This window comes from Streptomyces lucensis JCM 4490 (genome assembly GCF_014650035.1).
Lineage (GTDB): Bacteria > Actinomycetota > Actinomycetes > Streptomycetales > Streptomycetaceae > Streptomyces > Streptomyces lucensis.
On record NZ_BMUE01000015.1, the window covers coordinates 56,833 to 163,578 of the forward strand.

The 106,746-nt window shown below is 72.9% G+C and carries 97 protein-coding genes, 1 tRNA gene and 1 pseudogene; 49 read left to right on the forward strand and 50 right to left on the reverse strand.

Going from position 1 to position 106,746, the window contains the following annotated elements:
- The first annotated feature begins 162 nt into the window (after positions 1-162).
- The 8 genes and pseudogenes from IE177_RS27900 to IE177_RS27935 all read left to right on the forward strand — a co-directional run.
- Positions 163-1,296, forward strand: a complete 1,134-nt coding sequence (locus tag IE177_RS27900; protein WP_190018213.1) for an acyl-CoA dehydrogenase family protein — start codon at positions 163-165, stop codon at positions 1,294-1,296.
- A gap of 168 nt (positions 1,297-1,464) precedes the next feature.
- Positions 1,465-2,556 (forward strand): SDR family oxidoreductase, encoded by a 1,092-nt coding sequence (locus IE177_RS27905; protein ID WP_190018214.1) that lies wholly within the window; start codon positions 1,465-1,467, stop codon positions 2,554-2,556.
- Positions 2,553-3,809 (forward strand): aspartate aminotransferase family protein, encoded by a 1,257-nt coding sequence (locus tag IE177_RS27910; RefSeq protein ID WP_190018215.1) that lies wholly within the window; start codon positions 2,553-2,555, stop codon positions 3,807-3,809. Before IE177_RS27905 ends, IE177_RS27910 begins: the two co-directional genes overlap by 4 nt.
- On the forward strand, positions 3,797-4,288 hold the full coding sequence (locus IE177_RS27915) for a type II toxin-antitoxin system RatA family toxin (protein ID WP_190018216.1): 492 nt from the start codon (positions 3,797-3,799) through the stop codon (positions 4,286-4,288). The genes IE177_RS27910 and IE177_RS27915 overlap by 13 nt, the downstream gene beginning before the upstream one ends.
- The gene (locus tag IE177_RS27920; RefSeq protein ID WP_229816309.1) at positions 4,285-4,833 is read left to right on the forward strand and encodes a flavin reductase family protein; all 549 of its coding nucleotides are present in this window, start codon (positions 4,285-4,287) and stop codon (positions 4,831-4,833) included. Before IE177_RS27915 ends, IE177_RS27920 begins: the two co-directional genes overlap by 4 nt.
- A gap of 46 nt (positions 4,834-4,879) precedes the next feature.
- Positions 4,880-5,725, forward strand: coding sequence for an SDR family oxidoreductase (locus tag IE177_RS27925; protein WP_229816310.1), 846 nt, complete (start codon positions 4,880-4,882; stop codon positions 5,723-5,725).
- A complete protein-coding gene (locus IE177_RS27930) occupies positions 5,722-6,444 on the forward strand; it encodes a sterol desaturase family protein (RefSeq protein WP_229816311.1) in 723 nt (240 codons plus the stop codon). The genes IE177_RS27925 and IE177_RS27930 overlap by 4 nt, the downstream gene beginning before the upstream one ends.
- A 175-nt stretch (positions 6,445-6,619) precedes the next feature.
- Positions 6,620-7,786, forward strand: a pseudogene (locus IE177_RS27935) (nitric oxide synthase oxygenase); the annotation flags it as partial.
- A 97-nt stretch (positions 7,787-7,883) separates the two neighbouring features.
- Here IE177_RS27935 and IE177_RS27940 read toward each other — a convergent pair.
- A tRNA-Leu gene (locus IE177_RS27940) sits at positions 7,884-7,971 on the reverse strand.
- A 186-nt stretch (positions 7,972-8,157) separates the two neighbouring features.
- On the reverse strand, positions 8,158-9,105 hold the full coding sequence (locus IE177_RS27945) for a beta-ketoacyl-ACP synthase III (protein ID WP_190018218.1): 948 nt from the start codon (positions 9,103-9,105) through the stop codon (positions 8,158-8,160).
- 212 nt (positions 9,106-9,317) lie between these two features.
- Between IE177_RS27945 and fdhD the strand changes: the two genes are divergently transcribed.
- Positions 9,318-10,184, forward strand: coding sequence for a formate dehydrogenase accessory sulfurtransferase FdhD (fdhD, locus tag IE177_RS27950; protein WP_190018219.1), 867 nt, complete (start codon positions 9,318-9,320; stop codon positions 10,182-10,184).
- Between the two features lie 65 nt (positions 10,185-10,249).
- On the opposite strand, the gene IE177_RS27955 is transcribed toward fdhD, so the two are convergent.
- Both IE177_RS27955 and IE177_RS27960 read right to left on the reverse strand, forming a co-directional pair.
- Positions 10,250-10,777 carry an isochorismatase family protein gene (locus IE177_RS27955; protein ID WP_190018220.1) on the reverse strand — a complete coding sequence of 176 codons (528 nt, stop codon included), beginning with the start codon at positions 10,775-10,777 and terminating at the stop codon, positions 10,250-10,252.
- Between the two features lie 19 nt (positions 10,778-10,796).
- Positions 10,797-11,234 (reverse strand): MarR family winged helix-turn-helix transcriptional regulator, encoded by a 438-nt coding sequence (locus tag IE177_RS27960; RefSeq protein WP_190018221.1) that lies wholly within the window; start codon positions 11,232-11,234, stop codon positions 10,797-10,799.
- A 124-nt stretch (positions 11,235-11,358) separates the two neighbouring features.
- Between IE177_RS27960 and IE177_RS27965 the strand changes: the two genes are divergently transcribed.
- Both IE177_RS27965 and IE177_RS27970 read left to right on the forward strand, forming a co-directional pair.
- Complete coding sequence (locus IE177_RS27965) at positions 11,359-12,276, forward strand: quinone oxidoreductase family protein (RefSeq protein ID WP_190018222.1); 918 nt, start codon at positions 11,359-11,361, stop codon at positions 12,274-12,276.
- Between the two features lie 111 nt (positions 12,277-12,387).
- Entirely contained in the window at positions 12,388-14,265 is a 1,878-nt protein-coding gene (locus IE177_RS27970; protein WP_190018223.1) for a sialidase family protein, read from the forward strand.
- Here the strand turns inward: IE177_RS27970 and IE177_RS27975 are convergent.
- Entirely contained in the window at positions 14,215-15,255 is a 1,041-nt protein-coding gene (locus IE177_RS27975) for a bile acid:sodium symporter family protein (protein WP_190018224.1), read from the reverse strand. The two genes, IE177_RS27970 and IE177_RS27975, sit on opposite strands and share 51 nt — an antisense overlap.
- A gap of 183 nt (positions 15,256-15,438) precedes the next feature.
- Between IE177_RS27975 and IE177_RS27980 the strand changes: the two genes are divergently transcribed.
- The 3 genes from IE177_RS27980 to IE177_RS27990 all read left to right on the forward strand — a co-directional run bounded on the left by IE177_RS27980 (position 15,439) and on the right by IE177_RS27990 (position 19,354).
- A complete protein-coding gene (locus IE177_RS27980) occupies positions 15,439-16,308 on the forward strand; it encodes a LysR substrate-binding domain-containing protein (RefSeq protein WP_190018225.1) in 870 nt (289 codons plus the stop codon).
- Between the two features lie 243 nt (positions 16,309-16,551).
- Positions 16,552-18,378 carry an AMP-dependent synthetase/ligase gene (locus tag IE177_RS27985; protein ID WP_190018226.1) on the forward strand — a complete coding sequence of 609 codons (1,827 nt, stop codon included), beginning with the start codon at positions 16,552-16,554 and terminating at the stop codon, positions 18,376-18,378.
- A gap of 139 nt (positions 18,379-18,517) precedes the next feature.
- Positions 18,518-19,354: an aldo/keto reductase gene (locus tag IE177_RS27990; RefSeq protein ID WP_190018227.1), complete on the forward strand. Its 837-nt coding sequence runs from the start codon at positions 18,518-18,520 to the stop codon at positions 19,352-19,354.
- 85 nt (positions 19,355-19,439) lie between these two features.
- On the opposite strand, the gene IE177_RS27995 is transcribed toward IE177_RS27990, so the two are convergent.
- The 5 genes from IE177_RS27995 to IE177_RS28015 all read right to left on the reverse strand — a co-directional run bounded on the left by IE177_RS27995 (position 19,440) and on the right by IE177_RS28015 (position 25,418).
- Complete coding sequence (locus IE177_RS27995) at positions 19,440-20,051, reverse strand: hypothetical protein (protein WP_190018228.1); 612 nt, start codon at positions 20,049-20,051, stop codon at positions 19,440-19,442.
- A 113-nt stretch (positions 20,052-20,164) separates the two neighbouring features.
- Positions 20,165-20,866 carry an SDR family oxidoreductase gene (locus IE177_RS28000; protein ID WP_190018229.1) on the reverse strand — a complete coding sequence of 234 codons (702 nt, stop codon included), beginning with the start codon at positions 20,864-20,866 and terminating at the stop codon, positions 20,165-20,167.
- Between the two features lie 178 nt (positions 20,867-21,044).
- Positions 21,045-21,956 (reverse strand): class I SAM-dependent methyltransferase, encoded by a 912-nt coding sequence (locus IE177_RS28005; protein WP_190018230.1) that lies wholly within the window; start codon positions 21,954-21,956, stop codon positions 21,045-21,047.
- 157 nt (positions 21,957-22,113) lie between these two features.
- Positions 22,114-23,889 carry a glycoside hydrolase family 6 protein gene (locus IE177_RS28010; protein WP_190018231.1) on the reverse strand — a complete coding sequence of 592 codons (1,776 nt, stop codon included), beginning with the start codon at positions 23,887-23,889 and terminating at the stop codon, positions 22,114-22,116.
- 50 nt (positions 23,890-23,939) lie between these two features.
- Positions 23,940-25,418 carry a cellulose binding domain-containing protein gene (locus IE177_RS28015; protein ID WP_190018232.1) on the reverse strand — a complete coding sequence of 493 codons (1,479 nt, stop codon included), beginning with the start codon at positions 25,416-25,418 and terminating at the stop codon, positions 23,940-23,942.
- A 259-nt stretch (positions 25,419-25,677) separates the two neighbouring features.
- On the opposite strand from IE177_RS28015, the gene IE177_RS28020 reads away from it, so the two are divergent.
- On the forward strand, positions 25,678-28,593 hold the full coding sequence (locus IE177_RS28020) for a glycoside hydrolase family 48 protein (protein ID WP_190018233.1): 2,916 nt from the start codon (positions 25,678-25,680) through the stop codon (positions 28,591-28,593).
- Positions 28,594-28,842: 249 nt separating this feature from the next.
- Here the strand turns inward: IE177_RS28020 and IE177_RS28025 are convergent, their stop codons facing one another.
- From IE177_RS28025 to IE177_RS28035, 3 genes are all read right to left on the reverse strand, one after another.
- Positions 28,843-29,424 carry a hypothetical protein gene (locus IE177_RS28025; RefSeq protein ID WP_229816312.1) on the reverse strand — a complete coding sequence of 194 codons (582 nt, stop codon included), beginning with the start codon at positions 29,422-29,424 and terminating at the stop codon, positions 28,843-28,845.
- A 187-nt stretch (positions 29,425-29,611) separates the two neighbouring features.
- Complete coding sequence (locus IE177_RS28030; protein WP_190018235.1) at positions 29,612-30,352, reverse strand: class I SAM-dependent methyltransferase; 741 nt, start codon at positions 30,350-30,352, stop codon at positions 29,612-29,614.
- 5 nt (positions 30,353-30,357) lie between these two features.
- Positions 30,358-30,663 (reverse strand): 4a-hydroxytetrahydrobiopterin dehydratase, encoded by a 306-nt coding sequence (locus IE177_RS28035; RefSeq protein WP_190018236.1) that lies wholly within the window; start codon positions 30,661-30,663, stop codon positions 30,358-30,360.
- Between the two features lie 174 nt (positions 30,664-30,837).
- Between IE177_RS28035 and IE177_RS28040 the strand changes: the two genes are divergently transcribed.
- Positions 30,838-31,671, forward strand: coding sequence for a helix-turn-helix domain-containing protein (locus IE177_RS28040; protein ID WP_190018237.1), 834 nt, complete (start codon positions 30,838-30,840; stop codon positions 31,669-31,671).
- 106 nt (positions 31,672-31,777) lie between these two features.
- The gene (locus tag IE177_RS28045) at positions 31,778-32,641 is read left to right on the forward strand and encodes a Sco1979 family transcriptional regulator (protein ID WP_190018238.1); all 864 of its coding nucleotides are present in this window, start codon (positions 31,778-31,780) and stop codon (positions 32,639-32,641) included.
- Positions 32,642-32,680: 39 nt separating this feature from the next.
- Here IE177_RS28045 and dnaK read toward each other — a convergent pair whose 3' ends face one another.
- The 4 genes from dnaK to IE177_RS28065 form a co-directional block, all read right to left on the reverse strand.
- Complete coding sequence (gene dnaK, locus IE177_RS28050) at positions 32,681-34,567, reverse strand: molecular chaperone DnaK (RefSeq protein WP_190018239.1); 1,887 nt, start codon at positions 34,565-34,567, stop codon at positions 32,681-32,683.
- A gap of 149 nt (positions 34,568-34,716) precedes the next feature.
- A complete protein-coding gene (locus IE177_RS28055; protein WP_190018240.1) occupies positions 34,717-35,142 on the reverse strand; it encodes an OsmC family protein in 426 nt (141 codons plus the stop codon).
- A gap of 93 nt (positions 35,143-35,235) precedes the next feature.
- The gene (locus IE177_RS28060; RefSeq protein ID WP_190018241.1) at positions 35,236-37,335 is read right to left on the reverse strand and encodes a phage holin family protein; all 2,100 of its coding nucleotides are present in this window, start codon (positions 37,333-37,335) and stop codon (positions 35,236-35,238) included.
- Between the two features lie 236 nt (positions 37,336-37,571).
- On the reverse strand, positions 37,572-38,003 hold the full coding sequence (locus IE177_RS28065; RefSeq protein ID WP_229816313.1) for a hypothetical protein: 432 nt from the start codon (positions 38,001-38,003) through the stop codon (positions 37,572-37,574).
- An 84-nt stretch (positions 38,004-38,087) separates the two neighbouring features.
- Between IE177_RS28065 and IE177_RS28070 the strand changes: the two genes are divergently transcribed.
- Both IE177_RS28070 and IE177_RS28075 read left to right on the forward strand, forming a co-directional pair.
- Positions 38,088-38,861 carry an MBL fold metallo-hydrolase gene (locus IE177_RS28070; protein ID WP_190018309.1) on the forward strand — a complete coding sequence of 258 codons (774 nt, stop codon included), beginning with the start codon at positions 38,088-38,090 and terminating at the stop codon, positions 38,859-38,861.
- Positions 38,858-39,493, forward strand: coding sequence for a DedA family protein (locus tag IE177_RS28075; RefSeq protein WP_190018242.1), 636 nt, complete (start codon positions 38,858-38,860; stop codon positions 39,491-39,493). The genes IE177_RS28070 and IE177_RS28075 overlap by 4 nt, the downstream gene beginning before the upstream one ends.
- 27 nt (positions 39,494-39,520) lie before the next feature.
- Here IE177_RS28075 and IE177_RS28080 read toward each other — a convergent pair whose 3' ends face one another.
- From IE177_RS28080 to IE177_RS28090, 3 genes are all read right to left on the reverse strand, one after another.
- A complete protein-coding gene (locus IE177_RS28080) occupies positions 39,521-40,630 on the reverse strand; it encodes an MBL fold metallo-hydrolase (RefSeq protein WP_190018243.1) in 1,110 nt (369 codons plus the stop codon).
- Entirely contained in the window at positions 40,627-41,880 is a 1,254-nt protein-coding gene (locus IE177_RS28085) for an aminotransferase class I/II-fold pyridoxal phosphate-dependent enzyme (protein ID WP_190018244.1), read from the reverse strand. The genes IE177_RS28080 and IE177_RS28085 overlap by 4 nt, the downstream gene beginning before the upstream one ends.
- Positions 41,881-42,072: 192 nt before the next feature.
- Positions 42,073-42,984 (reverse strand): hypothetical protein, encoded by a 912-nt coding sequence (locus tag IE177_RS28090; RefSeq protein ID WP_190018245.1) that lies wholly within the window; start codon positions 42,982-42,984, stop codon positions 42,073-42,075.
- A 386-nt stretch (positions 42,985-43,370) separates the two neighbouring features.
- Between IE177_RS28090 and IE177_RS28095 the strand changes: the two genes are divergently transcribed.
- From IE177_RS28095 to IE177_RS28110, 4 genes are all read left to right on the forward strand, one after another.
- Entirely contained in the window at positions 43,371-45,167 is a 1,797-nt protein-coding gene (locus IE177_RS28095; protein ID WP_190018246.1) for a thiamine pyrophosphate-requiring protein, read from the forward strand.
- A 275-nt stretch (positions 45,168-45,442) separates the two neighbouring features.
- Positions 45,443-45,820 (forward strand): DUF2795 domain-containing protein, encoded by a 378-nt coding sequence (locus IE177_RS28100; RefSeq protein WP_190018247.1) that lies wholly within the window; start codon positions 45,443-45,445, stop codon positions 45,818-45,820.
- Complete coding sequence (locus IE177_RS28105; protein WP_229816314.1) at positions 45,817-46,161, forward strand: hypothetical protein; 345 nt, start codon at positions 45,817-45,819, stop codon at positions 46,159-46,161. Before IE177_RS28100 ends, IE177_RS28105 begins: the two co-directional genes overlap by 4 nt.
- Positions 46,162-46,234: 73 nt before the next feature.
- Complete coding sequence (locus IE177_RS28110; protein ID WP_190018310.1) at positions 46,235-46,777, forward strand: type 1 glutamine amidotransferase domain-containing protein; 543 nt, start codon at positions 46,235-46,237, stop codon at positions 46,775-46,777.
- A 55-nt stretch (positions 46,778-46,832) separates the two neighbouring features.
- On the opposite strand, the gene IE177_RS28115 is transcribed toward IE177_RS28110, so the two are convergent.
- Positions 46,833-47,120, reverse strand: coding sequence for a DUF6158 family protein (locus IE177_RS28115; protein WP_190018248.1), 288 nt, complete (start codon positions 47,118-47,120; stop codon positions 46,833-46,835).
- Between the two features lie 834 nt (positions 47,121-47,954).
- Here IE177_RS28115 and IE177_RS28120 point away from each other — a divergent pair.
- From IE177_RS28120 to IE177_RS28145, 6 genes are all read left to right on the forward strand, one after another.
- A complete protein-coding gene (locus IE177_RS28120; RefSeq protein WP_444545626.1) occupies positions 47,955-48,941 on the forward strand; it encodes a sedoheptulose 7-phosphate cyclase in 987 nt (328 codons plus the stop codon).
- The gene (locus tag IE177_RS28125; RefSeq protein WP_190018250.1) at positions 48,938-49,717 is read left to right on the forward strand and encodes an SDR family NAD(P)-dependent oxidoreductase; all 780 of its coding nucleotides are present in this window, start codon (positions 48,938-48,940) and stop codon (positions 49,715-49,717) included. Before IE177_RS28120 ends, IE177_RS28125 begins: the two co-directional genes overlap by 4 nt.
- 44 nt (positions 49,718-49,761) lie before the next feature.
- On the forward strand, positions 49,762-51,294 hold the full coding sequence (locus IE177_RS28130; protein WP_190018251.1) for a GMC family oxidoreductase: 1,533 nt from the start codon (positions 49,762-49,764) through the stop codon (positions 51,292-51,294).
- Positions 51,291-52,346: a Gfo/Idh/MocA family protein gene (locus IE177_RS28135; RefSeq protein WP_229816316.1), complete on the forward strand. Its 1,056-nt coding sequence runs from the start codon at positions 51,291-51,293 to the stop codon at positions 52,344-52,346. The genes IE177_RS28130 and IE177_RS28135 overlap by 4 nt, the downstream gene beginning before the upstream one ends.
- Positions 52,343-53,662 carry a sugar porter family MFS transporter gene (locus tag IE177_RS28140; protein WP_190018252.1) on the forward strand — a complete coding sequence of 440 codons (1,320 nt, stop codon included), beginning with the start codon at positions 52,343-52,345 and terminating at the stop codon, positions 53,660-53,662. Before IE177_RS28135 ends, IE177_RS28140 begins: the two co-directional genes overlap by 4 nt.
- 121 nt (positions 53,663-53,783) lie before the next feature.
- Positions 53,784-54,398: an HAD family hydrolase gene (locus IE177_RS28145; protein ID WP_190018253.1), complete on the forward strand. Its 615-nt coding sequence runs from the start codon at positions 53,784-53,786 to the stop codon at positions 54,396-54,398.
- A gap of 118 nt (positions 54,399-54,516) precedes the next feature.
- Here IE177_RS28145 and IE177_RS28150 read toward each other — a convergent pair whose 3' ends face one another.
- Entirely contained in the window at positions 54,517-56,136 is a 1,620-nt protein-coding gene (locus tag IE177_RS28150) for an ABC-F family ATP-binding cassette domain-containing protein (RefSeq protein WP_190018254.1), read from the reverse strand.
- 622 nt (positions 56,137-56,758) lie between these two features.
- Between IE177_RS28150 and IE177_RS28155 the strand changes: the two genes are divergently transcribed.
- Positions 56,759-58,255 carry a bifunctional phosphatase PAP2/diacylglycerol kinase family protein gene (locus IE177_RS28155; RefSeq protein ID WP_190018255.1) on the forward strand — a complete coding sequence of 499 codons (1,497 nt, stop codon included), beginning with the start codon at positions 56,759-56,761 and terminating at the stop codon, positions 58,253-58,255.
- Positions 58,256-58,409: 154 nt separating this feature from the next.
- Positions 58,410-59,231 (forward strand): class I SAM-dependent methyltransferase, encoded by an 822-nt coding sequence (locus IE177_RS28160; protein WP_190018256.1) that lies wholly within the window; start codon positions 58,410-58,412, stop codon positions 59,229-59,231.
- Between the two features lie 65 nt (positions 59,232-59,296).
- Here the strand turns inward: IE177_RS28160 and IE177_RS28165 are convergent, their stop codons facing one another.
- The 13 genes from IE177_RS28165 to IE177_RS28225 form a co-directional block, all read right to left on the reverse strand.
- On the reverse strand, positions 59,297-59,578 hold the full coding sequence (locus IE177_RS28165; protein ID WP_190018257.1) for a gas vesicle protein K: 282 nt from the start codon (positions 59,576-59,578) through the stop codon (positions 59,297-59,299).
- Entirely contained in the window at positions 59,575-59,763 is a 189-nt protein-coding gene (locus tag IE177_RS28170) for a gas vesicle protein (protein WP_190018258.1), read from the reverse strand. The genes IE177_RS28165 and IE177_RS28170 overlap by 4 nt, the downstream gene beginning before the upstream one ends.
- Positions 59,764-59,776: 13 nt before the next feature.
- Positions 59,777-60,541 (reverse strand): GvpL/GvpF family gas vesicle protein, encoded by a 765-nt coding sequence (locus tag IE177_RS28175; RefSeq protein ID WP_190018259.1) that lies wholly within the window; start codon positions 60,539-60,541, stop codon positions 59,777-59,779.
- Positions 60,538-60,885: a gas vesicle protein gene (locus tag IE177_RS28180; RefSeq protein ID WP_190018260.1), complete on the reverse strand. Its 348-nt coding sequence runs from the start codon at positions 60,883-60,885 to the stop codon at positions 60,538-60,540. The genes IE177_RS28175 and IE177_RS28180 overlap by 4 nt, the downstream gene beginning before the upstream one ends.
- Positions 60,882-62,117, reverse strand: coding sequence for an SRPBCC family protein (locus IE177_RS28185; protein WP_190018261.1), 1,236 nt, complete (start codon positions 62,115-62,117; stop codon positions 60,882-60,884). Before IE177_RS28185 ends, IE177_RS28180 begins: the two co-directional genes overlap by 4 nt.
- A complete protein-coding gene (locus IE177_RS28190; RefSeq protein WP_190018262.1) occupies positions 62,114-62,719 on the reverse strand; it encodes a DNA primase in 606 nt (201 codons plus the stop codon). Before IE177_RS28190 ends, IE177_RS28185 begins: the two co-directional genes overlap by 4 nt.
- 1 nt (position 62,720) lies before the next feature.
- The gene (locus IE177_RS28195; protein ID WP_190018263.1) at positions 62,721-62,978 is read right to left on the reverse strand and encodes a gas vesicle protein GvpG; all 258 of its coding nucleotides are present in this window, start codon (positions 62,976-62,978) and stop codon (positions 62,721-62,723) included.
- A 33-nt stretch (positions 62,979-63,011) separates the two neighbouring features.
- The gene (locus tag IE177_RS28200) at positions 63,012-63,782 is read right to left on the reverse strand and encodes a GvpL/GvpF family gas vesicle protein (protein ID WP_190018264.1); all 771 of its coding nucleotides are present in this window, start codon (positions 63,780-63,782) and stop codon (positions 63,012-63,014) included.
- On the reverse strand, positions 63,779-64,201 hold the full coding sequence (locus IE177_RS28205) for a gas vesicle structural protein GvpA (protein ID WP_190018265.1): 423 nt from the start codon (positions 64,199-64,201) through the stop codon (positions 63,779-63,781). Before IE177_RS28205 ends, IE177_RS28200 begins: the two co-directional genes overlap by 4 nt.
- A gap of 73 nt (positions 64,202-64,274) precedes the next feature.
- Complete coding sequence (locus tag IE177_RS28210; RefSeq protein WP_190018266.1) at positions 64,275-64,649, reverse strand: gas vesicle protein GvpO; 375 nt, start codon at positions 64,647-64,649, stop codon at positions 64,275-64,277.
- Positions 64,650-64,770: 121 nt separating this feature from the next.
- Positions 64,771-65,706 (reverse strand): non-homologous end-joining DNA ligase, encoded by a 936-nt coding sequence (ligD, locus tag IE177_RS28215; RefSeq protein ID WP_190018267.1) that lies wholly within the window; start codon positions 65,704-65,706, stop codon positions 64,771-64,773.
- Positions 65,703-67,550 (reverse strand): transketolase, encoded by a 1,848-nt coding sequence (locus IE177_RS28220; RefSeq protein ID WP_190018268.1) that lies wholly within the window; start codon positions 67,548-67,550, stop codon positions 65,703-65,705. Before IE177_RS28220 ends, ligD begins: the two co-directional genes overlap by 4 nt.
- Positions 67,551-68,059: 509 nt before the next feature.
- Positions 68,060-68,497, reverse strand: coding sequence for a phage holin family protein (locus IE177_RS28225; RefSeq protein WP_190018269.1), 438 nt, complete (start codon positions 68,495-68,497; stop codon positions 68,060-68,062).
- A gap of 82 nt (positions 68,498-68,579) precedes the next feature.
- Here IE177_RS28225 and IE177_RS28230 point away from each other — a divergent pair, with 82 nt between their 5' ends.
- Positions 68,580-68,927 carry a VOC family protein gene (locus tag IE177_RS28230; protein ID WP_190018270.1) on the forward strand — a complete coding sequence of 116 codons (348 nt, stop codon included), beginning with the start codon at positions 68,580-68,582 and terminating at the stop codon, positions 68,925-68,927.
- Between the two features lie 5 nt (positions 68,928-68,932).
- Here IE177_RS28230 and IE177_RS28235 read toward each other — a convergent pair whose 3' ends face one another.
- The 9 genes from IE177_RS28235 to IE177_RS28275 all read right to left on the reverse strand — a co-directional run bounded on the left by IE177_RS28235 (position 68,933) and on the right by IE177_RS28275 (position 81,190).
- Complete coding sequence (locus tag IE177_RS28235; RefSeq protein WP_190018271.1) at positions 68,933-69,484, reverse strand: GNAT family N-acetyltransferase; 552 nt, start codon at positions 69,482-69,484, stop codon at positions 68,933-68,935.
- 32 nt (positions 69,485-69,516) lie between these two features.
- Complete coding sequence (locus tag IE177_RS28240) at positions 69,517-70,440, reverse strand: S66 peptidase family protein (protein WP_190018272.1); 924 nt, start codon at positions 70,438-70,440, stop codon at positions 69,517-69,519.
- Entirely contained in the window at positions 70,437-72,404 is a 1,968-nt protein-coding gene (locus tag IE177_RS28245) for a S9 family peptidase (RefSeq protein WP_190018273.1), read from the reverse strand. Before IE177_RS28245 ends, IE177_RS28240 begins: the two co-directional genes overlap by 4 nt.
- A gap of 3 nt (positions 72,405-72,407) precedes the next feature.
- Positions 72,408-73,712 (reverse strand): M20/M25/M40 family metallo-hydrolase, encoded by a 1,305-nt coding sequence (locus IE177_RS28250; protein ID WP_190018274.1) that lies wholly within the window; start codon positions 73,710-73,712, stop codon positions 72,408-72,410.
- Positions 73,705-74,538: a M55 family metallopeptidase gene (locus IE177_RS28255; protein ID WP_190018275.1), complete on the reverse strand. Its 834-nt coding sequence runs from the start codon at positions 74,536-74,538 to the stop codon at positions 73,705-73,707. The genes IE177_RS28250 and IE177_RS28255 overlap by 8 nt, the downstream gene beginning before the upstream one ends.
- Positions 74,539-74,673: 135 nt before the next feature.
- Positions 74,674-75,393 (reverse strand): class I SAM-dependent methyltransferase, encoded by a 720-nt coding sequence (locus IE177_RS28260; protein ID WP_190018276.1) that lies wholly within the window; start codon positions 75,391-75,393, stop codon positions 74,674-74,676.
- A gap of 119 nt (positions 75,394-75,512) precedes the next feature.
- Positions 75,513-77,966: an ATP-binding SpoIIE family protein phosphatase gene (locus IE177_RS28265; protein ID WP_190018277.1), complete on the reverse strand. Its 2,454-nt coding sequence runs from the start codon at positions 77,964-77,966 to the stop codon at positions 75,513-75,515.
- Between the two features lie 168 nt (positions 77,967-78,134).
- A complete protein-coding gene (locus IE177_RS28270) occupies positions 78,135-80,594 on the reverse strand; it encodes an MFS transporter (protein ID WP_190018278.1) in 2,460 nt (819 codons plus the stop codon).
- Positions 80,595-80,746: 152 nt separating this feature from the next.
- A complete protein-coding gene (locus IE177_RS28275; protein WP_190018279.1) occupies positions 80,747-81,190 on the reverse strand; it encodes an SRPBCC family protein in 444 nt (147 codons plus the stop codon).
- A gap of 134 nt (positions 81,191-81,324) precedes the next feature.
- On the opposite strand from IE177_RS28275, the gene IE177_RS28280 reads away from it, so the two are divergent.
- Both IE177_RS28280 and IE177_RS28285 read left to right on the forward strand, forming a co-directional pair.
- Positions 81,325-82,380, forward strand: a complete 1,056-nt coding sequence (locus tag IE177_RS28280; protein WP_190018280.1) for an Rv2578c family radical SAM protein — start codon at positions 81,325-81,327, stop codon at positions 82,378-82,380.
- Positions 82,381-82,548: 168 nt separating this feature from the next.
- Entirely contained in the window at positions 82,549-84,108 is a 1,560-nt protein-coding gene (locus IE177_RS28285) for an alpha/beta hydrolase (protein ID WP_190018281.1), read from the forward strand.
- Positions 84,109-84,139: 31 nt separating this feature from the next.
- Here the strand turns inward: IE177_RS28285 and IE177_RS28290 are convergent, their stop codons facing one another.
- Positions 84,140-84,724 (reverse strand): adenylosuccinate lyase, encoded by a 585-nt coding sequence (locus IE177_RS28290; protein ID WP_190018282.1) that lies wholly within the window; start codon positions 84,722-84,724, stop codon positions 84,140-84,142.
- Between the two features lie 383 nt (positions 84,725-85,107).
- Between IE177_RS28290 and IE177_RS28295 the strand changes: the two genes are divergently transcribed.
- The 9 genes from IE177_RS28295 (at position 85,108) to pssA (ending at position 96,111) form a co-directional block, all read left to right on the forward strand.
- Entirely contained in the window at positions 85,108-86,913 is a 1,806-nt protein-coding gene (locus tag IE177_RS28295) for a 3-hydroxyacyl-CoA dehydrogenase family protein (RefSeq protein ID WP_190018283.1), read from the forward strand.
- A 142-nt stretch (positions 86,914-87,055) separates the two neighbouring features.
- Positions 87,056-87,895, forward strand: coding sequence for a TetR family transcriptional regulator (locus tag IE177_RS28300; RefSeq protein WP_190018284.1), 840 nt, complete (start codon positions 87,056-87,058; stop codon positions 87,893-87,895).
- Between the two features lie 434 nt (positions 87,896-88,329).
- Entirely contained in the window at positions 88,330-89,673 is a 1,344-nt protein-coding gene (gene ccrA / locus IE177_RS28305) for a crotonyl-CoA carboxylase/reductase (protein ID WP_190018285.1), read from the forward strand.
- A 17-nt stretch (positions 89,674-89,690) separates the two neighbouring features.
- The gene (locus tag IE177_RS28310; RefSeq protein ID WP_190018286.1) at positions 89,691-91,739 is read left to right on the forward strand and encodes an ethylmalonyl-CoA mutase; all 2,049 of its coding nucleotides are present in this window, start codon (positions 89,691-89,693) and stop codon (positions 91,737-91,739) included.
- On the forward strand, positions 91,736-92,698 hold the full coding sequence (locus IE177_RS28315) for an HpcH/HpaI aldolase/citrate lyase family protein (protein ID WP_190018287.1): 963 nt from the start codon (positions 91,736-91,738) through the stop codon (positions 92,696-92,698). Before IE177_RS28310 ends, IE177_RS28315 begins: the two co-directional genes overlap by 4 nt.
- A 15-nt stretch (positions 92,699-92,713) precedes the next feature.
- Entirely contained in the window at positions 92,714-93,238 is a 525-nt protein-coding gene (locus tag IE177_RS28320; RefSeq protein WP_190018288.1) for a MaoC family dehydratase, read from the forward strand.
- A 2-nt stretch (positions 93,239-93,240) separates the two neighbouring features.
- Positions 93,241-94,446 (forward strand): acyl-CoA dehydrogenase family protein, encoded by a 1,206-nt coding sequence (locus IE177_RS28325; RefSeq protein WP_190018289.1) that lies wholly within the window; start codon positions 93,241-93,243, stop codon positions 94,444-94,446.
- A 170-nt stretch (positions 94,447-94,616) separates the two neighbouring features.
- On the forward strand, positions 94,617-95,273 hold the full coding sequence (locus IE177_RS28330) for a phosphatidylserine decarboxylase (protein ID WP_190018290.1): 657 nt from the start codon (positions 94,617-94,619) through the stop codon (positions 95,271-95,273).
- A gap of 22 nt (positions 95,274-95,295) precedes the next feature.
- Positions 95,296-96,111, forward strand: coding sequence for a CDP-diacylglycerol--serine O-phosphatidyltransferase (pssA, locus tag IE177_RS28335; protein WP_190018312.1), 816 nt, complete (start codon positions 95,296-95,298; stop codon positions 96,109-96,111).
- Positions 96,112-96,555: 444 nt separating this feature from the next.
- Here the strand turns inward: pssA and IE177_RS28340 are convergent, their stop codons facing one another.
- A complete protein-coding gene (locus IE177_RS28340) occupies positions 96,556-97,674 on the reverse strand; it encodes a glycerate kinase (protein WP_190018313.1) in 1,119 nt (372 codons plus the stop codon).
- 183 nt (positions 97,675-97,857) lie between these two features.
- Between IE177_RS28340 and IE177_RS28345 the strand changes: the two genes are divergently transcribed.
- Positions 97,858-98,931 (forward strand): ADP-ribosylglycohydrolase family protein, encoded by a 1,074-nt coding sequence (locus IE177_RS28345; RefSeq protein ID WP_190018291.1) that lies wholly within the window; start codon positions 97,858-97,860, stop codon positions 98,929-98,931.
- A 28-nt stretch (positions 98,932-98,959) separates the two neighbouring features.
- Positions 98,960-99,454 carry an NUDIX domain-containing protein gene (locus IE177_RS28350; protein WP_190018292.1) on the forward strand — a complete coding sequence of 165 codons (495 nt, stop codon included), beginning with the start codon at positions 98,960-98,962 and terminating at the stop codon, positions 99,452-99,454.
- Positions 99,455-99,495: 41 nt separating this feature from the next.
- Here the strand turns inward: IE177_RS28350 and IE177_RS28355 are convergent, their stop codons facing one another.
- A complete protein-coding gene (locus IE177_RS28355) occupies positions 99,496-99,687 on the reverse strand; it encodes a DUF2191 domain-containing protein (RefSeq protein ID WP_190018293.1) in 192 nt (63 codons plus the stop codon).
- A 69-nt stretch (positions 99,688-99,756) separates the two neighbouring features.
- On the opposite strand from IE177_RS28355, the gene IE177_RS28360 reads away from it, so the two are divergent.
- Both IE177_RS28360 and IE177_RS28365 read left to right on the forward strand, forming a co-directional pair.
- Positions 99,757-100,080: a hypothetical protein gene (locus IE177_RS28360; protein WP_190018294.1), complete on the forward strand. Its 324-nt coding sequence runs from the start codon at positions 99,757-99,759 to the stop codon at positions 100,078-100,080.
- A 49-nt stretch (positions 100,081-100,129) separates the two neighbouring features.
- Entirely contained in the window at positions 100,130-100,867 is a 738-nt protein-coding gene (locus tag IE177_RS28365) for an SIR2 family NAD-dependent protein deacylase (protein WP_190018295.1), read from the forward strand.
- 110 nt (positions 100,868-100,977) lie between these two features.
- Here IE177_RS28365 and IE177_RS28370 read toward each other — a convergent pair whose 3' ends face one another.
- The 3 genes from IE177_RS28370 to IE177_RS28380 form a co-directional block, all read right to left on the reverse strand.
- On the reverse strand, positions 100,978-101,469 hold the full coding sequence (locus IE177_RS28370; RefSeq protein WP_190018296.1) for a methylated-DNA--[protein]-cysteine S-methyltransferase: 492 nt from the start codon (positions 101,467-101,469) through the stop codon (positions 100,978-100,980).
- A gap of 12 nt (positions 101,470-101,481) precedes the next feature.
- The gene (locus tag IE177_RS28375) at positions 101,482-102,969 is read right to left on the reverse strand and encodes an AlkA N-terminal domain-containing protein (protein WP_190018314.1); all 1,488 of its coding nucleotides are present in this window, start codon (positions 102,967-102,969) and stop codon (positions 101,482-101,484) included.
- Between the two features lie 113 nt (positions 102,970-103,082).
- On the reverse strand, positions 103,083-103,958 hold the full coding sequence (locus tag IE177_RS28380) for a methylenetetrahydrofolate reductase (protein WP_190018297.1): 876 nt from the start codon (positions 103,956-103,958) through the stop codon (positions 103,083-103,085).
- Between the two features lie 217 nt (positions 103,959-104,175).
- Here IE177_RS28380 and IE177_RS28385 point away from each other — a divergent pair, with 217 nt between their 5' ends.
- Both IE177_RS28385 and IE177_RS28390 read left to right on the forward strand, forming a co-directional pair.
- Entirely contained in the window at positions 104,176-104,877 is a 702-nt protein-coding gene (locus IE177_RS28385) for a B3/B4 domain-containing protein (protein WP_190018298.1), read from the forward strand.
- A gap of 32 nt (positions 104,878-104,909) precedes the next feature.
- On the forward strand, positions 104,910-106,580 hold the full coding sequence (locus IE177_RS28390; RefSeq protein WP_190018315.1) for an aminotransferase-like domain-containing protein: 1,671 nt from the start codon (positions 104,910-104,912) through the stop codon (positions 106,578-106,580).
- Positions 106,581-106,746 lie beyond the last annotated feature (166 nt).

The window sequence follows — 106,746 nt, forward strand, 5'->3', positions numbered from 1 at the left end:
CTGAACCCGGCCCTGCAACTTCAACCGGGGCCCAGCACAAGTGCAGTCCCCGGAGCGAAGTTCTGACGACTCCTTGCAGTCCGTCTGAAGTGCCGCTGCACCGCGGATGCATAGCGTGTGGTCCGTCGCGAGTTTGCCCACATGACGTGAGGACACGCGGATATGACATTCCTGGAAAACGAACGCACAGTCCTAGAAGACCTGCTTCCGGGTCTCGATCGGGCCCTGGCCTCCTCTTCCCTGGAGACCTGGGAGACGCCCGGAAACCCGGGGATCGGTGAATTCCGCAAGGCCGGCGGTCCCGCACTGCTGGTACCCACCGAACACGGCGGCAAGGGCGCCGACCTGCTGACCGCCGTACGGGTGCAGCGCGCGGTCGCCTCGCGCTCGCCCTCCCTGGCGGTCGCCACCACCATGCACCACTTCTCCACGGCCTCCCTGGTCGAGACCGCGGCCCACGGCAACGGCATGGAGTGGCTGCTCCTCGCGGCGATCGCCCAGGACAACCTGATCCTCGCCTCGGGCTTCGCCGAGGGCCGCACCGGGCAGGGCATCCTCGACCCCGCGATCACCGCGCGGGTGGAGGGGGACAAGGTCTGGCTGACGGGCTCCAAGAAGCCGTGCAGCCTCGCCCGGTCCATGAACCTGCTCACCACTTCCGTGGCCCTGCCCGACGAGGACGGCACACCGAGACTGGCCGTCGCGCTCGTCCCCGCGGAGGCCCCCGGTCTCGAGGTGCGCCCGTTCTGGAAGAGCCCGGTGCTGGCCGGCGCGGAGAGCGACGAGGTCGTGCTCACCGACGTCGAGGTCCCCGCCGACCTGCTCGTGCGCACCGGCGTCACCGCCGACGGCGAACTCGACCGCCTCAACACGGTCGGCTTCGTCTGGTTCGAGGCCCTGATGACCGCGAGCTACCTGGGCGCCGCCTCGGCCCTCGTCGAGCGCACCCTGGCGGGACCTCGGGTACCGGCCGCGATCCGGGCACAGGCCGGCACGGCCGCCGAGTCCGTCGCGCTGATGCTCGAAGGGCTGGCCGCGGAAGCGGCCGGCGGGGAGATCGGGCAGGACGTGCTCGCCCGGGCCCTGGTCTGCCGCTACGCCGCCCAGGACGCGATCGGCCGGGTGCTGGAGCTGTGCGTCGAGGCGCTGGGCGGCATGGCCTTCGTCTCCTCGGGTGACGTCGCCTACCTCAACTCGGCCTGCCGGGCCCTGGCCTTCCATCCGCCGTCCCGCACCCGGATGGCGGAACCGCTGGCCGAGTACTTCACCGGCGGCCCCCTGCGCATCCCGTCCTGAGCGGCCCGCCACACCGGCCGCCGCGTCCTTCAGCACCACCCGACCGTCCGCGGCTCCGGAGCGGTTCGCGCCGCACCGGCCGACGTCGTCCGACGTGCTGCCGCGACCGCCCGCACGGCACTTCCGTCGCGCTTCGTCCCTGCCGACCGACTCCCGAGGTGCACCATCGTGTCTTCTTCCCTTCCCACCGTCCTGCTCACCGGAGCCTCGGGCGTGCTCGGCACCGCTCTGCTGGCCGAACTCCCCGCCCGCTGCCGGGTCGTCGCCCTGATCCACCGCTCCCCCTGCCCGGCGGCCCACGAACAGCTCACCGGTGACGTCACCTCACCCGGGCTCGGCCTGGACCCGTCGGCGTACCGGGCGCTGGCCCGCAAGGTGGACGCCGTCGTGCACTGCGCCGCGGTCACCGAGTTCACCGGCGGCCCCGACGCCACCCGCACGACCAACGAGGCCGGCACCCGTGCCGTGACCGAGTTCGCGGCCGACGCCGGGGCGACCCTCTACCACGTCTCCACCGCGTTCGTCGCCCGGCACGAGCTGACCCGCTCACGGCTGGGCCGCGACACCGGGACGGCCGGCGCCCGGCCGGAGGACTACCTGGACTCCAAGCGGGCCGGCGAGGACGTCGTCCGCTCCGCAGGTCTCCCCTCGGTGATCATCCGGCCGTCGATCGTCGTCGGCGACTCCCGCACCGGGGACATCTCCGCCTTCCAGGGCCTGCACGGCATCCTGCTCTCGCTGATGCGCGGGCTGATGCCGCTGGTGCCGCTGCCGCCCGCGTCGCTCATCGACTTCGTGCCGCAGGACGTGGTGGCCCGCACGATCGCCGCGCTGATCGCCGAGGAGCGCCGCGAGGGCGAGGTGTGGGTGACCGCCGGACCACAGGCCCTGCGCGCGGACGAGGTGATGGCGGCGGTCGGCACCGCCTGCGCGGAACTCGGGCTGAACCCGGCGATGCCCCGGTTCGTCGGCCCCGACATGGTCGACCGGCTGATCCGGCCCGTCTTCCTGGCCGACGGGCTGCCCGAACGCACCCTGCGCCGGTTCGACGACATGCTGGCCATGACCGCCCTGTTCGCCGACGCCCCGGTCTTCCCGACCTCGCTGGGCGAGGTGCCGGGCGGGCCGGCGCCACTGACCCGGGCCGCGGTGGAGGCGGCGCTGCGCTCCTCCCTGCACCACCTCGCGCGGACCAAGCGCCTGGGCACCGCTTCCGGCCGCGCCGCACGCGGGCCCGTACCCGAGGGGGTGCCGGCATGACGGCGCCGGCTGCGTGCGAGACCTCGGCCGACGTCCTCACCGCCTACCGGCGCCACCTCGGCCGTGGCCGTGCCCGGCTGGCCTCGCTGACCGGCGGGGCGATGGAGACCGCCTCCTTCGGCGCACGCGTCGTCGACGCCGACGGCAGGGAGTACGTCGACTGCGGCGGCTACGGGGTCTTCCTGCTGGGCCACTGCCACCCCCGGGTCGTCGAGGCCGTCACCGATCAGGTGCGGCGCCATCCGCTGGCCACCCGCCTGCTGCTGGAGCCGGTGGCGGCCGGCGCGGCGACGGCGCTCGCCGGGGTGACCCCGCCCGGCCTGGACCGCGTCCACTTCGTCAACTCCGGCGCGGAGGCGACCGAGACGGCCGTCAAGCTGGCCCGCGCCCACGGACGGCACCGGCTCGTCTCCGCCGCCGGCGGCTACCACGGCAAGACCACGGGCGCCCTGGCACTGACCGCCAAGCCGCTCTACCAGGACCCCTTCCGTCCGCTGCTGCCCGCCGAACACGTCCCCTACGGCGACGCCGACGCCCTGGCCGCACGGCTCGCCGACGGGCCCCCGGCCTGCGTCGTCGTCGAACCCGTCCAGGGTGAGGGCGGGGTCGTTCTGCCGCCCCCCGGCTACCTGCGCCGGGTGCGGGAGCTGTGCGCCGAGCACGGTGCCTTCTTCGTCCTGGACGAGATCCAGACCGGCCTCGGCCGCCTGGGCACCTGGTGGGGCGCGGACGCCGAGGACGTACGGCCGGACATCCTGCTGGTCGGCAAGAACCTCAGCGGCGGGGTGATCCCGGTGGCCGCCGCGGTCGCCACCGCCGAGGCGTACGCGCCGTTCGACGCCGACCCCTTCCTGCACACCTCCACCTTCGCCGGCGCCCCCGTCGCCATGGCCGCCGCACGCGCCGCCGTGCGGGCCATCGACGAGGAGGGCCTGGTGGAGCGTGCCCGGCTGCTGGGCGCGGACGTCCTGGACCGGGTCCGCGAAGCCCTCGCACCACTCGGCGACGCGGTCGCCGACATCCGCGGCCGCGGCCTGCTCATCGGCATCGAGATGCGCGACGAGCGGCTGGCCGGCGAACTGGTCCTGCATCTGCTGGAGGCCGGACTGCTGGTCAACCACTCCCTCAACGCGCACAAAGTGGTGCGCCTGACCCCTCCGGCCGTCCTGACCCGGTGCGACCTCGACCGGATCTCCATGGCGTTCGCCACCGCGGCCGGCTCCATCGCGAAGGGACCGACATGCCCGAAGTGACCCTAGACGTCCGCATACCCGACAGCCAGGCCGAGAAGGTCTTCGACCGGCTGCGCGACTTCGCCGCCTATCCCGAGTTCACCGACGCCATCCGCGAGGTCCGCGTCACCGAGGTGGACGAGAACACGATCGACTCCGAGTGGTCGGCCAACTTCCGCAACGGGGTGCTGTGCTGGAGTGAGCGCGACCGCATCGACCCGGCCGCCCTCACCATCGAGTTCGCCCAGATCGACGGTGACTTCGCGTGCTTCGACGGCGGCTGGTACGTCGAGCAGGACGGCACCGCGACCACCGTCCGTTTCGCCGCCGTGTTCGACCTGGGCATCCCGAGTCTCGCCGCCCTGATCGACCCCATCGCGACCCGTACCCTCCTCGACACCATCGGGCTGATCGCGCGCGGCCTGTTCGGCTCCGACGTCACCCTGCACGAGCCGGAGCGGGTCACCACGGGCGCGGTCGGCGAGGGCGGCCGGCCGTGACCTGGCGTCTGCCGGCCGCGCTCCCGCCGCTGCCCGATCCCCCACGCGCACCCACCGCCGTCTTCCCGCGCCCGTCGCAGCAGGAGTTCCGGGACGTGCTGGCGCACCTGCCCGCGGGCGTCAGCGTCCTCACGACCGACGGGGCGCACGGCCCCGCCGGCCTGACCGCCAGCGCCGTGTGCTCCCTGTCCGTGGAGCCGCCCCTGCTGCTGGCCTGCGTCGACAATCGCAGCCGCACGCTGGCCCGTCTCCTCGACCACGGCACGTTCGCGGTCAACGTGCTGCGCCGGGACCAGACGGACGTCGCCAGGGCGTTCGCCGACCCCGGCACCGGCCAGGACGACCGGTTCGCCATGGTCCCGCACCGGCGTGCGGAGCAGGGCGCGATCGTCTTCGACGACGCGCTCGCCTGGCTCTCCTGCCGGGTGCAGGACACCTTCCCCGGCGGTGACCACACCATCGTCACCGGCCGCGTCCAGGCCCTCTCCCACACGCATGGCGAGCCGCTCGTCTGGCACCAGCGCGGCTTCCGCGGTCTCGCCTGACCCCGTTCCCCGTTCCGCAAGCCCCCGCCCCAGCACAGGAGGACACGTGCCCAGGAACCTCACCGACAAGGTGGTCGCCATCACCGGCGGCAGCCGCGGCATCGGCCGCGCCACCGCCGAGCTGTTCGTACGCCAGGGCGCCAAGGTGGCCATCGGCGCCCGCAACCTCGACGTCGCCGCCAAGGTCGCCGAGGACATCGGGGCCCGCGCCTACCAGCTCGACGTGACCGTCCCCGACTCCGTCCAGCAGTTCTGGACGATGGTCGAGGCAGAGCTCGGCCCCGTCGACATCCTCGTCAACAACGCGGGCGAGATGATCGTCAGCCGCTTCGAGCACGAGTCCGACGAGGCCACGCTGCACCAGATCCAGGTCAACCTGCTCGGCACCCTCAACGGGATGAAGACGGCCATCGGCCCGATGCGCGAGCGCGGCCACGGCCACATCATCAACATGGTGTCGGCCGTGGGCATGGTCGGCCTGCCCGGCTGCGCCACCTACTCCGCCGCCAAGCACGGAGTGGTGGGCCTGTCCGAAGCGGTACGGGCCGAACTGCGCGGATCCGGGGTGGACCTGTCCATCGTGCTGCCCATCCCCGCCCAGACCGAGCTGACCTCCGGCGTCGGCAGGGGCCGTTTCGTCCCGCTGCTCACCGCCCAGGACATCGCGGGCGCCGTGCTGCGCACCGCCCGCCGTCCCGTCTACAACCGGTACGTGCCCGGCTGGACCAACCCGGTCACCCGCTCGCTGTTCCTGCTGCCCCAGCCGTGGCGGGACGCGATGGGCCGGCTGCTCAAGGCGGACCAGCTGCTGCACACCACCGACTTCCAGGCCCGCGCCGCCTACGAGTCCCGGCTCGGCCACAGCACGCGGCGCCGAGGGGCGGCGCTGTGACCGCTCCGACCAGGCTGCCGTTCGTCGAAAGGGTCCTGACCAGGCGTGCGTCCGGCCGCCGGTCCGCGCCGACCAAGGGCGCGGTCCGACGGGGCAACGCCCCCTCCATCACCGGCAGCGCCCTGCTGGACCGGATCATCCACGTCCACCCCGCCACCACCGTCGCCATGTTCGCCCCGGTCGCCGCCGTCGGCACCGCGGTCGCCGTGGGCAAGGACGGCGGCTGGTCCCTGGCCGGCTGGGGCCTGGCCGGGTACGTCGCCTGGACGCTGTCCGAGTACTGGGGACACCGGATCGTCCTGCACTACGAGCCCGAGCGCGGCTTCGGCGCCAAGCTCCACTACATCCTGCACGGCGTCCACCACGACTACCCGCAGGACGCCCGCCGTTCCATCCTCAGCCCGCTGCTGAGCGTGCCCATGGTCGGCGCCACGTTCTACCTCGCCAGCGGGGTGGGCGACCTGCCGCTGACGTTCGGCGCCGGGTACACCGTCGGCTACCTCGCCTACGACCTGTTCCACCTCTACCTGCACCACGGCAAGCCGAAGAACCGGCTGCTGCGCACCCTGCGCGAGTACCACATGCGCCATCACTTCCGGGACGACACCAAGGGGTTCGGGATCAGCGCCCCCTACTGGGACGAGCTGTTCGGCACCTCCATCGCCCGGATCCCGCGCGCCGGGCAGACCGCCGGCGTCACCCCGGGCCGCGCCGCCTGACCGCGCCCGCCCCGCCGCGTGGGCGCCCGCGCTCCGTGCCGGTACCGCGCCCCGTCGCCGATGCCCAGGTGCCGGCGGCCGGGCGCGGGCGCGCCACCACGGCGGGGCGGCCGCGGGCCGCCGCACCGCTCACCGTCGCCCCGGGCCAGGTGTGCCCCCTTCTGAGGACGAGGCCATGAACCATTCCGACACCCTGCCGCAGACCCTCCCGCGGCTCGGGCCCGCCCCCACCGGATCCCCGCACGGCCGTCCCGCCGCGCGCCTCGCCGGAGCCGGCACCGGCCGCGTCGACCTCGCCGAGGCCGAGGACTTCGTGCGGCTCCACCACCGCGAGCACCCCGACCAGCCGCACTCGCTGCTCACCCGGCTCCTGGAGATCCGCCGGGAGATCGACGAGACCGGCACCTACCGGCACACCCACGACGAACTCGTCTTCGGCGCCCGCGTGGCCTGGCGCAACAGCAGCCGGTGCATCGGCCGGCTGTACTGGAACAGCCTGCGGGTCCTGGACCGGCGCGCCGCCACGACGCCCGAGGAGATCCACCGGCACCTGGTCACCCACCTGCACGAGGGGACCAACGCCGGACGCATCCGCCCGACCATCTCCGTCTTCGCCCCGGACACGCCCGGCCGCCCCGGTCCGCGGGTCTGGAACGACCAGCTCATCCGGTACGCCGGGTACCGGCAGGGCGACGGCGGTGTCGTCGGCGACCCGGCCTACACCGACTTCACGCGGCTCGTCCGCACGATGGGCTGGGACGCGCCCGGCGGCCCCTTCGACGTGCTGCCGCTGATCGTCCAGACCCACGACACCCCGCCCCGGCTCTTCGACGTGCCGGCCGACGCCGTGCTGGAAGTGCCGCTGAGCCATCCCGAGCACGCGTGGTTCGCCGATCTGGGGCTGCGCTGGCACGCCCTGCCGGCCATCTCGAACATGCGGTTGAGCATCGGCGGCGTCGACTATCCCCTCGCCCCCTTCAACGGCTGGTACATGGGGACCGAGATCGGGGCCCGCAACCTGGTCGACGAGGACCGCTACGACCTGCTGCCGCTGGTCGCCGCCCGGCTGGGCCTGGACACCGGCAGCGAGACCACCCTGTGGCGCGACCGCGCCCTGGTCGAGCTCAACGTCGCTGTCCTGCACTCCTTCACCGAGGCGGGCGTCCGGATCAGCGACCACCACACCGAGTCCCGCCGCTTCCTCACCCACCTGGAGAAGGAGGAGCGCGCGGGCCGGACGGTCCCGGCCGACTGGTCGTGGATCGTGCCTCCGGTGTCCGGCGGGATCACCCCGGTCTTCCACCGCTACTACGACGAGACGGACCAGCGCCCGGCCTTCCACCTGACCGACGAGGCACGGGCACTGGGACGGGGCCACTGCCCGTACTCGGGGGACGCCCTGGGAATGCGAAAGACCCCTGACGCGCAGGGGTCCCAGCTGGTGTCCGAGGGGGGACTTGAACCCCCACGCCCGATAAAGGGCACTAGCACCTCAAGCTAGCGCGTCTGCCATTCCGCCACCCGGACAAGGTGTCTGCCGCCTTGCGCGGGGTGTTCCCCGCGGCGACATGGACAACAATACCAAGGTTTCGGAGTGCGTTTCACCTGCGTATCCGTCCGGCGGACGGCGGCCCGGGGGATCCGGAGCGCCGCCGTCCGCGAGGCGCTGACGGTACGCGAGCGTCCGCGCACCCCACGTCGTGGCGCCGGGCCTCAGGGGCAGCGCACGACCTGGCCGGCGTACGAGAGGTTGCCGCCGAAGCCGAACAGCAGCACCGGGTCGCCGCTGCGCAGCGCCCCCTGTTCGAGCAGCTTGGAGAAGGCGAGCGGGATGCTGGCGGCGGAGGTGTTGCCGGAGTCGGTGACATCGCGGGCGATCACGGCGTTGACGGCGCCGATCTTGCCGGCCAGCGGTTCGATGATGCGCAGGTTGGCCTGGTGCAGGACGACTCCGGCGAGGTCCTCGGGGGCCACGCCGGCCTTGTCGCAGGCGCTGCGGGCGATGGCAGGCAGCCGGGTGGTGGCCCAGCGGTAGACGCTCTGGCCCTCCTGCGCGAACCGGGGCGGCGTGCCCTCGATCCGCACCGCGTGCCCCATCTCGGGCACCGACCCCCACAGCACCGGCCCGATGCCGGGCTCCCGGCCCGGCGCGCAGGCCTCGACGACGGCGGCACCGGCGCCGTCGCCGACCAGGACACAGGTGCTGCGGTCGCTCCAGTCGGTGACCTCGGACATCTTGTCGGCGCCGATGACCAGCGCCCGGGTGGCGGCGCCCGCGCGGACCGTGTGGTCAGCTGTGGCGAGGGCGTGGGTGAAGCCGGCGCAGACGACGTTGACGTCCATCGCGGCCGGCTGCGGGATGCCGAGGCGGGCGGCCACCCGGGCGGCGGTGTTCGGGGAGCGGTCGACGGCGGTGGAGGTGGCCACCAGCACCAGGTCGATGTCGCCGGGCGCCAGCCCCGCGGCGGCGAGGGCCTTGGCGGCGGCGTGCGCGGCCAGCTCGTCCACCGGCTCGTCGGGCCCGGCGATGTGGCGGGTCCGGATGCCCACCCGGCTGCGGATCCACTCGTCACTGGTGTCGACCATGCCGGCCAGGTCTTCGTTGGTGAGCACCCTGGCGGGCTGGTAGTGACCGACGGCGGCGATACGCGTGCCGTTCATGGCGGGGGTCCCCCTCGTTGCCGTGAGTAGCGTGGGCCTCAGTCTGTTCAGTGACTCGCGGGTACGACGGCAGGTGACACCACAGGAATCGGGCGTCCGAGTTGTCGGCTTCCCTCAGACGTCACGGGACGCGCGGGCGGCTGTGGGGCGGCGAGGGGTGTGCAGGACAATGAGATCGTCAGGGCACACAGAGAACCGGGGCTGATCAGGACATGGGACGAGTCACGGAACGACGCAGGGTCCTCCGCATCCGGGACGGGGCGGTCTCCACCCGGCCGGACACGCTCGTCGCCGAGGAGCCCCTGGAGATCCGGCTCAACGGCAGACCGCTCGCGATCACCATGCGCACCCCGGGCGACGACTTCGCGCTGGCGGCGGGCTTCCTGGTGAGCGAGGGCGTGCTGGCGGCCGCGTCCGACCTGCGCAACATCGTCTACTGCGCGGGGGCCACGTCGGACGGTTCGAACACGTACAACGTGGTCGACGTGAGCACCGCGCCGGGCGTCGTCCTGCCGGAGTTCGGCCTGGAGCGGAACGTCTACACCTCCTCCTCGTGCGGGCTGTGCGGCAAGGCCAGCCTGGACGCGGTCCGCACCACGACCCGCTGGCCGATCGCCGACACTCCCCCGGTCCGCGTCACCCCCGGGCTGCTGGCGTGCCTGCCCGAGCGGCTGCGGGCGGCCCAGCGGGTGTTCGACCGGACCGGCGGCCTGCACGCGGCGGCCCTGTTCACCGAGGACGGGGAGCTGCTGGACACGAGGGAGGACGTGGGCCGGCACAACGCGGTCGACAAGCTGGTCGGGCGGGCGCTGCAGAACGGTGACCTGCCGCTGTCCCGGACGATCCTCATGGTGTCCGGCCGGGCCTCGTTCGAGCTGGCGCAGAAGGCCGTGATGGCGGGCGTCCCGGTGCTGGCGGCGGTGTCGGCGCCGTCGTCGCTGGCGGTGGACCTGGCGGCGGAGACCGGTCTGACGCTGGTGGGCTTCCTGCGGGGCGGCTCGATGAACGTGTACGCGGGCGAGGACCGGATCGCCCTGCCCGAGGCGGCCCCGGGGACTGAGCCGGCTTCCCGGAGCTGAGCCGGCTTCCCGAGCTGAGCCGGCCCCCGGAGCCGGGCCGGCTCCCCGCCGGTGTGCCGCGCGGTTCAGCCGGCAGGGAACCGCAGCCGGGAGGCGGTCACGACGGTCCCCAGGCGCGGGAAGTCGAGCCGGACGGTCGCCTCGTGCTCGGCGGCGGTGAACGCGGCCATCGTGTCCTCGGCGAAGACCAGCTCGTAGCCGAGGTCGGCGGCGGCGCGGGCGGTGGACTCCACGCCGAGGTTGGTGGCGACACCGCCCAGGACCAGCGTGGTGACGCCGAGTGCGCGCAGCCGCTCGTCGAGGCCGGTGCCCTGGAAGGCGCCGAGGGTCCGCTTGACCACCTCCAGGTCGCCGTCCCTCAGCAGGCCGGGCACCAGGCCGCTGCCGGGCGGCTGTTCGGCGACGGCGGGGCGTTCGACCCGGACGAGGACGACGGGCGCCCCGGCGGCGCGGAAGGCGGCCGCCAGCCCCTCGGCGTTCGCCAGTGCTTCGGCGCCCTTCCGGGGTTCCAGGGGCAGCGCGACGATACGTTCCATCAGATCGACGAGGACCAGGGCGGTGCGCCGTGGGTCGAGCACGTGGGCTGCGGTCATGACGGAACGTTAACTCCCGTCAGCCGTCCGTGCCGGAAATCCGGATCAACATGCCCATGAACTGCTCGCGTTCCGCGGTCGACAGCGGGGCCAGCAGCGCCTCGTTGGCCTCGCGGGCGCCCTTCTCGCAGCGGGCGAGGACACGGGCGCCCTCGCCGGTGAGGGACACGGCGTTCTTGCGCCGGTCCCGGGGGTCGGGCGCGCGCACGACGAGGCCGGCGGACTGCAGGTCGTTGAGGACGCCGACCACGTCCTTGGGGTCCAGGCTCACGCTGCGGCCGAGGTCGGCCTGGGCCACCGGGGCGAGGTCGCGGACGGCGGAGAGGACCACGTGGTGCCACATCTTCAGGCCCTCGGCGGCGAGGGTGTCGGCGACCAGGGCGCGGCCCCGGGCGGCGGCGCGCCCCAGGAGCCAGCTGGGGAGGGAGCGGATCGCGGACAGGGGGGCTTCGGCCATGACGGCAGCCTAACCGAGAATCATTGGACATCCCAATGAAACTTCCTCTACGTTGGAGCTCCCAACGAGTTCGTGGGGAATCCCAACGAGTTGTGCGCCGGGTGCCCCGGCCCTGGAGGTTGCCATGCGTCGTGTCCGGTACGAGTCCAGCGGTGGCCCGCTGTTCCTGGAGGAGGCGCCCGTCCCCGAGCCCGGCCCGGGCGAGCTGCTGGTGCGCTGCGAGGCGGTCGGCATCACTCTGCCCATGGTCCGCAAGGTGACCGAGGCCGCCGAGCCGGTGCCGCTGGGCGGCGAGGTCGCCGGTGAGGTGGTGGCGACGGGTGAGGGGGTGACCCGGTTCCGCGCGGGCGACCGGGTCACCGGACTGTGCTTCGGGCACGGCTACGCCGACTTCGCCCTGGTGGGTGCGGCCATGGCCTCACCGGTACCGCGGGAGGCGTCCGCCGTGGACGCGATCGCGCTGGTGCGCAGCGGTCTGGTGGCGCTCGGGGCGCTGGATGCGGCACGGTTCGCGCCGGGCGAGTCGGTTCTCGTCACGGCGGCGGCGAGCGGTGTCGGGCACCTCGCGGTGCAACTGGCGCGGGCGCGGGGCGCCGGCCGGGTGGTGGGCGCCGTGTCCGGCCCGGGGAAGGCCGGCTTCGTCCGCTCCCTGGGCGCCGACGACTGCGTCGCCTATGACGCCGGCGACTGGGGGGAGCCCGTCGACTGCGTGCTGGACGCCGTCGGCGGAGACCTGCTCACCCCCGCCCTCGCCGCGCTCGCCCCGCACGGCCGTCTGGTCGCCTACAGCTCGGGGGGCGGCACGGTCCGGGCGTACGACCTGCTGGTGGGCGCCAAGTCGGTGATCGGTTTCCAGATGGCACTGATCGCCCGCGGCCGGCCCGAGCTGTACGAGCAGTGGCGTCGCGAACTGTGGCGCATGGCCGCCGAGGGCACGCTGAGGCCCGCCGTGCACGCTGAGTTCGCGCTGGAGGACGCGGCGAAGGCGCACGCCGTGGTCGAGACCCGGGCCAACCTGGGCAAGGTCGTCCTGCGGCCGTGAGTGCCCGCACGCTTCTTGTGGGGTGCCCGGGCCCCCACTACCGTCGACGGTGCGCAGTTGGACATGGGATGTCCGGACGTCGGGATGTCCGGCCGACGAAGGGGTCGTACCGTGCCGTCAGGTCCTGCCGCCCGTCTCAGATCCGTACTCGCCACCGCCGCCCTCACCGTGACCGCCCTGCTGCTGTCCCTGGCCCCCGCTCCCCCGGCGGACGCCCGGCAGGCGCGCGGCACGCCGGAGTTCGGTCAGCAGGTCCTGTTCAGGGCCTCGCAGGACCCCGGCTACGCCTGCTTCCGGATCCCGGCGATCGTCCGGACGGCCGAGGGCACGCTGCTCGCGTTCGCCGAGGGCCGGGTCCTCAACTGCGGGGACGCGGCCGACATCGACATCGTGCTCAAACGCTCCGCCGACGGGGGCCGCACCTGGGGCCCGCTGGAGGTGGTCACCGAGGGCGCCGGCGACACCCACGGCAACCCGGCGCCGGTCGTGGACCGCGACACCGGCCGCGTCTGGCTCGCCGAGACGTACAACACGGGCCGTACCGACGGCGCCAGCTGCCCGGTCCCCTGCGACCGCACCCCGCACCTGCAGTACAGCGACGACGACGGCGTGACCTGGTCCGCGCCGCGCGACCTGAGCCCCGAGATCCTGCCCGCCGACTGGAACTCCTGGTACGCGACCGGGCCCGTGCACGGCATCCAGCTCACCCGCGGCCGGTACGCGGGACGGCTGGTCCTCGGCGTCAACACCGAGACCTGGGACGGCACCCGGATCACCGCCAACCACGCGGCGCTCGTCGTCAGCGACGACCACGGCGCCCACTGGCGGATCGGCGCGACCGACACCTGGCCGATCGCCGCCGACCGCACCTTCCGGCAGAAACCGTCCGAACTGACGCTCGCCGAGCGCCGCGACGGTTCGGTCCTGGTCAGCGGCCGGGAGCAGGACGGCACCGACCTGGGCCACCGCACCCAGGCGGTCAGCCGCGACGGCGGCGGCGGCTTCACCGCGCCCTTCCGCGCCCTCCCCGACCTGTACACGCCCCAGGTGCAGGGCTCGTTGCTGCGGCTGGGCGACCGCCTCCTGCTGGCCTGCCCCGGCGACCCCGACCGGCGGCGCACGATGATGATCCGGTCCTCCTACGACGGCGGGCGCAGCTGGGACGGCGTGGACCGCGGCACGGTCGTCACCACGGACTGGTCCGGCTACTCCGACCTGGTCCGCGCGGACCACGACACGGTGGGCCTGCTGTACGAGGGCGGCGCCGTGGACGCGCGGGACGAGATCCGCTTCGCCCGGTTCACCGAGGACTGGCTCGCCCCGCGCAGGGGCCCCGACCCGGTGACCGCGGACCTGGCCCCGCACGCCCGCCCGGCCGCGGTGCTCGGCGGTCCTGTGGAGACGAAGGGGGTGCGCGGGGGCGCGCTGGAGTTCGACGGCGGCGACGACGCCGTACGCCTGCCCTACCGCGCGGCGCTGCCGCTGGGCGCCGGGGAGTTCACGGCGTCGCTGTGGTTCCGGTACACGGCCAAGACCGGGGAGCAGCCGCTGCTGTGGATGGGCGGGATCGGCACCGGCCAGCCGCAGGTGTGGGTGCGCGGCGAGCCGGCGAACAACCGGGTACAGGGCCTGATCACGGTGCGGGACGGGGCCACGGCCGTGCGGACCGCCGTGGTGCGCACGGACACCGCGTACAACGACGGGCAGTGGCACCACGCGGTGCTGCGTCGCGGTGGCGGCAGCCTGTCGCTGTCCGTGGACGGCGCCCGGACCTCCGTCGCCGACCAGGCGGGTTCCGTCAGCCGCAACTCACCCTTCGGCGTCCACGTCGGTCAGCGCATGGACTCCCGCGCCTTCTTCACCGGCGCGATCGACGAGGTGCGCGTGTGGGACCGGGCGCTCACGGACGAGGAGCTGGCGGACCCGGAGGTGCTGCGCTCACCTGAGGACACGGTGGTGTGGCTGCCCCTGGACCGGGTGCGCGGCTGACTCGTCCGCCGGGTCCGCGGTGTCCTGGTCACGGGCCCGGCGCTTGGCGATGACCGCGCACACCATCAGCTGCATCTGGTGGAAGAGCATCAGCGGCAGCACGGCCAGGGAGGCGTGCGCGCCGAACAGGACGCTCGCCATGGGAAGCCCGGAGGCGAGGGACTTCTTGGACCCCGCGAACTGGATGGCGATCCGGTCCTCCCGGCCGAAGCCGAGCGCCCTGCCGCCGTACCAGGTCAGCGCGAGCATCGCGGCGAGCAGCACGGCCTCGACGGCGAGCAGCGCGGCCAGCCGGACGGGGCTGACCTGGTGCCAGATGCCCTGGGTCATGCCCTCGCTGAAGGCCGTGTACACGACGAGCAGGATCGAGCCGCGGTCGACGAGTCCGAGGACCTTCTTGTGCCGGGTGACGAAGCCGCCGATCCAGCGCCGCAGCAGCTGTCCGGCGAGGAACGGCACGAGCAGCTGAAGCACGATCTTGACCAGCGAGTCGGCGGAGAACCCGCCGCCGCTGTTGCCGAGCAGGGCGGCCGCGAGGAGCGGGGTGAGGACGATCCCGACGAGGGAGGAGAAGGAGCCGGCGCAGATCGCGGCGGGGACGTTGCCGCGGGCGATCGAGGTGAACGCGATGGACGACTGGATCGTGGAGGGCACCAGCGTCAGGAACAGCAGCCCCTGGTAGAGCGGCTGGGTGAGCAGGACCGGCACCAGCCCCCGCAGGGCCAGCCCGAACACCGGGAAGACGACGAACGTGCAGATCAGCACGGTGACGTGCAGCCGCCAGTGCCTCAGTCCGTCCAGCGCCTGACGGGTGGACAGCCGGGCGCCGTAGAGGAAGAACAGGAAGGCGATCGCGGCCGTGGAGGCGCCCGAGGCCACGTCGGCGCCGACGCCCCGGGCGGGGACGAGTGCCGCGAGACCGACCGTCCCGAGCAGCAGCACGATGTACGGGTCGACCGGCATCCAGCCCGGCCAGCGCAGGCGTTTCACGGGGCTCCGATTGCTGTGCGTGTCTGTGGGGTGCGATTGCTGTGCGTGTCTGTGCGGTGTGCGCGGCTTCCGTGCGGTGTGCGCGCCTCTCTCCATGGTCCACGACGGTCGCCGATCGGGAAACCCGCACACCGCTCTGACTGCCATCGTGTTCCGCGATGGCCGGGTGTACGTTGGGAAGCCGTGTACGACCCCACGCACCTGCGCACGTTCCTCGCGGTGGCCCAGACGCTCAGCTTCACGCAGGCCGCCCGGCGGCTGGGACTGCGCCAGTCCACGGTGAGCCAGCACGTTCGCCGGCTGGAGGACGCGGCCGGGCGCCGGCTGTTCCTCCGGGACACCCACTCGGTGGAGCTGACCGAGGACGGCGAGGCGATGCTGGGCTTCGCCCGCCGGATCCTGGAGGCGCACGAGCAGGCGTCGGCGTTCTTCGCCGGGACGCGCGTGCGCGGCCGGCTGCGGTTCGGTGCCTCGGAGGACTTCGTCCTCACCCGGCTGCCGGAGATCCTGGAGGGCTTCCGCCTCGGTCATCCGGAGGTGGACCTGGAGCTGACGGTGGAGCTGTCGGGCACCCTGCACGAGCGGCTGGCCGCCGGGAGGCTCGACCTGGTGCTGGCCAAGCGGCGCGGGGACGACTCGCGCGGGGAGCTGGTGTGGCGCGACGACCTGGTGTGGATCGGCGCCGAGCGACTGCGCCTGGACGCCGGCCGGCCCGTCCCGCTGATCGTGTACCCGCCGCCCGGCATCACCAGGGACCGCGCGCTGCGGGCCCTGGAGCGGCAGGGCCGCGAGTGGCGGATCGTGTGCACGAGCGGCAGCCTCAACGGGCTGATCGCGGCGGCCCGCGCCGGCCTCGGGGTGATGGCCCACTCCCGCCGCCTGATTCCGCCCGGCCTGGTCCCGCTGCCCGGCGGGGCCGGCCTGCCGGAACTGGGGAAGGTCGACTTCGTCCTCGTGCACGGCCGGCGTCCGGCCGCGGCGGAGGAGGCCGCGAACGCGCTGGCGGCGGCGGTCCTGGCCGGTGGCGAGCGACTGCGGGGGCGCGGCGCGTGACCTCGGCCACCGTAACCGGCGCGTACAGATTCGGTGGAGATTGCGGTTCCGAAACCTACTGACCAGTCAGTATTGTGTCCGTCCCTTCCACATGTGCGCGCATTTCCGGGTCACCGCGCCGGGAAAACGTGAGGTTTGCCAGGTTTCCACCCCCTCCCGTCCGGTGACGGCGTGGGGTACGTTCACCCCGCTGTGCCGAGCATCACCAGGCGCGGCCCAGCAGCAAGGATCGGGGAGCGAGGTTTGCGCGAGTTCACCAACCCGTCGTTGGCGTCGGGGCCGCCGGTGGGCGGTCTGGCCGACGTCGTCTTCGAGCACGCCCGTACGGACCCGCAGCGCGTCGCCCTCGGCCGCAAGGACTCCGCCGGGCAGTGGCGGGACGTGACCGCCGGCGAGTTCCGCGACGAGGTCCTCGCCCTGGCCAAGGGGCTCCTGGCCCGCGGCATCCGCTTCGGCGAGCGCGTCGCGATCATGTCCCGCACCCGTTACGAGTGGACCCTGTTCGACTTCGCCCTGTGGACGATCGGCGCGGAGGTCGTGCCGGTCTACCCGACCTCCTCCGCCGAGCAGTGCTTCTGGATGCTGTACGACGCCGAGGTGTCGGCGGCGATCGTGGAGCACGAGGACCACGCCATGACCATCGCCACGGTCATCGGCCGGCTCCCCAGCCTGCGCCAGCTGTGGCAGCTGGACGCGGGCTGCGTGCAGGAGCTGTACGACGCGGGTGCGCACCTGGACGACGAGGTGGTGCACCGGCACCGGGAGGCGGTCACCCCGGACTCGGTCGCCACGATCATCTACACCTCCGGCACCACCGGCCGCCCCAAGGGCTGCGTGCTCACGCACGGGAACTTCATGTTCGAGGCCGACACCGTCATCGGGCGGTGGGAGCCGGTGTTCCACTCCAAGAAGGGCGACGAGGCGTCCACGCTGCTGTTCCTGCCACTGGCGCACGTCTTCGGGCGGATGGTCGAGGTCGCCACCATCCGCGGGCGGGTCCGCCTCGGCCACCAGCCGCAGCTGCACGCCGCCGCCCTGCTGCCCGACCTGCAGGCCTTCCGGCCCACGTTCATCCTCGCCGTGCCGTACATCTTCGAGAAGGTGTTCAACGCGGCCCGGCGCAGGGCGGAGAAGGAGGGGAGGGACGGGCCCTTCGAGAAGGCCGTCGACATCGCGGTGAAGTACGCCGAAGCCGTCGAGGCCAAGGCGTGGGGCACCGGCACCGGTCCGACGGCGGGTCTGCGGATGCAGCACCAGCTCTTCGACAAGCTGGTCTACTCCAAGGTGCGCGGGGCGATGGGCGGGCGGATCCGCAACGCGATGTCCGGCGGCTCGGCGATGGACCGGCGGCTCGGCCTGTTCTTCGCCGGCGCCGGGGTGCAGATCTACGAGGGCTACGGTCTGACCGAGTCCACGGCGGCCGCCACCGCCAACCCGCCCGAGCGCACCCGCTACGGCACCGTGGGGCAGCCCGTCCCGGGTGTCACCGTGCACATCGCCGACGACGGCGAGGTCTGGCTGCACGGCGGCAACGTCTTCCAGGGCTACCTCAACAACCAGAAGGCCACCGACGCCTCGCTGCACGACGGCTGGCTGGCCACCGGCGACCTCGGCTCCCTGGACGAGGACGGCTACCTGACGATCACCGGCCGCAAGAAGGAGATCCTGGTGACCTCCGGCGGCAAGAGCGTCTCCCCGGGCGTGCTGGAGGAGCGGGTCCGTGATCACCCGCTGGTCAACCAGTGCATCGTCGTCGGCAACGACCGCCCCTACATCGCCGCCCTGGTCACCCTCGACCAGGACGCCGTCGAGCACTGGCTGCTGATGCGCGGGAAGCCGGGGATGGCCCCGGCCCAGCTGGTGCGCGACGCCGACCTGGAGACGGAGGTGCGCCGCGCGGTGGTCGCGGCGAACACCCTCGTCTCCCAGGCCGAGTCCATCCGGACCTTCCGTATCCTGGCCCAGCCGTTCACCGAGGAGCACGGCCTGCTGACTCCGTCGCTGAAGCTGAAGCGGAAGGCGATCGAGAAGGCGTACGCGAACGAGGTCGACGCCCTGTACCAGGCCTGAGACACTGCTCCGGGCGCCGCCGGGGCGGGGGACGCGCCTCGCCGTCCGGTGCGAATCGTGCGATCAGGAATGCGCCGGGGCCCGTGATCGTTGACGATGGGGAGTACCACCTGTCGACAACCGAAGGATCAAGAAGCTCGTGAGCAGCAAGGTCCCCCCGATCATCCTCAACAACGGCGTCGAGATGCCCCAGCTGGGCTTCGGCGTGTGGCAGGTGCCGGACGACGAGGCCGAGCAGGCCGTCGGCACGGCGCTGGAGGCCGGGTACCGCAGCATCGACACAGCGGCGATCTACGGCAACGAAGAGGGCACCGGCAGGGCCATCGCCGCCTCCGGCCTGCCCCGCGAGGACATCTTCGTCACCACCAAGCTCTGGAACAGCGACCAGGGGTACGACTCCACGCTGCGCGCCTTCGACGCGTCGCTGGAGAAGCTGGGTCTGGACCACCTCGACCTGTACCTGATCCACTGGCCGCTGCCGTCCCGGGGCACGTACATCGACACCTACAAGGCGCTGGAGAAGCTGCACGCGGACGGCCGGGTCCGGGCCATCGGCGTGTCCAACTTCCTTCCGGAGCACCTGCGGCGACTGGTCTCGGAGACCTCGGTCGTCCCGGCGGTCAACCAGATCGAGCTGCACCCGCACCTGCAGCAGCACGCCTCCCGCGAGCTCCACGCGGAGCAGGGCATCGCCACCGAGGCCTGGTCACCGCTCGGCCAGGGCAAGGGCCTGCTGGAGGTCCCGGCGATCGTCGCGATCGCGCAGAAGCACGACCGCACCCCCGCCCAGGTCGTGCTGCGCTGGCACGTCCAGCTCGGCAACGTCGTGATCCCGAAGTCGGTCACGCCGTCCCGGATCAAGGAGAACATCGAGGTGTTCGACTTCAGCCTGGACGACGAGGACCTCGCGGCGATCAGCGCGCTCAACGAGGACCGGCGCCTGGGCCCCGACCCGGCCACCTTCGACATGAGCTGACGCCTCGGGCGGCACCGTGCGCCCCCGCCCGCCCGCCGGCGGGGGCGCACGGTGCCGCCGCGGCGCCTGCCGCCCGTACCGCCGTTCAGCCGGCATGCGCGTCGGCGTGCACGACCTCGAACTCCTCCAGGCCGACCACCGCCACGTGCGCCTTGGCCGCGCCCTCGTGCCGGATCGCCGCGTGGGCGGCGCGGGAGGCCGCCAGGCAGGCCCGGTCGGTGAAGAGCGTGCCGACCAGCCCGCGTCCGCGATCCCGGTCCACGAACAGGGCGGCCCTGGCCAGTCCGGGCAGCGTCTCCAGCCGGGGCACCACGCTCGCGTGGAAGGTGTCGGCGAACAGGTCCGTGTCCGCCGGGTCGAACTCCACCCGGGCGATGCGCAGTCCACCGCCGGCGGTGGGCCGCTGGATCGTGTGGAAGACGGCGGCCTCGTAGTTCTCGACCGCGACGGTCCCGGCGAAGGGTTCCAGCAGCGCGGGCCGCCGCTCGCGCATCACCTCGTCGCTGTTGTGCCGGGCCTCCTCGGACTCCCACCAGCTCACCGTGAGCAGCTTGCCGAGGTCACGGTCGACGAAGACGCCCGCGCCCCGGTATCCGGGCCGCTCCTCGAGCAGGTCGTGCCCCTCCGAGTTCAGGGCCCGGATCGCCGTGTCCAGTCCGGCGGGATCGCCGGTCGCGTACACCGTGCGCACGAACATGAATCCTCGCCTCCCGGTGCGGTGACCCCTCACGGGTCCGGCCACGGGTTCGGCCACTTCGGTACGGTCCCCCGCCTCCAGTCTTGCCCGGGTGGCGAACCGCCGCAATTCACTCAGTTGGGCTGGCCCAGGGGGCGTACGACCACGGTGTTGACGTCCACCCCGGCCGGCTGCCGGATCGCCCACAGGATCGAGTCGGCGATCTGGCCGGCGGTGAGGAGGTGGCCCGGGGGCAGGCTGCCGTTGGTGTCCCAGAACGGCGTCTCCACGCGCCCGGGCGCGACCAGGGTCACGCCGATGCCGAACTCCGTGACCTGCCGCCGGGTGTTCTCGGCGAGCCCGGTGACCGCCCACTTCGTCGCCCCGTACAGGTTGCCGGGCGTGTTCACGAACCCGGCGACGCTGCCGACCAGCACGATCCGGCCCCGGGTCTCCTTCAAGGCCTCCACGGAGGCGCGGACGAGCAGGGCCGGTCCGAGCACGTTGGTCAGCACCATCTCGGTCCAGCCCGCGGGGTCGCCCTCGGCGACGGAGTCGTGGGTGGCGAAGCCGGCGTTGGCGACGACGGTGTCCAGCCGGCCGTACGCCTTGAGCGTGTGCTCGACGGCGTTCCGCACGTCGTCGAACGCCGCCGCGTCACCGGCGACCGTCAGCAGCGCCCCGGGATTGCCGAGCCCGTCGGCGAAGTCCCGCAGCCGCTGCTCCGAGCGGCCGGTGACGGTCACCCGGTGCCCCGCGTCCAGCAGCTGCCGGGCCACGGCCGCGCCGATACCGCTGCCGCCGCCCGTGATGAGCGCGACCGGTGAGTCGTTCATGAAGTCCCCCTGTTCTCCCCTGTGTTGCGCTGTGCTGCGCGAACGAACGCGAGGAAGTCCAGCACGTGGAGTGCGCTCCAAGTCAAGGGCCGTCGCAGGTGGACCGGTACGGCCGGCGCGAGGGCGGCAAGCGGCGCCGTTCCGCCTCGGTCAGCCCGGTCGCCCCGGCGGACTCCGGCTACGCCGGGCGTACCGCCGCGTGCACCGTGTAGGCGGCCAGGACGAAGAGGTCCGGCCTGTGGTGCACGCTCGCCGGGTCGGACGGGTCGAGCAGGCGGTCGAGGGTGACCCGGTCCTCCGGGTCGAGGGCCTCGGCGGCGCCTTCGCGCAGACGGGACAGGGACGCGGCGGCGTAGGCGCGGGCGCGATCGCCGGCGGGGGCGGGCAGGTCGAGCAGGAAGGAGCGGGTGCGGGTGCGGGTGAGGCCGGCCGCGGTCAGCAGGGCGGGCCAGTCCTCCGTCTCGGCGACGGAGCCGGGCAGGTCGGCCCGCATCCGGGCGAACCACTCCTCCTCCAGGACGTCCAGCCGCGCCTGCAGACCGGGGCGGCCGATGCCGATGTCCCGCGGCAGGAAGCGGGAGGGCAGCCCGCCTTCGAGGATGGCCAGGGTGCCGCCGGGGGCCAGCCGCTCGGCGAACGCGGCCAGGGCGGAGCGCTGGTCGCCGAGGTGGTGCAGGCTGCGGCTCGCCCAGAGCAGGTCCGCCGGGTACTGCAACTCGTCCAGGGCCCCGGGCAGCTCACCGGTGACGGTGTCGAAGCGGTCGCCGACGCCCTGCCGGGCGGCCCGGGCGCGGGCGCGTTCCAGCAGCGGCCCGGCGCTGTCGACGGAGACGACCCGGGCCCCGGGGAACGCCTCGGCGAACAGGCAGGAGACGACGCCCGGGCCGCTGCCCGCGTCCACGATCAGCCCCGGCTCGGTCACCTCCTGAGCCAGCCATGCCATGGCCCGCTCGTACACGGGGGCCAGTAGCTCCGCCTGCGCCTCCAGGTGGGGGCCCAGCTCGCTCCAGTCGACGTCCGTGTCCGTGCCGTGAGCATGCCCGTGCCCTTGCCCGTGGCGGTGCCCGGTGTCGTGGTGGTCGTGCGCCATGAAGGTCAGCCTTCCGTCCGGATGCGGTCAGGGTGCGACGGCACACCGGGCGCGGGCCACCTCTGTTGCGGTTACGGCAAAATCGGGTGGAACGTGCGATCCGCCGGGGCCGGCCCATCGGCGGCCGGCCCCGGCGGACGCTCACCGCGTCAGCGCGTCACGGCAGCGGCGGGTAGGCGTTCTGCATCAGCTGCTGGAACTGGGCGGGGAACCAGTGCCCGGCCAGCGGCGCGTTCGGCAGGGAGCCCGTGGGGTTGTTGCCGTTGCGCGAGTTGCCGCCGTAGGTGGGGTCGCACATCCGGTCGAAGCCCTTGCCCTCGTCGTTGCTGATGGCGGAGCTGGCGCCGTCCGACTCGCCCGGGGGCTTGACCCAGACGTAGGCGTCGATCCCGGTCGCCGGTGCGGCGGTCGGCCGTTCGCCGAGGCCGGCGCCGCTCTGGTTGCACCAGTTGCCGCCGTGGGTGCGCCGGTCGACGCGGCTGCCGTTGACGTAGTCGTCGACCGACGTCTGCGGGCCGGACTTGGTCGGCCGGGCGGAACCGCCCCAGCCGTTGCGGGAGGTGTCGACCAGCATGCCGATGTTCGACTTGAACCCGGACGCTACGAGCTTGTCGCGCAGCCCCTGGGCGAAGGACTGCTCGTCCACGTACCAGTTCCAGTCCACCCACTTGGACTGGCGCACCGTCTGCCCGTTGACGCTGTCGGTGATCTTGAAGTACGGCTCCTTGGTCGGGCTGTAGTTCGCCGTGTTGACGATGAAACCGGCCACGTCGTCGACGCTCGCGCCGTTGCTGGTGGCGACCTTGTGGAACTCCTGGACGGACGGGTCCAGGTTGGAGTCCCAGCCCAGCCAGCCGTGGTGGCCGGCGTCGATGTAGTTGTAGACGTTCGGGACGGCGCCCAGCTTGTCCAGGGCGTAGCCGACGCCCTTCTCGTAGTTGCCGTTGGACTTCATGGTCACGCAGGCGTCGGTGGTGGTGTTGGTGCCGCCTGCGTTGGTGACCAGGTTGGGCAGGGAGTCGGGCTCGATGACGGTGGCGATCCTGAGGCCCGCGTACTTCGGGTCGGACAGGATCGAGGCGATCGGGTCGATGTACTGGGACTTGTACTTGGCGAGGTCGTCGGGTCCGAGTTCGCCGTTGGAGGCGAGGGCTGAGCAGTCACGGCCGGGCAGGTCGTAGATGACGAGCTGGACGACGAGGTCGCCGGAGCCCTTCTGCTTCAGTGCCTCGTCCAGGTGGTCGCGCAGGCCCATGCCGTCGCCCACGCCCTCGATGGTGGCGATCCGGTCGAGCCAGACGGCGGTGGGCTGGTCGGCGACGCGGCTGCCGCCCGGTTCCGCGGCGGCCTTGGCCGACCATTCGGGGTTCACGTACACCTTGGCGCCGGTGTAGGGGTTGTCTACCCGGCTGCCGGTGCCGCCCCCGCCGTCGCCCCCGCCGGTGCCGCCGCCGGTGCCGCCACCGGTGTCGCCGCCCGTGCCACCGCCCGTCCCGCCGCTGCCGCCGTCGACGTTGCAGGTGACGCCGTCGAGGGTGAAGGTGGCGGGCACGTCGTTGGTGCCGCTGTAGGAGCCGTTGAAGCCGAAGCTGACCGTGCCGCCGGACGGCAGGCCGCCGTTGTAGCCCTCGTTGGCGGCGGTCACGGACGTGCCGCTCTGGGTGATCCTGGCGTTCCAGCCGCTGGTGACCTTCTGCGAGCCTGCGTACGACCACTTCAGCGACCAGCTCGACTTGGTGGCCGAGTTGTTGGTGATCGTCACGGCCGCGGTGAAGCCGGTGTTCCACTGACTCTGCACCTTGTAGTCGACGGTGCAGGGCACGGCGGCGAGACCGGCGCCGGAGTCGGCCGGGATGGCCGCGAACGCCGTCCCGGTGGCTCCGGCGAGCAGGCCCAGGGCCACGAGCAGCGTCGTTGTTCTGGTACGACTCATGAGTGCGGGTTTCCTTCTCTCCGTGAGGGTGGAGAACTTCGGGTGGGGGGTCACGGGTTCAGGGCGCGCAGGTGGTCGCGCAGCCCGGCGCCGTAGGCGGTGGGTGTGCCGTCGTAGCTGGAGATCAGGGACGGCCCGGAGGAGCAGTCCCAGGTGTTCCAGGTCCAGCCCAGGTACGACAGGCCGCGGTCGTCGAACCACTTCATGACCTGGTCGGTGAATCCGTGGGCGCAGGCGTTCTCACCGACCTCCCCGGCGACGAGCGGCACCTGGGCCGCGACCGGGGCGAGTGTGGAGTTCCAGCAGCTCTCGCTGGAACAGGTGTTGAAGTTGTACACGTGGTACGCGGCGGCGAGATTGCCCGCCGGGTCGGTGGGCCGGTACGTCAGCCACTGGCCGAGGTCGTTGGAGTACGCGAGTCCGCCGGCCATGACGACGTTCTTCGCACCGGCGCCGCGGATGCTGTCCACCAGGTCCTGCATGCCGGCGACCTCGTAGGGGATGCCGGGGCAGGTGCCGCCGTCGCGCCAGCACTTCCAGGCGTCCGTGGCGCTGCTGGTCGCCCGGTCCGGATACGGCTCGTTGAACAGGTCGAACACGGCGGCCGGGTCGTCCTTGAAGATGCCTGCGACCGATGCCCAGAAGGAGGGGGCGTAGCTCATGTCGGGCATCGGCTTCTGGCAGGTGGCGTGCACGTCGGAGCAGCCGGCCGAGTTGCCGGTGTACTGGCCGTAGGACCAGTGCATCTCGAGGATCGGCGTCATGCCGTGCGCCTCGACGCGGGCCACCAGGTCCTTGACCGCGTTGATGTAGTTGGTACCGCCGTACTCGGGCTTGATGTCGGAAAGACCCAGCCAGCACTCCTCGTTGAGCGGGATGCGGACCGCGGTGGCCTTCCAGCCGGCGATCGCCCTGATCGCCGCGTCGTCCACCGGGCCGTCCCAGATGCCGTAGCCCTGCACGCACATGAACTCGCCGCCGGAGCGGTTCACGCCGAGCAGGCGACGGGTCCTGCCGGACGCGTCCACCAGCTTGGTGCCCGCCACGTGCAGGGCGGGCGCGGTGCCGTCGGCCGGCGGCGGGTCGGTCGGCGGAGGATCGGTCGGTTCCGAGTCCACGTTGCAGGTGGTGCCGTTGAGCTTGAACGCCGCCGGTACGGCGTTGCCGCCGCCCGGCCGGGAGGCCAGGAACCCGGCGCTGACGCTCGCGCCGGTGCCGAGCGCACCGTTCCAGCTCTCGTTGGCCGCGGTCACGGCGGTGCCGGACTGCGCCCACTTGGCGTTCCAGCCCTGGGTGACCTTCTGACCGCCGGGGAAGTCGAAGGTCAGTTTCCAGCCGCTCAGTGCCGCCTGGTTGTTGGTGACTTTCACCGATCCCTGGAAGCCGTTGTCCCACTGACCGGTGACGGAGTACTCCACCGTGCACGCGGGTGTGGCTCCCTGGGCCGCCACCACCGGGACGACCGCGCTCACGACGAGCGCGACCGCACCGGCGGCGGCTAAAAGTACTGAACGCGGGGGGTGTCGCATGAGCGACTCCTTGCAGCTTGGCGCGTCGTGACGGACGCGTCGACTGATTGGAATCGCTCCCACTGGTGCGAAGGAAGGTAGCGGCAACAGGCCCGCTTGCCCAGAGGAGTTGCCGACTTTTCCCGGGCGGGAGCCCCCGAATCTTTTCGACTCTTCAAGGACCTTGACCCCACTGGGCGCCATCCCCACTATGGGAGCGCTCCCACTGGTTCAAGCCTTGACTTCTCCCGAGCCGCAGCCGCAAGGAGGAACCAGCACCATGGATCCCGGACGCAGGCGCAGCGCCGCTCGGCGATGGTGGACCGCCACCCTGGCCGCGCTCGCCCTGCCCCTGACGATGCTCGCGACCGGCACGACGACCGCGCACGCGGCGGCCGTCCAGTGCAGCGTCGACTACAAGACCAACGACTGGGGCTCGGGCTTCACCGCCGACCTCACCCTCACCAACCGCGCGTCCACCGCGATCGACGGCTGGACGCTGACGTACGGCTACACGGGCAACCAGAAGCTGACCAACGGCTGGAACGGCAGCTGGTCCCAGTCCGGTCAGACGGTCACCGTGAGGAACGCCTCGTACAACGGCACGATCGCCGCGGGCGCCGCGGTCTCCACGGGCGCCCAGTTCACCTACAGCGGCAGCAACGCCGCACCGGCCTCCTTCGCGGTCAACGGCACCACCTGCGCCGGCGCGCACCAGCCGCCGGTCACCGTGCTGACCAGCCCCGCGGCGGGCGCGGTCTACTCGCAGGGGGACGCCGTCCCGCTCGCGGCGACCGCGGCGGCGGCCGACGGCGCGACCGTCAGCAAGGTGGAGTTCTACGACGACACCACGCTGCTGGGAACGGACACGAGCGCCCCGTACTCGCTCTCCGCCTCAAGTTTGACCGTGGGCAGTCATTCTTTGCTGGCGAAGGCGTACGACAGCCTGGGCGCTTCCGCGGAGTCCACGCCGGTCGGCATCACCGTCGCCTCCGGGCCGGCCGTGGTGGCCTCCCCCACCCAACTGGGCTTGCAGCAGGGCAAGTCCGGCACCTTCGACGTCAAGCTGTCGACGCGGCCGAGCGCGAACGTGACGGTGGACGTCGCCCGCACGGGCGGCAACACGGGCCTGTCGGTCACCGGCGGCTCCTCGCTGACCTTCACGCCGTCCAACTGGAACACGGCGCAGAAGGTGACCGTCTCCGCCGACTCCTCCGGCACCGGCAGCGCCACCTTCACCGCCTCGGCGACCGGCCACAGCAAGGCCGTGGTCACGGTGACGGAGCTGGCCGCGTCCAAGGCGTACGACGCCCGCTTCCTGGACCTGTACGGGAAGATCACCAACCCGGCCAACGGCTACTTCTCCCCCGAGGGCATCCCGTACCACTCGGTGGAGACGCTGATCGTCGAGGCGCCGGACTACGGTCACGAGACCACGTCCGAGGCGTACAGCTACCTCATCTGGCTGCAGGCGATGTACGGCAAGGTCACCGGGGACTGGTCCAAGTTCAACGGCGCCTGGGACGTCATGGAGAAGTACATGATCCCCACGCACGCCGACCAGCCGACGAACTCCTCCTACAACGCCTCGAAGCCGGCGACGTACGCGCCCGAGCTGGACACGCCGAACGAGTACCCGGCGAAGCTGGACACGGGCGTGCCGGTGGGACCGGACCCGATCGCCGGAGAGCTGAAGAGCGCGTACGGCACGGACGACGTCTACGGCATGCACTGGATCCAGGACGTCGACAACGTGTACGGCTACGGCAACGAGCCGGGCAGGTGCGAGGCGGGCCCGACGGCCACCGGTCCCTCGTACATCAACACCTTCCAGCGCGGCGCCCAGGAGTCGGTCTGGGAGACCGTCCCGCAGCCGACCTGCGACGCCTTCAAGTACGGCGGCAGGAACGGCTATCTGGACCTGTTCACCGGCGACTCCTCCTACGCCAGGCAGTGGAAGTACACGGACGCCCCGGACGCCGACTCGCGCGCGGTGCAGGCCGCGTACTGGGCGGACGTGTGGGCGAAGGCCCAGGGCAAGGGCGGTGACGTCTCCGCGACGGTCGCCAAGGCGGCGAAGATGGGCGACTACCTGCGCTACGCCATGTACGACAAGTACTTCAAGAAGATCGGCAACTGCGTCGGGCCCACGTCCTGCGCGGCCGGCACCGGCAAGGACGCCTCGCACTACCTGCTGTCCTGGTACTACGCCTGGGGCGGCGCCACCGACACCTCCGCCGGCTGGGCCTGGCGCATCGGCTCCAGCCATGTCCACGGCGGCTACCAGAACCCCCTCGCCGCCTACGCGCTCAGCTCCTACGCCGACCTCAAGCCCAAGTCGGCGACCGGTGCGAGCGACTGGGGCAAGTCGCTGCAGCGCCAGCTGGAGTTCTACCAGTGGCTGCAGTCCTCCGAGGGCGCGATCGCGGGCGGCGCGACCAACAGCTGGCAGGGCCGGTACGCGGCCGCGCCGGCGGGCACGCCGACCTTCTACGGCATGTACTACGACTGGCAGCCCGTCTACCACGACCCGCCGTCCAACCAGTGGTTCGGGTTCCAGGCCTGGTCCATGGAGCGGGTCGCCGAGTACTACCAGCAGACCGGGAACGCCACGGCGAAGGCGGTCCTGGGCAAGTGGGTGAAGTGGGCGCTGTCCAAGACCACGGTCAACCCGGACGGCACCTACCGGATCCCCTCCACCCTGCAGTGGTCGGGCCAGCCGGACACCTGGAACGCGTCGAGTCCCGGCTCCAACGGCGGACTCCACGTGACGGTCGCCGACTACACCGACGACGTCGGCGTGGCGGCCGCGTACGCCAAGACCCTCACCTACTACGCCGCCAGGTCCGGTGACGCCGACGCCAAGTCGACCGCCAAGGCGCTGCTGGACGGCATGTGGGGCAACCACCAGGACAGCCTGGGCATCGCCGTCCCCGAGACCCGCAGCGACTACAGCCGGTTCGGCGACAGCCTGTACGTGCCCAGCGGCTGGACCGGCACCATGCCGAACGGCGACGCGATCGACTCCTCCTCGACCTTCTCCTCGATCCGGTCCTTCTACAAGAACGACCCGGCCTGGTCGAAGATCGAGGCCTACCTCAAGGGCGGCGCCGCGCCCGTCTTCACGTACCACCGCTTCTGGGCCCAGGCGGACATCGCCCTGGCCATGGGCTCGTACGCGGAGCTTCTCGAATAGTCCCCGCCGGCGCTCCGCGTACACGACCCCGTCACAGGGCGACGGGGTCACCCGGCCGGGTGGTCCCCCTCCCGCACAGGGGGCCGCCCGGCCGTCGCGCCTTTCCCTCCCCCACGCACCGGAGGGGACCCCACCGTGCGCAGAACCCGCATCCTCACGGCCGTCCTGGCGCCGGCCGCCGGTGCTCCGGGCCCGCCGGTGCCTCCGGGCCCGCCGGTGCCTCCGGGCCCGCCGGTGCCTCCGGGCCCGTTACCTGACCTTTCCGGTGAAGACCGACGCCTCCGAATCGAAGTCCGGGGTGACCTCGATCTGGATGAGCTTCTCGCCCTTCGGGAGCTCGCAGCCCCAGGGCACGTTGAGGGAGCGGCCGGCGAGAAGCCTGGTCTCGGGGCCGCCCTCCAGACCCGCGTCGGAGTCGAAGACCGCCTCACTGCTCTTGCCGTCCCGGCCGTAGGAGCAGTTGACGGTGAGGGCGGTCGGGTCGAAGGTCTTGCTGCCGGCGTTCTTGAGCTTGATGGTGAACCCGAGGTAGGACGCGTTCTCGGGCTCGCCGAACTCGCCGGTCACCGCCCGCTTGAATCCCGAGAGGCCGACCTCGACGTCCGAATCGTCGTATACGACGGTGTCGTCGAGAGCGTATATCCCGTCGTCGCTCGTCTCGGGGGCCGGCGTGGACTCGTCGTCGGCCGGGGTGACGTCCTCGTCGTCCGCTGCGGCGGTCTTCGTGACCGTCACGGTGGGCGCCGGCTTGGCCTCGGCGCCTCCGGTGACGCCCGCCGTGACCAGCGCCGACACCACGGCCGCCGCGGCGGCTGCCGCCACGGCGATCACGGCTGTACGGGATTTCCCCGGGGGCACGGGCGGGGGAACCGCCGGTCCGTGACCCGGCATGGGCGGTGGTGTGAAGTCGGTGCTCATGGTCCCCTCTAGGACAGGTTGTTGACTATTGAATGATCTCCTTTCATCAAGCGGAATGTGAACCCCCCGTGATGAAACCGTGTCCACACCGGTCAGGGGGTCACGGTTTCCGGAAGGCGCGCAGGCTGAAGCGCGGGTCCGCGCGGCGGCGGTCCTGGTCCGGGAGGCGGGCCAGGCGCGCGGCGAACTCCTCGGTGCGCGGCTCGCCCGGCGGCAGCAGGGTGAACCAGCCGCGTCGCAGGTCGGCGATGGTGGCACGGGGGCTGCGGCCCTGCCCGGCGCCGGTGAAGGAGGCGTGGCCCACGGGCCGGAGGCCGTGCCGGGCGGCGTGCGCGGTGACGGTGCCGGCGGCGTCCGCGGCGGGGCGGTGCGGGCGGGAGGCGAGGACGGCGTCGATGTCGCTGCCGACGTCGTGGGCCGCGGCCTTGTCGACGGTGGTGACGTAGACCCCGCCGGGCCGCAGCACCCGGGCGCACTCGGCGACGACCGCGCGCACGTCCTCGGGGTCCCGCAGCAGGTGCAGCAGCCAGACGGTGGTGACGGCGTCGACGCTGCCGGTGCGGAAGGGCAGCCGGTGGCTGTCGGCCCGCACGACCGCGCCGGGCAGCCGCGCCGCGGCCATGCGGACCATGGCGGAGGCGAGGTCGGCGCCCGTCACCCGCAGGCCGGGGCGGGCGGCGGCGAGCCGGCGGGTGACGATCCCGGTGCCGCAGGCGACGTCGAGGAGGTGGCCCGGGGTGTCGGGTATCAGGCCGAGGAGGGCCTGCGCGGCGGCTCCGGCGCGGTCTTCGCCGCCGCGCGAGGCGTCGTAACGGGTGGCTTCTTCTTCGTAGTCGAGCACGCCGCTCAGTGTGCGCCGTGGCCCGGGGCGATGTCCTCCACCCTGCGGGCGAGCGCGAAGTCCTTCTCGGTGAGGGCGCCGCCCGCGCTGTGGGTGTGCACGCTGAAGGAGACGGTGTGGTAGCCGAGGGTGAGGTCGGAGTGGTGGTCCAGCTCGTCCTGGATGCCTGCGATGTGGACGACGAGCGCCGCCGCCGCGAAATGCGAGCCGAGCCGGTAGGAGCGGGTGAGCCGGTCGCCGTCCACCGACCAGCCGGGCAGTTCGGCCAGCCGGTCCTCGATCTCCTTCTGGGACAGCGGTTCGACGGCCATGGCCGGTCTCCCTTCGTGGCGGTGGGGTGGCCCCAGTGGAAGGCGGTACGTGCTCAGCCTGCCACGCCCGGGGCGAGCGCACTCCGCCGACGCGTCGGCCGTGCCCGCGGGAGGCGGCCGGATCACGCGTGCGGACCTCGATCACCCGTACCCGTGTCGATTAGGGTCGTCCGTATGACCATTGTCGCGTCCGGTCCTCCCGTATCCACGTCCGCCGCCGTCACCGACAAGGGGGTCGGCCCGCACCTGCGCGCCTGGCGGGAGCGGCGCCGGATCTCACAGCTGGAACTCGCCCTGCGCGCCGACTCCTCCGCCCGGCACATCAGCTTCATCGAGACCGGCCGGTCCCGGCCCAGCGAGGAGATGGTGCTGCGGCTCGCAGAGCACCTGGACGTGCCGGTGCGCGAGCGCAACGCCCTGCTGCTGGCGGCCGGTTACGCGCCCCGATTCCCGGAGACGCCGCTGAACGACCCGGCACTGGACGGGCTGCGCGACGGCATGGAACGCCTCATCCAGGGCTACGAGCCCTACCCCGCGCTGGTGGTGGACGCCGGTTACACGGTCGTCGCCGCGAACCGGGGCATCGCGATGCTCCTGGAGGGCGTGCCCGAGAAGCTGATGACACCGGCACCGAACGCGATGCGGCTGACCCTGCACCCGGAGGGGCTGGCGCCGCGCATCCGCAACCTGCGCGAGTGGCGCGGGCACCTGCTGGCGCAGATGGAGCGGGACATCGCCCTGCAGCGCTCCGACCGGCTCCGCGCCCTGTACGAGGAGGTGTCGGCCTACCCGGTGCCCGCGGACGCGCCCGGCGACGAACCCGAGGAGCCGGTGCCCTACTTCGCGCTGCCCATGCGGATCGAGCACGAGGGCCGGATCCTGTCCTTCGTGTCGTCCATCTCCACCTTCAACACCCCGATGGACGTCACGGTCGCCGAACTCGCCATCGAGACGTTCCTGCCGGCGGACGCCGCGACCACCAAGTACCTGCACACACTGCTCGGCTGACCGACCGTCACCCGTGCCCGTGTCTCCGGCCGGTGCCGGCCTCGTGTGCGCGGCGGCGTCCCGTGGCAGACTGCCCGCGTACTTCGGCGCGTAGGGAGGGCGTGGCGTGAGTGAGCGGCGGGCCGCGCCCACCGTCGGCCAGGTGGTGCTCGGCAAGCGGCTGCAGGAGCTGCGGGAGGCGGCCGGGCTGAGCCGCGAGGAGGCCGCCCGGGTGCTGCGGGTGGCGTCGGCGACCGTACGGCGCATGGAGATGGCCGAGGTCGCCCTGAAGATCCCGTACGTGCAGGTGCTGCTGTCCGCCTACGGGGTGCCCGGGCACGAGGCGGCCGTGTTCGTACGGCTCGCCGAGGACGCCAACCAGCCGGGCTGGTGGCAGCGGTTCCACGACGTGCTGCCGGACTGGTTCAGCCTGTACGTCAGCCTGGAGGGCGCCGCCCGGGTCATCCGCTCCTACGAGCCGCACTTCGTGCCCGGCCTGCTGCAGAGCGAGGCGTACGCGCGGGCGGTGATGGAGGCCGGCACGATCGGGCAGACCAGGCCGGAGACGATCGAGCGGCACGTGTCACTGCGCATGGAACGCCAGCGGCTGCTGGAGCGGGACGATCCGCCGCACCTGTGGGTGATCATGGACGAGACGGTCCTCAGGCGCCCGGTGAGCGTGCGGCCGGAGGTCATGCGGGACCAGCTGGACCGGCTGCTGGAGTACGCGGAACGGGACCGGGTCACGCTGCAGATCGCCGAGTTCGCGGCGGGCCCGCATCCGGGGACGTACGCGCCGTTCACGCTGTTCCGGTTCGCCGAACCGGAGCTGCCGGACATGGTCTTCACCGAGTACCTCACCGGCGCGCTCTATCTGGACGCGCGCCGGGAGGTCGCCGCCCATCTGGAGGTGCTGGACCGCATGACGGCCTTCGCGGCCTCCGCCCAGCGGACGCTGAAGGTGCTGCGGGAACACCGCGAAGTGCTCTGACCGCCGCGGCCGGGGGCCTCGGGCCGCGTACCTCCCCGGTCAGGCCGCGCCTCCCTTCGCGTCCCGGTCGTCGTCGACGATCTCCGCGTCGACCACGCCCTCCTCCTCGGCGGCGGCGCCGTGTTCGGCGGCGCCCGGCTGCCCGGCGCCCGGCTGCCCGGCGTCGCCGCCGGACGCGGCGGCCTCGTACATGGCCTGGCCCATCTTCTGGCTGACACCGGCGAGCCGGTCGACGCCCGCGCGCAGGGCGGCGGTGTCCGCGTTCTGTTCCAGCAGGGTCTTGAGGCCCGTGATCGCCTCCTCGACCTCGCCGCGGGTGGCGGCGGGCACGCGGTCGCTGTTGTCGGCGAGGAACTTCTCGGTCTGGTAGACGAGTTGCTCGGCCTGGTTCCGGGTCTCGGCGGCCTCGCGGCGGTTGCGGTCCTCCTCGGCGTACTGTTCCGCCTCCCGCATCATGCGGTCGATGTCGTCCTTGGGCAGGGCGGAGCCGCCGGTGACCGTCATCTTCTGCTCGCGGCCGGTCGCGAGGTCCTTGGCGGAGACGTGCATGATGCCGTTGGCGTCGATGTCGAAGGCCACCTCGATCTGCGGGACGCCGCGCGGGGCGGGCGGCAGCCCGGTGAGGTCGAAGACGCCGAGCTTCTTGTTGTACGCGGCGATCTCGCGTTCGCCCTGGTAGACCTGGATCCCGACCGAGGGCTGGTTGTCGGCGGCGGTGGTGAAGATCTCCGAACGGCGGGTCGGGATCGTGGTGTTGCGCTCGATCAGCTTGGTCATGATGCCGCCCTTGGTCTCGATGCCGAGGGACAGCGGGGTGACGTCGAGGAGCAGCACGTCCTTGACGTCGCCGCGGATGACGCCGGCCTGGAGGGCAGCGCCGACGGCGACGACCTCGTCGGGGTTGACGCCCTTGTGCGGGTCCTTGCCGGTGAGGTCCCTGACCAGGTCGGTGACGGCGGGCATCCGCGTGGAGCCGCCGACCAGGATGACGTGGTCGATCGCGGACAGTTCCACCCGGGCGTCCCGCACCGCCTGGTGGAAGGGGGTCTTGCAGCGGTCCAGCAGGTCGGCGGTCAGCTCCTGGAACTGCGCCCGGGTCAGCTTCTCCTCCAGGTGCAGCGGGCCCTCGGCGGAGGCGGTGATGTACGGCAGGTTGATCGAGGTCTCCGAGGAGGAGGACAGCTCGATCTTGGCCTTCTCGGCGGCCTCCCGCAGCCGCTGCACCGCCATCTTGTCGGCCCCGAGGTCGATGCCGTACTGCCCCTTGAAGCGTTTGACCAGGTGCTCCACGATCCGCTGGTCCCAGTCGTCGCCGCCGAGGCGGGTGTCGCCGTTGGTGGCCTTCACCTCGATGACGCCCTCGCCGATCTCCAGCAGCGACACGTCGAAGGTGCCGCCGCCCAGGTCGAAGACGAGGACGGTCTGCTCCTCGCCCCGGTCCAGGCCGTAGGCGAGGGCCGCGGCCGTCGGCTCGTTGATGATCCGCAGCACCTTCAGGCCGGCGATCTCCCCGGCCTCCTTGGTCGCCTGCCGCTGGGAGTCGTCGAAGTACGCGGGCACGGTGATCACCGCGTCCGTGACGTCCTCGCCCAGGTAGGCCTCCGCGTCCCGCTTGAGCTTCTGCAGCACCCGCGCCGACAGCTCCTGGGCACGCAGGCGGGCGCCGTCGATGTCCCCGTGTTCGGGGAAGCGCCAGGCCGCGTCGCCCATGTGGCGCTTGACCGAGCGGGCGGTGCGCTCGACGTTGGTCACGGCCTGCCGTTTGGCGACCTCGCCGACCAGCACCTCGCCGTTCTTGGCGAACGCCACCACCGACGGTGTGGTCCGCGCACCCTCCGCGTTGGCGACGACCGTGGGCTCCCCGCCCTCCAGGACGGCCACCACCGAGTTCGTCGTCCCGAGATCGATCCCGACCGCACGTGCCATGGTTCGTCCCCTTCCGCCCGGGCGCCTCCGGCACTCCCAGCACAGGACGTGCGGACGGCGCTGTCAATCGCACGAGTGCCCAGGAAACGGGGATGCCGCGCCCCTCGCGCCCGGCCGGGCGGGACGCGGCATCCGGGGACGTGGGAGCGTCAGGCCAGCTCGGCCGTCAGGGTGATGCTCGTGCCGGTCAGGGCCTGGCTGACCGGGCAGTTCTTCTTGGCGTCCTCGGCGGCCGAGGCGAAGCCCTCCGCGTCCAGGCCGGGCACCTCGCCGCGCACGGTGAGGTGGATGCCGGTGATGCCCTCGCCCGGCTGGAAGGAGACGTCGGCGTTGGTCTCCAGCCGGGTGGGCGGGGTGCCGGCGCCGGCCAGGGCGTGCGAGAGGGCCATGGAGAAGCAGCTGGAGTGGGCGGCGGCGATCAGCTCCTCGGGGCTGGTCCTGCCGTTCGCGTCCTGGGCGCGCGAGGCCCACGTCACCGGCTGGCTGCCGATGCCGGAGGAGTCGAAGGTGACGACGCCGTTGCCCTCGAGCAGGTTGCCTTCCCAGACGGTGTGTGCGGTGCGCGTGGTAGCCACGGTGGTTCCTTTCGCGTGTTGTCCCGTCGCCGGGATCCTCTGCCCCTATCCGATCACATCCGGGCCCGGCGCATGCCGAGGCGCATCCGTTTCTCAGGCGGCCCGTTCCTCCCGCGCGTCCGTGGCGAGGGGCACCTGCGGCCCCTCCAACTCGGCCAGCCAGCGGCGCAGTACGCGGTGCACGTGCTCGGCGCCGGCCGGCGTCTGCCCGTCCCCGGCGGGCGCGCTCAGGTCCAGGGGCGACAGCAGGAAGGGGCGGGACTGGGCGCCGCCGAGGCCGCCGTGGGAGCCGATCTGCTCCTCGAAGGCGAGGACTTCGCCGTCGGCGGGGTCGTGGGCGGAGTTCACCATGATGTCCGCGGTGTGCGGGAAGGAGTGGGTGCGGCGCACGGCGTCGGCCGCGCCGGGGCCGAAGCGGGCCAGCGGGCCGTCCTCGTCGTCCAGCTCGGCCACCGGGACCTCGGCGCCGTGTGCCCCCAGCACCACGCCGCCGTGCCGTTCGCTGCGCACGAGCAGGAAGCCGATGCCCGGGTGGTTGGCGAGGGTGGTGAGCAGGCCGGGGTGACGGGCGTCGAGCTCCTCCCTGGTCATGCGGTGCGGCACGTCCGGGAAGGAGACCAGGCCGAGGTTGCCGGAGGCCAGCACGATCGGCTCCGAGTCGCGGGCGGGGCGGTGATGGCCGCCCTTCTCCTCCACCGGCCGGCGCAGGGCCGCCCGGACGGCCGCGCGGGCCTCGGCGCCGCTGTGGGTGCGTTCGGCCCGGCGGGGGACGGGCAGTCCGCAGCCGGCCCGGACGAGGTCGCCGAGGGTGAGGCCGTAGCGGGCGCGGAAGGTCTCGCCGGGGCTCTGCCCGTGGTCGGACAGGACGACGATCCGGTAGGGGCGCGGGGCGTGTTCGGCGACCCGTTCGAGCAGGGCGAGCGAGCGGTCGAGGCGCTCCAGCACCTTCTCGGCGTCCCGGCTGCGCGGCCCGGAGTGGTGGGCGACCTCGTCGTAGGCGACGAGGTCGGCGTAGACGGCGGTGCGGCCGGCGAGCATGTCGCCCATCACCGCGGCGACGACGACGTCGCGTTCGACGACGGTGGCGAAGGCGCGGACGAACGGGTAGAGGCCGCCGCGGCCGACGCGGGGGCGCTGCCTGCGGACGCGGGCCCGGGTCGACTGGCCGATCTCGCGGGTGACCTCTGCGACGAAGGACAGGGCGGTGCGCACGGCGTTGGCGGGGTCGCAGAAGTAGGCGAAGTAGCCGGCTCGGGACCGGTTCCCGCGGTCCCGGCGGCGGGCGGCGATGGACAGCACGAGCGCCTGCTCGCCGGCGCCGCCGCTGAAGAGGTTGCCGCGGCTGGCGCCGTCGACGGCGAGCAGCCCCGCGTCGCCGGTGTGCGCCATGGCGCGGCGCTGCAGTTCGGCGGCGCTGGTCGGCCGGTTGCAGACCATCACCTCGCCCCGGTCCTTCTCGTACCAGCGGAAGGCGGGCACGTCGAAGGTGCTGCCGTGCAGGATGCCGAGCTGGCTGGCGCCGGTCTGGCTGGACCAGTCGGTGCGCCAGGGGGTGAGGCGGTGGGTCGGCGGCGGTCCGCCGGCCACCGGCCGTATGTCGTCGGCGGCGGCCAGCCAGCGGGCGACCGTGGGCATCAGGCCCCTGCGGACCGCGTCCGTGAGCACGTCGTGTCCGACTCCGTCGAGCTGGACGCAGACCAGGCCGGGGGCGGCCGGGCAGGGCGGGTGCGCGCGGCGGGTGCGGGTGGCGAGCCGGTGCAGGCGGCGACGGTAGGTCTCGTCGTCGCGTACGGCCAGGGCCGCCCCGGTGGCCGAGGCGACGGCGGACATCACGGCGGCCACGATGACGGCGGTCTCGGGGGCGGCCTCGCCGCGTCCGGAGGGGTTGATGTGCAGGGCGAGCAGCAGCAGGGAGCCGTTGAGGAAGAAGACCAGCAGGCCGAGGACGAAGGCCGGCACGAGCAGCAGCAGCCGGACCAGCAGCGGCCAGACCACGGCCGACAGCACGCCGAAGGCGCCGGCCCCGCAGGCGGCGGTGACGGCTATGCGGGTGGCGCTGTCGCCGTCGGCGGACTGGAGCTGGAAGTCGGGCAGGAGCCCGGCGAGGACCAGCATGGTCGTCGTGGAGACCGCCCACACGGCGATGCTCCGCCCGGCCTGACTGGCGAACCGCCGCCACCGCACCTTCCGCACGCCGCACACCTCACGTCCCGGCCCTCCCCCGCCCGTCCGGCGGGGAACCCCCGTCTCGCCTGCTCGCCCCAGCGGGCCGGGCTCCACCTTGTCATACCGGGCACGGCCGGCACGGGCCGTTCACCGGGCGCGACGGCGCCGGCCGCAGCCGGTTCGGGCGCCGTCGGGACCGGTTCAGCGGCCGTCGTGACCGGTTCGTCGCCCGTCGTGATGGTTCGGCGCCCGCCGCAGCCGGCTCAGCGCCCGTCGTAGCCGGCCGTCGGCATCGACAGGCGCCGGTGCACCCGTGCCTTCATCTGCGCGTCGTACGAGGGCTCGGCCCGCCCCACCGTCTCCACGCGCACGCCCCTGCGGGCGCACTCGGCGGTGAACTCCTCCACCGAGGACAGGGCCCGCTCGAGCACCCGCAGGCTGGGCGCGACGAAGACGTCGACGCCGGACCGCACCCCGTCCCACAGGGCGCAATGGTCGAAACGCAGGCCGCCGACGAGGAGTTCCCGGGCGACCACGTACCCGTGCTCGGCCGCCCAGCGGGCGCACATCGCGTACTGGCTGCGGGAATCCACCAGGAAGGGGTCGGTCTCCAGTTCCTCGAGAGGTGTCAGGCTCGCGATGGCGGTCACCCGCACCCGCGTGATCGCACCGAAGACACCCCGCGGCTGTCCCATGGCGTCCCCCTCACCTCCGGGTTTCGCCGCCGACCCTACTCCTGCCCGTAGGCTTCGGGGAGTCGCGTGAGGGAGGCGAAGAAGGTGCCGGTGGAGATCACCTGGTGGGGTCACGCCACCTGCACGGTCCAGGACGCGAACACACGGGTGCTCACGGATCCCCTGTTCGCCCGCCGGCTGGCCCATCTCCGGCGCCGGCGCGGCGCCCTGCCGCCCGCCGGGGCCCGCCGTGCCGACGTCGTACTGGTCAGCCATCTGCACGCCGACCACCTCCACCTGCCCTCGCTGGCCGGCCTGGCCCCGGCCACGCGCCTGCTCGTGCCACGGGGCGCACCACGGGCGGTACCGGGTCTGCGCCGTCTGCGCGGCCTGCGGATCACCGAGGTGGTTCCGGGGGACGAGGTGCGAATAGGAGAGCTGCTGGTGCGGGTGGTGCCGGCACTGCACGACGGGCGGCGGCTGCCGGTGGGCCCGCACCGCTCCCCCGCGCTCGGCTTCGTCGTGGAGGGCGAGGCACGGACCTACTTCGCGGGGGACACCGGGCTCTTCGACACCATGGCCGAGCGGGTGGGGCCGGTGGACGTGGCACTGCTCCCCGTGGGCGGCTGGGGGCCGTACCTGGGCGAGGGGCACCTGGACGCGGGGCGGGCGGCGCGGGCGCTGACCCTGCTGAAGCCGCGTGCCGCGGTGCCGGTGCACTACGGGACGTACTGGCCGGTCGGCATGGACGCGGTGCGCCCGCACGAGTTCCACGCGCCGGGCGAGGAGTTCGTGCGGCTGGCGGGCGTGGCCGCGCCGCAGGTGGCGGTGCACCGGCTCGGCCACGGGGAGAGCGTCCGGCTGGAGGTGGCCCGGTGAGCGGGCCTGCCCACGCCGCGACGCTCGCCGTCGCCGCGCTGCCGACGGTGCCCACGGAGTCGGCCCGGCAGGCGCTCGGCTATCCGTCGCTGTTCCTGCTGGTGCTGATCGGGGCGCTGGTGCCGGTGGTGCCGACCGGGGCGCTGGTGAGTTCGGCGGCGGTGGTGGCGTTCCACCAGACGGCGCCGTTCTCCCTGGCCCTGGTGTTCGTCACCGCGGCCCTCGCCGCGTTCCTCGGGGACGGGGCGCTGTACTGGCTGGGCCGGCGCGGGATGCGGTCGAAGAACGGTTCGCGGTGGCTGGAGGCGATCCGGTCGCGGGCGCCGGAGGAGCGGCTGACGCAGGCGCAGGAGAAGCTGGCCGGGCACGGGGTGGCGGTGCTGGTGCTGTCCCGGCTGGTGCCGGCCGGCCGGATACCGGTGATGCTGGCCTGTCTGGTCGCCGACTGGCCGTTGCGGAGGTTCGCACGGGGGAACCTGCCCGCGTGCCTGGCCTGGGCGGTCACGTATCAGGTGATCGGGATACTGGGCGGCTCGTTGTTCAAGGAGCCGTGGGAGGGCGTGGTCGCGGCGGTCGCGCTGACCGTGGTGGTCAGCGCGGTGCCGGGCGTGGTGCGGCGTCTGGCCCGGTAGCTCGGTGGGGGCCGCCGAGCGGCCCCCCTACCGGGTGCCGCCGTCGAGGACCCTCGAGGCGCCGATCGGGAGGTCCCACAGGTCTTCGCGCGCCAGCCCCGCCCTCTCCCACGCCACGCGTGCCCGTGTGAGCGGTTCCAGGACCGGCTCGGCGGAGAGCACGAAGGTGCCCCAGTGCATGGGGGCCATGCGGCGGGCGCCGAGGTCGAGGGTGGCCTGGACCGCTTCCTCCGGGTCGCAGTGCACGTCGCTCAGCCACCAGCGGGGGTCGTAGGCGCCGATGGGCATGAGGGCGAGGTCGATGCCCGGGTAACGGCGGCCGATGCGGGAGAACCAGTGGCCGTATCCGGTGTCGCCGGCGAAGTACAGGCGCTGTCCGTCGGGCGCCGTGAGGATCCAGCCGCCCCACAGGCTGTGGCAGGTGTCGGTGAGGGTGCGCTTGGACCAGTGGTGGGCCGGCACGAAGTCGAACCGTACGCCGGAGAGTTCGGCGCCCTCCCACCAGTCCAGTTCGGTGACGCGGGTGAAGCGGCGGCGGCGGAACCAGCGGCCGAGCCCGGCGGGAGCGAACACGGGTGTGTCGCGCGGGAGCCGGCGCAGGGTGGGGGCGTCGAGGTGGTCGTAGTGGTTGTGGCTGATGACGACGGCGTCGATGGGGGGCAGGGTGTCCCAGGCGACGCCGACGGGGGTGACGCGGGCCGGGGTGCCGAGGATGCGGCGGGACCACACGGGGTCGGTGAGGACGGTCAGCCCGCCCACGCGCACGATCCAACTGGCGTGTCCCGCCCAGGTGACGGCGAGCGTGCGCGCGTCGACGCGGGGCAGCGGGGCGGGTTCGTAGGGAAGCCTGGGGATGTCCGCGAGGCCTTCGGGGGCTGGGCGTACGGCGCCCTCGCGGGCGAAGCGGGCCAGGGCCTTCAGGCCCGGCAGGGGGGCGGTGAGGCGGTCGTGGAAGGTCCTCGGCCAGACGCGGAGTTCGCCGATGGGGCGGGGCTCGGCCGGCGGGGGGAAAGGGGGCGCGAGCGGGGCGGGTATGTCGCGTGCGGCGGCCGCCGCGGTCGTCTGTCCGACGGCGTCCCCGGTCGTCGTGGCGGTGGCCGTCGTGGCCGGGGCGGGCTCGTCCGTCTGCTGCGTCATCGAGGCTCCCATCGCTGGGCTTCGTCGCGGAGTTCGTCGAAGACCGACCTGAAGGAGTTCAACGCACCTCGCAACTGCGGCAGTTCCAACGGATCAGGGGACGCGAGGCATTCCGTGCGCTCCTCGTCCGTGCCGGTCAGCAGCGGTCCCGTGGAGAGCCGCACGCGCAGGGCCTCCAGGTCGTCGCCGAAGCGGTGGCCCCCGGGCGCGGGCATGCCGAGCCGGGCGGTGAGGAAGTCCTCCAGTTCCTGGGCGTCGCCGACCCCCCGCGCGGCCAGCGGCTCCCGCAACGGGCCGAGGTCGACGTAGAGGTGGCGGCCGGCCTGCGGCGGGCGGGCGAGCGCGCCGGCGGTCACGGCCGCGGTGTGCGCGGCGGCGGCCACGCGCGCGTGCAGCCGTACGGTGGCCTCGCGGCGCTCGGTGACGGGCGGGGGTTCGTCGAGGGCGTGTCCGGCGGCCGCGGCGACGGGCGCGGCGACGCGGGCGCCCAGCGCGGTGAGGATGTCGAGCACGCGCGCGTGGAGGCGCCGTCCGTCCTCGGTGGCCGGGAAGCGGGCGATGGCGGCGGGCCAGCCGGGCGGCAGCAGGGCGCCGGCCAGGTCGGTGACGACGGTGACCCGGTCGGGCCACATCTCCGCGGGGCTGAGCAGCACGGTCCCGTGCGGATCGTGCAGTGTGTCGCGCCAGGTCTCGTCGCTGACCAGGTGGAGCCCTTCGGCGGTCGCGGCCTCGACGGTCTCGTGCAGCAGTTCGGGCGGGGCGACGGTGGCGGTGGGGTCGTCGGCGACGGACAGCACCAGCAGCCGTGGGTCGCCGCCCTCGGCGCGGACCCGGCGGACGGTCTCCAGCAGGGCGTACGGGTCGGGGACGCCGCCGCTCTCGGCGGGCGTGGGCACGTGGAAGACGGGCCGGCCGAGCACCCGGGCGTAGGGCGCCCACCAGGCGGCGCAAGGACGCGGTACCAGGACGTCGCCGCCGTCGCCGGAGAGGGCGGCGGTGAGGGCGAGCAGGAGTGCGGGAGCGCCGGGGCCGGCGGCCACCTGGTCGGGGGCGCAGAGCAGCCCGCGGCGGGTCCAGTAGCCGCAGGCGGCCTCCAGCAGCGCGGGGGCGCCGCCGACGGGCTGGGCACCGGCGCGGTGCGCGGCTGCGGCGAGCACGGCGGAGAGGCCGGGTAGCACGGGCAGTCCGTCGCCGGGGAGGGGCGGGCCGTAGCGGACGGGGCCGTGTCCCTCGGGGTCCGTCCGCCGCATGTCCGCCTCCGCGCAGTCCGTGGTGCCGCGTGCTCTTCTGCCCTCCCGGCAGCCGACCGCTCTCCTCGTTCCCGGGCCGCTGGGGGTGCGGGAGGCGACGCTGGTGCTTGGTGCGCCCGTTGCCGGTGTGTCCTCGGGAGGGTGGGTACCCGCCGGGCGGCCCTCCATGGGCGGTGGCCCGAGTTGTCCGGATCACACGTCCGTGGACCGGTCGCCCCCGGACCGGATGCGGCCGTACAGCCGGTACACCGCTCCCCCGCAGGCCACGGCCATGAGCACGCCGCCGGCGACGAGAGCCGGGACCGAGTCGTCGAACGTGCCCCCCGCTCCGGCTTCCACTCCGTGCTGCACGGTGGCCGGGTCGCATCCGCCGTCGCCGTGGGAGTCGCGGCAGCTGTGGCCGCGGCCCTGACCGCGGTCGCCGTGGCACTGCTCGCCCCCCGTCTCCCGGCACTGGCCGGCGTCCGCGCACGGCTTGCCGTCCTGGCATGCCTGGCCGGCGCCGCACTGACCGGGTTCGGCGCACGCACCGTCGCCGTCGGCACGCCCACCGCCGCCATCGCTGACATCGCCGCTGCCGTAGCCATAGCCGCTGCCCACGCCCTCGTCGGCGCTGCCGGCGCCACCGCCGCCGTCGTCGCCGGGGTGGGTCGCGGTCCACGGCTCGCCGGGCACACTGGGTTCGCCGGGCCCGCTGGGGCCACCGGGACCGCCACTGGGTCCACCAGGGCCGCCGGGCTCGGTCAGGCAGTCGCCGGGGGCCGTGTGGGCGGCGTCCGGGCGGGTGCGCGAGGGGTCGGCACCGAGGTCATCGCCCGAGGGTGTCCAGCCTCCGGTACCGGGCGCCGGGCCGGTACCGGCGTCGCAGCTCGCGACGGCGGTGACGGCACGGCCGGGCCCGACGGTGCCGTGGCCCGCGGCACCGGTGGACCCCGCGGAGGCGGTGGGTCCCGCCCACGCGATGAGCCCCGCCGACACGATCGGCCCCGCGGATGCGGTGGGGGTGGCGAACGTGGCGGGTCCCGCGAACGCGGTGGGTGCCGCGAGGGCTATCGCAGCACCGGCGGCGAAGGCGGCGGGCAGGGCGCGGACGGTGCGACGCATGGGAGGGACTCCTCGACGACGGCGGGGCGGTCGGACGGCGGTACACCGGGGCACCGGTACGGCGGTTCGGTCGGGCTGTCGGGCTGTCGGGCTGTCGGGCTGTCGGGCGGGGCACCGGTACGGCCGGCCGTGCGGCGCCTGGGCAGCGGGGTAGGGGTCGTGCCCTCTTCCGCCATCACAGCCCGCGCACCGCCGTACCGCGCGCGGCCGGACCCCATTCGCGGGACACGCACGCCCGGGCGGGTGACGGACCGGAACCCGGGCGAACGGGTGACCGGCGGTGCTCCGGCGGGCGGGCGGGCGCGAGGTTTTCGGCGCCCCCCGCAGGTGACTCGGTATCCGCTGACCGGACCGTCCGCTTCGCACTCCATCCGGGAGGATCATCCATGAGCACCAAGGTCTCCGACCACATCCTCGAGCGCCTGCGTGCCTGGGGCGTGGAGCAGGTCTTCGGCTATCCGGGCGACGGCATCAACGGGCTGCTCGCCGCCTGGGCCCGTGCCGATGACCAGCCACGGTTCATCCAGTCCCGGCACGAGGAGATGTCCGCGTTCGAGGCCGTCGGGTACGCCAAGTTCAGCGGTCGGCTGGGAGTGTGCGCGGCGACCTCGGGTCCCGGCGCGATCCACCTGCTCAACGGGCTGTACGACGCCAAGCTGGACCATGTGCCGGTGCTGGCGATCGTCGGCCAGACCAACCGGACCGCGATGGGCGGCTCCTACCAGCAGGAAGTGGACCTGCATACGCTGTACAAGGACGTCGCCTCGGACTTCGTCGAGACGGTCATGGTGCCGGAGCAGCTGCCGAACGTGCTGGACCGGGCGATCCGCACCGCCTACGCCCGGCGCTGCCCGACCGCCCTGATCATCCCCGCCGACGTGCAGGAGCTGGACTACTCGGCGCCCACGCACGAGTTCAAGATGGTGCCCTCCAGCCTGGGGATGAGCGACTACACGGCGACCCCGACGGACGACGCGCTGCGCCGGGCGGCGGACGTGCTGAACGCGGGCGACAAGCCGGCGATCCTGATCGGGCAGGGCGCCGCGGGCGCCGTCGCGGAGGTGCGCGAGGTCGCCGAGCTGCTCGGCGCGGGCGTCGCCAAGGCCCTGCTCGGCAAGGACGTGCTGAGCGACGAACTGCCCTACGTCACCGGCCCGATCGGGCTGCTGGGCAGCAGGCCGTCGTACGAGCTGATGCGGGACTGCGACACGCTGCTGACGATCGGTTCGTCGTTCCCGTACACGCAGTTCATGCCGGAGTTCGGCAAGGCGCGCGGGGTGCAGATCGACATCGACCCGCACATGGTCGGCATGCGCTACCCGTACGAGGTGAACCTCGTCGGCGACGCGCGGGCGACCCTGCGGCGGCTGATCCCGCTGCTGGACACCGACCGGGGCGGCCGCGAGTGGCACGACACCGTGTGCGCGAACGTCAAGCGCTGGCACGAGACGATGGAACGGCGGGCCGGGCTCTCGGCCGACCCGATCAATCCCGAGTTCGTGGCCCGGGCGCTCGATCCGCTGCTGCCGGACAACGCGATCCTCACCTCCGACTCCGGTTCGGTGGCCAACTGGTACGCCCGGCACATCACCATGCGGCCCGGCATGCGCGGCTCCCTGTCCGGGACGCTGGCGACGATGGGGCCGGGCGTGCCGTACGCGATCGGCGCGAAGTTCGCGCACCCCGACCGGCCGGTGTTCGCACTCGTCGGGGACGGTGCGATGCAGATGAACGGGCTGGCGGAGATGATCACGGCGGCCAAGTACCGGGATCGCTGGTCGGATCCGCGGCTGGTGGTGGGGGTGTGGAACAACCGGGACCTGAACCAGGTGACGTGGGAGATGCGCGCGATGGAGGGCTCTCCGTCGTTCCTGCCGTCGCAGGAGATCCCGGACGTGCAGTACGCGGCGTTCGCCCGCTCCCTGGGTCTGACCGGTGTACGGGTGGAGAAGCCGGAGGACGTGGAGGCGGGCTGGCGGGCGGCACTGGAGGCCGACGGGCCGGCCGTGGTCGAGTTCCTCACCGACCCGGCCGTACCGCCGATTCCGCCGCACGCCACCTGGGAGCAGATGGAGGCGACGGCCGCGTCGATCCTGAAGGGCGACGCCGACCGCGGCTCGATGATCAAGCAGGGCCTGAAGGCCAAGGTGCAGGAGTTCCTCCCCGGCCGGGACAAGGGATAGCCACGACGGCCGGGGCCCTCCCGCGCTCACGCCGGGGATCGGTGCGGCCGGTATGACGCTGAGCGTCCTGCCCAACCTCCTCTCACCGCTTCGAACGATGCGCGCGGTGCCCGCCGGGCAGGCCCCCGAGTTCGCCCGTTGACGCGGCCGTCCGGTGGGATCTCACCCGGAGTGCGGGGTGTGTGCTCGCGGGAACGGCGCTCCTCGCGGGGCCGGCTGTTACACGACCGCCCCACCGGGTACGCGGTGCGGATCCCGACCCTCTGGAGGGAGACATGCAGCGAGGCAGTGACCGGCTGAGCGTCCACCGCGACGACGAGATGAAGCACGAACTGAAGGGACTGCTGAGGTCCGGGCACCCGACGCGCGCCGAGGAGTGGCACGACCCTGAACCGGCCGCGGACGACGACCCGGAGGTGTGGAGCGGGCCCGTGGGCGGTCTGGGATCCCCGGCGTCACTGGAGCGGGTACGTGCGGAGCTGACCCGCACCGTGAGCCGTGGTTCGTTCCCGGCGACCGCGCGGGACCTGACCCGGATGCTGCGCCGGAAGAACGCGCCGGGCGGACTGGTCGACGCGGTGGCGCAGCTGCCGCCGTCGGCGCGCTACGAGAACGTGCAGCAGCTGGCACAGGCGCTGGCGGGAGGCGAATGAGCGGGGACGGGGCCGCGCGGATCGCCTCGGCCGGCGCCGCCGTCGACGTCGGCGAGGTGACCACGCGCTTCCTGCTGCGCGGGCCGCTGCCCGGATGGTTCGTGCCGGGGGCCGCCGACCGGGCGACGCACAGACGGTCCCGGGCCGAGGACACGGAGGGGACGAAGGAGTCCCTGATCCCCTCTGCGGTCGCCGCCGCGGGGCGGGCGCGGGGATCCGGACGCCCGGCGCCCGGTGCCGCGCCGGGGCCCGCTGTCGCCCGGCTGTGCGGCGGGCATCGGCCCGCCCCCCGGGGCGTGTGTGCTCCTGGCGTACGGCGAGGAACCGCCGCGCTGCGGTAGGGCGGCCGGGGACAGGATGCGGCGCGCGGGCGGCTCGGGCCGCGCCGGGCGCCGGGGAAGGAAGCTGAGAATCATGCGTATCGCGTTTCTGGTGGCGCCCGAGGGCGTCGAGCAGGTGGAGCTGACCGAGCCGTGGAAGGCGGCCTCGGACGCCGGGCACGAGCCGGTGCTGGTCTCGACCGAGCCGGGGAAGATCCAGGCGTTCAACCATCTCGACAAGGCGGACACGTTCCCGGTGGACGAGGTGGCCGGCGAGGCGTCGGCCGGTTCGTTCGGGGGTCTGGTGCTGCCCGGCGGGGTGGCCAACCCGGACTTCCTGCGGATGGACGAGAAGGCCGTCGCGTTCGTGAAGGACTTCTTCGAGCAGGGCCGTCCGGTGGCGGCGATCTGCCATGCGCCGTGGACGCTGGTGGAGGCGGACGTGGTGCGCGGCCGGGTGCTGACGTCCTGGCCGAGCCTGCGGACGGACATCTCCAACGCGGGCGGCACCTGGGTGGACGAGCAGGTGAAGATCTGCGACCACGGTTCCAGCCGGCTGGTCACGAGCCGTAAGCCGGACGATCTGAAGGCGTTCTGCGAGGCGTTCCTGCACGTGTTCGCCGGCGAGCCCGGCTGATCGGCCGCGTGCGTCGAGGGGCCGGCCCGTGCGGGCCGGCCCCTCGGCGTGGGGATCAGGTGCCCGGCGTGCCCGGAGCCGCCGCCTCCGAGCAACCGCGTTCACGGGCGCCCTCGCGCGTGCGGCCCGCGCTGACCAGGCGGCTTGGATTGCGGCGCAGGTACTCGCCCTCCAGCTGCGCCATGCGCTCGTTGTGGGCGCGCAGCGCGTCGTTCGAGGCGTACAGGAGGGTGTCGTGGCGCGTGCGGTGGATCGTCTCCAGCTCCTTCATGAGCTGCTGGTCGTCCAGCCGGCTGGGGTCGACTCCGGTCATGGTGGTTCCCCGCTCGTCGTGTTCGTTCATGCGGTCCGGGTACCCGCCCGGCGGCACCGCCCCCGAGCGTCTTCGGGGAGGAGTCCACAGAGCTCGCGTTCCTGGATCCACTGTACGAACATCCGGGGTCCGGGGCCTGCGCGGGCGGGTCGAGAGTTCCCCGATACCGCCTGAATGGTTACCGGCGGTATGCCGCGAACATGTGCCTGCATGGGCCATCCAACGCGTCTCACCCCGCAAGACGCAACACGCCGAACGGCCGTGATCTGCACCACACGCACGACAGTTAAAGCTTATACCACTTGCGGAATTCCGGAGCGGGAAGGTCCGCCCCCGTAGGTCGCCAGGCGCATATTTTCAGTCCCTCCCCGCACGGGCCGGAATGGCCCCGCGGGCGGTCGCCACGGACTGGCGGACAGGGGAGGGGAATGCCGTTTCAGCCATGACGCGCCGCACCGGCGCCGACGGTCCGGCGGGCCCCCGAGACACAGAGGCGACTCCTCACCTCCGTCAAACGAGACAGACATAACCAGACATTTGACTCATTCTCCGTGATTGGAAGCGCGCCATCCTCGATGTATGTTTCGGCGTGCAACAAACCCGACGCCGTTCCCGTCGGTCCGACCGGAGGAAAGAGTCACCTTGAAGGACACGGCACGTCAGCAGAGCTGGAAAATCCAGACGGAATTACCCGTCGAGTACGAGATAGTCGAAAGTCATGGTCTGTTCGACCCCGAGAACCCCGATCTCCTCAGCCTTCCCGGGGGGCGCCGGAGTACGGGTACCCGCCTAGTCGTCCTCGACCATTCCGTCGAGGAGTTATACGGCGCGGAAATCCGCGGCTACTTCTCGAAGAATCGAGTGATGGTCGATTATCTGACGCTTCCCGGCTCGGAGGAGAATAAATCCATCGAGCGCGTACTGGAAGTGGTCAACAAGCTCAACGACGTCGGCACCAACCGCCTCAGCTCCCCGCCCATCGTCATAGGAGGCGGTGTCGTCGCTGACGTGGTCGGGCTCGCCGCGAGCCTCTACCGGCGGGGAATCCCCTTCGTCCGGGTGCCCACCACCCTGCTCGGGCAGGTCGATGTCAGCGTCGCCGCCAAGTCCGGCATCAACTACGGGGGATACCGCAACCGCCTCGGCGCCTACACCCCTCCTCCGAGGACACTGATCGACCGTGGCTTCCTCGCCACCGTTCCCGACCGGCAACTGCGCAACGGCATGGGCGAGATCTTCAAGATGGCCCTCATCAAGGACCTCCGTCTCTTCGAACTCCTGGAGGAGTACGGCCCGGAACTCATCGCGACGCGCTTCCAGGACCCGGACTCCACGAGCACCAGCCTGCCGGGCACGGTGGCCGACGAGGTCATCGGCCGGGCCATCGCGGGAATGGCCGAGGAGCTCCAGCCCAACCTGTGGGAGAAGGATCTCCAGCGATCGGTGGACTACGGGCACTCCTTCTCCCCGCTGGTGGAGATGCGCGCCCTTCCCGAACTGCTGCACGGCGAGGCCGTGGCCATGGACTGTGTCTTCTCCGCCCTCATCGCCGCCGGCCGCGGCCTGATCGGCAGCGCCCAGCTGGAGCGCATCGTCGCGGTGGCACGGCGCATGGGACTCGAACCCTCCCACCCGCTCTTCTGCGACGTGGCACTCGTCCTCGACGGCCTCGCGGACACCGTGCGCCACCGCGACGGCCGGCAGAACCTGCCGATGCTCACCGGGATCGGCCAGGTCTGCTTCCTCAACGACGTCACCGAGAACGAGATCGAGCGCGCCTGCGCCGGGATGGGCCGCCTGCTCGACGCGAACGCGGCTCGGCCGGAGCAGTGCATCGGGTCCGAGCTGTGACCGAGGACACCGGCACCCGGAGCTCGGTGGACCGGAAGGTCGTGGTCGTCACCGGCGGCAGCTCGGGCATCGGCCGGGCTTCCGCCGCGGTGTTCGCCGAGGCGGGTATGCGGGTCGTCATCGCCGCCCGCAGCCAGGAGCGCGGTGCGGAGGCCGAGCACGAGATCCGGTCGCGCGGGGGTGAGGCGCACTTCGTCCGCTGCGACGTCTCCGACCCGGACCAGGTCCGGAACATGTTCGCCCGAGCGGTCGAGCGGTACGGCCGGGTGGATTGCGCCTTCAACAACGCTGGTGTGTCCGGCGACGGGCGCCTCGCGGACCTCGCGCCGCAGGACTTCGACCGGGCCTTCGCGGTCAACACCCGTGGCCTGTGGCTCTGCATGCGGGAGGAGCTGCGGCTGATGTCCGCCCAGAAGGACGGCGGCAGCATCGTCAACAACACGTCGGTGCACGGCATCCGCACGGTCTTCCCGGGAATCGGCGCCTACGTCGCGTCCAAGCACGCCGCGGTGGCCCTGACCCGGATGGCGGCGATGGAGCATGCGCGCGAGGGCCTCCGCGTGAACGCGCTCGCCCCCGGCCCCGTCGAGTCCGAGATGCTGGCCGCGTCGGAGGCTGCCGTCGGCGGTGCGACGACCTGGCGCGGGCTGATCCCGTCCGGGGAGATCGGCACCGCGCGCCAGGTCGCCGAGGTGGCCCTGTGGCTGTTCTCCACCGCTTCCTCGTACGTCAACGGGCAAGTCATCGGCGTCGACGGCGGATTCCTGGCGACGTGACCCGCTCGTCTCCCCACCCGCCGCACGGACCGAAGGACACACCCATGCAGAGCTTCACCCCCTACGACTTCATCGTGGTCGGCGCGGGCGCGGCCGGCAGCGTCGTCGCCGCCCGGCTCAGCGAGGACCCCGCGCGCAGAGTGCTGCTCCTGGAGGCCGGGCCACCGGACACCGACGCGCGCATCGCCCGGCCCGCCTCCTGGCCGCTGCTGCTCGGCGGCGAACTGGACTGGCGTTACCGGACCCTGCCGCAGACGGCGCTCCACGGCAGACGGCTCGCCTGGCCGCGTGGCCGCGTCGTGGGCGGATCCGGGTCGATCAACGCCATGGTGCACATACGGGGCGCCGCCTCCGACTTCGACGCCTGGCAGCGCTGGGGCGGTGACACCTGGAACGCGCAGCACGTCCTGCCGTACCTGGAGGGCCTGGAAGGGCCCGCCCACACCGAGTCGTACGGCAGGCTCCCCGTGGCGGAGAACACCGAACCCCACCCTTTCGCCGCCGCGTTCGTCGAAGCCGCGCTGAAGTACGGCCTGCCCGGCAACCCGGACTTCAACGCGGGCCGGCAAGAGGGTGTGGGCCTGTACCGCACGACCCGCACCGCCGATGCCCCCGGCGCTCCGGCCCGCCGCGGCAACACCGCTCACACCCACCTCAGGCCGGCACTCGAACGCGGCAACCTCACCCTGGTGACGGATGCGGCAGTGCTCGGCCTCGTCACGGACGGGGGCCGCGTCACCGGTGTCCGGGTCCGGCACGACGGCACGGTGACCTCCCTGGCCTGCACCACGGAGGTCGTGGTGTGCGCCGGGGCGGTGGCCTCCCCGCAGCTGCTGCTGCTGAGCGGCCTCGGTCCCGCCGCCGACCTGGCGACACTGGACATCCCCGTGACGGTGGACCTGCCCGGGGTCGGCGCCAACCTCCACGACCACGTGCAGGTGTCGCTCGCCTACGACACCGCCGTCGGGCACCCCGTCGCCGACTGTTCCAACCTCGGCGAGGCGGGCGGCTTCGTCCGCCTCGACGGCACGGCGGCCGAGCCCGAGGTACAGCTCTCCTTCGCGCCGATGAAGAACCTGAACAACGCCGCCCGGCTCGGACACGGCTTCACCATCGGACCGGGCGTCGCACGCCCGCTCAGCCGGGGCCGCCTCACCCTGGCCTCCGCCGACCCCGACGCGCATCCACTGATCGACCCGGCCTATCTGACGCACCCCGCCGACCTGGACGCCCTCGTGCAGGGCGTGCGCATCGCCGCTGACATCGCCGCCACCGATCCGCTCGCCGGCCTGACCACCGGCCGCGCACCGCTCGGCGCGACGGCCACCCGCAGCGAGCTGGAGGAGTTCGTCCGGGCGAACGCCCAGACCCAGTTCCATCCGGTCGGCACCTGCCGTATCGGCCTCGACGGGGACTCCGACGCGGTCGTCGACCCCAGGCTCAGAGTGCGGGGCACGAACGGGCTGCGGGTGGCCGACGCCTCCGTCATCCCGAACATGATCACCGGAAACATCCATGCCGCCGTGGTCGCGGTCGCCGAACGCGCGGCCCGGTTCATCCAGGAGGACCACGCATGACAGGACCACGCATGACGGCACACGGCGAGCAGGACGGCACCCTGCGCTGGGGCGTCCTCGGCGCCACCTCCTACATCGCCACCCACCTGATCCCGGCCATCACCGCGACGCGCGGCTGCGCACTGACCGCGGTCGCCAGCCGCCCCGAACGGGCCGCCGCCGCGGAGGAACTAGGCCACGCCCACGGCGCCACGGCCCACCCGGACTACGCGGCGCTCATCGCCGACCCCGCGGTCGACGCCGTCTACGTACCGCTGCCCAACACCCAGCACGTCGACTGGACCCTGCGGGCCGTGGAGGCCGGCAAGCACGTCCTGGTCGAGAAGCCCATGGCGATGGACGAGGAAGGCTGCGCCCGCATCGAGAAGGCGGCCGGCGCCGCGTCCCGCACCGTGATGGAGGCGTTCATGTACCGCTTCCACCCCCAGCAGCGGCGCGCCACCGAGATTCTCGCCTCCGGGAGGATCGGCGAACTGCGTGTGGTGCGTGCCTCCTTCGCGTTCCGCATCGAGAGCGGCAGCGGCAACATCCGGCTGGACCCCACACTGGGCGGCGGAGCCACCTGGGACGTCGGCTGCTACGCCGTCGACGTCCCGCTGTTCTTCTTCGGTCACACCCCCCGGCAGGTGAGCGCCCGCTTCAGCAGCCGCCCCGGCCTCGCCGTGGACACCAGTGCGGTCGCGACGATGGACTTCGGCCAGGGGCGCTCCGCGATCGTCGACTACAGCATCGACTACGGCCCCCGCGCGGCCTACGAACTCCAGGGCACGCGCGGCACACTCATGGTGCGCAACGCCTGGGCCATGGACGGTGAGGACGGGGTCGTCACCGTCCTCACCGAGGACGGCGTCCACGAGGAGACCGTCCCTTCGGCCAACCACTACCAGCTCCAGGTCGAGGCGTTCGCAGCGGCCGTACGCGCCGGTGTCCCCGCTCCGGTGCCGCTCGCCGACTCCCGGCGTACGGCGCGCGTGGGCAGGGCGTTCGTGGCATCGGCCGCCGCCGGTGGCGCCACCGTGGTCACCGCGGCGGGGGGGACGGAGGCCCGGTGAGCCCGACGAGATCACCAGCGGCGGCCCGCACCCTGACGGTCTGCGTCGCGTCCGTCGGGGGACTGCTCTTCGGTTACGGCACCGGCGTCATCGCCGGCGCCCTGCCGCTGGTGACCGCCGACTACGGCCTGTCGTCCTGGTCGCAGGGCGCCGCCGTGTCGGCCGCCCTGCTGGGAGCCGCGGGGACGGCCCCCAGCAGCGGCAGGCTCGCCGACCGCTTCGGCCGCCTGCCGGTGATCGGTACCGCGGCAGGGGTCTACGCGGTGGGAAGTCTCGTGTCCGCGGCCGCCACCGGGGCCGCGTCGCTCCTCGCCGGACGTTTCCTGATCGGCCTGTCCCTGGGCGCCACCTCCTTCGCCGTACCCCTGTACATCTCGGAGATCGCGCCGCCGGCCCGCCGGGGCTCGCTGGTCACGCTCAACCAGCTCATGATCACCGTCGGCCTGCTGCTGTCCTACGTCGGCGCCTACGCCTTGGAACCCTCCGGCGCCTGGCGTTTCATGCTGGGCATCGGGATCGCTCCGGCTCTGCTCCTGCTGGCCGGGGTCTGCCTCGTACCCGAATCGCCGGACTGGCTCCGCAGCCGCGGTCACGACGCACGGGCGGCGACGGCCCGGCTCGGCCTCGGGCCGGCGGACGGACCCGCCGCGGTGACCGTGCGGCGGGGTGTCGGACTACGCCAGGCCTGCGCGCTGGCGGGCCGCCGTTCGGTGGCGCTGGGCCTCGCGATCGCGGTCCTCGTCCACCTGACGGGTCTGAACACGGCCATCTACTACGCCCCCACGATCCTGGCCGCCGGTGGTCTGACTTCGGCCGGAGGGATCCTCGGATCGATCCTGGTAGGCCTGTGCAACGTCCTCGCCACGGTGATCACCGTGCTGTTCCTCGACCGCTGGGGGCGGCGCCCGCTGATGATCGGCGGACTCGTGGTCATGGCGCTCACCGCCGCGGCGATCACCGCGGCCGAACTCTCCGGCCACCGAGGAGCCGTCACCGCACTGCTGCTGTGCCTCTTCATCACCGCCGGGGCCGTCGGACCGGCGGCGGTGTTCTGGGTATACATCGCGGAGATCTACCCCTCCGAGGCCCGGGGCGCGCTGATGAGCCTGGCGACGGCGGCGCACTGGGCGGCGGACTTCGTGGTGGCCACGACGTTCCTTCCGCTGGTCCAGCACCTGTCACTGGCCGGGACGTTCGCGGTGTACGCCGGGATCACCGGAGCGTCGGCGCTGGTACTGGCCCAGTACATGCCCGAGACACGGGGTAGGCCACTGGTGGCCACCGCGCGGCCGGCCTCCGCCCACGTCGCGGAGTGACGCGGGCGATGACCACAGCCCGGCCGCGGACCGCAGGCCACGTGCCGAGGTCCGGCCGTTCACGCGGCTTGCGGCACGGGCCCGACCCGAAGACGACCCGACCCACACCCAGAAGGCACATATGCATCCCGATCTCGCGCCCCGCCACGACAGTTGCCTGCTCTTCGACTGGGACGGCACCCTGGTCGACAGCCAGTACGCCAACTACCGTGCCATGAGCGCCGTCCTGTCCGGCGAGGGCGTGAACCTCGAGCAGGCCTGGTTCGACGCGCGCACGGGACTGTCGTCGGCGGAGATGATCCGCACCCTGGTCGACGAGCGCTCCCTGCGGCTCTCACGCCCGGTGGAAGATCTCGTCGCCGACCGCGACCGCATGTTCCTCGAGGAGGCCCACACCGTACGACCGCACCCCGAAGTGCTCGAGGTCGTCGAGGCCGTGCACGGCCGGCTCCCCATGGCCGTGGCGTCCGGCGGAGCGCGCCACGTCATCGAGGCGACCCTGCGCCACCAGCCTTTCCACAGCCACTTCGACGCCCTCGTCACCCGTGACGACGTCGACCGGGGAAAGCCCGCACCCGACATCTTCCTGCGCGCGGCCGAACTGCTCGGGGCCGACCCCTCCCGCTGCACCGTCTACGAGGACAGCGACGAGGGCGTCGAGGCGGCCCACGCGGCGGGCATGACCGTGATCGACGTACGGCCCTACATCGGCCTCCGCTTCCGGTCCGGCAGCTGAAGCCGCTCGGCGGCGGCAGCGGGGCAGGCACCGGGGCGATACCAGGTCATGTCCGCAGAGCCGCGTCGTCCGCCCGCAGGGCGGCCGCCGCGGCGCAGACGCGACTTCGCGAGAACACCTAGCGCGCGCGCTCCACGCGGCGTTCGTCCCAGACCGGGTCCGGGGTCTCGCGGACGCGGCCGTCGCTGCCGAAGACCAGGAAACGGTCGAAGGAGCGGGCGAACCAGCGGTCGTGGGTTACCGCGAGGACCGTGCCGTCGAAGGCCTCCAGACCCTCCTGCAGCGCCTCGGCGGACTCCAGGTCGAGGTTGTCGGTGGGCTCGTCCAGCAGCAGCGCGGTCGCGCCCGCGAGTTCCAGCAGCAGGATCTGGAAGCGGGCCTGCTGGCCGCCGGAGAGCCGGTCGAAGGACTGCTCGGCCTGCTGGGTCAGCTCGTAACGGCGCAGCCGGGACATGGCCGCGCCCCGGTCCTGGGCGTGTTCCTTCCACAGGATGTCCAGGAGCGTTCGGCCCTGGAGTTCGGGGTGGGCGTGGGTCTGCGCGAAGTGCCCCGGCACGACGCGCGCGCCCAGCCTGAAACCGCCGGTGTGCGCCACGTCCTCGCCGGCCAGCAGCCGCAGGAAGTGCGACTTGCCCGAGCCGTTGGAGCCGAGGACGGCGACCCGTTCGCCGTAGAAGACCTCCAGGTCGAAGGGCTTCATCAGGCCGGTCAGCTCGAGCCGCTCGCAGGTGACCGCCCGCACGCCGGTGCGGCCGCCCTTGAGGCGCATGGTGATGTCCTGCTCGCGCGGCGGCTCGGGCGGCGGCCCGGCCTCCTCGAACTTGCGCAGCCTGGTCTGGGCGGCCTGGTAGCGGGAGGCCATCTCATGGCTGACGGCGGCGGCCTGACGGAGGTTCAGCACCAGCTTCTTCAGCTGGGCGTGCTTCTCGTCCCAGCGGCGGCGCAACTCCTCGAAGCGGGCGAAGCGTTCACGGCGGGCCTCGTGGTAGGTGGCGAAGCCGCCGCCGTGCACCCAGGCGTCGGCGCCCGCCGGCCCGGGCTCGACCGAGACGATCCGCTCGGCGGCGCGGGCGAGGAGTTCACGGTCGTGGGAGACGAACAGGACCGTCTTGCGGGTCTCCTTGAGCTGTTCCTCCAGCCACCGCTTGCCGGGGACGTCCAGGTAGTTGTCCGGCTCGTCCAGCAGCAGCACCTCGTCGGTGCCGCGCAGCAGCGCCTCCAGGACGAGGCGTTTCTGCTCACCGCCGGAGAGGGTGCGCACCTGCCGCCACTGGGCGCGCTCGTACGGCACGCCGAGCGCGGCGGTGGTGCACATGTCCCAGAGGGTCTCGGCCTCGTAGCCGCGTGCCTCGGCCCAGTCGGCGAGGGCCTGGGCGTAGGCCAGCTGGGCGGCCTCGTCGTCGACGGTCATGATGGCGTGCTCGGCCTCGTCGACGGCCCTGGCCGCCTCGCGGATGCGCGGCGGGGCCACGGAGACGAGCAGGTCGCGTACGGTCGTCTCGTCCCGCACGGAGCCGACGAACTGGCGCATCACGCCGAGGCCGCCACTGGCGGTGACGGAGCCGCCGTGCGGCTTCAGCTCGCCGGAGACGAGCCGGAGCAGCGTCGTCTTGCCGGCGCCGTTCGGGCCGACGAGGGCCACGACGGCGCCTTCGCCGACCCGGAAGGACACGTCCCCGAGCAGGGTCCTCCCGTCGGGGAGGTGGTACTCGAGGTGTGCGGCTTCCAGATGTCCCATGGGCAGGCATTCTGCGGGGCGGCCCCGAGCCGGGGCAAACGCATATCCGCGGCCGGTACGCCCACCGGCTCGGCGGCGCCGCCGCCCGGCCGCGCCGGTGCCCTCCGGGGAGCGGGGGCGAGAACCGCTTCGAGTCCGGCGGGGCGGGCGGCGGCAGCCGCGTCGAGAGCGGCGGGGCGGGCGCCGCCCCGAACCCGGGTCGCGACGGATCGGGCGGCGGCCCGAACCCGGTCGCGGCGGATCGGGCGGCGACCAGAACCCGGACGCGGCGGATCGGGCGGCGACCAGAACCCGGACGCGGCGGATCGGGCGGCCATGGCGGACGGGCGGGGCGTCGCGCGGCGAGCACGGCGAGCGTGACGTCCGGCCGGGCGAGGGCTTCTCCTCCTCGCCGCGCTAGGGAGGGGCGGCGGACCGCGCCTGCACGGCGAGGTCGGGTCCGGTCCCGCACGGCGGTGTCCAGCGGGCGGTCCGGCCGGACCGGGTCCGCCCGGCCGGGTGCCGGCCGACCGGACCCGGGGCAGGCGCACTCCGGGAGGCATACGGGGGATCTCCGCCCCGCACCGGTGGCGTCCGGGGCTCGGGGGCACAAGAATCGGGCGCTTGAGGGTAACCGCACCCCATGAGCCCAGATCTGGACCTGACCGCCGTCCCGACCAGCCGCGGCGTCCTGTGCCGGCTGCTCGACCTCGACGCCCGGGCGTTCGAGGCGGCCGCCGCCCGGCACTGGCCCGGCGCCGAGCGGGTACTGCCCCGGCTGAGCCGCAGCGCGAACCACGGGGTGCTGTGGTTCGCCACGGCCGCGGCGATCGCCGCCAGCCGCACCCCCCGGGCCCGCCGGGCCGCCGCGCGGGGGCTGGCCTCCCTGAGCCTGGCATCGCTGACGATCAACACGCTCGGCAAGCGCTCGGTGCGCCGGGCGCGGCCGGTGCTGGACCCGGTGCCGCTGGTGCGGCGGCTGGAGCGGCAGCCGATCACCACCTCGTTCCCGTCCGGGCACGCCGCGTCGGCGGCCGCGTTCGCGACCGGGGTCGCGCTGGAGTCCCCCGCGTGGGGCGCGGCGGTGGCACCGGTGGCGTTCTCGGTGGCGGCCTCCCGTGTGTACACGGGGGTGCACTTCCCGGTCGACGTGCTGGCCGGGGCGGCGCTCGGCGCCGGCGCCGCGTTCCTGGTACGGCGCCTGGTGCCGACGCGGGCGCAGATGTGGCGGCCCGCCCGGCCGCGGGCCGAGGCGCCGGCGCTGCCCGAGGGCGAGGGGCTGGTCATGGTCGCCAACCAGGGCTCGGGCACGGCGGACCGGGTCCGGGCGCTGCACAACGCGCTGCCGAAGTCGGAGCTCGTCGAATGCGCGCCGGAGGAGGTCCGGGGCGAGCTGGAGAAGGCGGCGGCCCGGGCGCGGGTACTCGGGGTCTGCGGCGGTGACGGCACCGTGAACGCGGCGGCCGAGGTCGCCCTGCGCCACGGGCTGCCGCTCGCGGTGCTCCCCGGCGGCACCCTGAACCACTTCGCCTACGACCTGGGGGTGGAGGACGAACGCGATCTGGCGTGGGCGCTGCGGCACGGGGAGGCGGTCCGGGTGGACGCGGGGCGGTTCGTCACCGCCGACGCCGAGGGCCTGTTCCTCAACACGCTGAGTCTGGGCGTGTACCCGGAGCTGGTGCGCGCACGGGACAGCTGGTCGAGCCGGATCGGGGGCTGGTCCGCCGGGGTGCTCGGCGCGCTGCGCGTCCTGCGTGCCGACCGGCATCCGCTGGAGGTGGAGGTGGGCGGCCGGCGCCGGCCGATGTGGCTGCTGTTCGTCGGCAACGGCATGTATCACCGCATGGGGCTCGCGCCCGGCCGCCGTACCGACCTCGCGGACGGCCTGCTGGACGTGCGCGTGGTGCACGGCAGCCGCCGGCCCGCGCTCCGGCTGCTCGCCGCGGCCGTCGCGGGCCCGCTGACCCGCTCCCCCGCCCACGCGGCGGTGCAGCTGAACCGGCTGCGGCTGACCGGCATCGCGCCCGGCACTCCGCTGGCCTACGACGGCGAGGTCACCACCGCTGTGTCCGGCGAGGTCACGCTGGAGAAGCTGCCCGAGGCCCTGACGGTCTACCGGCCGCTGCGGGCCCGGTCATGACGGGCCGTCAGCCATGGACCTGACCAGCCGTCAGTCCAGCATGCAAAACGCGGGTCTCATCATTCGGCACACACGCGTACCGTGACGCGTACCGCCGGCCCGGTGCCGCAGGGCGCCGGGCCGGTACCACGAGAAGACGAGTAGGGGTACAGCCATGCCGAAGGCACAGGAGACCGCCGTCTACACCCACGGGCACCACGAGTCGGTGCTGCGGTCGCACACCTGGCGCACCGCCGCCAACTCCGCTGCCTACCTGCTCGGTTCGCTCAAACCGCACATGCGGATCCTCGACATCGGCTGCGGCCCGGGGACCATCACCGCCGACCTCGCGGAACTGGTCCCCGACGGCCGCGTCACCGGTGTGGACCGCGCGCCGGACGTCCTGGAGCAGGCCCGCGCCACCGCCGCGTCACGCGGCCTGGAGAACATCGACTTCGCGGTCGCCGACGTCCACGCCCTGGACTTCCCGGACGACACCTTCTGCGTGGTCCACGCCCACCAGGTGCTCCAGCACGTGGGCGACCCGGTACGGGCGCTGCGCGAGATGGCGCGGGTGACCAGGCCGGGCGGGTACGTCGCCGTGCGCGACGCGGACTACGCGGCGATGACCTGGTACCCGGCGGTGCCGGGTCTGGACGACTGGCTGGACCTGTACGAGACGGTGGCCCGCGCCAACGGCGGCGAACCCGACGCCGGGCGGCGGCTGAGGTCCTGGGCCCTGGCCGCGGGGCTGAAGGACGTCACGGCCACGTCCGGCACCTGGACCTTCGCCACGCCCGAGGAGCGTGCCTGGTGGAGCGGGCTGTGGGCGGACCGCACCCTGACCTCGGCCTATGCCGAGCGGGCCACCCGGGGCGGGCACGCCACGCCGGAGCGGCTGCGCGCGGTGTCGGCGGCCTGGCGGGAGTGGGGACACCGCGAGGACGGCTGGTTCGCGGTCCTGCACGGCGAGATCCTGTGCCGTAAGGAGTCATGATCCGGCGCCGGGGCCCCTGGCGGGGTTCCGGCGCTCCCGGCCCGCTCCCCCGGCCCGACGGCGGCTCACTCGCGGGGAAGCAGCGGCCCCAGTGGCCCGAGGTCCAGGTTCAGGTCCTCGGGCCGCAGCCCGTAGCGGTCCCTGAGTTCGGCCATCCGGTCCTCCAGGAGCATCAGGGTGAGCCCGATCCGCTCCTCCTGCTCCTCGGTCAGCTGGCCGGTGTCGAAGCGGCGCACCGCCTGCCGTTCCATCAGCTGACGCAGCAGCTCCACGACCGTCAGGACGAGTTTCACCAGGTCGCGCTCGACCGTGTCGGGTTCCAGGTCGAGCCGGTTGCGCACGCTCATACGGGCTCCTCGAAGGGAGAGGGGACCTGTTCGTTCACGGAGCTGATCAGCGCGTTGAGGTCGATGCGCACGAGGTCGACGTCCGCGATCCGCAACGTGATGTCACCGGTGATCACCACTCCGCCGGCCAGCAACCGGTCCAGCAGGTCGACCAGCGCGATCTCCCGCCGTTCGATGACGGTCACCGCTCCACCCCCCTCATCGTTCTTCCCCGGTGAACGAGTAGGCGGCCCAGGGACCGGTGAGCTCCACCCGGATGCCCGGGGCCTCGTCCTTCGTGCGGTCCACCAGTTCCACGAACTCCTCGGAGCGCCCCCGGGGCACGAGGTACGCCCCGTTGAGCACGTTCTGCCCCGGCGCCGCGGACAACGCGGAGTTCTGCGGGGCGTGCAGCCGGCAGTCCTCGGCGTGCCGGCACAGGCGCTCGTGCAGGGACTGCGCGAACGCCTCGGCCCGCTGCCACTTCTCCTCGTGCGCGTGGCTGCTCTCGCGCCGCCGGCGCAGGTAGTCCCGTCCGCTCGCGGGCTTCGCCGCGGCGGGGGCGGGCGCGGCGGATTCCGCCGGCTCGGGCTCCAGGAACACCTTCACGCCCCACTCCACCCGGCCGGCCAGCCGGTCCAGGACGCCGCGGAAGTCGTCCTCGCGCGCCTCGATCATCGTCCGGATCCCGCTGTCGTCCCGGAACACGGTCGCGAGTCGGAGCGGCAGCGGGGTGGTGACCGTGGTGAGGGCGTCGATCACGCCCTGGTGGGCGCGTGCGGTCGCGGACAGCCAGTCCAAATCCTCCAGGTGGGCCTTGAGGGCCTCCTCGGAGAAGTCGGCCTCCGGGACCGTGCTGACGACGGCGACCAGGCCGTGGTGGTGCAGCAGCGCGGGCGGGGCGCCGCCGATGCCCACCAGCTGGGACTGCAGGGGCAGGTCGAAGGGGCGGCAGACGGCGTAGACGTACCGCAGTCCGATCATGGTGCCTCCTTCGGTGTGCGGCGGCCCGGTTCCAGCTCCAGCTCCTCCAGCCGGGCCAGCCGCTCTCTCAGCTCGGCGTTCTCCCGGGCCAGCTCGTCGCGGCGAGCCCGGGAGGAGAGGGCCGGGTCGGTCTCCCACCAGTCGATGCCCATCTCCTTGGCCTTGTCGACCGAGGCGACGATGAGCCGCAGCTTGATGGTGAGCAGTTCGATGTCGAGCAGGTTGATCCGGATGTCACCCGCGATGACGACACCCTTGTCGAGCACCCGTTCCAGGATGTCGGCGAGGTTGGCCCCCGAGCCCTGGCCGTAGGGCTCGGGGGGGAAGCGACTGGCCGTCGTCATCGACGACTCCCGCGCTCCGCGTACTCCGGCTCCTCTTCCTCGTACTCCTCGTCCTCCCGGGGCTCCTCGCCCTCGTCGGCCTCGTCGGCCTCGTCCTCGTACGCGCCTTCCTCGTCCTCGTCGGCCTCGTCCTCGTCGGCCTCGTTCTCGTACTCGCCCTCTTCGTCCTCGTCGGCCTCGTTCTCGTCGGCCTCGTTCTCGTCGGCCTCGGCCTCGTACGGCTCCTCTTCCTCTTGCTCCTCTTCCTCTTCGCCGGGCGCTTCGCCGCCCTCTTCGGGCTCCTCCGCGCCCTCTTCGGGCTCCTCCGTCCCGGGCTCGCCCTGCTCCTGCTCGGCCTGCTCCTCCTCGGCCACCGCGTCCTCGTGGCTGCGGACCACCTCGCCGTCTTGGATTTCGCCGCGCCAGCCGTCCTCCGCCTCGCCCTTGAGCGTGATGTGCCGGGCGAAGTTCTTGAAGTCGAGCCGGACCCTGCGGCCCTGGGCACGCCAGATGTTGCCCGTCTTCTCGAAGAGGCCGCTCGGGTAGTACTCCATGACCAGCAGGATGCGGGTGAGGTTGTCGTCGAGCCGGTGGAAGCTGACGACGCCCTTGTTGGTGCCCTTGGCGGCCTCCGACGTCCACTGGATCTTGTAGTCGGGAACCTGCTCGACGGTGTGGGCCTTCCAGCTGCGGCTGGACCAGAAGATCTTCGCCTGCCAGTCGGAGTTCGTGTCGTCGGCGCGGCTCGCGCTCTTCACGCCCTTGGCGAAGGTGCTGAAGTCCTGGTACTGGGTCCACTGGTCGTAGGCGGTGCGCACCGGCACGCCGACGTCGACGGACTCGACGATGACGATCGGCTTGTTGCCCCCGCCCTTGCGTTTGCTCTTGCCCTTGCCGCCCAGCCCCTTCAGCTTGTCCATGACGGTGTCCTTGGCGTGCGAGGCACCCAGCTCCAGCGCGGAGCGCAGCGGGCCCTTGCCCTCTGCGACCTTGCGGCCCGCGTTCAGCGCCAGTTTGGCGAAGCCCGGGCTGTTGCCCTCGGCGATGTCGTTGAGCTTGCCCGTGGTCTCACCGAGCTTGCGGCCGAAGCCGACCAGCATCTTCTGCGCCTGGGCGGCCAGGTACTCCTGGACCTCGGCCTTGAGCCGGTCCGCCGCCTCGCTGTGCGCCAGGTCGGTCAGGGGGTTGTTCTTGGCTGCTCCGCCCGCGGCCTTGCCGGCGGCGGACGTCGCGGATCCGACGGCCTCGGTCATCGGTCGTCACCGCCCTTCGACTGCCGGGTCCGGCCTCCGCGGGCCGCGGCGCCGGCCGCTGCGGTCTTCTTCGCGGCCGCCTTGCGGGCCGAACCCGCCTTGCGGGCCGCACCGCCCGCGGTCTTCGCCGCGGTCTTCCTGGCGGGGGCCTTTCCGGACGCCTTCTTCCGCGGGGCCTTGCCGGCCTCCTCGCGGTCGGCCTCCGCACGAGACGACTCGTCCTCGTCCTCCCGTTCCGCGGAGTCCTCCTGGGGCTCGCCGTCCTCCTCGTCCTGCTCCGGCACGACCCCGGCCAACTGGTCGCGCACCGTGGCGGTACGGCCGTGCAGCCGGTCCGCGAGCGCGCTCATCTGGCGCTCGGCCATGGCCCCGGTGGCGGCCTTGCCGACGCCCCGCAGGTCGTCGCGCAACTGGTCGCCGATCTCCTTGAACTGCGGGTTGTCCCGCAACTGGCGCTGGGCCAGCTCGGCGAGACCCCGCGGGCCGAGGTTCAGCTTCTTGCCGGCCACCAGGGAACCGACGGCGAGCGCCATTTTCAGTTTCTTCGTACGTCCCAGGAAGTATCCGGCCCCTACAGCGAGGCCCAGTGCCGTTCGGTTCATGTCACGTCCCGTTGCCTGTGGTGTCGCCGGAGCGCAGCGCGGTCTCCAGCCGGTCGAGCAGTTCGTCCTCGCGCCGGTCGAACTCCTCCTCGGTGATCTCGCCCGCCTCCAGCTCTTCCTCGAGACGGGCGAGTTCGGCCCGTACGGTGGCGGGGTCGTAGTAGATCCGCTCCGCTTCGCTGAGCACCTGCCTGATCGCCCATCCGGCGCCTCGCACCGGTGCGAACGGCAGCAGCAGCACCTCGCCGATCAGTCCCACGGTGTCCCTCCTTCCGTTCGGGCCGGACCGCGTCTACTGCGCTCCGGCGTCGGCGCCGGCCGCGCTGCCCGCGGGCTCGGCGGGGCCGGGCTCGACGAAGCTGTACGGCGGCAGCGGCCCGTTGACCCGCAGGTCGAGGTGGGGGTGGCTGTCGCGGACTTGCTCGACGGCGGCCAGGAACTGCTCGGCCGTGTCCCGGGCGACCAGGAACGACAGGTTGACCAGCCAGCCGGTGGACTCAGGGCCCACGCTCAGCGCGGCGCCGGCCGGCTCCAGCGCGGACCGCACCTCGGCGGCGTCCTCGGACTCCTTGGCCTTGACCGCGGCCGCGACCATCTCGCCGAGCCGGATCTTGTCGTCGTAACCGCCGCCGCCGGCACGCCGGTTGGCCTCGGCGAGGGAGCGGATCTCCGCGTTCTCCGCCATCACCTGGTGCAGGACCGCGTCCTCGACGTGCGTGGCCTTGATGTTGTACTCGACCTTGCCGTCCAGTTCCCGCAGCCGCTCCTGGTAGTGCTGCGACCGGTCGCCGAGCACCTGGACGACGGCGTCGTCGCTGTCGGCGACGCTGCCGAAGCGCATCGGCAGCACACAGCCGGCCGCACCGGCCTCGGCGAGCACGTTCTGGTGCGCGAGCAGGTCCCTGCGCTTGGGGCGCAGCCCCTCGGGTGCGTCGCTGACCACGGCGGCCAGGTCCCCGGCCGTCAGCACGCGCACCGGCAGGGGCGGCTCGCCCACGCCGGTCATGCCTTCGGGGAGCGCGGGGTGCGACCGTGCGGTGATCCCGTAGACGTAGGTGCTCACTCCGACTCCTCCTTACGCCGGGCCGGGGCCTTGCGGGCGCGCGGCCGGGACTCGCCCTGCCCCTCGTCACGTCCCTGCTTGAAGGCGTCGGATATGGTCTCCGCCGCCCCCGAGAGCGCGCCCTTGGACTTGCCGCGGGCGCCGGACTCGGTGACCTCGCCGACGATCTCGGGCAGGCCGGGGCTCTTGCGCGGGCCCGCTTCCAGGTCGAGGCGGTTGCACGCCTCGGCGAAGCGCAGATAGGTGTCGACGCTGGCCACGACGACCCGTACGTCGATCTTGAGGATCTCGATGCCCACCAGGGAGACGCGCACGAAGGCATCGATGACGAGCCCCCTGTCGAGCACCAGTTCCAGTACGTCGTAGAGGCCGCTGCTGCCGCCTCCGCCGCCGGTCTGCTGTGCCGGTACAACGGTCATGCCGGCCGTTCCTCCTTCTCGGTCTTCGGGTGCGCGGTGTGTGGCTGGACGCCGGTCGCGGGATGCGGGCGGCCTAGTGGCCGCCGCCCCTGCGCGCGTCGGCCCGTCCGCGCTCGTAGCGGCGGACGCGCCGGTAGCCGGTGAGCTGACCCTGCAGGTCCAGCTCGACCTGGTAGCTCGCCATGAGGCTCATGGTGTCCGGGACCCGCTCCAGTTCCAGGACCTCCATCTCGAGCGACCATCCGTCCTCGGTCTGCTCGAAGGAGGACACCGACTCCGGGGCGAGACCGGTCAGCTCGCTGAGCTGGGCGCGGGCCTCACGCAGCACCTGCATGGGGGCCGGCCGCTCGGCGGCGGGAGCGTCCTGCGACGCTTCGTCGTCCGTCTGCCGCGCTTTCTGGGTTTTCTGTGAACTCTGCGAATCGGGTGTGTCGTTTGTGTTCGTCATGGCCACCTCTCCCCTGCGTGTGGCCGCTCATCCCCTGGCCAAACATTCCGGGGGCACCCGCCCTCGACGCCGCAGGTGGCAGACGGTCCGCGGGGGGCCGGCCGGGGGCGACGGGCGGCGGTCAGCGGGTGAGCGCCGCGAGACGGCGCCGGGCGGGTCCGAGGGCCCGGCCCCGGCCGGTCAGCGCGGCCCACGGGTCACTGCGGGCCTGGTCGACGGCGTCGGCGATGGTCCAGCGCCGGGCATGGACGTCTGGATCGGCCACCTGTTCCCAGCTTAGGGGCACGGCGACGGGGGCGCCGGGCAGGGCGCGGACCGTGTAGGGGCCGACGGCGGTCTGCGCGTAGCCGTTGCGCTGCACGTCCAGGTAGAGGCGGCCGGCGCGCTCCTTCTTGCGGACTGCGGTGGTGAGCCGCTCCGGGTGCCGGGAGGCGGCCAGCTCCGCGACGTCGTGGGCGAATCGCCGTACGTCGTCGAAGTCGTGCCGCCCGTCGAGGGGGACGACGAGGTGCAGTCCGCGCGAGCCGGTGGTCATCGGGGCGGCGGGCAGGTCCAGCTCGTCCAGCAGCTCGCGCACCCGGACGGCGGCCTCGCGGACCTGGGCGAAGTCGTCACCGGCGGGGTCGAGGTCGAACACGAGCCGGTCGGGGTGGTCCGGGCCGGCGGCCCGGTCGGTGCGGGAGAGCCAGCGGTGCAGGGTGAGACAGGCCTGGTCGGCCAGGTAAAGCAGGGTGGCGGTGTCGTCGCACACGACGTGCGTGACCGTGCCGCCCTCCTTGGCGACCTCGGCGCGGGTGATCCAGTCCGGGTAGTGGCCGGGGGCGTTCTTCTGCATGAACCGCGGCCCGTCGAGGCCGTCCGGATGCCTCTCCAGCATCAGCGGACGGCCCCGCAGGTGCGGCAGCAGGTAGGGGGCGACGCGCCTGTAGTAGTCGGCGAGGTCGCCCTTGGTGTACTGCCCGACGCCGGCTGCCCCGGGGAAGAGGACCTTGCCGGGCCGGTGGACGCGCACCGTGCGACGGCCCGCCCGTATGCTCCGGGCGTCGCCGTCGCTCATCGCACGACCGCCTCCTCCACCAGCAGCCTGGCGGCCGCCGCGATGCCCACGGCGTCGATGCCGGCCGCGTGCAGCTGCTCGTCGGGGGCGGCCGAGCCCGGCATGGTGCGCACGGCGAGCCGGACCAGGCGGGGCACGGGCCGGCCGTCGCCGAAGGCCTCGGCGACGGCGTCACCGATGCCGCCCTCCGCGTGGTGGTCCTCGACGGTCAGCAGGCAGCCGGTCTCCTCGGCGGCCCGGCGCAGGGTCTCCGCGTCGACGGGCTTGACGGAGTACAGGTCGATGACCCGCACCGGGATGCCCTCCTCGGCCAGCCGGTCGGCGGCGGCCAGCGCCTCGTGCACGGTGACCCCGGCCGCGACGACGGTCAGCCGGTCGTCCTCGCCGGAGCGCAGCGTCTTGCTGCCCCCCACCGGGAACTCCTCGCCGGGGCCGTAGATCACGGGGGTCTTGCCGCGGGAGGTGCGCAGGTAGCGGATGCCGTCCAGGCCGGCCATGGCCGCGACCAGCCGGGCGGTCTGGTTGGCGTCGCACGGGTAGAGCACGGTCGAGCCGTACACGGCGCGGAACATCGCCAGGTCCTCCAGCCCCATCTGGGAGGGCCCGTCCTGTCCGATCGCGACGCCCGCGTGCGAGCCGACCAGGTTGAGCCCGGAGCCGCTGATGGACGCCATGCGCACGAAGTCGTGGGCGCGGCTGAGGAACGCGGCGAACGTCGACGCGTACGGCACCCAGCCGCGCGTGGCCATGCCGACGGCCGCGGCGACGAGCTGCTGCTCGGCGATGTAGCACTCGAAGAACCGGTCCGGGTGGGCCTTGGCGAACTCCTCGGTGCGGGTGGAGTCGCCGACCTCGCCGTCCAGGGCGACGACGTCGCCCCGGGCGCTGCCGAGCGCGGCGAGGGCCTTGCCGAAGGCGTCCCGGGTGGCGGCCTCGTCGCCCTGATCGTAGCGCGGTAGCTGGACGGCCTCGGTGGTCGCCGAGCGCATGGCGGCCGCGGCCGGGGGCTCGCTGACGCGCACGTGCAGCTCGCGCGGTCCGCCCAGTTCGGCGATGGCCTCCTCGGCCTCGGGCAGCGGCTTGCCGTGCAGTCCCTCGCGGTCCTCGACGGCCGCGACGCCCTTGCCCTTGAGGGTGCGGGCGAGGATGACGGTGGGCTGCCCGGTGGTGGACAGCGCCTCGCCGTACGCCCGGTCGATCTTGTCGACGTCGTGCCCGTCGATCTGCACCGTGTGCCAGCCGAACGCCTGGAAGCGGCGGGCGTAGGCGTCGAGGTCGTGGCCGTGCCGGGTGGGGCCGCGCTGCCCGAGCCGGTTGACGTCGACGACCGCGATCAGGTTGTCCAGGTGCTCGTGGCCCGCGTGCTCGGCGGCCTCCCACACCGAGCCCTCGGCCAGCTCGCTGTCGCCGCACAGCACCCACACCCGGTATCCGGTGCGGTCCAGGCGCTTGCCGGCGAGGGCGATGCCCACGCCGACCGGCAGGCCCTGGCCGAGGGAGCCGGTGGCCGTCTCCACCCAGGGCAGCCGCCGGGGCGTGGGATGGCCTTCGAGGCGGCTGCCGAGCTTGCGGAAGGTGAGCAGCTCGCCGTCCTCGACGGCGCCGGCGGCCTTGTAGGCGGCGTACAGCAGCGGCGAGGCGTGTCCCTTGGAGAGCACGAAGCGGTCGTTGGCCGGGTGCTCGGGGCGTTCGAAGTCGTAGCGCAGGTGGTTGGCGAGCAGGACGGCCATGAGGTCGGCCGCGGACATCGAGGACGTGGGGTGCCCGGACCCCGCGGCGGCGGCCGCCCGTACGCTGTCCACACGCAACTGCTGCCCGAGTTCGACGAGTTCGGCAGTGTTCATGAGGGTTCTCGGTCTCCTTGCGCAGAGTCGGGAGCGGATTCGGCGGTCCACCGGGGCAGGGGTCGGTGGCCGGGCCGGTGGGCGGGACCGACGCCGGCGGTCACCGTGCGTCTCCCCTCCGGCGGTGCGGCTCGTTCCGTCCGAGGTGTTCCGCGTAACCGGGGCCGGGGCACCCAAACGCCGGGCGGGTCACTCGTACGCCGGTCTGAGCACCCGAACGCCGCCGATCGCTGCGTGCGGCGTTCTGGGGCGCGTCGTCGGGTGCGGGGCCGCTGTGGCTGGGCGCGCGCGGTTCCCCGCGCCCCTGGGTTGGCCTTCCCGGCCTCGGCCCGACGGGGACGGAGCCTGCGGGGCGGTCGGGTGCGGGTTCGTTCGGGCTGGGTGCGCGGTTCCCCGCGCCCCTGGGTTGGGGCGGCTGGGCTCGCCTCGGACGGGGACGGGGCTTGCGGGGCGGCTGTGGCTGGGTGCGTAGTCCCCTGCGCCCCTGGGTTGGCTCGGGCGGCCTTCCGTCAGGCCCTGTGGTGGGGGATGTCCGGGTTGGTGTCAGGGCGGGGTGGGGTGTTCGGGGGGTAGGGCATGCCGAGGCCGCTCGGCGGGGCGGGCGGTGGGGTGCCGCCGATCACGTGCTGCGGCGGCCGGGGCTCGTGGTGCCCGTGGTGCGGATGGGCGGCGCCGCGCAGCAGGTAGGCCACCGCGCCGAGGATCGCCGCGGTGATCAGCGCCGCCGCCCAGCCGGGCAGGCCGATGGCCAGGGCGAGACCCACCGCGAGCGCCACGGCGGCGCCCGCGTAGAGGGCGACGGCGCCGGAGGCGGCATAGAGCACGGCGGTGCGGCGCTGCTTGCGGGTCTGCTCGCGCAGTTCGTCGCGTACCGTCTCGCGTGCCACCTGTGCCAGCTCTTCGACGAGGTGCTTGTCCAGATGTTCCAGGTGATCCAAACGGTCCATACCGGGCGGGTACCCGCCGGACACAGCGGGTAACGCCGCAGCGGCCTGTGCCGTCGCGACCTTCCCAACTAGGCTCGTGCGCATGGACATTCTGGGCGCATCTCTGCGCATCTGCGTCGACGACCTCGACACCGCGATCCCCTTCTACGAGCGTCTGGCGGGCGGCACGGCGCTGCGCTTCGACCGCGGCGGGGTCCAGGTCGCGGCGGTCGGTTCCTTCCTGCTGATGAGCGGCCCCGAGCCGGAGCTGGAGATCCTGCGCAAGGTGGCGGCGACGATCGCGGTGAAGGACGTGGACGAGGCCCACCGGCTGCTGACGGAACTGGGCGCCCGGATCATCGCGGGGCCGGTGCCCACGCCGGTGGGCCGCAACCTGGTCGCGATGCATCCGGACGGGTCGGTGTTCGAGTACGTGGACCAGCGGGGCTGAGCCGGTCAGCCGGCGGAGCGCATCTCGGCGGTGATCGCCCAGCGTTCGTGGTCCCGCCAGGCTCCGTCGACGAAGATCATGTCGGGTGAGAAGCCCTCCAGCCGGAACCCGGCCCCCCGGGCGAGGGCGACGGACGCCACGTTCCCGGGCTGCACGTTGATCTCCAGCCGGTGCAGTCCCAGCGGACCGAACGCGTACCCAATCACCAGGCCCAGGCCCTCGCGCATCAGCCCCCGCCCCGCGGCGTGCGCGAAGGCGCCGTAGCCGAGGGCGCCGCACTGGAAGCCGCCGCGGACGATGTTGTTGATGTTGATGAACCCGGCGATGTCCCCGGTGTCCTTCTCGCACACGAGGAAGCCCTGCCGGGCCGGGTCCTCGATGAGCGACCCGGCGTATCCGGCGTAGGCCTCGTCGTTGTCCGGCGGGAACAGCCACGGCCGGTGCAGGGCCTTGCTCTCCCGGGCCCGTGCGGTGAACTCGGGGCCGTCCTCCAGGGTGAAGGAGCGGATGCCGACGCGGGGGCCTTCGGCTAGGTGGCGGGTGGTGGAGTGCGACATCCGGTCAGCCTACGACGCCCGCGTGATCCGGGTCAGCGCAGTGCGGGCCGGTCCAGCGTCAGCGTGGCCGCGTCCGCGTCGAGTTCGGCCGCCACCCCGAAGGGGATCGTCGACGCGCCCGCGCAGTGGCCAAACCCGAAGTCCTCCACGACCGGGACTCCGAGCGCGCCGAGCCGGTCGGCCAGCAGTGGGCGCAGCTCGGCGTAGTCGTCGCAGTCCTGCCAGGAGCCGAGCAGCACGCCGCGCACCCCCTCCAGCCACCCCGCGCGCAGGAGCTGGGTCAGGTACCGGTCGATCCGGTAGGTCTCCTCGCCCACGTCCTCCAGGCACAGCAGCCCTCCGGCCGCCGAGGAACGGGCCTGCGGGGTGCCCACCTCCGCGGCGAGCAGGCAGAGGCACCCGCCGAGGGTGACGCCCCGGGCCCGGCCGGACACCAGGGGCGTGCCGCCGGAGGTGATGGTGCGGACCGTCTCCGGGGCGAAGAGCGTGGCCCGCAGGTGCTCCTGCGCCCGGGTGTTCTTGACGAAGTCGATGCCGGCCGCCATCGGCCCGTGCAGCGTGACCAGCCCCAGACGGGAGGCGAACGCCTCGTGCAGGACGGTGAGATCGCTGAAGCCGACGAAGACCTTCGGCCCGGCCGCCCGCATCGCGTCCCAGTCGAGCAGGTCGACCATGCGCTGCGCCCCGTACCCGCCGCGGGCGCACAGCACGGCGTCCACGGCGGGGTCGCACCACGCGCGCTGGAAGTCCGCGGCGCGGTCGGCGTCGGTGCCGGCCAGATAGCCGAACTCGTCGTGCCGGTCCAGGACATGGGTCCCGGCGACCGGGTCCAGGTCCCAGCCGCGCAGCACGTCGAGTCCCGCCTGGAGGCGCTCCTCGGGCACCGGTCCGCTGGTGGCGACGACGGCCACCCGCGCTCCGGGAGCGAGCCGGGCCGGGCGTTGCAGTTCCTTCACGTGCTCAGTTCCACCTTCGGGACCTCCGGCGTCGGGGTCAGCCCGAACACCTGGGCGTACAGGGACAGTTCCGCTTCCAGGGCGCGGATCACCGTGTCAGCCCGCCGGAACCCGTGCCCCTCCCCAGGGAAGGCGAGGTAGGCGTGCGGCACGCCCCGGCCCTCGATCCGGGCGAGGAAGCGTTCGCACTGGGCAGGCGGGCAGATGACGTCGTCCAGACCCTGGAGCAGCAGGAAGGGGGCGGTGAGCCGGTCGGCGTGCGTGGTCGGCGAGCGCTCGGCGTACCGGTCCGGCACCTCGGCGATCGGGCCGATCAGCGACTCCAGGTAGCGGGACTCGAAGTCGTGGGTCTCTCCCGGACCCCAGGTGGCCAGGTCGAGGACCGGGTAGAGGATGGTGCCGCAGGCGTACAGGCGGGTGGTGGTCAGGGAGGCGGCGGCGGTCCAGCCGCCGGCGCTGCCGCCCCGGATCGCGAGCCGGGCGGGGTCCGCGGCGCCCTCCTCGGCGAGGGCGCGGGCGACGGCGGCGCAGTCCTCGACGTCGACCACGCCCCACTGCCCGCGCAGCCGTTCCCGGTAGGCCCGGCCGTAGCCGGTGGAGCCGCCGTAGTCGACCTCGGCGACGCCGATGCCGCGGGAGGTGAAGTAGGCGATCTCCAGGTCCAGCACGAGCGGCGCCCGGCTGGTGGGACCGCCGTGCGCCCAGATGACGTAGGGCGGCAACTCACCGTCCGCTCCGATGCGTTCGGGGTGGTGCGGCGGGTAGAGGCGCGCGTGCACCTCACGGCCGCCGGGACCGGTGAAGACGCGGCGCAGCGGTTGTGGGTGGTAGGCGGGGTCGACGGGGTCCCGGTGCCGGGCCCCGATCGCGCGGGCGCGTCCGCTCCTGGTGTCCAGCTCGATCACCTCGTGCGCTGTGTGCGGGCCGGCGCCGACGGCGACCACCCGTTCGCCGTGCGCCGCGAGGGTCGAGGCGAACTCGGTCCACGGTCCGGCGACGTCGACGACCTCACCGGAGTCCGGGTCGAGTATGCCGAGCACGGCGGAGCCCCGGCCGTGCACGACCGCGATCAGCCCGTTGTCCAGGGGCGCGAACCAGCGCAGGCCCAGTTTCCACAGCGGTCCGGCGAACTCCTCCTCGCGCGGGCACAGCGGGGTGCGGTCCTGGTACAGGTTCCACCAGCCTCCGCGGTCGCTGGCGTACAGCAGCCTGCCGTCGGCGGACCACTCGACCTGGGCGACGGACTCGTCCGGTCCGCCGGCGACGGTCCGCGCGTCCCGCAGGGTGCCGTCGTCCGCGACGTCGGCGACGAGCAGTTCCGTGCCGTCCCACGGCATGCGCGGATGGTCCCAGCCGAGCCAGGCCGCCCGCCGGCCGTCCGGTGACAGACGCGGTCCGGTGACGAACCGGTGGTGGGCCGGGACGAGTTCGCGCACCGCGCCGCGGTCGCCGGCGGCGGAGCCGTCCAGGGGCACGGCGGCCAGGACGCGCCGTACGTCGTCGGGGCCGTCGCCGGTGAACTCCTCCAGCACGCACCACACCTCGCCGCGCGCGAGGTCCACCCGCGGCTCGGCCCAGCGCAGCCCGCCGCCCACCGGGGACACCGGCGTGAGCGGCAGCGGTTCGCCGCCCGGCTCGTACCGGTACAGCCGCTGGTCGGCGAAGTGCACGAACACCACGAGGGGCCGGCCGTCGACCGGCACGCCGGTCCAGGGCCGGCCGCCGTACTCGATGACCCGGCTGCGCACGTTCCAGGGCGCGGCCAGCACCGGCTCCTCGACGCCGTCGGCCCGCCGTCTGACGAGGGCCCGCCGGCCGCCCTCGCCGGGCCGGGGCTCGGTCCACCAGACCTCGTCCCCGACGTACCCCACCCACTCGGGATGCCCGTCGTGCGCGGCTGCCATCGCCGCGTCGACGGGCGAAGGCCACGATCCGTACGGTGACTTCAGCATCCGCTCCCCCATCGTCTACGCCGTCCGCAGGAAGCGGTCCAGCACCTGCACGCCGAAGTGCAGCGCCTCCACGGGCACCCGCTCGTCCACGCCGTGGAACAGCGCCTGGTAGTCGAGGTCCTCGGGCAGCTTCAGCGGGGCGAAGCCGTACCCGGTGATGCCGAGCCGGGAGAACTGCTTGGCGTCCGTGCCGCCCGACATGCAGTAGGGCACCACGTGTCCCTCGGGCGCGAACTCCTCGACGGCGGCCCGCATCCGGGCGAACAGGGCCGAGTCGACCGGCGCCTGGAGGGCCACCTCGTGGTGCGCGAACTCCCAGGTGACGTCCGGACCGGTCAGTTCGTCCAGGGTGGCACGGAACTCCTCCTCGGCGCCCGCCAGGTACCGGCCGTCGATGTGGGCGACCGCCTCCCCCGGGACGACGTTCAGCTTGTAACCGGCGTCCAGCATGGTCGGGTTGGCACTGTTGCGGACGGTCGCCTCGACCAGCTTGGCGGCCGGGCCGAGCTTCTCCAGCAGCCGGTCCACGTCCGTGAGGTCGGCCTCGATGCCGTATAGCGCGGCGAGTTCGGTGAGCGCGGCCCGCACGGTCGGGGTCAGTCTGAGCGGCCATTCGTGCTCACCGATGCGGGTGACGGCGGCGGCGAGCCGGGTCACCGCGTTCTCCCGGTTCACCTTGGATCCGTGCCCGGCCCGGCCGCGCGCGGTGAGCTTCAGCCAGCCGGTGCCGCGTTCCCCGGCGGCGATCGGGTACAACTGCCTTCCGGCGCCGTCGTGGAAGGTGAAGGCGCCGGACTCGCTGATGCCCTCGGTGCAGCCCTCGAAGAGTTCGGGGTGCCGGTCGGCCAGGAATCCGGAGCCGTCCTCGGCGCTGGCCTCCTCGTCCGCGGTGAACGCGATGACGAGGTCCCGGCGCGGCCGTACGCCCTCCCGGGCCCAGGACCGGACGACCGCGAGGATCATCGCGTCCATGTTCTTCATGTCGACGGCGCCCCGCCCCCACACGACGCCGTCGCGGACCTCGCCGGAGAACGGGTGCACGCTCCAGTCGGCGGCCTCGGCGGGGACCACGTCGAGGTGGCCGTGGACCAGCAGGGCGTCGGCGGAGGGGTCGGTGCCCTCGATCCGGGCGACGACGTTGGTCCGTCCCGGTGTCCGCTCCAGCAGCAGCGGCTCCAGGCCCGCGCCGGCCAGCCGCTCGGCCGCGTACTCGGCGGCGGGCCGCTCCTGGCAGTCCCCGCCGCCCCGGTTGGTGGTGTCGATGCGGATCAGGCCGGAGGTGTACTCCACGACCTCGTCCAAGGCCTGCTGGTCAGCCATACTGCTCCTCCACGGCGGCAGAGACGATCGTGGTGACCGCCTTGAACGTCCTGATCCCCTCGTACATGGTGGCGCTGGTGTAGGCCACCTTCCGTTCCCCGGTCCGCGCCACCCCGGGGACGACGGTCGCGGCCATGGCCAGGTGCTCGGCGTCGAACTCCACGGCGACCGTGTGCGGGCCCGCCCGGTCGGGTTCGCGGCGCACCGCGAGCCGTGCGGCCTCCTTCGCGGCGGCGCGGATGTCGGCGGCGGTGCGGGCCGGGGTGCGGCACACGGCGGCGTACCGCGAGACGTGGTCCTTGACGGCGACCTTCAGTGCCTCCGGGGCGTACCCGAGGGCGTCCTCGCAGGCCACGTCGTCGCCGGTGACGAGCACGACGGGGACGCCGTACTCGGCGACGACGTGCGCGTTGAGCAGGCCCTCGCTCGCGCGGACGTCGTCCAGCCAGACCCCGGTGATCTGGTTGGCGAGGTAGGTGTGGGCGAGCACGCCCTCCATGCCGGCGCCGGCGTGGTAGCCGACGAAGGCGACGCCGTCGACGTCGCCGTGCTGGACGCCCTCCACCATGGACAGGGCCTTGTGCCGCCCGGTGAGCATCTCCACCCGCTCGTCGAGCCGCTCCAGCAGCAGGTTCCGCATGGACCAGTGGGCCTCGTTGACGAGGACCTGGTCGGCGCCGCCGTCGAGGAAGCCGGTCGCGGCGGCGTTCACGTCGGAGGTGAACATCGACCGGCACCGCTCCCACTGCGGTGTCCCCGGCAGTACGTCGGCGGGCCAGGTGACGCCCGTGGCCCCCTCCATGTCGGCACTGATGAGGATCTTCATGCTGCGTCACGTTACGCGCCGGGAAGCGGTCAGGCTACGACCCCGACCCCGCGAAACGGACGGCCGCCGGCCGGTCCCCCGCGGGCGCGGCGGGACCGGCCACGCGGCCCGCCGGCCGGGGGTCTCGGGCCGAGGTCACCGTCCGGCCAGGACGAACCAGCGCGCGGGCAGGTCCATGCGGGTGCCGTCCGTCAGGTACTCGGTCTGGGGCAGAACCGTCTCGCCGTCCGCGAGGATCTTCAGGCCCGCCTCGGCGAGCAGGCGCGGGATCTCCTCGTCGTCGGCGTCGGCGGGCTTGAGCCCGTGGTGGAAGACGCGCTGGAGTTTCGGGGGCGGGCCGGCCGGTCCGGACGCGGCTCGCTGGAGGACGTCCCGGGACCCGGAGGTCAGTTCGACGACGAACGCGCGCCCCTCGGTGCCGATGATCCGGGCGACGGCGGCGGCGACGGCGGAGCGCGCGGCCGGTTCGCTCTGGTGGATGACGGCCCGCATGTAGACGTTGCTGTCGCCGAGCCGGTCGTGCAGGGCGCGTACGGCGTCGGCGTCGGTGAGGTCGAGCTGCTGGAACTCTACGGTGTCGCCGTCCGTGCCGCGGCGGGCGTGTTCGACGGCGGCGTGCGAGAGGTCGACGCCGACGGCGCGGGCGAACCGGGTGGCGAGGAACCGGGTCTGGGTGCCGTTGCCGCAGCCGAGGTCGACGATGGTGCGGGCGGGGTCGGCGTACGGCAGGAGCAGGTCGCTGTGCGGCTGGGCGCTCAGGGAGGGGTCGGCGTCCCATATCGCCTCGCCCAGGGCGTCGGATGTCTCGCTCCAGTAACTCTCCCACGCGTTGCGGTACTTGTCCGAGACGTTCATGCGTTCTCCCCACGGGTCGGTTGCGTGATCGGGATATCGCGCCGACCGGGGGTTGGGCAAGGGGTCGTGTGTCCGGTCCTGGGCCGGGACAGCCCGACGGTGCGTGGGACGTGCCGTGTTCAGTGCCTTGCGGTGACGGTCTGCTCGAACCAGACCGTCTTGTGGTGGCCGGCTGCGCTGGCGCCCCACTCCCGGGCCAGCCGGCTGACCACGCGCAGTCCGCGCCCCGCATCGTCGTGCGGGCCGGCGCCGAGCATGGCGGGCAGGGCCGGCTCGTCGTCGGTGACCTCGAAAAGCAGCGCGTCGGTGCGCACCACCCGCAGCCCGATCCGGTCGCTGCGCCCGTGCCGGACGGCATTGGTGACGACCTCGCTTACCAGCAGTTCGGCCGTCTCCACCGCCTGCGGCAGGCCCCAGGCCAGGAGCCGTTCACGGACCAGCCGGCGGGCCCGGGGCACCTCGGCCGGATCGCTCTCCAGCCGCCACTCCGCCACGTGCTCGTCGGGGATGCCGTTGAGGCGGGCCATGAGCAGGGCGACGTCGTCCTTGCGGCCGCCGCGTGTGTTGAGGGCGCGGATGATGGTGTCGCACGCGTCGTCCATCGAGGCGGCGGGGTGCGCGGCGGACTCGCAGAGCGCGGCGAGGCCCTCGCCGATGTCGGAGCCGCGCACCTCGACCAGACCGTCGGTGCACAGCACCAGCCGGTCGCCGGGCGCGACCTTGACGCGAGAGGTCTCGAAGGCCACGCCGCCGACCCCTATGGGCGCTCCGGTGGGCAGTTCGAGGAGCTCGCTGCTGCCGTCCTCGGCGCGGACCAGCACGGGCGGGATGTGTCCGGCGTTGGCGAGGGTCAGCTCGCCGCGGATCGGGTCGTAGACCGCGTACAGGCAGGTGGCGAGGTAGTTGTCGCCGAGCCGGCGGGCCAGGTCGTCGAGGTTGCGCAGCAGTTGGGCGGGCGGGGTCTCCATGGCGGCCATGGTCTGCACGGCGGTGCGCAACTGTCCCATCATCGCGGCCGAGTTGAGGCCGTGGCCCATGACGTCGCCGACCACCAGGGCGGTGCGCGAGCCGGGCAGCTTGATGGTGTCGAACCAGTCGCCGCCGATCCGGCCGAGCCGGGTGCCGGGCAGGTAGCGGGTGGCGACGTCGCACCCGGCCATCCGCGGGCTCACCTGCGGCAGCATGCTGTCCTGCAGGGTGTCGGCGACGTTCTCCTGGTAGGTGTACATGCGGGCGTTGTCGAGCACGAGGCCGGCGCGGGCGGCGAGTTCGGCGCCGGTGGTGCGGTCCATGTCGTCGAACGCCGGGCGGTCGGGGCGGCGCATCAGCACCATGAAGCCGAGGACGACGTTGCGCGCCTTGAGCGGGACGATCAGCAGGGACCGGCCGGAGATCAGCGGCCTGAGGTCGCGCTTCTCGAACTCGCCGGCGATCCGGCCAGCCAGTTCCTTGGTGACCCTCGGGATGAGCACCGGCTCACCGGTGACCATGCACTGGTAGAACGGCGTGTGCTCGGGGAAGGCGAAGGCCTCGCCGACGGGCACCGTGTCGTCCCAGCGGCCCGGTTCGTCGTTGTGCTCGACCCAGACGCGGAACATCACTGTGCTGGCGTCCGGCGGGCCGTCCGGGAAGCCCTCGCCGGCCAGGACCGCGGCGCGCAGGTGGGTGCCGGCGAAGTCCGTGAACCGGGGCACGGCGGCGCTGGTGACCTCGCGGATGGTCTCGCCGAGGTCCAGGGAGGTGCCGATGGCGGAACTGACCTCGTTGAGGAACTCCAGCCGCTCGCGCACGGCGGCGTACTCCAGGTCCTGCTCGGCGCCGGCCGGGACCGGGACGGCCACCACCCGTTCCCGGGGTGCGGCGGCCTCGGCACGGGTGCGGCCCGGGCGGCGGGGCACACCCCAGTACGGGGTCACGGGCACCCGGTCGAACTGGCTGAACTCCAGCACGGGGTAGCCCAGTTCGAGGACCTGGGAGACGATGCGCCCGCTGAGGCCGGGACCCATGCTGGGCAGGATCTCGGGCAGCCGCCGCTCCAGTTCCTCGGAGGCCGGCAGTTCGGTGTGGCGGGCGAAGCCGGGCGAGATGCGCTCGGCGGTCTCGTCGTCGTAGCCGCGTTCGTCGCGCAGCCGGGTGGCGTCGGCGGCGAGCACGAGCAGCCCGGAGGTGCCGGGGCCGACCAGCGGGTAGGCCCACCAGAGCACGTCGAGCCGTTCGCCGTCCGGTGCGTGCCGGTCCGGGGAGAGGCGGGCGCGGCCGGCCGTGGCGTAGGCGCTGGCGCCGCCGAGCGAGGCCTCCAGGTCGGGGCCGGGCCCGTCGTACTCCTCGTAGGCGTCCGGCATGGCGTCGACGTGCGGGTCCTCGGGCAGGGCGCCGGAGACCGGCAGCAGGTCGGCCGCGGGCCGCCCGACGGCGTCCTCCCGGTCCACGCCGAACAGACGCCGTACGCCGCTGCTCCAGTGCGAGACCAGGCCGGTGCGGTCGACGACGACCACGGCCAGCGCGATCCGGCCCGCCGCGGTGTCGCCGGCGCCGCGCCCGGGAGGTGTGTCCCGCTCGCTGCCACGGTCCATGGCCCAGGCCCTCTCTCCCCACGGCTGTCCGCAAACGATCTGTGCCGCCCCGCGACTACGGTACGGCGGCGGCCGGTGGCGATGTGTGGCAATCCTTGAATTGGTTTCACGTGTTCGCACCGGCGCGCGGCCCGGCGCCCCGCGGCGCCCCCGTCTCCTCGCCCCCGGTCAGTCCTCGTGTCCCAGCTGCAGGTCGCGTTCGGTACGGCCGCCTCCCGCCACCTGGAGCACGGTGGCGACCGGCGGGTAGCCCGCGGCGATGACGGTGTACTCGCCGGAGGAGAGGTCGACGAACCGGAACGTCCCGTCGGTCGAGGTGGTGAGGGTGTCGACGACGTTGCCGGCGGCGTCGAGGAGCGTGACCCGGGCGTCCTCCACGGCGCGGCCGCCGCTCGCCCGGACGGTGCCCTTCAGCACGGCGCCGCCCGCGAGTTCGACGTCCTGGCGGGTCTCCCGGGAGGCCTGCACGGTGACGGGGAGCGCGGCGGGCCGGAAGGCGGGGGCGCTCGCGGCGAGGGTGTACTCGCCGGCGACCAGTTCGGTGATGACATAGCCGCCCTCGCGGCCGCTGCGGGTGGCCGCGACGACCTCGCCGTGCACGTTGGTCAGGGTGACGGTGGCGTCGCGCACGGGGCTGCCGTCGGCGGTGACGACGGCGCCGGCGAGCCGTCCGGCGCCGCCGAGGACGACGTCGAGCTCGACGGGCCGTTCACCGACGGTGACGGAGACGGCCTGCGGCTGGTGCCCGCCGGCGGCGGCGATGAGCACGTACGACCCGGAGCCGGGGGTGCTGAGCGCGTACCGTCCGTCCTCGCCGCTCGCGCCCCGGCCGATCTGCTGTCCGGCGACGTCGATGAGGGTGAGGGCGGCGCGGGGCACCACGGTGCCGTCGGGGTGCTGCACCGTGCCGCAGACCGGGATCCCGGCGGGGAACGGCGAGCGCGACGGGCTGCCGCTCCCCTCGGCCGGCGGCTGGAAGCGGGCCTGCGGGATGGGGGCGCCTGCCTGCGCGGTCTCCTGGTCGGCGGCGGGGGCGTTGTGGGACACCAGTGGTTTCTCCTTGAGGAAGAAGGCGATGAACAGGCCGAGGGCGAGCACCGGGACGAGGTAGAGGAAGACCCGGGGCATGGCGTCGGCGTAGGCGCGGATGTAGGCGTCGCGCAGGGCCGGGGGCAGCGCGTGGACGAGCTGCGGGGTGATGGAGTCGGCGTCGGGCAGCCGGACGCCCGCGCCCGGGGGCAGCTCCTCGCGCAGCGAGTCGGTGAGCCGGTCGGCGAAGAGGGTGCCGAAGACGGCGGCGCCGACGCTGCCGCCGATCTGCCGGAAGTAGTTGTTGGCGCTCGTGGCGGTGCCGAGGTCGGCGGGACGCACGGAGTTCTGCACGGCGAGGACCAGGACGGGCATCACCATGCCGATGCCGGTGCCGAGGACGGCCATCCAGATGCTGTAGTGCAGCCGGGGCGTGTCGGCCTCGAGCCGGGACAGCAGCCACATGCCGACGGCGGCGACGGCGCTGCCGAGCACGGGGTAGATCTTGTAGCGGCCGGTGTGGCTGATGAGCTGCCCGCCGATGATCGAGGCGCCGACGATCCCGGCCATCATGGGGAGCATCAGCAGCCCGGACTCGGTGGCGCTGGCCCCGTCGGCCATCTGCAGGAAGGTCGGCAGGTAGCTGGCGGCGCCGAAGAGGGCGACGCCGATCACCAGGCCCACCAGGCCGCTGATGTTGAACACGGAGTCGCGGAACAGCCGCAGCGGGATGAGGGGTTCGGCGGCGAAGCGCTCGGCGACGAGGAAGAGCAGGGCGGCCGCGGCCGCGCCGGCGCCGAGCCCGAGGATCTGCCGCGAGCCCCACGCGTACTCGGTGCCGCCCCAGCTGGTCAGCAGGACCAGGCAGGTGGAGGCGGCGGCGAGCAGCAGCGCGCCCGGCACGTCCAGGCGCCCGCGGGAGCGCGGCCGCGGGAGCTTGAGGACGACGGTGACGACGGCGAGGGTGACCAGGCCGAAGGGGACGTTGATGTAGAAGCACCAGCGCCAGGAGAGGTGGTCGGTGAAGTAGCCGCCGAGCAGCGGGCCCGCGACGGAGGCGAGGCCGAAGACGGCGCCGATCAGGCCCATGTAGCGGCCGCGCCGGCGGGGCGGCACGACGTCGGCGATGATCGCCTGCACGCCGATCATCAGTCCGCCCGCGCCGACGCCCTGCACGGCGCGGTAGGCGATCAGCTGGTCCATCGACTGCGCCCGGCCGGCGAGCGCGGAGCCCACGACGAAGACGGCGATGGCGAACTGGAAGACGCCCTTGCGGCCGAACAGGTCGCCGAGCTTGCCGTACAGGGGCAGGCCGATGGTGGAGGTGAGCAGATAGGCGGTGATCGCCCAGGACATCCGGTCCAGGCCGCGCAGCTCGCCGACGACCTTCGGCAGGGCGGTGGCGACGATCATCTGGTCGAGCGCCGCGAGGAGCAGCGCGAGCATCAGCCCGAGGAAGACCAACCGCACACGTCCCGCGCCGAGTTCGGCGGCGGGCGCGGGCGGCGGCGCGGCGGGCGCCTCCCCGGCAGCCCCGGTCTCCTGCGCCGCGGCCGGCGTCACGGCCGGCTCGTGCTCCACCAGCGTCGTCCGGCCCACGTACCTCTCCCCTCGTCGCCCCAGTCACGTTTACCGCGCAAGGCGACAACTGCGAACAAATGCGGAGAGTTACGGCACCGCCAGAGAAGGCGCGGAGATCCACTCGAACCGGTGAAGGAGCCCAACACCCCTTCACCGGCAGCGGATTGGTGCTACTTCTCGACCTCGGTGGCGAGGCGCTCGAGTACGGCGTCGTAGATCCGGCCGAGGCCCTTGGGGGCGAAGGTCTTCTCGAAGAAGCCGCCGATGCCGCCGGCACCGTTCCAGGTGGTGGTGACGACGACCCGGGACCTGCCCTCACCGGCCGGGGTGACGCGCCAGGTGGTGACCATGGAGGAGTTGCGGTCCTTCTCGACCAGCTCGCCGTCGGTGGGCTCGGTGACGTCCAGGAGGCAGTCGCGCACCCGCTTGCTGGTGGCCTGGAGCTTCCAGTGGACGAGGGTGCCCTCGCCGTCGCCGCCCTCGCGCACCTCGTACTCGCTGAACTGCTCGGGCAGCACCTTCCGCCGCGTGCCGCGGTAGTCGGCGAGGGCGTCGAACACCTTCTCCGCGTCCGCCGCGACGACCCGCTCGGTAGTGGCCTCGACCTGCGCCATTGCATTCCTCCAGGACCTGGTTGCTCGGGGTTGGGGCAAGCCAACCACCCCGGTGGCCGGGCCCTCAAATCGGGGACCGCACGATCATGGGAACACATGTTCTATTGTGTGGGCAGTGCTACCGAGGAGGCGTCATGCGCTGGGAGAACCTCACCGTGGAGTCCGGGGAGCCCGCCGAGCACGGCCGGGCCGCCGATGCCGCGCTGTTCGGCGCGGACGCCGTGGCCACGCGGACGTTCGACACGCCCGAGTTCCGCGGGATGACCTTCCACGAGGTCCGGGCGCGCTCGGTGCTCAACCGGGTGCCGGGGGCCTCGCGCATGCCGTTCGAATGGACGGTCAATCCCTACCGGGGCTGCTCGCACGCGTGCGTGTACTGCTTCGCACGCCGGACGCACGCCTACCTGGACCTGGACACCGGCGTCGGCTTCGACACCCAGATCGTGGTGAAGGTCAACGCGCCCGAGGTCCTGCGCCGCCAGCTGGCCTCCCGCCGCTGGCAGGGCGAGCACGTGGCGATGGGCACCAACGTCGACTGCTACCAGCGCGCCGAGGGCCGCTACCGGCTGATGCCCGGCATCATCTCCGCCCTCACCGACCACGCGAACCCGTTCTCGATCCTCACCAAGGGCACCCTGATCCTGCGCGACCTGGACCTGCTGACCCGGGCGGCGCAGGTGACGGACATCGGCATCTCGGTCTCCGTCGGCTTCCTCGACGCCGGGCTGTGGCGCACGGTGGAGCCGGGCACCCCGGCGCCCGAGCGCCGGCTGGAGGTCGTCCGCACGCTCGGCGAGCACGGCATCGGCTGCGGGGTGCTGATGGCGCCGGTGATCCCGTTCCTGAGCGACGATCCGGCTCAACTGCGGGACACGGTCAGGGCGATCGCGGCGGCCGGGGCCACCTCCGTCACGCCCCTGGTACTGCACCTGCGGCCGGGCGCCCGCGAGTGGTTCATGGCCTGGCTCGGACAGCACCACCCGCACCTGGTGCGCCGCTACGAGCGGCTGTACGCCGAGGGCGCCTACGCACCCAGGTGGTACCAGCGCCGGATCACCCGTCAGGTGCACGAACTGGCGCGGGAGTACGGCATCGGGCCGGCGCGCGCCGGCGCCGCACGGCGGATCCGGCCGGCGGAGCCCGCACCGTCGCCCACGGCTGCGGAACCGACCCAACTCACCCTCATCTGAGAGCGTTCGGGACCGGGGGCGCCCGGGTGCGGCGGCGTTCGAGGGCATCCCTCGGCCCAATTGGGTCAAGTATCGCCCGAACGCGTTCCACGGGTCCCCGTTCCCGGGATCGATGCGGCGGGCACCGTGATCCGCACGGTGCGCCGGCACGCCGTCCCGGGAGGACGCATGAGAACACGCGCAGCCGTGCTGTGCGCGGCCGTCGCGCTGGCGGCGGCCCCTGTCGCGCCCGTCCCCGCGCGGGCGGCTGCGGCGGCCGCGGCGGCGATCGGCTGGAAGAAGTGCGGCACGAGCGACTACCCGGCGCTCCAGTGCGCCTCCCTGAGGGTGCCGCTGGACCACGCGCGGCCGTCGGGCCGGCAGATCACGCTCGCCCTGTCCCGTATCCCGCACACCGCCAGGACCTTCCAGGGCCCGCTGCTGGTCAACCCCGGCGGCCCCGGCGGCAGCGGACTGACGCTCGCCGGGTTCGTCGCCTCGGCGCTGCCCAGCGGCGTGGCGGCCCAGTACGACGTCATCGGCTTCGACCCGCGCGGCGTCGGCCGGAGCACTCCCGCCCTGGACTGCGCGCCCGGCCACTTCGGGCCGGTACGCCCGGACACCGTGCCGGCCACGCCCGCGCTGGAGCGCGCGAACCTGGAACGCGCGCGGTCCTTCGCCGCCGCGTGCGGCCGCAAGTACGCCGGCCTGCTGCCGTACATCGGCACCGTCAGCGCCGCGCGGGACATGGACCTGGTCCGCCGGGCCCTCGGCGCACGGCGGATCAGCTACTTCGGCTACTCCTACGGCACCTACCTCGGCGCGGTCTACGCGAAGCTGTACCCCGGGCGGGTGCGCCGCCTGGTGCTGGACTCGGTCGTCGACCCCGCCGGCACCTGGTACCGGGACAACGTGGACCAGGACTACGCCTTCGACGACCGCCACCGCGCGCTGATGGCGTGGATCGCGAAGCACGACGCGGCGTACGGGCTCGGCGGGGACCCCGCGCGGGTAGAGGCCCGCTGGTACGCGATGCGGGCGGCCCTGGCGAGGAGACCGGCCGGCGGCCGGATCGGCGCCTCCGAACTGGAGGACACCTTCGTCCCCGGCGGCTACTACGACGGCTACTGGCCGTACCTCGCCGAGGCCTTCGCGGCCTACGTCCACCACGGGGAGACCGGGCCGCTCCTGACGGCGTACGACCACCTGGCCGCCGTGGACGGCGAGGGCGACAACGGCTACAGCGTCTACACGTCCGTGCAGTGCCGTGACGCCTCCTGGCCGCGCGACTGGAACCGCTGGCGCGCGGACACGTGGCGGGTGTTCGGGAAGGCGCCGTTCATGGCCTGGAGCAACGCCTGGTACAACGCCCCCTGCGCGTTCTGGCCGGTCCGGCCGCTGAAGCCGGTGGACATCGCCAACGACGACCTGCCGCCGGCGCTGATCCTCCAGGCGACCGACGACGCGGCCACCCCCTATCCGGGCGGTGTCAGGGTCCACCGACTGCTGGCCCGCTCCAGCCTGGTGGTCGAGGAGGGCGGCGGCAACCACGGCATCACGCTGAACGGCAACGCCTGTCTGGACGGCCACCTCGCCGCGTACCTGGCCGACGGCAGGCTGCCGCACGGCTCCGGCACGGCCGACGCGACCTGCCCCAGGTCCCCCGAACCCAAGCCGCTCAAGGGCAGGACGGCTTCGCCGTCGTCCCGGGCCACGACACTGCACGAGCTGCTGGGCTTCCGCGGCTGATACGGGCGGCGACCGCGGGGCAGGGCCCGCGTCACCTCGTCCGGCGCTGCTCCGGGATCAGGGACAGCGCGTGCACGGCGGCCTGGGCCAGGGAAGGGTGGGCCAGGGCCTCCGTCAGGACGCGGCGGGCCCGGGGGTCGCCCAGCGCTCCCAGGCCCTCCACGCAGGCCAGGGCGACCCGGCGGTACGGGTCGTGCGGGTGCAGCCGCCGCTCCAGGGTGGTGATCAGGGCGGGCACCGACTCGGGCGCGCGGAGGGCGACCAGCAGCCGTACCGGGTGCAGGGCGTAGGCGACGCGCAGTTCGTTGGTGGCGAGGGCGGCGGCCGCGCGGGCCGTGCGCGGGTCGCCGAGGCGGGCGAGCGCGTGGGCGGCCGAGGCGCAGCGCGGCGGATCGCGGTGGTTGAGCAGCAGGACCAGGGACTCGAAGGCCCGCCGGTCACCGGCCAAGCCCAGCCGGAACGCGGCCAGTTCCCTGGCCCACAGCTGCTGTCCCGGGGCGGTGAGCACCTCCGCGAGTTCGTCGGGGTCCTCGGTCGCCAGCAGCCGGTCGTACGCCGCCGCGCCCTGCGACTCCTGCCGTAAGCGTTCCGTGAGCGATCGCGACTCTGCGTCCACGGCACCAGGGTAGGCGGGTGGCGCCCGGTGAGGGAGGTACATCACAAAGCCGGATCGGCGCCGGGGGCTGGCGCGCTCGTTACCCGCCGGTTAGGCTCATACGAGCGAGTAACCCTCTCGCACATCCACTGGCGACGGTTTGGTGACGCAGCCGTCGCGAGTTCGGTCGGTTCGGTACACCGTGTGTACCGCAGTACGACCCGGCTTCGGGACAGAGCCGGGCGGAACAGCCGCTGCAGGGCGTGTGCGCGCCCTCGGCACCGGCAGCACCGGGCGTGTGCGCTCAGCAGCCCGGAAACACCCGCATTCCACACGCTCCGCGGTGCGCCTTCCGGCGCACCCGGCGCGCTCCTCGTCGTCACCCTCATTCCTGGAGTCCCGCGATGGCCACTCCCCTGTCCCACACCCCTTCCTCCTCGCTCAGGACGATCGCCGTCGTCGGCCTCGGCACCATGGGCACCGGCATCACCGAGGTCCTGGCGAAGGCCGGCCGCGAGGTGATCGGCATCGACATCAGCGAGGCCCAGGCCGCGCAGTCGCTCGCCGCCCTGGAGGCCTCCACCGCCCGCGCCGTGGCGCGCGGCCGGCTCGGCGAGGAGGAGCGCGCCGAGGTGCTGGCCCGGGTCCGCACCTTCACCGACCTGCGCGCGGCGGCCGACGCCGACCTCGTCATCGAGGTGGCCCCGGAGTCGTACGAGGTCAAGCACCAGATCTTCCGCGAGCTGGACGGCATCGTCCGCCCGGAGACCATCCTCGCGACCGGCACCAACGCCCTGTCCGTGACCCGGCTGGCCGCCGACTCGGCACGTCCCGAGCGCGTGCTCGGCCTGCACTTCTTCAACCCGGCGCCGGCGATGAAGCTGGTCGAGGTCGTCTCCTCGGTGCTGACCGCCCCGCAGGCCGTCGCCGCGGTCACGGACCTCGCGATCGAGCTGGGCAAGGAGCCGGTCGCGGTCGGCGACCGCCCCGGATTCGTCGCGGACGGCCTGCTGTTCGGCTACCTGAACCAGGCCGCCGCCATGTACGAGGCCAAGTACGCCTCCCGCGAGGACATCGACGCGGCGATGCGGCTCGGCTGCGGCCTGCCCATGGGCCCGCTCGCCCTGCTGGACCTGATCGGCGTCGACACCGCCCGCACCGTCCTGGACGCCATGTACGCCGAGTCCCGCGACCGGCTGCACGCCCCCGCGCCGATCCTCAAGCAGCTCAGCGAGGCCGGCCTGACCGGCCGCAAGTCCGGGCGCGGCTTCTACACCTACGAGGCGCCGGGCAGCGCCACGGTCGTGCCGGACGCGCTGACCCCGGCCGAGGGCGGCCCGGCCACCCCGGGGCGCGAGGTCCGCTCGGTCGGCGTCGCCGGTTCCGGCACCATGGCCTCCGGCATCGCCGAGGTGTTCGCGAAGGCGGGCTACGAGGTGGTCCTGGCCGCCCGCAGCGAGGAGAAGGCCCAGGCCGCCAAGGCCCGCATCGGCAAGTCCCTCGCCCGGTCCGTCGACAAGGGCCGGCTGACCGCCGAGGCCGCCGCGCAGATCCTGGACCGGATCGCCCCGGCCGGCTCGTACGACGCCTTCGCCGACGTCGACCTGGCCGTCGAGGCGATCGCCGAGGACCTGGAGATCAAGCGGCAGTTGTTCCAGGCGCTGGACAAGATCTGCAAGCCCGGCGCGGTCCTCGCCACCACCACCTCCTCCCTGCCGGTCGTCGCGTGCGCCCGTGCCACCTCGCGTCCGCAGGACGTGATCGGCATGCACTTCTTCAACCCGGCGCCGGCGATGAAGCTGGTCGAGGTGGTCCGCACGGTGCTGACCGCGGACGACGTCCACGCCACGGTCCACGAGGTCTGCGCCCGCATCAGGAAGCACGCGGTGGACTGCGGCGACCGGGCCGGTTTCATCGTGAACGCGCTGCTCTTCCCGTACCTCAACAACGCGATCAAGATGGTCCAGGAGCACTACGCCTCCCTGGACGACATCGACGCGGCCATGAAGCTCGGCGGCGGCTACCCGATGGGCCCCTTCGAGCTGCTGGACGTGGTCGGGCTGGACGTCTCGCTGGCCATCGAGAAGGTGCTGCACCGCGAGTTCCGCGACCCCGGCCTCGCCCCGGCCCCGCTGCTGGAGCACCTGGTGGCCGCGGGCTGCCTCGGCCGCAAGACCGGCCGCGGCTTCCGCGAGTATGCCCGCCGCTGACGGCGCCGGCGACTGGCTCGAAGACGACCGGGACTGGGGCGGACTGCTCGATCCGGCCGCGTTCGCCCCGCCCGCCCGGCCCGCCGGTCCCCCGCCCCCCGCGGGCGGGGGAAACCCCGGGCCCGCGCACCGGGCTGCGCGTATGCAGTACGTTCAGATCATGTCCCAGCCCGCCAAGTCCTCACGTCCACCAGCCACGTCCGACGCGCCGGAGAGTGCCGCAGGCGGTCGCGCCGCCGCACAGCGGCTGAAAATGCGCCGAGAACTGGCGGCCGCGGCCATGGAGCTGTTCGCGACCAAGGGGTACGAGGCCACCACCGTCGACGAGATCGCGGCCGCGGCCGGTGTCGCCCGGCGCACCTTCTTCCGCCACTTCCGCTCCAAGGAAGAGGCGATCTTCCCGGACCACGACGACACCCTGATCCGCGCCGAGGCGGTCCTCAACGCCGCCCCCGCGCACGAGCACCCGCTCGACACGGTGTGCCGCGGGATCAAGGAAGTCATGAGGATGTACGCGGCCCGGCCGGAGATCTCGGTGGCCCGCTACAAGCTCACGCGCGAGGTGCCCACCCTGCGCGAGGCCGAGATCGCCTCGGTGGCCCGTTACGAGCGGTTGTTCACGCGCTATCTGCTGGGCCACTTCGACGAGCGCGCGCACGCCGACGACGCCAACGACGACCCGCTGCTGGCCGAGGTCGCCGCCTCGGCCGTGGTCACCGCCCACAACCACGTCCTCAGGCGCTGGCTGCGGGCGGACGGCCAGGGCGACGTGGAGGCCCAGCTGGACCACGCCTTCGCGATCGTGCGCAAGACGTTCGGCACCGGGATCGGGGCCGGGCGCGGCCCGGCCGCCAGGCCGGCCGCCGCCACCGCCCCCGCGTCGGTGTCGGCGCACGGCGAGGTGCTGGTGACGGTCGCCCGTACCGACGCCCCGCTGGACGAGGTCATGCGGACCATCGAGGAGGCGCTGAAGGACCGCTGACAGGACCTCCGCGTCCTCGCGCGCTGTGATGACGGCCACCCTTCGGGGTGGCCGTTTTGGCATGTCAGAGGCCTTTTTCGGAGAGATTTCAGAGCCCGTTCGATCGATCATCGCTCATTTGTTGCGTAAAGATTTCATCTGAGGCCAAGTTCTGGCACTCAGTGCCTTGTCACCTGACACGCGGTGTCATACGTTGAGAGTGTCCGGGCGGTCGGCGCGCAGAGACCATTCGCTCGCCGGCTGTCCCCGCAAGCCCACGGCCTGCGCGCCCGGACGCCTGCGTCACAGGCAACCTCCCGCGCCACAAAGCGCTGCCGAAGCACCACCGGGCCGAACCGACGGCACACCCTCAAAACCCTCAGCAGCACTCACCGCAGCACCGACGATCCCCCAGGCGCCCCTCCCTCAGGGCGCTCACCGCCGGAGGCAACACCGTGACCGTGAAGGACATCCTCGACGCGATCCAGTCGAAGGACGCCACGTCCGCCGACTTCGCCGCCCTGCCCGTCCCCGAGTCGTACCGCGCGATCACCGTGCACAAGGACGAGACGGAGATGTTCGCGGGCCTGCAGACCCGCGACAAGGACCCGCGCAAGTCCATCCACCTCGACGAGGTGCCCCTGCCCGAGCTGGGCCCGGGCGAGGCCCTGGTGGCCGTCATGGCCTCCTCGGTCAACTACAACTCGGTGTGGACCTCGATCTTCGAGCCGCTGTCCACGTTCGGGTTCCTGGAGCGCTACGGCCGCACCAACGAGCTGGCCAAGCGGCACGACCTGCCGTACCACATCATCGGCTCCGACCTCGCCGGCGTCGTCCTGCGCACCGGCCCGGGCGTCAACGCCTGGAAGCCCGGCGACGAGGTCGTCGCCCACTGCCTGTCCGTCGAGCTGGAGTCCTCCGACGGCCACAACGACACCATGCTCGACCCCGAGCAGCGCATCTGGGGCTTCGAGACCAACTTCGGCGGCCTCGCCGAGATCGCGCTGGTGAAGTCCAACCAGCTGATGCCGAAGCCGGACCACCTCAGCTGGGAGGAGGCCGCGGCCCCGGGCCTGGTGAACTCCACCGCCTACCGCCAGCTGGTCTCCCGCAACGGCGCCGGCATGAAGCAGGGCGACAACGTCCTCATCTGGGGCGCGAGCGGCGGCCTCGGCTCCTACGCCACCCAGTTCGCCCTCGCCGGCGGCGCCAACCCGATCTGCGTCGTCTCCAGCGAGCAGAAGGCCGACATCTGCCGCTCCATGGGCGCCGAGTCGATCATCGACCGCAACGCCGAGGGCTACAAGTTCTGGAAGGACGAGAACACCCAGGACCCGAAGGAGTGGAAGCGCTTCGGCAAGCGCATCCGTGAGCTCACCGGCGGCGAGGACATCGACATCGTCTTCGAGCACCCCGGCCGCGAGACCTTCGGCGCCTCCGTGTTCGTCACCCGCAAGGGCGGCACCATCACCACCTGCGCCTCCACCTCGGGCTACATGCACGAGTACGACAACCGGTACCTGTGGATGTCGCTGAAGCGCATCATCGGCTCGCACTTCGCCAACTACCGCGAAGCCTGGGAGGCCAACCGCCTCATCGCCAAGGGCAAGATCCACCCCACCCTGTCGAAGGTGTACTCCCTGGAGGACACCGGCCAGGCCGCCTACGACGTGCACCGCAACCTGCACCAGGGCAAGGTCGGCGTGCTGTGCCTCGCCCCCGAGGAGGGCCTCGGCGTGCGCGACGAGGAGATGCGCGCCAAGCACATCGACGCCATCAACCGCTTCCGGAACATCTGAGGACCCGGAGGACACAGATGACTGAGCGTCAGCCCTCCGGATCGCGGAGGGAGAAGGACCGGCCGTGGCTCATGCGCACGTACGCCGGTCACTCCACGGCGGAGGCGTCCAACGAGCTGTACCGGCGCAACCTCGCCAAGGGCCAGACCGGTCTGTCGGTGGCGTTCGACCTGCCGACGCAGACCGGCTACGACCCCGACCACATCCTCGCCCGCGGCGAGGTCGGCCGGGTCGGCGTGCCCGTCTCTCACCTCGGTGACATGCGCCGGCTGTTCCAGGACATCCCCCTGGAGCAGATGAACACCTCGATGACGATCAACGCCACCGCCATGTGGCTGCTGGCGCTCTACCAGGTCGTCGCCGAGGAGCAGGGCGCGGACATCACCAAGCTCCAGGGCACGACCCAGAACGACATCGTCAAGGAGTACCTGTCCCGCGGGACGCACGTCTTCCCGCCCGGGCCCTCGCTCCGCCTGACGACGGACATGATCGCGTACACGGTCTCCCACATCCCGAAGTGGAACCCGATCAACATCTGCAGCTACCACCTGCAGGAGGCCGGAGCCACGCCGGTGCAGGAGATCGCGTACGCGATGTCCACCGCGATCGCCGTGCTCGACGCCGTGCGCGACTCCGGCCAGGTGCCCGAGGAGCGCATGGGCGAGGTGGTGGCCCGCATCTCCTTCTTCGTCAACGCGGGGGTCCGCTTCGTCGAGGAGATGTGCAAGATGCGGGCCTTCGGCCGCATCTGGGACAAGGTCACGCGTGAGCGGTACGGCATCGAGAACCCCAAGCAGCGCCGCTTCCGCTACGGCGTCCAGGTGAACTCGCTCGGCCTGACCGAGGCACAGCCGGAGAACAACGTCCAGCGGATCGTGCTGGAGATGCTGGCGGTCACCCTCTCCAAGGACGCCCGCGCGCGTGCCGTGCAGCTGCCTGCCTGGAACGAGGCCCTCGGGCTGCCCAGGCCGTGGGACCAGCAGTGGAGCCTGCGCATCCAGCAGGTGCTCGCCCACGAGAGCGACCTGCTGGAGTACGAGGACATCTTCGAGGGCTCGCACGTCATCGAGGCGAAGGTGAACGCCCTGGTGGAGGAGTCCCTCGCCGAGATGGACCGGATCCAGGAGATGGGCGGCGCGATGGCCGCCGTCGAGTCCGGCTACCTCAAGGCGCAGCTCGTCTCCTCGCACGCCGAGCGCCGGGCGCGGATCGAGTCCGGCGAGGAGAAGATCGTCGGCGTCAACGTCTTCGAGACGACCGAGCCGAACCCGCTCACGGCCGACCTGGACACCGCGATCATGACGGTCGACCCGGCGGTCGAGGCCCGCGTCATCGCGTCGCTGCAGAACTGGCGGGACACCCGCTACCAGCCGCCCTTCAACCACCCGCGTCCGTGCAAGGCGCTGGAACGGCTGAAGGAGGCCGCCAAGGGCACCGGCAACCTGATGGAGGCCACGCTGGAGTGCGCCCGCGCCGGGGTCACGACCGGCGAGTGGGCGGGCGCCCTGCGCGAGGTGTTCGGCGAGTACCGGGCGCCCACCGGGGTGTCCTCCGCACCGGTGGCCGTCACCGCCGAGGCCGGCTCGGCCATGGCCGAGGTCCGCGCCAAGGTGGACGCCACCGCCCGCGAGCTGGGCGTCGGCAAGCTGCGCTTCCTGGTCGGCAAGCCCGGCCTGGACGGTCACTCCAACGGCGCCGAGCAGATCGCCGTCCGCGCGCGCGACGCCGGCTTCGAGGTGGTCTACCAGGGCATCCGGCTCACCCCCGAGCAGATCGTGGACGCCGCCCTGGCGGAGGACGTCCACGCCGTGGGCCTGTCGATCCTGTCCGGCTCGCACGCGCAGCTGGTGCCGGACGTGCTGGAGCGCCTGCGTGTGGCCGGTGCCACAGATATACCGGTGATCGCAGGTGGCATCATCCCGAACGGTGACGCCGAGGATCTCCGGGCCGCCGGAGTGGCCGCGGTGTTCACCCCGAAGGACTTCGACATCACCGGAATCATCGGCCGCATCGCCGACGAGATCCGGAAAGCGAACAAGCTCGACCCCCTGGAGGTCCCCGCATGACGACAGTCAACCGCCTTCGCCCCCGCCGCTCCTGCCTGGCGGTGCCGGGAAGCAACCCGCGCTTCCTGGAGAAGGCACAGGGCCTCCCCGCCGACCAGGTCTTCCTCGACCTGGAGGACGCGTGCGCGCCGCTCGCCAAGCCCGAGGCGCGGCACACCATCGTCAAGTTCCTCAACGAGGGCGACTGGACCGGCAAGACGCGCGTCGTGCGGGTGAACGACTGGACGACCGAATGGACGTACCGTGACGTCGTCACGGTCGTCGAGGGCGCCGGCCAGAACCTCGACTGCATCATGCTGCCGAAGGTGCAGAGCGCCCAGCAGGTCGTCGCGCTGGACCTGCTGCTCACCCAGATCGAGAAGACGATGGGCTTCGAGGTCGGCAAGATCGGCATCGAGGCGCAGATCGAGAACGCCCAGGGTCTGAACAACGTCAACGAGATCGCGCAGGCCAGCCCGCGCGTGGAGACGATCATCTTCGGCCCGGCCGACTTCATGGCCTCCATCAACATGAAGTCCCTCGTCGTGGGCGAGCAGCCGCCCGGCTACCCGGCGGACGCCTACCACTACATCCTGATGAAGATCCTGATGGCCGCCCGCGCCAACAACCTCCAGGCGATCGACGGCCCCTACCTCCAGATCCGCAACGTGGAGGGCTACCGCGAGGTCGCCCAGCGCGCCGCCGCCCTCGGCTTCGACGGCAAGTGGGTGCTGCACCCGGGCCAGGTCGAGGCGTCCAACGAGATCTTCTCGCCCTCCCAGGAGGACTACGACCACGCCGAGCTGATCCTGGACGCGTACGACTACTACACCTCCGAGGCGGGCGGCAAGAAGGGCTCCGCGATGCTCGGCGACGAGATGATCGACGAGGCCAGCCGCAAGATGGCCCTGGTCATCTCCGGCAAGGGGCGCGCCGCCGGCATGCAGCGCACCAGCAAGTTCGAGATCCCCGCCAACTAAGGAGCCCTGAGCGCGATGCAGTTCGGACGCACCTACGAGGAGTTCGAGGTCGGGGCGACGTACAAGCACTGGCCGGGCAAGACGGTCACGGAGTACGACGACCACCTGTTCTGTCTCCTCACCATGAACCACCACCCGCTCCACATGGACGTCAACTACGCCGAGAAGACGACGGACTTCGGCAAGAACGTCGTGGTGGGCAACTACATCTACTCGCTGCTGCTCGGCATGTCCGTGCCGGACATCTCCGGCAAGGCGATCGCCAACCTGGAGATCGAGTCGCTCAAGCACGTGGCGCCGACCTTCCACGGCGACACGATCTACGGCCAGACGACCGTGCTGGACAAGTGGCCGTCGAAGTCGAAGAACGACCGCGGCATCGTCTACGTGGAGACCAAGGGCTACAAGCAGGACGGCACCCTCGTGTGCGTCTTCCGCCGCAAGGTCATGGTGCCCACCGAGACGTACATCAAGGAGCGCGGCGGCGAGCAGCCCGGCCGCCCGGAGCTGACCGCCCCTTCGGAAAAGACGGAGAAGTAGCCATGGCGCGCCTCGCCCAGACCGCCGGTCTGACCGACGTCCAGCAGGAGATCCTCTCCACCGTCCGCGACTTCGTGGACAAGGAGATCATCCCGGTCGCCACCGAGCTGGAGCACCGCGACGAGTACCCGCAAGCGATCGTGGACGGCCTGAAGGAACTCGGCCTGTTCGGTCTGATGATCCCCGAGGAGTACGGGGGCCTGGGCGAGTCGCTCCTGACCTACGCGCTGTGCGTGGAGGAGATCGCCCGCGGCTGGATGTCGGTGTCCGGCATCATCAACACCCACTTCATCGTCGCGTACATGCTCAAGCAGCACGGCACGCAGGAGCAGAAGGACCACTTCCTGCCCCGCATGGCGGCCGGCGACATCCGCGGCGCCTTCTCGATGTCGGAGCCGGGCCTGGGCTCCGATGTGTCGGCCATCACGTCGAAGGCGGTCAAGGACGGCGACGAGTACGTCCTGAACGGCCAGAAGATGTGGCTGACGAACGGTGGCACCTCCTCGCTGGTGGCCGTTCTCGTCCGGAGTGACGAAGGACACCCCGAGGGCACGGCACCCCACAAGTCCATGACGACCTTCCTCGTGGAGAAGGAGCCCGGATTCGGCGAGGTCCGCCCCGGCCTCACCATTCCGGGCAAGATCGACAAGATGGGCTACAAGGGCGTCGACACCACCGAGCTGATCATGGACGGCCTGCGGGTACCGGCCGATCGGGTGCTCGGCGGCGTCACCGGCCGAGGTTTTTACCAAATGATGGACGGCGTGGAGGTCGGCCGGGTCAACGTGGCCGCGCGCGGCTGCGGCGTCGCCCAGCGCGCCTTCGAGCTGGGCGTCCAGTACGCCCAGCAGCGGCACACCTTCGGCAAGGCCATCGCCCAGCACCAGGCCATCCAGTTCAAGCTGGCCGAAATGGCCACCAAGGTCGAGGCCGCGCATGCCATGATGGTGAACGCGGCACGCAAAAAGGACTCCGGGGAACGAAACGACCTCGAAGCAGGCATGGCGAAGTACCTCGCCTCCGAGTACTGCAAGGAGGTCGTGGAAGACGCCTTCCGGATCCACGGCGGCTACGGCTTCTCCAAGGAGTACGAGATCGAGCGCCTCTACCGCGAGGCCCCGATGCTGCTGATCGGTGAAGGCACCGCCGAGATCCAGAAAATGATCATTGGTCGCAGACTGCTCGAAGAGTACCGCTTCCAGGGTTGATTGTCCGGATACGGGGTGTTTTCTTCGAGAAGAAGATCACACCCCGTAGACGCTGTTCGGCCTCCGACTCGACTGACTGGCTTGCCCAGTTGTGGCCCCCGACCGGTACGATCCCCGGAAAGCCGCCGTCCCCCGTCCTAGCGCGGCATCATCCGCTACGAAGGTCATCCATGCCCCACAGCCTCACCTCTGCACCTCGCGACAGCCGAGCCGGCGTACGCCTCGCGCGCGGAGCATCGCCGTGGCTTCTCCCGACCGTCGCCACCGCAGCCCTCAGCCTGGCCCGTGCGCGCCGCTCGGGCGCCGCGAAGGCCGTCGCCGTGCCCGCCACCGCGCTCGCGGCGGGCATGCTGTGGTTCTTCCGCGACCCCGAGCGCGAGATCGCCACGGGCCGGTTCATCTCGCCCGCCGACGGCGTGGTGCAGAGCATCATGCCGTGGAAGGACGGGCGCACCCGCGTCGCGATCTTCATGAGCCCGCTCAACGTCCACGTCAACCGCGCCCCCCTCGCGGGCACGGTGACGTCGGTGGAGCACATCCCCGGCGGCTTTGTTCCGGCTTTCAACAAGGAGAGCGAGAACAACGAGCGCGTAGTCTGGCATTTCGACACCGAACTCGGCGACATCGAGATGATCCAGATCGCCGGCGCGGTGGCCCGCCGCATCGTGCCCTACATCCCGCAGGGCACGAAGGTCGAGCAGGGCGACCGCATCGGTCTGATCCGCTTCGGCTCGCGTGTCGACCTCTACCTGCCCGAGGGTGTGGAGGTCGCGGTCGAGGTCGGCCAGAAGACCGTGGCTGGGGTGACTCGCATTGACCGTGATTGATCCGGAGACCCAGGCGGGCTGGGTGCCCGAGGCAGACGAGGTGGACGACGAGGAGGAGATGCCCCTCTCTCTCCGCCTGTCGATAGCGGACACCCTCACGCTGGGCAACGCCACCTGCGGCTTCATGGCGGTGTACTTCACCACCACCGGCATCCTGATCCCGCACCTCACCGGAAGCCAGGAGTCCGGCATGGCCCGCCACAGCGCGGCCACGGCGGTCATCCTGATGCTCTGCGCGGCCGTCTTCGACCTGTTCGACGGACTGGTGGCCCGGAAGCTGCGCTCCTCCCCGATGGGCGCGGAACTGGACAACCTCTCCGATCTGATCAGCTTCGGCCTGGCGCCCGCGTACTTCGTCCTCGTCTACGGCATGGTCGCGGACGACGCGCACCAGAGAGTGGCCGCGCTCGGGGCGATCGTGGTGCTCCTGGCCGTCGTGCTGCGGCTGGCACGCTTCTCCTGCGTGACGATGAAGGACGGCGTGTTCCAGGGCATGCCGTCGCCGTTCGGCGCGCTGACGGTCGTCTCGATCGTCCTGCTGGAGCTGCCGTTCGTGGCGACGCTGCTGGCGATCCTGGGCACGGCGTGGCTGATGGTGAGCCGGGTGGAGTACCCGAAGCCGCGGGGCCGGCTGGCCGGGGCGATGCTCTCGTGGATCGTCCTGTCCATGGGTCTGCTGGCCGCGTGGGCCTTCGACGCCCCGAGCGGCCAGCTGCTGCTCCAGACGGGCTGCGCGCTGCAGCTGGTCATGGGCGCGGTGATCCCGCTGTTCGCCACGGCCCGCCGGGTGAACAACTTCCGCGACAACCGGCGGGAGGCGCGGGCGGCCCAGCCGTAGCGCTCCGCTTTTTCGGCCCCGGACCTGTGGTGGGTTCGGGGCCGTTCGCTTGTTCCGGTGCCGGTGCGGGTGCGGGCCGTCTGGGGGCTTCGCCCCCAGACCCCCTTTGTTCGCCCACCCACCCACCCGACTCGGTCGGCTGTCAAGACACCGTCCCCGGGGGCTACGCCCCCGCCCCCCCCAAGAATGCCGGGCCCCCGCCGCCCGACCGAGCCGGCCAGACGCGCAAACGCCCGGGGGCCCGGACGTCCGGGGGCCCGGGGGTCCGGGGGCCCGGGGGCCCGGGGGCCCGGACGTCCGGGGGCCCGGGGATCCGGGGGCCCGGGGGCCCGGGGATCCGGGGGCCCGGGGATCCGGGGGCACAGCCCCGAAGCTCCTCGGCACCCCTCCAGCCGACCGAGACGGGCGGCCGGGTGGGCGATCCGGGCGCGGGCCCCGGACGGGTCAGCGCAGGTAGTCCTCGGCCACGCGGACAGCGACCCGCTCCAGGATCGGGCCCGCCTCCGCCACGCACCGGGCGACATCCGGCTCCACGGACGTCAGCGGATACACCCGCTCGATGCCGGCCAGGCGCACCCTCTCCTCCGGCAGAGCCAGCCGCCCGCACACCGCGACGACCGCCTTGCCCGCGGCACGCGCCACCGCGGCGACACCCGCCGGCGCCTTGCCGTGCAGGGTCTGCTCGTCCAGCGAGCCCTCACCGGTGATCACCAGCGAGGCTCGCTCCAGCGCCGGCCCGAAGCCCAGCACGTCCAGCATGACCTCGATGCCGGGCCGGAACCGGGCGCCCAGCAGCAGGGCGCCGTAGCCGATGCCGCCCGCCGCCCCCGCGCCCGGCGACACGGCGTAGCGTGCCGCCCGCGGACCGGCCTCGGCCTCCAGCACCTGCGCGAAGTGGGCGAGGGCCGCGTCCAGGGCGTCGACGTCGTCCGGTGTGGCGCCCTTCTGCGGGCCGTACACCGCGGCCGCGCCCTTCGGCCCGGTCAGCGGGTTGTCCACGTCGCTCGCCAGCACCAGGTCGACCGACGACAGCCTGGGATCGAGACCGGACAGGTCGGCGCGGGCCAGGCCGGCCAGTCCGCCGCCGCCCGGGGGCACCGGCTCGCCGTCGCCGTCCAGGAACCGCGCGCCGAGTGCCGAGAGCATGCCCGCGCCGCCGTCCGTGGTGGCGCTGCCGCCGACGCCGAAGACGATCGTCCGCGCGCCCGCGTCCAGCGCGGCCCGCAGCAGCTCGCCGGAGCCGTACGTGGAGGCGGTCAGCGGGGCGAAGACCCCCGCCGGCAGCCGCTGGAGGCCGCTCGCCTCGGCCATCTCCACGACCGCGGTGCCCGCGCGCAGCGCGAACGCGGCGGTGACCTCCTGGCCGAGCGGTCCGGCGACCCGCACCTCCCGCCGTTCGAAACCCGCCGCGACCGCCGCGGCCACCGTCCCGTCGCCGCCGTCGGCCACGGGCAGCGCCTCGACGCGAAGATCCGGTACGACCCGGCGCAGCCCGGCCGTCACCCGCTCGGCGACCTGCGCGGCCGTCAGCGAGCCCTTGAACTTGTCCGCGGCGATGAGCACCCGACGGGTCTCGTCCACTGCAGCGTCCGCCACCTTGCTCTCCCCTTGCTCTCCGGGCCCCGCGCACGTCGGGGCCAGTCGCGCCGCTGTGACCTTAACCTCAAGCCGACGCCGCCGTCATGCCCTGCCCTGACCCTGGGAAGCCGCTGGGAGGCGCCCGGGGAAAACGGGTAGACGCCAGCCATGAGCCACCTCGACACCGGTCCGGACCTCGCCGACCGCATCCACGGCGGCTGGCTCGGCCGGATCGCGGGCAACATGCTCGGCAAGCCGGTCGAACAGGGTGAGGTGTGGACCCGCGACCGCATCGACCGCTACCTGCGGCGGGCCGGGGCCCTGCCGCTCACCGACTACCTCCCCGAGCCCGCCGACGCCGCCGAGACCGCCGTGCTGCGCCCGGAGTGGCGCGCGTGCGTGCGCGGCCGGATCCACGGCAGCTGCCGGGACGACGACGTGGACTACGCGATCCTCGGCCTGCACCTGCTGGAGACGCACGGCTTCGGCTTCAGCACCGAGCAGGTCGGCGACCTGTGGCTGCTGAGGCTGCCGTACCTGCAGACGTTCACCGCGGAACGGGCGGCGTACCGCAACCTCGCGAACGGGCTGAAGCCGCCGCTGACGGCGACGTACGACAACCCGTACCAGGAGTGGATCGGCGCCCTGATCCGGGCCGACGTCCACGGCTGGACCTGTCCCGGCGCCCCGTCCCGCGCCGCCGGCCTGGCCCGCCGGGACGCGGTGCTGTCGCACACCGGCAACGGCGTCTACGGCGCGATGTTCGCGGCCGCGCTGATCGCCGCGGCCTTCACCGCCCCGTCCGTGCGGGACGCGCTGGAGAGCGCGCTGGGCCTGATCCCGGCGAGCAGCCGCCTGGCCCGGACCGTGCGCCGGGTGGCGTCCCTGCACGACGCGGCGCTGCCCTGGGAGGAGACCCTGGCGACCGTGTCCGGGGAGACGGCCGGGCTCGGCTGGATCCACACGGTGCCCAACGCCGCCGTGCTCACCGCGGGGCTGCTGTACGGGGACGGCGACTTCACCCGGACCATCGCGCTCACCGTGCGCGGGGGCCTGGACACCGACTCCAACGGGGCGACGGCCGGATCGGTGGCCGGGGTGCTCACCGGCGCGGCGGCGATCCCGGCGCAGTGGACGGAACCGCTTCAGGACACGGTCCGCAGCGCGGTGTTCGGTTTCGACGGCGTACGGATCAGTGCGCTGGCCGAACGCACCCTGCGCCTCGCGACGAGCGGACCGTGACCCCGCGCCGTCTGGTTACCCTTCCTGGATGACCACGACTGACTCCTTCGCCGCCTACATCGCGGGCCTGCCCCGGGTCCTCGCCGGTGCCGCCGCGCTCTTCCGGGACGCCGAGGGGCGGGTGCTGCTCGTCGAGCCCAACTACCGGGAGGGCTGGGCGCTGCCGGGCGGCACCGTCGAGTCCGACGAGGGGGAGACCCCGCGCCAGGGCGCCCGCAGGGAGACCCTGGAGGAGATCGGGCTCGACCGGGAGCTCGGCCGGCTGCTGGCCGTGGACTGGGTGCACGGCACGGGACGGCCGCCGCTGGTGGCGTACCTGTACGACGGCGGAGTCCTCACCGACGCCGAGTTCAAGGCCATCCGCCTGCAGGAGGAGGAGCTGCTGTCCTGGCGCCTGGTGTCGCCCGAGGACCTCCCCGGCCACCTTCTCGGCGCCCTCGGCCGCCGCGTGCTGGCCGCACTGGAGGTCCTCGCGTCCGGTTCCGGCACGGCGGAGCTGGAGAACGGCCACCGGGTGGCGTGACGGCCGGCCCGCTCCGTCCCGCGGCCGGCGGGATGCCGGGCTCAGCCCTCCGGGTCCCGGGGCTTGGCGTCCACCTCGCGCAGCGCCTCGTCGCGGGCGGCGACCCGCGCCTCCGTGCGGTGCCCGCGCTCGATGTAGTCGCGGACGACCGCGTCCTGGGGGCTGCTCACCCCGGCGAGCACCATGACCTCCACGACGAGCTGGGCGTCGAGCGAGACAGTCACCTTGGCCATGCCCGGACGCTAGCATCGGGCGTTCCCCGCCATGACCGGATTCACCCGACCCGAGGACGACGATCGCCGATGCCCCGCAGTAGGGACCCGCTCGACAGCCCGTACGACGACCGCGGCGGCGTCCGCCTCGTCCTCGCGGTGCCGGTCACGCTGCTCACCCTCGTCGCCGCGTTCTGCTGCTGGGCCTCGCTCGTCACCCGTCCCTCCGGGCCCTGGGACGACGGCGCGTACGCGGGCATCGCCCTGGCCTGCCTGCTCACCCTGGCCGCCGCCGGTGCGGTGGCGGGCCTGTGGCTGTTCCCGTCGGTGCGCCGGGCCATGGGGTTGGTCTGGGCCGCCCCCGCGCTGGCCCTGGCCGCCGTGGCCGCGCTGCGCCTGGCCTGGCTCGACTGACGTTTTATCCGTTCGCCGGGGCCGCGGCACCCGGCCTACCCTCGGCGGCATGACCAAGCCTCTCGTCGCCATCCTGAGCGGAGCCGGAATCTCCACCGACTCCGGGATCCCCGACTATCGCGGTCCGAACGGGTTGTGGCGCCGTGATCCGGAGGCCGAGAAGCTCGTGACGTACGAGTACTACATGAGCGATCCGGAGATCCGGCGGCGGTCCTGGCTGATGCGACGCGACGGGGGCGCGCTGCGGGCCGTGCCGAACGCGGCCCACCGGGCCGTCGCCGAGCTGGACCGGTCCGGCATCCCGGTGCGGGTGCTCACCCAGAACGTGGACGGACTGCACCAGCTCGCCGGGATGCCCGCCCGCAAGGTGCTGGAGCTGCACGGCAGCGCCCATGCGGTCGTCTGCACGAAGTGCCGTGCGCGCGGTTCCATGGAGGACGCGCTCGCCCGGGTCGAGGCCGGCGAGGACGATCCGGCCTGCCGGGACTGCGGCGGCATCCTCAAGTCGGCGACCGTGATGTTCGGCGAGCGGCTCGACCCGGTGGTGCTGGGTGAGGCGGCCGCCATCGCCAAGGCCTGCACGGTGTTCGTCGCGGTCGGCAGCACCCTCCAGGTGCAGCCCGCCGCCGGCCTCGCGGGCGTCGCCGCCGACCATGGCGCCCGCCTGATCATCGTCAACGCCGAACCGACTCCGTACGACGGACTGGCCGACGAAGTGATCCACGAGCCCATCGGTACCGCCCTGCCCGAACTGCTGCGCCGGATCGCTACCCAGGACGCCGCCTAGGATCTTGCCGCGCCACGCGCGCGCCGTCGCCGCCAGGCCGTGTCCGCGAAGTCGCGTCGTCCGCCCGCAGGGCGGGCGTCGCGGCGCAGGCGCGACTTCGCGGACAGGGCCTAGAACAGCGCCGTCCCCCGTTCGAAGTCCAGGAGCCGGCGCTTGCGGTTCAGGCCGCCGCCGTACCCGGTGAGGCTGCCGTCCGAGCCGATCACGCGGTGGCAGGGGACGATGATGCCGATGGGGTTGCGGCCGTTGGCGAGCCCGACCGCGCGGGAGGCGTGCGGGTTGCCGAGGGCGTCGGCGAGTTCGCCGTAGGTGCGGGTCTCGCCGTAGGGGATGCGGGTGAGCTGATCCCACACGCCGCGCTGGAACGGCGTTCCGCGCAAGCGGAGTTCGAGGGCGAAGTGCGTCGACTCGCCCGCGAAGTACGCCGTCAGCTGCTCCTCGGCCTCGGCGAAGCAGCGCAGGCCGTCCCCTCTCGGGCCGAAGCTCTCCTCGGACGGCCGGTGCCGCTGGCCGGTCATGTACAGGCCGCACAGGAAGCCGTCGGAGTCGGCGACGAGGGTGAGCGGGCCGTACGGGCTGTCGATCACGGTGTGGCGTGTCACGGGTGAACCTCTCTACACGGGGAGGAAGTTGATCGGGTGGCTGTCGGTCGCCCACAGGTACTGCACCGCGTACGCCCGCCACGGCCGCCAGGCCTCGGCGCGCGCGGTGAGCGCGGCCGGGGTGGAGGGCAGGCCCAACTCCCCGGCCGCGCGGCGGATTCCGAGGTCGGTGGGGAGGAAGGCGTCGGGGTCGCCGAGGGCGCGCATCGCGATGACGTCGACCGTCCAGGGGCCGAAGCCCGGCAGTGCCAGCAGCCGGGCCCGGGCCTCCGTCCAGTCCGACTCGACGCCCAGGTGCAGGTCCCCGTCGGCGAGTTGGCGGACCAGGGTGGTGAAGGTGGTGCGCCGGGTGCGGGGCATCGCCAGGGTGCCGGGGTCGACCGCGGCCAGCGCCTCGGGGGACGGGAAGAGATGGGTGAGGCCCCCCTCGGGGTCGTCGAGCGGCTTGCCGTGCGCGGTGACCAGACGGGCCGCGTGGGTGCGGGCCGCGGCCGTGGACACCTGCTGTCCGAGGACGGCGCGTACGGCGAACTCGGCCTCGTCGACCGTGCGCGGCACCCGTCGGCCGGGTGCCCGGTCGACCAGCGGCGCGAGCAGCGGGTCGGTGCGCAGCCGGTCGTCGACGGCGACCGGGTCGGCGTCCAGGTCGAGCATGCGGCGGCAGCGGCTGATCGCCACGGTCAGGTCGCGCAGGTCGCTCAGGGTGAGGCGGCAGGCGATGTGGTCGGGCCGTGGGGCGAGCGCGACGATGCCGTGCCCGTACGGCAGCCGCAGAGTGCGGCGGTAGGCGCCGTCCCGCCACTCCTCGACGCCGGGTACGGCCGTGGCGGCGAGGTGACCGAAGAGGTTGTCGGGGTTGAGCGGGGCGCGGAACGGCAGACGCAGGCTGAGCGTGCCGGGGGTGCCCTGGCCGTCCGGGGCGCCCGCCGCGCGGCGGGCGGGGACCCTGGCGCGCAGTTCGCTCGGGGACAGCGCGAAGACCTCGCGGACGGTGTCGTTGAAGGTGCGGATGGAGGAGAAGCCGGCCGCGAATGCGATCTCCGCCATGGGCAGCGGGGTGGTCTCGATGAGCAGCCGTGCGGTCTGGGCGCGCTGGGCCCGGGCGAGTGCGAGGGGTCCCGCGCCCAGCTCGGCGAGCAGCTGCCGCTCCACCTGCCGGGCGCTGTAGCCGAGGCGGCCGGCGAGTCCGGGCACGCCCTCGCGGTCCACGACGCCGTCGGCGATCAGCCGCATGGCGCGGGCCACCAGGTCCGCGCGCCGGTTCCACTCCGGGGAGCCGGGGCTGGTGTCGGGGCGGCAGCGCTTGCAGGCCCGGAAGCCGGCCTGCTGGCAGGCGGCGGCGCTCGGGTGGAACGTCATGTTCTCCGCCTTGGGCGGGACCGCCGGGCAACTGGGCCGGCAGTAGATCCCGGTGGTCAGGACCGCGGTGAAGAACCACCCGTCGAACCGCGCGTCCTTGGAGCGCACGGCGCGCACGCAGCGTTCCCGGTCGAGGTGCATCGCTGTCTGCATGCGTCCAGCATCCGCGACCGCCGGGCAGGGGCGCTGGCGGAAATCCGACACGTACGTGGGCGGGCCAGGAAGCCCTTGGTGCCGGCCTGGTCCGGCTCGCCTCAGCGGGCGCTCGGAGCCGTCCGACCGGTCAGTGGCGACAGGTTCTCCCGCCGGTACCGGGCGACCCACTCGGCGGTGGTCCGCAGCCCGCCGAACGTGTAGAAGTGCACCTTCACCGTGCCGTGCCGCGCGGGGTCGTAGCGGTGGGCCAGCGCGTCGAGGAAGCGGTCGGGGCCGGCGGTCCCCATGAGGTTGGTCAGCGAGAAGCCGTACTTGCGGGCGACGGAGGCGCTGGTCGCCACGCCGAACCGGGTGGCGTAGCCGACCAGCCGGCGCACGCCGGCCGGGCCGGGGACGCCGATGCGGACGGGCAGGTGGACGCCCCGCGCGCGTACGGCCTCCAGCCAGCCGAGGACCGGTTCGGCGTCGAAGCCGAACTGGGTGATGACGTCGCCGTCGAACCGGTGGGCCGCGATGGCCGCCGCCTTGTCGGTGAGCGCCGTCCACAGCGTGGGGCCGGCTATCGCCGGGTGGCCCTCGGGGTAGCCGCTGATCCCGACGTGGCGCACGCCGTGGCGCCCCAGCAGCCCGGTGCGCAGGAGGGCGAGGGCGTCCGCGTAGGGGCCCTCGGGGCGGGCGGGGTCGCCGCCGACGGCGAACACGTTCTCGGCGGTGCCGTCCGCCGCCAGCCCGGACAGGAACTCCTCCAGGGCCGCGCGGGAGGGCAGGCGGCGCGCGGAGATGTGCGGTACGGGCACGAGGCCGAGGCGTTTGACGGCGCGGGCGGCCGCCAGGCGGGTGCCGAGGTCCTCACCGGCGAGGAAGGTGATGTTGACGCGGGTGCCCCGCGGGATGCTGTCGCGCGCCTCCTCCAGCCGGGCGACGTCCTTGCCCGTCATCTCCAGGGAGAAGTCGTCCAGCAGCGCGGGGTTCATCGTGCTCCTCGTACGGCGGTGTTCCTGAGCCCGGCCGATGATGTCACGCGGGCGGGAGGCGGCCCGGGCCGGGGGGCGCCGGGGCACCGGTGCGTGCGGCCCGGCGCGGGAACCGGTCGCCCACCGGATATGGACCTGTGCCTCGTGCCTTGTTTGGCCCTGGCGAGTGGGCCACGGTCCCGGCAGGGTGGTGATCCCGAACGTCGAGGAGGAGATCATGCGATTCCGGCATGCGGAGGCCGTCCGGGCCGCGTTCCCCGAACTGAGCGCGGGGGCGCTGTACGCCACCGGCGTCGACGCCTCCGCGGACACCGGACCACGCGCCGCCGTCCACACCGCCCGGGCCGCGGCCCGGCTGGCGGCCGGCACGGAGGGCGAGTTCCCCGAGGTGCTGGCGTGGCGGCGGACGTTCACGCGGATGGGGGTGAAGCCGACGCAGTACCGGTGTGCCTCGGAGTCGCTGCTGCGGCGACTGCGCAAGGAGGGGTCGCTGCCGCGCATCCACCCGCTGGTGGATCTGTGCAACGCCGTGTCGGCGGCCTACGCGGTGCCGGTGGCCGTGCTCGACGCCGATCGTGTCGCCGGGCCCCTGCTGGAGGTGCGTCCGGCGGCCGGGGACGAGACGTACACGACGTTCGCCGGGGGCACCGAGCATCCCGCGCCCGGCGAGGTGACGTTCGTCGACTCCGCCGGACGGGCGCACGCCCGGCGCTGGACGCACCGGCAGAGCGGGCATTCGGCGGTCGGGGAACGGACCCGTCGGGTGCTGGTGGTGGCGGAGGCCATGCACGACAGCGGCGCGGAGATCCTGCCGGAGCTGCTGAAGACGGTCGAGGAGGAGGTGGCGGCGCACTGGCGGGCCGTCACCACGACCGCCCTGCTCACCCCGGGCGCGCCGGAGTTCCTCTTCGGCGGCTGAGGCCGGCGGGTGGACGGGTGGTGCGTGACAGCATGGGCACGGTGGACGAGCGGCGAGGCGTACGGGCGGCCGGGGAACTCCCGGGCCAGGGTTCCGACTTCCTGCAACTGGCCGTCGGTGACGTGCCCGGCTGCGGCAAGGCGGAGTGGCTGACCGGCCGGTTGCGGCAGGCGATCGCCGACGGCAGGCTCGCGGTCGGCGCACGGCTGCCGCCCACCCGGGTGCTGGCGGCGGAGCTGCGGCTCTCGCGCGGGGTGGTGACGGAGGCGTACCGGCGGCTCACCGAGGACGGCCAGGTGGAGGGCCGGCGGCGCGGTGGCACGGTGGTGGTCGCGGCGCCGTTCGCACCGGTGGCGGATTCTCCCGGGACCAGGGCTTCGGACAGCACGGTCCTGCCGAGCGGCGAACCGGCCACCGTCGCGGGGGCGTTCACCGGCGAACCGGTCGCCGCCCGGGAGGGCACGGTCCCGCCCGGCGCCGGATCGATCGCCTCCGGCACGCTGTTCGCCGGCGCACCGGGCAGTGCGGCTCCCCGGGGCGTCCGGTCCCCCGCCGCCGGCACGCTCTTCGGCGGTCCGCCGGACGCGGCGGTCTTCGACGCGCTGCGGGCCGCTCCCGCCGCCGTCGACTTCGGTCCGGGCCGTCCCGACCTCGCCACCTTCCCGCGCGCCGCCTGGCTGCGCGCCGAACGCGCCGTCCTCGCCGGGCTGTCCGCCGACCACCTCGGCTACGGCGATCCGCGGGGCGCCCCCCGGCTGCGGCGGGCGGTGGCCGACTGGCTGGCGCGGGTGCGGGGCGTGCGGGTGGAACCGGACGAGGTGCTGATCGTCGCGGGCACGGCGCAGGCGCTGACTCTGCTGCACCCGGTGCTGCGGGCGGACGGCGTCGACGCCGTCGCGGTGGAGGACCCCGGCTCGCTCGGCGCGCGTCAGCACCTGCGCAACGGGGGCCTGGCCACCCCGCCGGTGCCGGTCGACGGGGACGGGGTGCGGGTGGACGCGCTGCGCGCCACCGGCGCCCGTGCGGTGCTGCTCACGCCCGCCCACCAGTTCCCGACCGGTGTGGTCACCAGCGGGGAGCGCCGGCGCGAGCTGCTGGACTGGGTGCGGGACGGCGGGCTGGTCCTGGAGGACGACTACGACGCCGAACACCGCTACGACCGGCCGCCGGTGCCCGCGCTGCGCGCGATGCTGGCCGGCCGGGTGTGCTACATGGGCAGCGTGTCCAAACTGCTCGCGCCGGCCCTGCGCATCGGCTGGCTCGTGGCACCGCCCCGCCACCGCGCCGCGCTGGTCGACGCCAAGCGCTTCAACGACCTGGGCAACGCGGTGCTGCCGCAACTGGTGCTGGCCCGGCTGATGGAGACGGGGGAACTGGAGCGTCACCTGAGGTTGTTGCGCGGCCGCCACCGCAGGCGCCGGGACGCGATGATCGCCGCCCTGGCCGAGCACCTGCCCGGCGCGGTCGTGCACGGCGCCGCGGCCGGCCTGCACCTGACGGTCACCTACGCCGCGGACGTACCCGACACCGACGTGGCCGCCGCGGCCCTGGCGCGGGGCGTGAAGTGCCAGCCGCTGTCCTGGCATCGGCAGTCGCCCGGCCCTCCCGGCCTGGTCCTGGGCTACGCGGCAACCCCGCCCGGGGTGATCGCCGGGGGCGTTGCCCTGCTCGGCCGGGCGCTGCGCGGGCTGACGGGGGGCTGACGGGCCGGGGCCCGGAACCGGTGTCCGGTTCCGGGCCCCGGTCGTACGTCACGCCGTTCCCGGCGTACTCGACGTCGGCCTGCCGTGTGGTGCGGTCACCGGGCGTCGAGCAGCTTGAGTTCGGGGTGGGCGGTGCCGCCCTCGATGGCCGTGGAGGAGATGTGGG

Bases quoted from the DNA above. Each gene is read 5' to 3' on its own strand.
- IE177_RS27965 (WP_190018222.1), top strand. From the start codon at position 11,359: ATGCGTCGTGTCCGGTACGAGTCCAGCGGTGGCCCGCTGTTCCTGGAG.
- IE177_RS27900 (WP_190018213.1), top strand. From the start codon at position 163: ATGACATTCCTGGAAAACGAACGCACAGTCCTAGAAGACCTGCTTCCG.
- IE177_RS28105 (WP_229816314.1), top strand. From the start codon at position 45,817: ATGAGCGGGGACGGGGCCGCGCGGATCGCCTCGGCCGGCGCCGCCGTC.
- IE177_RS28010 (WP_190018231.1), bottom strand. From the start codon at position 23,889: ATGAGTCGTACCAGAACAACGACGCTGCTCGTGGCCCTGGGCCTGCTC.
- ligD (WP_190018267.1), bottom strand. From the start codon at position 65,706: ATGAGCGACGGCGACGCCCGGAGCATACGGGCGGGCCGTCGCACGGTG.
- IE177_RS28275 (WP_190018279.1), bottom strand. From the start codon at position 81,190: ATGGCGCAGGTCGAGGCCACTACCGAGCGGGTCGTCGCGGCGGACGCG.
- IE177_RS28155 (WP_190018255.1), top strand. From the start codon at position 56,759: ATGAGCCCAGATCTGGACCTGACCGCCGTCCCGACCAGCCGCGGCGTC.
- IE177_RS28115 (WP_190018248.1), bottom strand. From the start codon at position 47,120: ATGAACGAACACGACGAGCGGGGAACCACCATGACCGGAGTCGACCCC.
- IE177_RS28320 (WP_190018288.1), top strand. From the start codon at position 92,714: ATGCAGTTCGGACGCACCTACGAGGAGTTCGAGGTCGGGGCGACGTAC.
- IE177_RS28130 (WP_190018251.1), top strand. From the start codon at position 49,762: ATGCAGAGCTTCACCCCCTACGACTTCATCGTGGTCGGCGCGGGCGCG.
- IE177_RS28080 (WP_190018243.1), bottom strand. From the start codon at position 40,630: ATGACGCAGCAGACGGACGAGCCCGCCCCGGCCACGACGGCCACCGCC.
- IE177_RS28175 (WP_190018259.1), bottom strand. From the start codon at position 60,541: ATGATCGGACTGCGGTACGTCTACGCCGTCTGCCGCCCCTTCGACCTG.
- IE177_RS27995 (WP_190018228.1), bottom strand. From the start codon at position 20,051: ATGTTCGTGCGCACGGTGTACGCGACCGGCGATCCCGCCGGACTGGAC.
- IE177_RS28345 (WP_190018291.1), top strand. From the start codon at position 97,858: ATGAGCCACCTCGACACCGGTCCGGACCTCGCCGACCGCATCCACGGC.
- IE177_RS28180 (WP_190018260.1), bottom strand. From the start codon at position 60,885: ATGACGACGGCCAGTCGCTTCCCCCCCGAGCCCTACGGCCAGGGCTCG.
- IE177_RS28285 (WP_190018281.1), top strand. From the start codon at position 82,549: ATGAGAACACGCGCAGCCGTGCTGTGCGCGGCCGTCGCGCTGGCGGCG.
- IE177_RS28325 (WP_190018289.1), top strand. From the start codon at position 93,241: ATGGCGCGCCTCGCCCAGACCGCCGGTCTGACCGACGTCCAGCAGGAG.
- IE177_RS28185 (WP_190018261.1), bottom strand. From the start codon at position 62,117: ATGACCGAGGCCGTCGGATCCGCGACGTCCGCCGCCGGCAAGGCCGCG.
- IE177_RS27955 (WP_190018220.1), bottom strand. From the start codon at position 10,777: ATGACCGCAGCCCACGTGCTCGACCCACGGCGCACCGCCCTGGTCCTC.
- IE177_RS28380 (WP_190018297.1), bottom strand. From the start codon at position 103,958: ATGAACCCCGCGCTGCTGGACGACTTCTCCCTGGAGATGACGGGCAAG.
- IE177_RS28210 (WP_190018266.1), bottom strand. From the start codon at position 64,649: ATGACGAACACAAACGACACACCCGATTCGCAGAGTTCACAGAAAACC.
- IE177_RS28090 (WP_190018245.1), bottom strand. From the start codon at position 42,984: ATGCGTCGCACCGTCCGCGCCCTGCCCGCCGCCTTCGCCGCCGGTGCT.
- IE177_RS28295 (WP_190018283.1), top strand. From the start codon at position 85,108: ATGGCCACTCCCCTGTCCCACACCCCTTCCTCCTCGCTCAGGACGATC.
- IE177_RS28205 (WP_190018265.1), bottom strand. From the start codon at position 64,201: ATGACCGTTGTACCGGCACAGCAGACCGGCGGCGGAGGCGGCAGCAGC.
- IE177_RS28065 (WP_229816313.1), bottom strand. From the start codon at position 38,003: ATGGGACAGCCGCGGGGTGTCTTCGGTGCGATCACGCGGGTGCGGGTG.
- IE177_RS28300 (WP_190018284.1), top strand. From the start codon at position 87,056: ATGCAGTACGTTCAGATCATGTCCCAGCCCGCCAAGTCCTCACGTCCA.
- IE177_RS28230 (WP_190018270.1), top strand. From the start codon at position 68,580: ATGGACATTCTGGGCGCATCTCTGCGCATCTGCGTCGACGACCTCGAC.
- IE177_RS28015 (WP_190018232.1), bottom strand. From the start codon at position 25,418: ATGCGACACCCCCCGCGTTCAGTACTTTTAGCCGCCGCCGGTGCGGTC.
- IE177_RS28085 (WP_190018244.1), bottom strand. From the start codon at position 41,880: ATGCGGCGGACGGACCCCGAGGGACACGGCCCCGTCCGCTACGGCCCG.
- IE177_RS28385 (WP_190018298.1), top strand. From the start codon at position 104,176: ATGCGATTCCGGCATGCGGAGGCCGTCCGGGCCGCGTTCCCCGAACTG.
- dnaK (WP_190018239.1), bottom strand. From the start codon at position 34,567: ATGGCACGTGCGGTCGGGATCGATCTCGGGACGACGAACTCGGTGGTG.
- fdhD (WP_190018219.1), top strand. From the start codon at position 9,318: ATGGGACGAGTCACGGAACGACGCAGGGTCCTCCGCATCCGGGACGGG.
- IE177_RS28000 (WP_190018229.1), bottom strand. From the start codon at position 20,866: ATGAACGACTCACCGGTCGCGCTCATCACGGGCGGCGGCAGCGGTATC.
- IE177_RS28355 (WP_190018293.1), bottom strand. From the start codon at position 99,687: ATGGCCAAGGTGACTGTCTCGCTCGACGCCCAGCTCGTCGTGGAGGTC.
- IE177_RS28145 (WP_190018253.1), top strand. From the start codon at position 53,784: ATGCATCCCGATCTCGCGCCCCGCCACGACAGTTGCCTGCTCTTCGAC.
- IE177_RS28365 (WP_190018295.1), top strand. From the start codon at position 100,130: ATGACCAAGCCTCTCGTCGCCATCCTGAGCGGAGCCGGAATCTCCACC.
- IE177_RS28315 (WP_190018287.1), top strand. From the start codon at position 91,736: ATGACGACAGTCAACCGCCTTCGCCCCCGCCGCTCCTGCCTGGCGGTG.
- IE177_RS27915 (WP_190018216.1), top strand. From the start codon at position 3,797: ATGCCCGAAGTGACCCTAGACGTCCGCATACCCGACAGCCAGGCCGAG.
- IE177_RS28040 (WP_190018237.1), top strand. From the start codon at position 30,838: ATGACCATTGTCGCGTCCGGTCCTCCCGTATCCACGTCCGCCGCCGTC.
- IE177_RS28235 (WP_190018271.1), bottom strand. From the start codon at position 69,484: ATGTCGCACTCCACCACCCGCCACCTAGCCGAAGGCCCCCGCGTCGGC.
- IE177_RS28310 (WP_190018286.1), top strand. From the start codon at position 89,691: ATGACTGAGCGTCAGCCCTCCGGATCGCGGAGGGAGAAGGACCGGCCG.
- IE177_RS28150 (WP_190018254.1), bottom strand. From the start codon at position 56,136: ATGGGACATCTGGAAGCCGCACACCTCGAGTACCACCTCCCCGACGGG.
- IE177_RS28350 (WP_190018292.1), top strand. From the start codon at position 98,960: ATGACCACGACTGACTCCTTCGCCGCCTACATCGCGGGCCTGCCCCGG.
- IE177_RS27910 (WP_190018215.1), top strand. From the start codon at position 2,553: ATGACGGCGCCGGCTGCGTGCGAGACCTCGGCCGACGTCCTCACCGCC.
- IE177_RS28390 (WP_190018315.1), top strand. From the start codon at position 104,910: ATGGGCACGGTGGACGAGCGGCGAGGCGTACGGGCGGCCGGGGAACTC.
- IE177_RS28250 (WP_190018274.1), bottom strand. From the start codon at position 73,712: ATGGCTGACCAGCAGGCCTTGGACGAGGTCGTGGAGTACACCTCCGGC.
- IE177_RS28280 (WP_190018280.1), top strand. From the start codon at position 81,325: ATGCGCTGGGAGAACCTCACCGTGGAGTCCGGGGAGCCCGCCGAGCAC.
- IE177_RS28160 (WP_190018256.1), top strand. From the start codon at position 58,410: ATGCCGAAGGCACAGGAGACCGCCGTCTACACCCACGGGCACCACGAG.
- IE177_RS28255 (WP_190018275.1), bottom strand. From the start codon at position 74,538: ATGAAGATCCTCATCAGTGCCGACATGGAGGGGGCCACGGGCGTCACC.
- IE177_RS28220 (WP_190018268.1), bottom strand. From the start codon at position 67,550: ATGAACACTGCCGAACTCGTCGAACTCGGGCAGCAGTTGCGTGTGGAC.
- IE177_RS27945 (WP_190018218.1), bottom strand. From the start codon at position 9,105: ATGAACGGCACGCGTATCGCCGCCGTCGGTCACTACCAGCCCGCCAGG.
- IE177_RS28245 (WP_190018273.1), bottom strand. From the start codon at position 72,404: ATGGGGGAGCGGATGCTGAAGTCACCGTACGGATCGTGGCCTTCGCCC.
- IE177_RS28190 (WP_190018262.1), bottom strand. From the start codon at position 62,719: ATGAACCGAACGGCACTGGGCCTCGCTGTAGGGGCCGGATACTTCCTG.
- IE177_RS28165 (WP_190018257.1), bottom strand. From the start codon at position 59,578: ATGAGCGTGCGCAACCGGCTCGACCTGGAACCCGACACGGTCGAGCGC.
- IE177_RS28005 (WP_190018230.1), bottom strand. From the start codon at position 21,956: ATGGCGCACGACCACCACGACACCGGGCACCGCCACGGGCAAGGGCAC.
- IE177_RS27960 (WP_190018221.1), bottom strand. From the start codon at position 11,234: ATGGCCGAAGCCCCCCTGTCCGCGATCCGCTCCCTCCCCAGCTGGCTC.
- IE177_RS28100 (WP_190018247.1), top strand. From the start codon at position 45,443: ATGCAGCGAGGCAGTGACCGGCTGAGCGTCCACCGCGACGACGAGATG.
- IE177_RS28095 (WP_190018246.1), top strand. From the start codon at position 43,371: ATGAGCACCAAGGTCTCCGACCACATCCTCGAGCGCCTGCGTGCCTGG.
- IE177_RS28225 (WP_190018269.1), bottom strand. From the start codon at position 68,497: ATGGACCGTTTGGATCACCTGGAACATCTGGACAAGCACCTCGTCGAA.
- IE177_RS28360 (WP_190018294.1), top strand. From the start codon at position 99,757: ATGCCCCGCAGTAGGGACCCGCTCGACAGCCCGTACGACGACCGCGGC.
- IE177_RS28135 (WP_229816316.1), top strand. From the start codon at position 51,291: ATGACAGGACCACGCATGACGGCACACGGCGAGCAGGACGGCACCCTG.
- IE177_RS28260 (WP_190018276.1), bottom strand. From the start codon at position 75,393: ATGAACGTCTCGGACAAGTACCGCAACGCGTGGGAGAGTTACTGGAGC.
- IE177_RS28375 (WP_190018314.1), bottom strand. From the start codon at position 102,969: ATGCACCTCGACCGGGAACGCTGCGTGCGCGCCGTGCGCTCCAAGGAC.
- IE177_RS28120 (WP_444545626.1), top strand. From the start codon at position 47,955: ATGGTCGATTATCTGACGCTTCCCGGCTCGGAGGAGAATAAATCCATC.
- IE177_RS28265 (WP_190018277.1), bottom strand. From the start codon at position 77,966: ATGGACCGTGGCAGCGAGCGGGACACACCTCCCGGGCGCGGCGCCGGC.
- IE177_RS28330 (WP_190018290.1), top strand. From the start codon at position 94,617: ATGCCCCACAGCCTCACCTCTGCACCTCGCGACAGCCGAGCCGGCGTA.
- IE177_RS28110 (WP_190018310.1), top strand. From the start codon at position 46,235: ATGCGTATCGCGTTTCTGGTGGCGCCCGAGGGCGTCGAGCAGGTGGAG.
- IE177_RS28020 (WP_190018233.1), top strand. From the start codon at position 25,678: ATGGATCCCGGACGCAGGCGCAGCGCCGCTCGGCGATGGTGGACCGCC.
- IE177_RS28035 (WP_190018236.1), bottom strand. From the start codon at position 30,663: ATGGCCGTCGAACCGCTGTCCCAGAAGGAGATCGAGGACCGGCTGGCC.